Genomic DNA, 112,983 nt, shown 5'->3' with positions numbered 1-112,983 from the left:
CGTGCCCAATTCCTTCAGGCTACGTACATGGGTGCCGCCGCAGCCGTAGGCGGGCAGTGCACCGAAACCGATTTCCCGGGCGCCTTCGCGCAATGACGTCAGGCGTGGAAAGTCCTCGGCAATCCACTGTTCGATGCCGAGTTGAACGGTTTGGGTATCGATGTCCTGCGCGCTTTCCAGCGCCTTGAACTGCACCCGCCCTTCGCCCGGCCAGTGATGCGCCTTGATCGGCATCCAGCCCTTGGCCTGGACGAAGTGGCCGATCAGATGCCCGGCCGAATGCATGCGCGTATTGAACTGACGCCGCTCGCCGTCCACGCGAATCTGGGTCATGCCGGGTTTTACCGGCTGGTCGACGAAATGAATGATCCCTTCGGGATCCTGGATGACTCGCAGTACCTGGCTATCGCCTATCGAGCCTGTATCGAAGGGCTGTCCGCCACCCTGGGGATGGAACAGTGTGGCGCGAAGTACCACCGCAAATTCGTTCTCGTGGGGCGTGCAGTCCAGGACTTCCACATTGGCCTTGAGGTCATCACTATGGAAAAAGAGGCGAAGCGTCATATTCCATGCCCTTATTAAAGTTTCTATTTTTATTATATGAAGCGTGGAATTGCGTGATAATCCGTTCAAACATCAAAGGACTGTTGCGCTGTGAGCATAAATCTTCCACTGCCGCTGCTGGGTGAAATGGCGATTTTCGTCAAGGTTGTCGAGACCGGCAGCTTTTCCGAGGCGGCCCGCCAACTGGGTTCTTCACCTTCGGCGGTCAGCCGCAGCATTTCGCGTCTGGAGAAGGCGCTGGCCACGCGTCTGCTGCAACGAACCACGCGCAAATTGCGCTTGAGCGACGGTGGCGAAGAGGTGTTCAAGCGCTGCCAGGACATGGTCAGCGCGGCTAAATCGGTGATGGAAATCAGCGGGCAGTTCACCCATGAAGCCGAAGGCTTGGTGCGGGTCAGTGTGCCCAAGGCCGTGGGGCGATTCGTGATTCACCCGCACATGCCGGAATTTCTGCGGCGTTATCCCAAGGTCGATGTGGAGTTGTTGCTTGAGGATCGGCAAGTGGATCTGATCGACGATAACGTTGATCTCGCCATCCGTATTACCGACCGACCGCCCGCGGGTCTGGTGGGGCGGCAACTGCTGACCATCGACCATTTGCTCTGTGCTACGCCGCAATACCTGGCCGAGCACGGCACGCCGACCCATCCCCATGACTTGCTCAATCACAGTTGCATCTACTTGGGCGAAACCCCGAGCGATGCGCGCTGGAAATTCAAGAAAGGCACCAAAGCGGTGACGGTTGGCGTGCGTGGGCGGTATGCCGCCAATCATACGGGTGTGCGGTTGGGCGCTGTGTTGCAGCACATCGGCATTGGCAGCCTGCCGTATTTCACCGCGCGTTATGCGCTGGAGCAGGGGCTGATTGTGCAGGTGTTGCCGGACTGGACGTTTCTGGCTTCGTACCATGGTGGTGCGTGGTTGCTGCATTCGCCGACACGCTATCTGCCGCCGAAGTTGCGAGTGTTTATTGATTATCTGGTGGAGTGTCTGGAGAAGGAGCCGACGTTGAGCAAGCCGGGGAAGGCCGGCAGGGTGGCTGCGGAATATGAGTTGCCTGAGAGTGATGGGTTGCTTTGACTGGCCCCTTCGCGAGCAAGCCCGCTCCCACATTGGAACACGGTCAAATGTGGGAGCGGGCTTGCTCGCGAAGGCGTCCTCCCAGGCGCCACATTACCGGCCACAAAAAAGGCCCGCATGTTCAACCATGCGGGCCTTTTGCATTACTGATCGGAAATCAGTGCTTGCTGTCGTCGTTCGACATCGCCAGCAGCTGCTTTTCCTGATTCCAGTCAAACGGTTCGTCGTTCTGTTCAGCTTCGAAGCGACGTTCTTCCAGCGCCTGATACAGATCGATTTCATCATCGGGCATGTAATGCAGGCAGTCACCGGCGAAGTACCACAGCAGGTCGCGCGGGACCAGGTGGGCAATTTGCGGGTAGCGAGTGATTACCTGGCAGAGAATGTCCTGGCCCAGGTATTGGCTTTCGATCGGATCGACCGGCAGCAACGCACGCAATTCATCGAAGCGCTCCAGGAACAAGGCATGGCTTTCTTCGGGAACCTGTTCGGCCTCACCCACGGCGACCAGGATGCTGCGCAAGTGGTCAAGCAAGACGAGATGGTCGGCAACGACGTTGGACACGAGATAAGTCCTCAAGAGCAAAACGGGCGCGGGAGTATAAAGCCCCTGCGTCCGTTTTGCATGGGGGCACTGGATCAGCGGACCTTTCCGGGTGCCAGCGCCAGCTCCTCTTTGTCGAAATCATCGACGTCGATCACCTTGCGTCGTGCCGTTTCGGCGGCCCGCAGGGTCTGCGCTTCCGTTGCCTGCAATACACCCGCCTCCAGCGCGGCATCGATCACGTGTTCGCCGGCGGCCGGTTTGACCTGGCCACTTTTGAGCGCAATGTGCAGTTTTTTCTGCAGTGGCTGCGCAGCGTTCAACAGATTGCAGGCGTGTTGCAAGGCACCGACGGCATCCTCGGCTGATTGCGGACGGTAGCACCCGTCCAGCAACTCCTCGAGTGTCGGGTCGCCCTTGGCGCGACCAATCACTGCAGCCACTTCGGCGCCGAGTTTGTCCGACGGCCCTTTGTGTCGACGGCCGAACGGGAACACGATCACCCGCAACAGGCAGCCCACTACCTTGTTCGGGAAATTGCTCAGCAGTTCATCCAGTGCCCGTTCCGATTGGCCAAGGCTTTCCTCCATGGCCCAGGTGAACAGCGGCGCCATGTGTTCCGGTGAATCGAGATCGTGGTAACGCTTGAGAGCGGCAGAGGCGAGGTACAGGTTGCTGAGCACATCCCCGAGGCGTGCCGACAGGCGTTCGCGGCGTTTCAGTTCGCCGCCCAGCAGCATCATGCTCAGGTCCGCCAGCATGGCGAACGCCGCGGCCTGACGGTTGAGCGCGCGGAAATAGCCCTGGCTGAGCTTATTGCCCGGCGTGTGTTCGAAGTGCCCGAAACCGAGGTTCAGCACCAGCGTGCTGGCGGCGTTGCTCACGGCAAAACCAATGTGTTTGAGCAGCAGGCCATCGAACTCGGTGAGTGCCTGGTCCTTGTCTTCACGACCGGCGAGGGCCATTTCCTTGAGCACGAACGGATGGCAGCGAATGGCACCCTGGCCGAAGATCATCAGGTTGCGCGAAAGAATGTTCGCGCCTTCCACGGTGATGGAAATCGGCGCGCCATTCCAGCTGCGACCGAGGTAGTTGTTCGGCCCCATGATGATGGCTTTCCCGCCGTGAACGTCCATCGCGTGACTGATGCACTCGCGACCGCGTTCGGTAAGGTGATACTTGAGAATCGCCGAGAGCACCGACGGTTTCTCGCCCAGGTCCACCGCGTTGGCGGTCAGCATGCGCGCCGCATCCATCATCCAGGCGTTGCCGCCGATGCGCGCCATGGCTTCCTGAATCCCTTCGAACGCCGACAATGGAACGTTGAATTGCTCACGGACCTGAGCGTATTGCCCCGTCACCAGGCTGGTGAACTTGGCCGCGCCGGTGCCGACTGCCGGCAACGAGATCGATCGCCCGACCGACAGGCAATTCATCAGCATCATCCAGCCTTTGCCGAGCATTTCCTGGCCGCCGATGAGGAAATCGAGCGGCACGAACACGTCCTTGCCGGAGTTCGGGCCGTTCATGAACGCGGCCCCCAGCGGCAGGTGACGGCGGCCGATTTCAACACCCGCCGTGTCGGTCGGAATCAGCGCCAGGCTGATGCCCAGGTCTTCCTTGTCACCCAGCAAGTGGTCCGGGTCATAGGCCTTGAAGGCGAGGCCGAGCAGGGTCGCCACCGGGCCGAGGGTGATGTAGCGCTTTTCCCAGTTCAGGCGCAGGCCGAGGGTTTCCTTGCCTTCCCATTCACCTTTGCAGATCACCCCGGTGTCGGGCATTGCCCCGGCGTCGGAACCGGCCAGCGGGCCGGTCAACGCGAAGCAGGGAATGTCGTCACCACGGGCCAGCCGAGGCAGGTAATGATTGCGTTGTTCGTCGGTGCCGTAATGCAGCAGCAGTTCGGCCGGGCCGAGGGAGTTGGGGACCATCACGGTGGACGCAAGGTCGCCGCTGCGGGTCGCCAGTTTCATCGCGACTTGGGAGTGGGCGTAGGCGGAGAAGCCCTTGCCGCCAAATTCCTTGGGAATAATCAGCGCGAAGAAGCCGTTTTCCTTGATGTGCGCCCAGGCTTCGGCGGGCAGGTCCATGTCTTGGCCGATCTGCCAGTCGGTGACCATGGCGCAGAGTTCGTCGGTCGGGCCGTCAATGAACGCCTGTTCTTCTTCAGTCAGCTGGGCTTTTGGATAGGACAGCAATTTGTCCCAGTCTGGACGGCCGCTGAACAATTCGCCGTCCCACCACACGGTGCCGGCGTCGATGGCGTCGCGTTCGGTTTGCGACATCGGCGGCAGGGTTTTCTGGAACCAGCTGAACAGCGGCGCGCTGAAGAACTTGCGACGCAGGTCGGGCAGCAGCAATGGCGCCGCAACGGCTGCAATCAACACCCAGAACACCAGCAGCAGCCAACCCGGCGCGCGGCTGAAAGCCCCCATCGCGACGATGTAGACGGCAACAATGCACAGGGCGGGCAGGGGGGCGGTGCGACGATGGGCTAACCAGGCTATCCCGACAATCAGAACCAGTATCCACAACAGCAGCATATTTAATCCTCCGTGAACCAGGGTAAAACCAACCTTCAGAGCTTAGACGGCATCCGCCAAACAGGGTGGTCAGAGCGAGGTGATTGAAATCGTGGGAAACCTTGGACGAGATTTGTAGGCTCGGTTGGCAACACGCTTGGGAATTCGTTCGTTTCCTACGCGACAATGCGCCCAAGTTTGGCCGAAACGTCGTTATCTCTGTGCTGAACCTGTCGCTAGACTCGAGGCTTCCCCAGGAGATTGATCTCATGCACGAGTACTTGAGTCCCGGCCGCTTCATCGATAGTGACCACCCCTCGGTGGTGGAGTTCGCCGAAACACATCGCGGCAGCGGTCGTGATCCGCTCGAGCAGGCGATCAGACTTTATTACGCGGTGCGCGAGGCGGTGCGCTACAACCCCTACACGTTCAGCCGCGACCCGGAGACCTTGCGCGGCAGTTATGCGCTGGCCGCCGGGGAAAGCTATTGCGTGCCCAAAGCCACGTTGCTGGCCGGCGCCGCGCGACATTGCGCGATCCCGGCGCGCATCGGTCTTGCGGATGTGCGTAATCACCTATCGACCCCGCGCTTGCTTGAACTGCTGAAAAGCGATGTGTTCGCCATGCACGGCTACACCGAGCTGTATCTGAACGACCGCTGGGTCAAGGCCACGCCGGCGTTCAACCAGCAACTGTGTGAATTGTTCAATGTCGCGCCGCTGGAGTTCGACGGGATCAGCGACAGTGTCTTTCATCCGTTCAATCGCGATGGCGCACAGTTGATGGAGTATCTGGTCGATCACGGCCAGTTCACCGATGTGCCGGAAGCGTTCTTTTTCGAGCACCTGGAAAAGTGCTATCCGCACCTGTTCAGCGACACACTGCCGGTCCTGCTGGGAGATATGCAGAGCGATTTGAGTCGCGCCTGATCCGGCGTATGCTGCCTGCCCACTTGTCGAAAAAGAGGCGGTCATGCTGAAGATCTGGGGTCGTAAAAACTCGTCGAATGTCAGAAAGCCTTTGTGGGCCGCCGAAGAACTGGGGCTGGCCTACGAGGCCATCGATGCGGGCGGCGCCTTTGGTGTCGTCGATACTCCGCAGTACCGGGCGATGAACCCTAACGGCCGCGTGCCCGTCATCGAAGACGACGGTTTTGTGTTGTGGGAATCCAACGCTATCGTGCGTTACCTGTTGGCCAGTCACGCCAGCGGCACGGCGTGGTATCCGGCGAATCTGCAAGCTCGCGCCACGGCCGACAAATGGATGGACTGGGCCACTTCAAGCCTTGCCGGCCCGTTCCGCACCGTGTTCTGGGGGGTATTGCGCACGCCGGCCGACAAGCAGGACTGGCCAGCCATCCATGCCGCGATCAAGGAATGCGAGGACTTGCTGTCGATGGCCGATCAGGCACTGGCCGTCACGCCGTACTTGTCTGGCGATGAAATCGGCATGGGCGATATTCCGCTCGGCAGTGCTATTTATGCTTGGTTCGAAATGCCGATCGAGCGCCGGTCACTGCCACATCTCGAGGCGTGGTACGCCCGGTTGAAACAGCGTCCGGCGTATCAAAAAGCCGTTATGACCGCGTTGACTTAATACTCACTATCGACACACTTGACTGTACTTGTGTGGCGGCGACAAGCACCATTGCGCTCACGTGCCGTGGTTGTTCCCGTCGCCGCCGGCCGTCTTTTATCCCTTTCTTCCTTCTTGGTGCGTAATCCGATATGAGTTCCGCTCTGTCCATCCGGCAGCTAACCAAAACCTACGGCAACGGTTTCCAGGCCCTGAGTGGTATCGATCTGGACGTTGCCGAAGGTGACTTCTTCGCCTTGCTCGGCCCTAACGGTGCCGGCAAATCCACGACCATCGGCATTCTCTCGACCCTGGTGAACAAGACCAGCGGAACGGTGAATATCTTCGGTCACGACCTGGACAAGAATCCTGCGCAGCTCAAGCGCTCCATCGGCGTGGTGCCCCAGGAATTCAACTTCAACCAGTTCGAAAAGACCTTCGATATCGTCGTGACCCAGGCCGGTTATTACGGCATCCCGCCGAAAGTTGCCAAGGAACGCGCCGAGCAATACCTGACCCAACTGGGGCTGTGGGACAAACGCGATGTGCCGTCGCGTTCACTGTCTGGTGGTATGAAGCGTCGATTGATGATCGCCCGTGCGCTGGTCCACGAACCACGCCTGCTGATCCTCGACGAACCGACGGCGGGCGTGGACATCGAACTGCGTCGCTCGATGTGGACCTTCCTCACCGAGCTGAACCAGAAAGGCATCACCATCATCCTCACCACGCATTACCTGGAGGAGGCTGAGCAGTTGTGCCGCAACATCGGCATCATCGACCACGGCACCATTGTCGAGAACACCAGCATGAAGCAGTTGCTCAGCCAGCTGCATGTGGAAACCTTCCTGCTCGATATTAAAAACACATTGACCAGCGCGCCGCAGTTGCTCGGCTACCCGACCCGTCTGCTCGATGGTCACACGCTGGAAGTCCAGGTCGACAAGGCCATGGGCATCACCGCGCTGTTTACTCAACTGGCGCAGCAAAACATTGAAGTGCTGAGCCTGCGTAACAAAACCAATCGCCTCGAGGAGTTGTTCGTGTCCCTGGTGGAGAAAAATCTGTCGAAGGTGGCGGTATGAGTTCCGAGTTGCAGCCCAACCTCGTTGCCCTCAATACCATCGTTTACCGTGAGGTCCGGCGTTTTACCCGGATCTGGCCGCAGACGCTGCTGCCGCCGGCCATCACCATGGTTTTGTACTTCGTGATCTTCGGCAATCTGATCGGCAAGCAGATTGGTGGCATGGGTGGCTTCACCTACATGGAGTACATCGTGCCGGGCCTGATCATGATGTCGGTGATCACCAACTCCTACGGCAACGTGGTGTCGAGTTTCTTCGGCAGCAAGTTCCAGCGCTCCATCGAGGAACTGATGGTGTCGCCGGTGTCTCCGCATACAATTCTGATCGGCTACACCCTGGGCGGCGTGCTGCGCGGGTTGATGGTCGGGATCATCGTGACGATCCTGTCGCTGTTCTTCACCGATTTGCAGGTGCATCACCTCGGCGTGACCATTCTGGTGGTGGTGCTGACGGCGACGATCTTCTCGCTGCTGGGCTTCATCAACGCCGTGTTTGCACGCAACTTCGATGACATCTCGATCATCCCGACCTTCGTGCTGACACCGCTGACTTACCTGGGCGGGGTGTTTTACTCGATCTCCCTGTTGCCTCCGTTCTGGCAGACCGTGTCCCTGGCGAACCCGGTGCTGCACATGGTCAATGCCTTCCGATACGGCATCCTTGGGGTTTCGGACATCAAGATCAGCATCGCGATCACCTTTATGCTGGTGGCGACGCTTGTGTTGTATGTCGGTTGTGCACGGTTGCTGGTCAGCGGGCGCGGGATGCGTACCTGATTCAACACCGCGTTGCCCCTTTCGCGAGCAGGCTCGCTCACACACTGGATCTATGTCTCGCTGAAGATCCCTGTGGGAGCGAGCCTGCTCGCGAAGGGGCCAACACAAACACCGCATAAAAAACGGCCTCCACACTGGAGGCCGTTTTGCATTCCTACATCCGGTTTTTCTTGCGCCGTTTCCACTGTCGCGCCACCCACCACCGCCAGTACGTCATGGTCAGGAAGTAGGCGAGAGCCCCCAACACCAGCCCCGTCACCACCGACCCCAGCAAAAACGGTTGCCATAACGTCGATAATTCGCCGCTGATCCATTCCCAGGACAATGCATCAGGCAATTGGCGGGCAGGCACATCCAACAGCCACGCCCCGGTCTGGTACGTGCAGAAAAACACCGCCGGCATGGTAATCGGATTGGTCAGCCAGACCAGGCTCACCGCTATCGGCATGTTGCCCCGCACCATGATCGCCAGCACCGCGGCCAGGAGCATCTGCAACGGGATCGGCAGAAACGCCGCGAACAGGCCGACCGCCATCGCCCGCGCCACGGAGTGGCGGTTGAGGTGCCAGAGGTTGGGGTCATGCAGCAGGGTGCCGAGAAAGCGTAAGGATTTGTGTTCCCTGATGCTGGTCGGGTCTGGCATGTAGCGTTTGAACAAGCGCCGGGGCATAAGGCTTCTCGGTCGGTTAAGGCGGCAAGTATGTCTGGATTCTACGAACCGCCCATTCAGACTTTGTGACAATTGATATCGGCGCCGGTGCGGTTGGCCGGCTATGCCTAGGTGGGGACTCTCAAGGATGAGTGTATGCGCACTGGGATGTTGGCGCTTGCGCTGGGTTTGCTGACCCTGCGTCTTTTGCCGGTTTTACCGCCGGTCTGGTTTTGGATGTTGCTGCCACTGCCGGCTTTGATGCTATTGCCGTTTCGGACATCTGCGTTGGCGTTTTTTCTGTTCGGCTTCAGTTGGGCGTGCGCGAATGCGCAGTGGGCGCTGGATGATCGGCTGTCGCAAAAACTCGACGGCGAAACCCGTTGGGTTGAAGGGCGGGTGACCGGGCTGCCGCAAAATGCCGACGGCGTGGTGCGATTCGAACTGACGGACAGTCAGTCAAGGCGAACGAAGTTGCCCAGGCGTTTGCGCCTGGCCTGGTATGGCGGGCCACCCGTCAGCAGCGGCGAACGCTGGCGACTGGCGGTCAAGTTGAAGCGTCCTGCCGGGCTGCTCAATCCGCATGCCTTCGATTACGACGCCTGGCTGCTGGCTCAACGCATCGGTGCGACCGGCACGGTCAAGGACGGCGAGCGACTCGCCGAAGCCCGATGGGCGTGGCGCGACGGCATTCGCCGGCGTTTACTCGCGGTCGATGCCCAAGGCCGAACCGCCGCATTGACCGCGCTGGTACTGGGCGATGGCGCCGGGTTGAGCCGTGAGGAATGGCAAGTGCTGCAAGACACCGGCACCGTGCATCTGCTGGTGATTTCCGGGCAGCACATCGGAATGCTGGCGGGGCTGGTCTACCTGCTGATTGCCGGGTTGGCGCGTTTTGGCCTGTGGCCAGGACGTTTGCCGTGGCTGCCATGGGCATGCGGACTGGCGTTCTCGGCGGCGCTGGCTTACGGGCTGCTGGCCGGCTTCGACGTTCCGGTGCAACGCGCCTGCGTGATGATCGGTCTGGTGCTGCTGTGGCGGCTACGTTTTCGTCACCTCGGCGCCTGGTGGCCGCTGTTGCTGGCGCTCAATGGCGTTTTGCTGCTGGATCCGTTGGCCAGTCTGCAACCGGGTTTCTGGTTGTCCTTCGCTGCCGTGGCGGTGTTGATCTTCACCTTTGGCGGGCGGCTGGGCCCCTGGCGGTGGTGGCAAACCTGGACCCGGGCTCAATGGTTGATCGCGATCGGCCTGTGCCCGTTGTTGCTGGTGCTCGGCTTGCCGATCAGCCTCAGCGGGCCGGTGGTCAACCTGCTGGCAGTGCCCTGGATCAGCCTGGTGGTGTTGCCGCCAGCCTTGCTCGGGACATTGTTGTTGCCCGTGCCTTATATCGGCGAAGGGCTGCTGTGGCTGGCGGGTGGTTTGATCGACGGGATGTTCAAGGCGCTGACAATGATGGCCGGGCAATTGCCCGCTTGGGTGCCGATGGCGGTTCCGTTGTGGAGTTGGGCGCTCGGTACGTTGGGCGCCGTCCTGCTGTTGTTGCCGCGAGGCGTGCCGTTACGCCCTTTGGGGTGGCCGTTGCTGTTGTTGCTGGTCTTTGCGCCTCGGCCCCTGTTGCCGGAAGGCATGGCCGATGTCTGGCAACTGGACGTCGGCCAAGGCTTGGCCATCCTGGTGCGGACCCGTCATCACACGCTGTTGTATGACGCCGGGCCGCGTTTCGGCGACATGGACATGGGGGCGCGGGTGGTGCTGCCGTCGTTGCGAAAACTCGGAGTGGAAGGGCTCGACCTGATGCTGATCAGTCACGCCGATGCCGATCACGCCGGCGGTGCGCGAGCCGTGAGCAATGGCCTGCCGGTCAAACAGATTCTCAGTGGCGATCCCGAGGGTTTACCTGCCGAACTGCAAGCCCAAGGCTGTGACAGCGGCCGGCAATGGAGCTGGGACGGTGTGAATTTCCAGTTGTGGCAATGGACGTCAGCCTATGACAGCAACCAGAAATCCTGCGTCCTGCAAATAGAAGCCAGCGGCGAGCGACTGTTGCTGACCGGTGATATCGACATCGCTGCCGAGCGGGCCTTGCTGGAGAGTCCACTGGCGGTGGCCACCGATTGGTTGCAATCACCGCATCACGGCAGCCGCAGTTCCTCGTCGATGGCCCTGTTGAGCGTATTGCAAGCCAAGGCCGTATTGATCTCCCGTGGCCAGGGCAATTCCTTTGGCCACCCGCACCCAACGGTCGTGGCGCGTTATCAAAAACGCCGCATGGCGATTTATGACAGCGCCGAGCACGGTGCCATTCATCTGCAACTCGGGCGTTTCCAGCCACCGTGGACGATGCGTCTGGACCGGCGTTTCTGGCGCGATCCACCGCCGGTCAATAAATAGCCGAGAGTTATTAAAGCCCGACCGGATGCGACATCACGGTCTTCGGTGCGCCGACCCCCTATGTTAGAGTGGCGCACTTTTTCGAGGGGACTGTCACTGTGTGGGAATTGGTCAAATCCGGCGGCTGGATGATGCTGCCGATCATTCTGAGTTCCATCGCGGCCATGGCCATCGTCGCCGAGCGTCTGTGGACCCTGCGTGCCAGCCGCGTGACGCCCGAGCACTTGCTCGGCCAGGTCTGGGTCTGGATCAAAGACAAACAGCTCAATAAAGAAAAACTCAAGGAACTGCGCGCCAACTCGCCGTTGGGTGAAATCCTGGCGGCGGGCCTGGCCAACTCCAAGCATGGTCGCGAGATCATGAAAGAGTGCATCGAAGAGGCCGCCGCCCGGGTCATCCATGAACTGGAGCGTTACATCAACGCCCTGGGCACCATCGCCGCCATGGCCCCGCTGCTCGGCTTGCTGGGGACGGTGCTGGGCATGATCGATATCTTCAGTTCGTTCATGGGCACGGGCATGACCACCAACGCCGCAGTGCTGGCCGGCGGTATCTCCAAAGCGTTGATCACCACGGCCTCGGGCCTGATCGTCGGCATCCCCTCGGTCTTCTTCCACCGGTTCCTGCAACGGCGCATCGATGAGCTGGTGGTGGGGATGGAGCAGGAAGCCATCAAGCTGGTTGAAGTGGTGCAGGGCGACCGTGACGTGGACTTGTCCGAGGGCAAAAAAGCGTGAAATTCCGCCGCAAGCAACGGGAGAACGTGGACATCAATCTCGTGTCGCTGATCGACGTGGTGTTTGTCCTGCTGCTGTTTTTCGTTGTGACCACCACCTTTACCCGAGAAACCCAGTTGCGCGTCGAACTGCCGGAAGCGGTCAGCGGCGCGTCGGCTGACGATCAACCAGCCAAGCAAGTGGACATTACTATCAACGCTGAAGGCGTGTTCTCGGTGAACAATCGAGTCCTGCCCAAGAGCGACCTGGCGACCGTGATGGACGCGCTGCAAAAAGAGTCCAACGGCGACACCAACCTGCCGCTGTCCATCAGCGCTGACGGCAAGACTCAACATCAGTCTGTCATTACCGCCATGGACGCCGCCGGCAAGCTCGGTTTCAGCCATTTGCGCATGACCACTGTCGAGGCGGCGCCCGCGCATTGATGGCCATGTCTGATCGCTTGCTCGCCGCGTGGTACGAAGGTCATCCGGCCCTGAAGCTGTTGCAGCCACTGGAGTGGCTGTATCGGCGGGTGGTCATGAACAAGCGCAAGCGATTCCTGGCAGGTGAGGGCGAGATCTATCAACCGCCCGTGCCGCTGATCGTGGTCGGCAATATCACCGTCGGCGGCACGGGCAAGACGCCGCTGATCCTGTGGATGATCGAGCATTGCCAGCGCAGCGGGTTGCGGGTCGGTGTGGTCAGTCGTGGTTACGGTGCCAAGCCGCCGCAGCTGCCGTGGCGGGTCGAAGCCGACCAAAGTGCCGAGGTGGCGGGCGATGAACCGTTGTTGATCGTCCAGCGTACCGGCGTGCCGTTGATGATCGACCCGGACCGCAGCAGCGCAGTAAAAGCGTTGCTGGCGAGCGAGCCGCTGGACCTGATCCTGTCCGATGACGGCATGCAGCATTACCGCCTGGCCCGCGACCTCGAACTGGTACTGATCGACGCCGTCAGAGGCCTGGGCAACCAGCGTTGCCTGCCGGCCGGACCGTTGCGCGAGCCAGTCGAACGCCTGCAAAGCGTCGACGCGGTGCTCTACAACGGCGCCGCAGAGGACCGCGACGGCGGGTTTGCCTTCCAGCTGCAACCGACCGCCCTGATCAATTTGCTCAGCGGTGAACGACGTCCACTCGACCACTTCCCCGCAGGCCAGGCGGTGCATGCCGTAGCCGGAATCGGCAATCCGCAGCGTTTCTTCACCACCCTCGAAACGCTACACTGCAAACCTGTCCCGCACGCGTTTGCCGACCATGCCGAATACAGCGTGCAGGCCTTGAATTTCACACCGTCATTGCCGTTGGTCATGACTGAAAAGGACGCGGTGAAGTGCCGTGCCTTCGCCGCCGCCGATTGGTGGTACCTGGCGGTCGATGCTGTGCCATCGCCGGCCTTCGTGGCCTGGTTCGATACACAGCTGATGCGCCTGTTGCCGGCTCGTCTTTTGCCTTAACTCCGTTTTTATCCAGGGAATGCTCATGGACACCAAATTGCTCGACATCCTCGCTTGCCCGGTCTGCAAAGGCCCACTCAAGCTCAGCGCCGACAAGACCGAGCTGATCAGCAAGGGCGCTGGCCTCGCGTACCCGATCCGCGATGGCATTCCGGTGATGCTCGAAACCGAAGCCCGCACCCTGACCACCGACGAGCGTCTGGATAAATGACCACAGCCTTTACCGTTGTCATTCCATCGCGTTATGCCTCGACCCGCTTGCCGGGCAAACCGCTGCTGCTGATCGCCGGCAAGCCGATGATCCAGCACGTCTGGGAACAGGCGAGCAAAAGCAGCGCCCAGCGCGTGGTGGTTGCCACTGACGATGCGCGTATTGTCGAGGCGTGCAATGCCTTCGGCGCTGAAGTGGTGCTGACCCGCGAAGACCACAATTCCGGCACCGACCGTCTGGCCGAAGTCGCCGCGAAGCTGGGCCTGGCGCCCGACGCCATCGTGGTCAACGTCCAGGGTGACGAGCCGCTGATCCCGCCGAGCGTGATCGATCAGGTCGCGGCTAACCTGGCGGCCCACACCGAAGCGCGCATGGCCACCTTGGCCGAGCCGATCGAAGACGTGGAAACCCTGTTCAATCCCAACGTGGTCAAGGTCGTCAGCGACCTTGATGGTCTGGCGCTGACCTTCAGTCGTTCGACCTTGCCGTGGGCCCGTGATGCCTTCGCCAAAAGCCGCGAGCAATTGCCGGAAGGCGTGCCGTATCGCCGTCACATCGGCATTTATGCCTACCGCGCCGGTTTCCTGCATGACTTCGTCAGTTGGGGCCCGTGCTGGCTGGAAAACACCGAATCCCTGGAACAGCTGCGTGCCCTGTGGCACGGCGTGCGGATTCACGTCGCCGACGCGTTGATCGCACCGCCGACCGGGGTCGACACCGTTGAAGATCTTGAGCGCGTTCGTCGCCTGCTGGAGGCCTGATGCGCGTTTTGTTCGTGTGCCTGGGCAACATCTGCCGTTCTCCAACGGCCGAAGGCGTGCTGCGGCACAAACTGCGCGAAGCGGGGCTGGCCGATCAGATTGAAGTCGCCTCCGCCGGCACCGGTGACTGGCATGTCGGCAAGGCTCCGGATAAACGTAGCCAGGCCGCGGCCAAACTGCGCGGCTACGATTTGTCCGCCCAGCGTGCCCAGCAAGTCAGCCGCGCCGATTTCGCCACCTACGACCTGATCCTGGCGATGGACAACAGCAACCTGCGCCACCTCAAGGCCCTGCAACCGGCCAAGGGTAAAGCCGAGCTGGACTTGTTCCTGCGTCGCTTTCAGTCGGAACTCGATGAAGTCCCGGACCCGTACTACGACGGCGACCAGGGCTTCGAACAGGTGCTGGACCTGATCGAGCGCGCCAGTGACTTGCTGGTGATCGAATTGAAGGGACGGCTATGAGTTTGCAGGTTCAATCACAGGTTTCGCTCAAGCCGTTCAACAGCTTTGGTGTCGACGTTCAGGCTCGCCTGTTCGCCGAGGCGCATAGCGATGCCGACGTGCGAGAGGCCCTGGCCTACGCCGCAGAGCATGACGTGCCGTTGTTGGTGATTGGCGGCGGCAGCAATCTGCTGCTGACCGCCGATATCCAGTCGCTGGTGCTGCGCATGGCTACGCGCGGGATTCGCATCCTCAGCGATGACGGCCGCAACGTCGTGATCGAAGCCGAGGCCGGCGAGCCGTGGCATCCGTTCGTGCAACACACCCTGGCGCAGGGTTTGTCGGGCCTGGAAAACCTCAGCCTGATCCCCGGCACCGTCGGTGCGGCGCCGATGCAGAACATCGGTGCGTACGGGGTCGAGATCAAGGACGTGTTCGCCGGCCTGACCGCGCTGGATCGCCAGACCGGCGAGCTGCGGGATTTCACCTTGGCTGAGTGCAACTTTGCTTACCGCGACAGCCTGTTCAAGCAGGAACCGGGACGCTGGTTGATCCTGCGCGTTCGTTTCACCCTCGACCGTGCCGCGCACTTGCATCTGGAATATGGCCCGGTGCGTCAGCGCCTGACCGAGCAAGGCATCGAGCAGCCGACGGCGACGGATGTCAGCCAGGCGATTTGCAGCATACGCAATGAAAAGCTCCCGGACCCGGCGGTGCTGGGCAATGCCGGCAGCTTCTTCAAAAACCCGCTGGTGCCGGCGGCGCTGGTCGCCCGGCTCAAGGGTGAATACCCGGATCTGGTGGCGTATGCGCAACCCGACGGGCAAATGAAACTGGCCGCGGGCTGGTTGATCGAGCGGGCAGGGTGGAAAGGTTTCCGCGACGCGGATGCCGGCGTGCATAAGTTACAGGCGTTGGTGCTGGTCAATTACGGCGGTGCCACGGGGCTGCAACTGCTTAACCTGGCGCAGCGAATCCAGAAAGACATTTCAGAACGATTCCATGTCGATCTGGAAATGGAGCCTAACCAGTATTGAAGCTAAGCTTTCAGGACTGATCTCAAAGCCCTGCACACTTCCACTGTGCAGGGCTTTTTTGTTAATGCTGGGTTAACTTAGCCACCTAACGATGCAAGCATTTGCTCCATCAAAGGCCCGGTGCAGACATTCCCGTCGCATAAGAGAGCCTCATTAGCCTGAGTCGATCTGCGTATCACGAACCAAGATCCCACGGCAGATTGCTCGACCCCATAACCCAAGATCTATGCGGGCGTGCCCATGATTACCCTGAAACTCAACGGTCAAGACCATCCACTCGACGTCACCGAAGACATGCCGCTGCTCTGGGCTATCCGCGACGTCGCCGGTTACAACGGCACCAAATTCGGCTGCGGCATGGGTCTGTGCGGCGCGTGCACGATTCACATTGACGGATCACCGGCGCGCAGTTGCATTACGCCGATTGGCTCGGTGGTCGGGCAGAACGTCACCACCATCGACAATCTGCACGCCGATCCGGTTGGGCAAGTGGTCCAGCAAGCCTGGCTCGACACCGCCGTGGCCCAGTGCGGTTTTTGCCAGGGCGGGCAGATCATGTCGGCGACGGCGCTGCTCAAGACCAACCCCAATCCTACGGACGCGCAGATCGAAGAGGCGATGGTCGGCAACATCTGCCGCTGCGGGACTTACAACCGCATCAAGACGGCCATCCGTCAGGCTTCCACTCACTTGAAGGAGGCCAAGGCATGAGCCAGTTACCGAATGATTTTGCCCTGAGCAACCTCAGTAACTTGAGCCGCCGCGGTTTCCTCAAAGGGGTCGGTGCGACCAGTGCCTTGGTGCTGGCGGCCAGTTGGGGCTGGCAGGACGTTTTCGCTGAAGAGGCCTCGAAGAAGTTCGGCGCCGACGGCATGCCCCACGGCGCGATCGATGATCCCAAGGTCTACGTCAGCATCGCCGCCGATGGCACGGTGACCGTGGTCTGCAACCGTTCGGAAATGGGCCAGGGCGTACGCACCAGCCTGACGATGGTGGTGGCCGATGAACTGGACGCCGACTGGGCGATGGTGAAGGTGCAGCAGGCGCCGGGCGACGAAGTGCGTTTCGGCAACCAGGACACCGACGGTTCGCGCAGCATGCGTCACTGGTACGAGCCGATGCGCCGTTGCGGTGCCGCCGCGCGCACCATGCTGGAACAGGCCGCTGCCGAGCAGTGGAAAGTGCCGGTCGCCGAGTGCCATGCGCAATTGCACAAAGTCATCCACAAACCGTCCGGTCGTGAATTGGGCTATGGCGCATTGGCCGTGGCAGCCAGTGCGCTGGCGGTGCCTGCGCGTGACAGCGTACGGCTTAAGGATCCGTCGGAGTTTCGCTACATCGGCAAGGAAGGCACCAAGGCCATCGACGGTGCCGACATCGTCAACGGCCGCGCCATTTACGGCGCCGACGTGCATTTCGACGGCATGCTCTACGCCACCATTGCGCGTCCGGCGGTGTACGGCGGCAAGGTCAAGTCCGTCGACTCCAGCGCTGCGCTGAAAGTCCCCGGCGTAATCAAGGTCGTGCAAATCGAAGGCAGCCCGCTGCCGTCCGAATTTCAACCATTGGGCGGTGTGGCCGTGGTGGCCAGCAACACCTGGGCCGCGATCAAGGGCCGCGAGGCGCTGAAGATCGAATGGGATGACGGCCCGAACGCCAGTTATGACTCGATTGCCTATCGCAAGGAGCTGGAAGCGGCGTCCCTCAAGCCCGGCAAAGTGGTGCGCAATACCGGCAGCATCGACGAAGCGATGAAGAACGCCGACAGCACCCTCGAAGCGTCCTACTACTTGCCGCACCTGGCGCAGGCACCGATGGAGCCGATGGTCGCCATTGCCCGTTTCAAGGACGGCGTCTGCGAAGCCTGGGGGCCGAGTCAGGCGCCGCAGGTCACCCGCACCCGGATCGGCGAGCGCCTCGGCGTTCCGTTCGATAACGTCACGTTTAACGTCACCTTGCTCGGTGGCGGTTTTGGTCGCAAATCCAAGCCTGACTTCATCATCGAAGCGGCAATCCTCGCCAAAGAGTTCCCCGGCAAGGCCGTGCGGGTGCAATGGACTCGCGAAGACGACATCCACTGTTCCTATTTCCACACCGTGTCGGCCGAGTACCTCAAGGCCAGCCTGAACAAGGATGGCCTGCCCTCCGGCTGGCTGCACCGCACCGTAGCCCCGAGCATCACCGCGCTGTTTGCACCGGGCATGAACCACGAGGCGGCGTTTGAGTTGGGCATGGGGTTCACCAACATGGCCTACGCGATTCCCAACGTGCGCCTGGAAAACCCGGAGGCGACGGTGCATACCCGCGTCGGCTGGTATCGCTCGGTGTCGAACATCCCGCACGGTTTTGCGATTCAGAGCTTCGTCGATGAACTGGCGCACAAGGCCGGTCAGGATCCGCTCAAGTACCAGATCAAGTTGCTTGGCCCGGACCGTCAGATCGATCCGCGCACGTTGAGTGAAGAGTGGAACTACGGCGAATCCCCCGAGCGCTATCCGATCGATACCGGCCGCCTGCGCACGGTACTGGAAACCGCTGCCAAAGCCGCGGGTTGGGGGCGTGAACTGCCCAAGGGCCGAGGCCTGGGGCTGGCGGTGCATTACAGCTTCGTCACCTATGTGGCGGCGGTAATCGAGGTCGAAGTCAAAGACGACGGCACGTTGATCGTGCACAAGGCTGACATCGCCGTGGATTGCGGGCCGCAGATCAACCCCGAGCGCATCCGCTCGCAGTTCGAGGGCGCCTGCGTCATGGGGTTGGGCAATGCGGTGCTGGGGGAAATCAGCTTCAAGGACGGCAAGGTCCAGCAGGACAACTTCCACATGTACGAAGTGGCGCGCATGTCACTGGCGCCCAAGGAAGTCGCGGTGCATCTGGTCACCCCGCCAGGCGTTGTGCCCTTGGGTGGTGTCGGTGAACCGGGCGTGCCACCGATTGCCCCGGCGCTGTGCAACGCGATCTTCGCCGCCACCGGCAAACGCATCCGCAACCTGCCGGTTCGCTTTCAGCTGCAAGGTTGGCAGAAGGCGCAAGCCTGATGGACAGCGTCGATCTGAACGTCCTGCGCAGCGTGCTCGAATGGCGCCGCGCCGGTCAGCGGGTGGTGCTGTACAGCGTGGTCCAGACCTGGGGCACCGCGCCCCGGGCACCTGGCGCCATGCTGGCCTTGCGTGAAGATGGCGTGGTGATCGGTTCGGTGTCGGGCGGTTGTGTCGAGGATGACCTGATTGCCCGGCTGCACGACGGGCGTATCCCGCCCGACGGTCCGCCGGTGCAGTTGATCACCTACGGCGTCACTCGCGAGGAGGCCGCGCGGTTCGGTTTGCCGTGCGGCGGCACGTTGCGCCTGACCGAGGAGCGCGTCGGCGATCCGCATTGGGTGGCCCAATTGCTGGCGCGCTGTGAGGCCCATGAAATCGTCGCTCGTTCGCTGGATATTGCGACCGGTGAAGTGGTCGTGCAGTCAGCGAGCAAATCCGATGTGCTGAGTTTTGACGGCACCACGCTGCGCGCCATTTATGGTCCGCGTTGGCGCCTGTTGCTGATCGGCGCGGGGCAATTGTCCCGTTACGTCGCCGAGATGGCGCGGTTGCTGGATTTCGAAGTGCTGATCTGCGATCCACGCACCGAGTTTGTGTACGGCTGGGAAGAGCAGCACGGTCGTTTTGTCTCGGGCATGCCGGATGAAGCGGTGCTGAACATTCAGACTGACGAACGCACGGCCATCGTCGCCCTGACTCATGATCCTCGCCTGGATGACATGGCGCTGCTGACGGCGCTGGACTCCAGAGCCTTTTATGTCGGCGCGCTGGGGTCTCGGGTCAACAGCCTGAAGCGCCGGGAAAACCTCGCCGAACTGGGCTTGTCGCCAGGCGCTATCGAGCGTCTGCATGGCCCGGTGGGGTTGCACATTGGCAGCCACAGTCCGGCGGAAATCGCCTTGTCACTGATGGCCGAAATTGTGGCGATCAAGAACGGTGTCGAACTGAAACAAAAGAAGCCGTTGCAGGAGGCTATATGAATGAATCCATCGGCGTCATCGTGCTGGCGGCCGGGCAGGGCAGTCGTTTTCGTCAGGTGGCGGGGGCAGATAAAGACAAGTTGTTGGCCGATTGCACGGGGCGCGACGGTGCGGTTCGTTCGGTGATCGAGCAGGTGTTGATGAGCTTGCCGGTTTCGTTGATTAAACGCGTGCTGGTGACGACAGAGGACCGTCCGCAGGTGATTCGCATGGCTCAAGCGTATGGCTGCGAGATTGTGTTGATCGACTCGACGGGCATGGGCGACAGCATTGCGGCGGGTGTGGCGGCGTGTCCGCAGTGCAGTGGCTGGTTGATAGTGTTGGGGGATATGCCGTTCATCCTGCCTTCGACGGTTGAGAGCGTGCTGGCGGGTGTGGCTGATGATGCGATCAGCGTGCCGGTGCTGGGGGGGGAGTTTGGGCATCCAGTGGGGTTCGGCCGCAGTTTTGGACCGGGGTTGATGGGGTTGTCGGGTGATCGAGGGGCCAAGCCGCTGTTTGCGCAGGGCAGGGTGGTTGAAGTGGCAGTGGATGATCCCGGAGTGCTGTGGGACGTCGATGTGCCAGATAAGTTGATATTCAAGCAGGCGTGACATAGATCCAATGTGGGAGCGGGGTTGCTCGCGAATGCGGTGGATCAGCCAACAAAAATGTTGAATGAGAGACCGCATTCGCGAGCAAGCCCGCTCCCACAGGGGATTTGCGGTGATGTCTGGAGGCATTAAAAAGCCCCGCCTGGGTTACCAGGCGGGGCTTTTTATGGCCTAGGAGTTAGACGAGAGGTTTAGGCTCGTGCTCTTTTTCCTGGGCTTGTTCGTGTTGCTCTACGGCTTCCTGAACGGAGCGCGGTGCTTCTTCGATGACGGATTCGGCAACAGGTGCCGCTTCGATCACTTCAGCAACAACCGGAGCCGGTTCGGCAGCGACAGGCGCTTCAACCGGTGCAGCAGCGGCAGCCAGTTCGGCTTCCTTCTGCAGACGCTCTTCTTCACGCTTGCGACGACGCACTTCACGTGGGTCGTTCGGCGCACGGCCGCTTGGCGTCAGGGCGCTGACCGGGGCCGCTTCAACGGCTGGTTCAGCCACTTCGGCAACAACCGGAGCCGGTGCCTCAACGACTGGAGCAGGTTCGGCAGCCACAACCACTGGCTCGGAAACCATCGCTTCAGACACTTCAGCTTCGGCCACTGGTGCAGGTGCTGGTGCTTCAACAGCAACCGGCTCGGCAACCCAGTTGAACGCGGTTTGTTCTTCACGAACTTCACGGACAGCTTCGGTCACGGTTTCGGTGACGGTTTCGGCAGCAGGCTCGGCAGCAACCACTGGCTCGGCGACGACAGTCGCTTCAACCACAGATTGGGCTTCTTCACGAACAAACGCTTCGCGAACCGGCGCCACTTCGATTTCCGGAGCGGCAGTCGCTTCGACCGGAGTCGTAGCTTCAACCACTGGCGCTTCAACCGGAGCGGTTTCCTGAACAGACGCCGTGGCGCGTTCAGCTTGCTCGTGAGCTTGTGCTTCAGCCGGTGCACTGATCACGGTGCTGGCAACGGCTGCGGTAACAGCCAGGCCTGCGGCCAGATCAGAAGTGCTTGGTGCTTCGTTGCTTTCGCCAGCTTCGTTACCTTCGGATTCTTCCGAACCTTCGATCACGTTGCCGTTGGCATCGCGTTGACGCTCGCGACGGTTGCTGCGACGACGCTGGCCACGGGAGCGGCGGCGTGGACGATCGCCTTCGGCGCCTTCCTGACCGTCTTCCGGCAGTTGCTCTTCGTTGGAGGTCAGCTCTTCTTCAGCAACGGCGGCAGCCGCTTGTTCAGCACGTGGCTGACGTTCTTCACGCGGAGGGCGTGGAGCGCGTTCTTCACGTGGCTGGCGAGCCGGACGTTCTTCAGCGGTTGCAGTAGCAGTCGCAGTCGCGGCAGCAGCGGCTGGAGCGGCATCCAGAGGCTCGCGCAGTTCACGAACCGGACGCTCTTCACGATCGCCGCGTGGCTTGCGGTCTTCGCGTGGAGCGCGCGGTGCACGTTCTTCACGAGGTGCGCGAGGTGCGCGCTCTTCACGTGGAGCACGTTCTTCGCGGGCTACGGCTGGGGTTTCTTCGCGGGCTTCGCGTGGTTCACGGGGAGCACGCTCTTCACGCGGTGCACGTTCCTCACGAGGCTTGCGTTCTTCATCGCGGCGACCATTACGGTTGCGGCTCTGCTGACGACCGTTGCGACGCTCTTCGTTACGCGGCGGACGCTCGGTGGTCGCTGGTTTTTCAACCACAACCGGAGCAGCAGGCTCTTCCTTGGTCGCGAACAGGCTGACCAGCGACTTCACCAGGCCTTTGAACAGGCTTGGCTCTGGCGCGGCAACCGGTGCGGCCACTGGCGCGGCAGCGACGACTTCGGTCGGAACCGGAGCGTTGGCGCGGGCCGGAGCGGTCTTCACCGCGGCTTCCTGGCGAACCAGGGTGCGGGTCGCAGCGGCTGGCTGGACTTCTTCGACTTCGGCAGCGGCAGCAGCGATTTCGTAGCTGGACTGGCCGACTGCGGCTTCCGGGCTGTCATCGCGCAGACGCTGAACTTCGAAGTGCGGCGTTTCGAGGTGATCGTTCGGCAGAATGACGATGCGGGCACGGGTGCGCAGTTCGATCTTGGTGATCGAGTTGCGTTTTTCGTTGAGCAGGAACGCAGCCACCGGGATTGGCACTTGGGCGCGAACTTCGGCGGTGCGGTCTTTCAGGGCTTCTTCTTCGATCAGGCGCAGGATCGCCAGCGACAGCGATTCAACATCACGAATGATGCCGGTGCCGTTGCAACGCGGGCAAACGATGCCGCTGCTTTCGCCCAGCGATGGACGCAGGCGCTGACGGGACATTTCCAGCAGGCCGAAGCGCGAGATGCGACCGACTTGCACGCGAGCGCGGTCGGCTTCCAGGCATTCGCGGACTTTCTCTTCCACGGCGCGCTGGTTCTTGGCAGGGGTCATGTCGATGAAGTCGATGACGATCAGGCCGCCGATGTCGCGCAAGCGCAACTGACGGGCGATTTCTTCGGCGGCTTCAAGGTTGGTCTGCAGGGCGGTTTCTTCGATGTCGCTGCCTTTGGTGGCGCGCGCCGAGTTGATGTCGATGGACACCAGGGCTTCGGTCGGATCGATAACGATGGAGCCGCCGGAAGGCAGTTCAACGACGCGCTGGAAAGCGGTCTCGATCTGGCTTTCGATCTGGAAACGGTTGAACAGCGGAACGCTGTCTTCGTACAGCTTGATCTTGCTGGCGTACTGCGGCATCACCTGGCGGATGAAGGTCAGGGCTTCGTCCTGGGCTTCAACGCTGTCGATCAGCACTTCGCCGATGTCCTGGCGCAGGTAATCGCGGATGGCGCGGATGATCACGTTGCTTTCCTGGTAGATCAGGAATGGCGCGGAACGATCCAGCGAAGCTTCTTTGATGGCGGTCCAGAGTTGCAGCAGGTAATCGAGGTCCCACTGCATTTCTTCGCTGCTGCGGCCAAGGCCCGCAGTGCGCACGATCAGGCCCATGTCGGCCGGGGCAACCAGACCGTTCAGGGCTTCACGCAGTTCGTTGCGCTCTTCACCTTCGATGCGACGGGAGATACCGCCGGCACGCGGGTTGTTCGGCATCAGAACGAGGTAACGACCGGCCAGGCTGATGAAGGTGGTCAGGGCGGCGCCCTTGTTGCCACGTTCTTCTTTTTCGACCTGAACGATGACTTCCTGGCCTTCGCTCAGGACGTCCTTGATGTTGACGCGGCCTTCGGGGGCTTTCTTGAAGTATTCGCGGGAGATTTCTTTGAGGGGCAGGAAGCCGTGGCGCTCGGAGCCGAAATCGACAAAGGCAGCCTCAAGGCTTGGTTCGATGCGAGTAATCCGGCCTTTATAGATGTTGGCCTTCTTCTGCTCGCGTGCACCGGATTCGATGTCCAGGTCGTAGAGACGTTGGCCATCTACCAGTGCAACACGCAACTCTTCGGGTTGAGTTGCGTTAATCAGCATTCTTTTCATGTAGTACCGTCGGTTTCCGGGCTGCCGGAAACGGCGTTCGGCACACACGACTTCTCACGGTCGGTGTCAGGTGCGTCAGGAGTAGTTGGCTACTCCAGTGTCTAGCGAACCCCGACCAATTGGGCCGGTGTCGCGACGTACGCGTCCTGCTTGCTGTGGCTACTTAAGCACTCAGTCAGGAGGAGGAATCAACCAGCGGCTGTGGACGAGATGAAGCGTCTTGATAAAGCCTATTGCTACACAGTCCAGCGGTTGTGCATCTCCACCCTACACGTATCCCTGATAATTCGGGTGCTGCCGCGCGCAGAATCCGCAGCGGGTTGGCATTTACCGTGAGCTCCGAAGGGGGAGGTCACGCATCATGGCTAATTTAGGCGTTGTTTCCGAAGCGTTCGCTCAGGGTCGTTCGTGGCTGACTGCACTTTGTGAACTGGCCGTGAATATTTGCTCGCAAGGCGAGTTAAAACTCTGCTTTGCGGCATGATTCAGGCCTCATGTCACCTGCGCTCGTTACAGCTGCAAACTCCACCGTTACGTAGCGAAAGCCCCGTAGGACGGCCTCGCGTCCTGGTGAATTGCGTTGGTCAGGGCCGGTTTTTGACCGTTGGTCCGCTGTCCAGGCCGCTTTTGGCGGCGTTCGCGACTATAGCAGCAATGATTAAGTGCTTCAATTCCATAAAAAATTGTTATCATCCGCGCCATGACGACGACTACCCCTCCGACCCCAGCCGTACAACTGCTGGAGGTCTCGCCGGAATATGCCGGCCAACGTATTGATAACTTCCTTCTCGCTCGGCTCAAAGGCGTGCCCAAGACCTTGATTTACCGCATTTTGCGCAAAGGCGAAGTGCGGGTGAACAAAGGTCGGATCAAGCCCGAATACAAGCTGCAGGCGGGCGATATCGTGCGCGTGCCGCCGGTTCGCGTGCCTGAGCGCGATGAGCCGGTGCCGCTGGCCCAGGGCTTGCTGCAACGCCTCGAAGCCTCGATTGTCTTCGAAGACAAAGCGCTGATCGTGATCAACAAGCCTTGCGGTATCGCTGTCCATGGCGGCAGCGGTCTGACTTACGGAGTGATCGAAGCCTTTCGTCAGTTGCGTCCCGATTGCAAGGAGCTCGAGCTGGTTCACCGTCTCGACCGTGATACCTCCGGCCTGCTGATGATCGCCAAGAAGCGCAGCATGTTGCGTCACTTGCACACGGCGTTGCGCGGCGATGGCGTCGACAAGCGCTACATGGCGCTGGTCCGCGGTAACTGGGCGGCCTCGATCAAGCAGGTTCGTGCGTCGCTGGGCAAGAGCAATCTGCGTTCCGGCGAGCGTATGGTCGAAGTCGACGAGGAGGAGGGCAAGGAGTCGGTGACCGTGTTCAAGGTCCTGCGCCGTTTTGGCGACTTCGCCACCCTGATCGAAGCCAAACCGATCACTGGCCGGACCCACCAGATCCGCGTTCATACCCTGCACGCCGGGCATTGCATCGCCGGCGATACCAAGTATGGCGACGAAGGTTTCAGCAAGGAAATCCGCGATCTGGGCGGCAAGCGTCTGTTCCTGCATGCCTACATGCTGACCGTGCCGCTGCCGGATGGTAGCGAGCTGAAATTGCAGGCGCCTGTGGACGAAATGTGGTCCAAGACCGTGGAGCGACTGAGTGCGCCAATCTGATTACAAGCTGCTGATTTTCGATTGGGATGGCACGTTGGCCGACTCCATTGGTCGGATTGTGGAGGCGATGCATGTCGCCTCCGAGCGTTCCGGATTTCAGTTGCGCGATGATTTTGCCGTCAAGGGCATCATCGGCCTGGGTTTGCCTGAGGCGATTCGCACCTTGTATCCCGAGATTGGCGATACCGAGCTTGTAGCGTTCCGTCAGCACTATGCCGATCACTACATTGCCGCCGAGGCTGTGCCTTCGCCGTTGTTCGAAGGTGTTGTCGAGTCGATGGAGGCGTTTCGTGCCGAGGGTTATCATCTGGCTGTGGCGACCGGTAAGGCCCGTCGCGGACTGGATCGGGTGCTGAAGTCGCACGGTTGGGAAGATTATTTCGATATCACCCGCGCCGCCGACGAAACCGCCAGCAAGCCGCATCCGCTGATGCTTGAGCAGATCCTCGCGCATTGCGAGGTCCGGCCCGAGCAGGCGCTGATGGTCGGCGATTCGTCCTTCGACTTGCAGATGGCGCGCAACGCCGGCATGGATTCGGTGGCGGTCAGCTACGGCGCGCAATCGATCGAGGCGTTGAAGTTGTTCGAGCCGGCACTGGCCATTGATCGTTTTTCAGAATTGCATGCCTGGCTGAATCAGCGGGCTTAACAGGTTTTTGCTGGGGTAGATGTCATGACCGACGAATGTAAAGCGCCCGACAAGCCGAGCGCGCAGAGCGGTGACGAGAAAAGCTGGAAGCTGCTGGAAAAGACCCTGCTGGCCGGCGTGCAGGAACAGCGCCGCTCCCGTCGCTGGGGGATTTTCTTCAAGCTGCTGACGTTCGTGTACCTGTTTGTGGCGCTGATCCTGTTCACGCCGCTGATGGACATGGAAAAGAGTGCGACCCGCAGCTCCCACTACACCGCATTGATCGACGTGGTTGGCATGATCGCCGACAAGGAATCGGCCAGCGCCGACAACATCGTCGGCAGCCTGCGCGCGGCCTTCGAGGACGATAAGGTCAAAGGCATCATCCTGCGCATCAACAGCCCGGGCGGCAGTCCGGTGCAGTCGGGTTATGTATATGACGAAATCGTCCGCCTGCGTGCCCTGCATCCGCAGATCAAGGTGTACGCGGTGATCTCGGACCTGGGCGCTTCCGGCGCTTACTACATCGCTAGTGCGGCGGACCAGATCTACGCCGACAAGGCGAGTCTGGTGGGCTCTATTGGTGTGACGGCGGCCGGCTACGGCTTTGTCGGCACCATGGAGAAACTGGGTGTGGAGCGTCGGACGTATACGTCGGGTGAGCACAAGTCATTCCTCGATCCGTTCCAGCCGCAGAAGCCAGAGGAAACTCAGTTCTGGCAGGGTGTGCTGGATACCACGCACCAACAGTTCATCAACAGCGTGAAGAAGGGTCGTGGTGATCGCCTCAAGGACAAAGAGCATCCGGAGCTGTTCTCCGGGTTGGTCTGGAACGGAGAGCAGGCGTTGCCGCTCGGTCTGATTGATGGCTTGGGCAATGCTAGTTCGGTGGCTCGTGACGTGATTGGCGAGAAAGAACTGGTGGACTTCACTGTTCAGGAATCGCCGTTCGATCGCTTCTCGAAAAAGCTCGGTGCCAGCGTTGCTGAGCAATTGGCGATGTGGATGGGCTTTCACGGTCCGTCGATGCGTTGATTCTGTGGCGATAGGCCTTTGTGGTTAATGCCTATCAGTTAAGCCATCTTGTTTGACCTTTGGTCGCCAGAAACCAAAATCCGATACCTGCATGGGTACCGGATTTTTTATGCATCTCACTCGGGCATGGGAACTGACCCGCAACTTTGCTTTTGTACCAAACTCAATCGAAGGACTGGATTGAAAATAAAAATGCCAGTCAGCTTAACTGACCGGCATTACGCCAAGCGCTCGCTTGTTGTTAATTGTCTAACCCTGAAACAATCGTAAGCATATCTCTAGGCTCGACAGGATCCAATTACCAATATCGGAAGTCCGACGTTTCCAAACAATAGTTGCTAATCGCGCCCTAAAGGTGATAGAGGCTTAGCAATTTCAATCAAAAGTATATTTTCCCTCTGTCATGAATATCGGCTCCCTCCAGTTAGGCCCCCTGCTAATCCCGGTTCCATCCATTTTTACAAATCCAGCGTCCCGCATTTTCCAAACAAGATGCAATAATCCCATGTTGTCTCCCACATGCGCCCAGCTAGCCCGATTATAAAGCCCGTCAAGCCGAGGAAGATCGATACCTAGTTCATTTTTGGTAAGAAATAGAATTACCTCTTCAGGTTTCTCGTTGAGCACGATGGTTGTTATGATGCTCATTGCTTTGCCCCTCCCAGTTGCTTGTATTCTCTCTCTGTCTGCTTGTTATCTGCTTCTATAGCTTCAGGCGTGTAGAGCAACTCAAACTCACCCTTTAGTTTGTAGTCTTCTAGCGTCGCGGCGTGAGTATTATTCCAAATGACACCGCCATCATCCGGCTTTACACCATCCGCCACACCTAATGCTCTGAAGCGTTCAAGCTCTCTGAGTTCATGAGTATAGAAACGTTTGTCGGTAGCCGTGATTACTAATTTACCTTGGAGAATCTTTTTCAGTCGATCAACCATGATGGTATTGGCATCTAAAGGACTGAAACGTCCAATATGCAATTTCACTCGTTTAATACCCGCTTTCGTCACAGTAGCCTTGGTCCAATCCAGATCCAGGATCGAGCCTCCAGCTTTGGCAGGATTGAAAAATCGACCACTGTACTTTCCTCTCGTGGTTGCCCCTTCATAAGGGCTATTGAAAACAACGTAAATCGGCGCCAGGCCGCTGCTGATCGGAAAGCAGTAAATACAATCCCTGAAGTCCGGTAACTCGAGCGCAGGCAATGTTTCGGGCTGCACGAGTAGTGGCAATAGTTCAACGCCACTGTAATGCGGTAACTCCACGGGTCTGGCAGGTGAAGTTGTCGAACTGATATCCCAGTGGATAATGGGAAAACTGAGGGTAATAGGTGGTGTGTCGGCGGAGGTGAAACTGTAGCTGTTAGTCTTCTGGTCGAACTCCAGCGCCCGAACTGGCACCGCTGATGAAATGCTCCCTCCCGTCGGTGTTGCAACGAGGGTGTATTGGCCAGGGTCACCATAAATCCGGTAGGGAATATCGATGGCTCCTTCGGTAGCGGCGATTTCATTCAGGTTAGACGGTGCATCTGGCAAGACCGTACTGCCGGATAGTTTGAGAGCCGTTTGAGGATAACGCTCGCCGTTACCCAGAGTGGGTGAATAGAGCAAAGCACCGATCCCAATCGCTGTCGCTGGACTGAGAAGTACCCCTCTCAGACCTGTCAACAACAATGTGCTTTTACGGATCGCTGCCTCGAAGGTCCAGCCGTCCGCGTTTTGGAGGGTAGCGGCACCCGCCACAGTGACCACCTGCGCGGATTGACTAAGGGTTAAATTGAAGTTGTAGGTAGTTTCACCTCTAGCTAAGGCAGAATGGATTGCAGCATCTATAGCAGGAGATGCGTCGTCTAAGAAGGAAACAGCCTCGACAAGTATTCGTTTAATGTAGGCGGCTGTCAGAGATCTCAGGAAGCTTTCATAAAGGCCTAGGCGTTCTGCGTCGTGTTCTGCAGCGTCCACATAAGCTGCGAATAGCTCGGCACTTTCCATGCTGTCGAGTGACAATGCATCTGTGCCAAAAAATGCATCCGCTTCATACCAGCACCTATTCAGCCTAATTCGTTGCAGGAGCTCGACAATAATAATTTTCTTTTTTAAGGCCCCCTCCAGCTTGTTGAATGAGTGGGCGTCAGTGGCTGAGCTTATACGCCCCTCTATTTCATTTCGAACGCCCGCCGTACCATTCGGAAAAACACTTCCTATCTGATCTTGCGCCGAATGCGCAATAGCTACTAACTTTGAATATGCGTCGGGCTCAATATCGATAGTTTCAATACGGTGAGCCACTGTAACCGTCGGAAGCGCTCCATCCCATTTTAGAGCACTGTCAAAATTTGACAGAAATCCCGGATATTCCGTGGGTGGGTGGGTGGGTGGGTTGGGCAGGGCGTTCGACGATGTCAAAGGCGGAGGAGAGGCGATAGAATTTTGCATGCAGCATCCCTTGCAATAATTTGAATTCCATTTGAAGAGCGCCTAAGTTATGCCGCAATCACGACACTCTATCAACAGTAAAATGTTTACTGCATATAACGTGTTTAAAGATTGGGAAGATTCAATATAAACTACGATCAATAGTAATATTTCTTACATCAAAAAATCCGATTTCAGGCAGAAACATCTGGTGCGTTTTTTAGAGATTGATGATCTGTTACCCGGATTTGAATCATGCTGATGATGGGTTGGATTATTTGCAAGATCGCTGCCAATGGCTCCGACCGTCTTGAAGGCGACACCGGCGCTGGAAGCATTCGCTTCCCCGCTCTGCCCCGCAAAAGGGATCGAACTGATGTTCATGGCGCGCTTTAAAGTTTGAAATGTCAGATTAAAACTCAGCTGATAGGACTATCGCCCTATCAGTTCATCGTTGCTATTGAAATTGCTTAACGGATCGGCATTGAGTCGTTGCGGCCGGTTTTTTATGATCAGGGAATTTGCACACCTTCGGCCAGCAGCATGTCGATCAGGCGAATCAGCGGCAGGCCGATCAGGCTGGTGGCGTCAGGGCCTTCGGTGCTTTGAAACAGGCTCACCCCCAAACCTTCGGCCTTGAAGCTGCCAGCGCAGTCGTAGGGCTGTTCGGCGCGCAGGTAGCGTTCGATGCGTGCCTGATCCAGTGGGCGCATGTGGACGGTGAACGGCACGCAATCGACCTGGCATTCACCGGTCTGGCTGTTGAGCAGGGCCAGGCCGGTGAGGAAGGTCACGCTGGCACCGCTCGCGGCCAGCAGTTGCTCGCGAGCGTTTTCGAAGGTGTGGGGTTTGCCAATAATGCGCTCGCCGAGTACCGCGACCTGATCGGAGCCGATGATCAGATGAGCGGTATGGCTGCCCGCCAGTGCCTGGGCTTTTTCTTTGGCGAGGCGTTTGACCAGTTCGATGGCGGGCTCGCCCGGTCGATGGCTTTCGTCGATATCCGGCGAGCTGCAGGTGAACGGCAGCTGCAAGCGGGCCAGCAATTCCCGGCGATACACCGAGCTTGAAGCGAGTAATAAAGGCAGCATGCGCAACTCCAAAAGTCAGGCGCGAATTCTAGCGGAGGCTTGCAAGTGACGGACAGGGCTGAATTTCCTTTGACATGGCTGGGTGCATCCCTATAATGCTGCGCCTATGTTGAATGACCCGATTCCACCTCACGTTGACCCGCGCAAATTGGCTGACCGTGGCACCACCCTTCAAGGTGAACTGCTGCTGGCCGATTTGGAGAGACTCTGCGACCCGCTTTCCGACACTGTCGGTACGGTGCAGGCTAAATTCGTTTTTGAACGAGATGAACGTAAATCTGTGGTCATCCACAGCTTTATCGACACCGAAGTCAAAATGGTTTGCCAGCGTTGTCTTGAGCTGGTCACCCTGCCGATCCATAGCGAATGCAGTTATGCTGTGGTGAAGGAGGGTGCGAATACCCAGTCGTTGCCGAAAGGTTATGACGTGCTGGAACTGGGCGAAGATCCTTTGGATCTGCAGTCACTGATCGAGGAGGAGCTTCTGCTCGCCTTGCCCATTGTGCCTGCTCATCATCCGGAAGAATGCCAGCAGCCGGCGGGTCTCGATGAGCCCGAACCGAGCGAGGACGAGGTAACGCGGTCCAACCCGTTCAGTGTATTGGCGCAGTTAAAGCGTGACCCAAACGTTTAGGAGTTAATCAATTATGGCTGTTCAGCAGAACAAAAAATCCCGCTCCGCCCGTGACATGCGTCGTTCGCACGATGCTCTCGAGGCTAGCACCCTGTCTGTAGAAAAAACCACCGGTGAAGTTCACCTGCGTCACCACGTATCGCCAGAAGGCGTATACCGTGGCCGTAAAGTGATCGACAAGGGCGCTGACGAGTAATCACTTGTCCGCTCAAGTCATCGCGATTGACGCAATGGGCGGGGACTTCGGTCCCCGCAGCATTGTTCAGGCCAGCCTCGCTTGCCTGTCTGCTACACCCTCGCTGCACCTGACCCTCGTCGGTCAACCCTCCCTACTTGAAGAATTGCTCTCTGGCCAATCGGCTGTGGATCGCTCGCGCCTGTCGATCGTGCCGGCGTCCGAAGTCATCACCATGGACGAAAAGCCTGCGCAGGCCCTGCGTGGCAAGCCCGACTCGTCGATGCGTGTGGCGCTGGAGTTGCTGCGTGATGGCAAGGTCCAGGCCTGTGTCAGTGCCGGCAATACCGGTGCGCTGATGGCGTTGTCGCGGTTTGTGCTCAAGACCTTGCCGGGCATTGATCGTCCGGCGATGGTGGCGGCGATTCCGACGCAGGAGGGTTACTGCCAACTGCTCGATCTGGGGGCCAACGTCGATTGCAGTGCCGAGCACTTGTTGCAGTTCGCAGTCATGGGTTCGGTGGCCGCGGAGACGCTTGGTATTGTTCGCCCGCGTGTCGCACTGCTGAACATCGGCACTGAAGACATCAAGGGTAATCAGCAGGTCAAGCTGGCCGCCACTTTGTTGCAGGCCGCCCGGGGCATCAATTACATCGGTTTTGTCGAAGGAGACGGTTTGTACCGTGGCGAGGCGGATGTGGTGGTGTGTGACGGCTTTGTCGGCAATATCCTGCTCAAGTCGAGCGAAGGCCTGGCGACCATGATTGCCGGGCGCATCGAAGCCTTGTTCAGGAAAAACCTTGCCTCGAAAATGGTTGGCGCACTGGCGCTGCCGTTGATGAAACGTCTGCAAGCCGACCTCGCGCCTGCGCGGCACAACGGTGCTAGCTTCCTTGGTTTGCAGGGGATTGTGGTGAAGAGCCATGGATCGGCGGGTGTGCAGGGCTTTCAGAGCGCCATTTCCCGTGCGCTGATCGAGATTCAGGAAAACCTGCCGGAACGGATACACGGTCGTCTGGAGGATTTGTTGCTTTAGGCGTTTTCGTCGGACAATGCTTAAATGTGACCGCTCAGTTTAATTGGCCATCCAACTGTCAGTTTCTTGCGTCCCCCAAGCGGGACGTCATTTCTCCGACGACAAGATCATTAGGGGCTCGTTACATGTCTGCTTCCCTCGCATTCGTCTTTCCAGGACAGGGTTCGCAGTCCCTCGGCATGCTGGCCGAGTTGGGCGCGCAACATCCGGTTGTCCTCGAAACATTCAAAGAAGCTTCCGATGCCCTGGGTTACGACCTGTGGGCACTGACCCAGCAAGGGCCGGAAGAACAACTCAATCAAACCGATAAAACCCAGCCGGCCATTCTGACCGCCTCGATCGCCTTGTGGCGTCTGTGGCTGGCCGAAGGTGGCGCGCGTCCGGCTTATGTTGCCGGTCACAGCCTGGGCGAATACAGCGCCCTGGTCGCTGCGGGCAGTCTGAGCCTGGGTGACGCCGTGAAGCTGGTTGAGCGTCGCGGTCAGTTGATGCAAGAAGCCGTTCCGGCCGGGCAGGGCGGCATGGCCGCGATCCTCGGTCTGGACGACGCTGATGTGCTGGCAGCCTGTGCCGAAGCGGCGCAAGGCGAAGTGGTCAGTGCGGTGAACTTCAACTCCCCGGGCCAAGTGGTCATCGCCGGTGCCAAGGCGGCGGTCGAACGCGCCATCGAAGGCTGCAAGGCGCGTGGTGCCAAGCGCGCCATGCCATTGCCGGTCAGCGTGCCGTCGCACTGTGAACTGATGCGCCCGGCGGCCGAGCGTTTCGCCGAGTCCATCGCTGCCATCGACTGGCAGTCGCCGCAGATCCCTGTGGTACAGAACGTCAGCGCCAATGTGCCGGTCGATCTGGAAACCCTCAAGCGTGATCTGCTTGAACAACTCTACAAGCCCGTGCGCTGGGTTGAATCGGTCCAGGCATTGGCTGCCAAGGGCGCGACCCAATTGGTCGAATGCGGTCCTGGCAAAGTGCTGGCCGGTCTGAACAAGCGTTGCGCCGAAGGCGTGTCGACATCCAACCTCAATACCCCAGACGCTTTCGCTGCCGCTCGCGCAGCGCTGGCCTGAATCAGGAGAAACTTGCATGAGCCTGCAAGGTAAAGTTGCACTGGTCACCGGCGCGAGCCGTGGCATCGGCCAGGCCATCGCCCTGGAACTGGGTCGTCAGGGCGCCATCGTGATTGGTACCGCGACCTCCGCTTCCGGTGCCGAGCGCATCGCCGCGACCCTGAAAGAAAACGGTATCCAAGGCACGGGTCTTGAGCTCAACGTCACCAGCGACGAATCCGTTGCTGCGGTACTGGCGAGCATCACTGCACAATTCGGTGCGCCGGCGATCCTGGTCAACAATGCCGGTATCACCCGCGATAACCTGATGATGCGCATGAAAGACGACGAGTGGCATGACGTTGTCGATACCAACCTGAACAGTCTGTTCCGCCTCTCCAAGGGCGTTTTGCGCGGTATGACCAAAGCCCGTTGGGGACGAATTATCAGTATTGGCTCGGTTGTGGGTGCCATGGGCAACGCAGGCCAAGTAAACTACGCAGCCGCCAAGGCCGGTCTGGAAGGTTTCAGCCGTGCACTGGCGCGTGAAGTCGGTTCGCGTTCGATTACGGTAAACTCGGTGGCCCCTGGGTTCATCGATACTGATATGACTCGCGAATTGCCCGAGGCACAGCGTGAAGCCTTGCAGACGCAGATTCCGCTGGGCCGTCTGGGACAAGCACAAGAGATCGCGTCTGTGGTCGCTTTTCTTGCGTCGGACGGTGCGGCTTACGTTACTGGGGCTACAATCCCGGTGAACGGCGGGATGTACATGAGTTAAATGTGACGGATCGCTTCAAAAAAATGTCATACGAGCTGTCTAAAATCCGTTATAAAGCTGCAATCTATTTATAGGCAGAGGGCTGTCGGGTTTGAGGAGTGAAGCTTTCAGTTGAAAAGCTGAAAAGTCTTTCTATACACTTACCCACTGGCCAGCTGCCTGAATTTGTCCATTAGGAGTGAAAACAAGGTATGAGCACCATCGAAGAGCGCGTCAAGAAAATCGTTGCTGAGCAACTGGGCGTTAAAGAAGAAGAAGTGGTCAACACTGCTTCCTTCGTTGAAGACCTGGGTGCCGACTCCCTTGACACCGTTGAGCTGGTGATGGCTCTGGAAGAGGAATTCGAGACCGAAATCCCTGACGAAGAAGCTGAGAAGATCACTACTGTACAAGCCGCAATCGATTACGTTACTAACCACCAGGCTTAATAGCTTGTAATCGTTGCTTGCTGTCATGGAAAAACCGCACTGCCATCACGGCGTGCGGTTTTTTCTTTAGGCCTGATGCAAAGTCGTCATTTGAAAAAAGGAGAGTGCTGTGTCGCGTAGACGCGTCGTAGTCACCGGTATGGGTATGTTGTCGCCACTGGGCACGGATGTGCCGAGCAGTTGGCAGGGCATTCTGGCTGGCCGCAGTGGCATTGGTCTGATCGAACACACCGACCTTTCTGCCTATTCCACCCGTTTTGGCGGCTCGGTAAAGGGCTTCAATGTCGAGGAATACCTGTCGGTCAAGGAAGCGCGCAAGCTCGACCTGTTTATTCAATACGGTCTGGCCGCAGGTTTTCAGGCGGTGCGTAACTCGGGGCTGGAAGTCACTGACGCCAACCGTGAACGCATCGGCGTGGCCATGGGCTCGGGTATTGGCGGTCTGACCAATATCGAAGAAACCAGCCGCACCCTGCATGATTCCGGCCCACGGCGGATCTCTCCGTTTTTCGTGCCAGGCTCGATCATCAATATGATTTCCGGTTTCCTGTCCATCCACCTGGGTGCACAGGGACCTAACTACGCCATCGCCACCGCGTGTACCACCGGTACGCACTGCATCGGCATGGCAGCCCGCAACATCATGTACGACGAAGCCGACGTGATGATTGCCGGTGGCGCCGAAATGGCTGCGTGCGGTCTGGGCATGGGCGGCTTCGGTGCTTCCCGCGCACTGTCGACCCGCAACGATGAGCCGACCCGTGCGAGCCGTCCGTGGGACAAGGGCCGTGATGGCTTCGTCTTGTCCGACGGTGCCGGTGCTCTGGTTCTCGAAGAACTGGAACACGCCAAGGCGCGCGGCGCGACCATCTATGCCGAGCTGATCGGCTTCGGCACCAGTGGCGACGCTTACCACATGACCTCGCCACCGGCAGACGGTGCGGGTGCTGCACGTTGCATCACCAACGCCCTGCGCGATGCCAAGGTCAACGTTGATCAGGTTCAATACATCAACGCCCACGGCACCTCGACGTCGGCCGGCGACCTTGCCGAAGCCTGCGCGATCAAGTCGGTGTTCGGCGATCACGCCTACAAGCTGGCGGTCAGTTCGACCAAGTCCATGACCGGTCACCTGTTGGGTGCGGCGGGCGCTGTCGAAGCGATCTTCAGCGTGCTGGCAATCAACAGCCAGGTCGCGCCGCCGACCATCAACCTCGATGAGCCGGACGAAGGTTGCGACCTCGACTTCGTGCCGCACACGGCGCGCAACATGGACATCGATGTGGTGCTGTCTAACTCCTTCGGGTTTGGCGGGACCAACGGCTCGCTGGTGTTCCGCCGGTTCGCTGACTGATGGACAGCTGGGTCGACGGTCAGCCGGCTGACGCTCTGTCGCTGAAGGATCGCGGCCTGGCTTACGGTGATGGTCTGTTCGAGACCATTGCCGTGCGTGGCGGACAGCCGCTGTTGCTTGAGCGGCATCTGTCGCGGCTGGCACAAGGCTGTTCGCGCCTGTCGATCACTGCGGATCAGGGACTGGTTCGCGACGAATTGCTGGCCTATGCCGCAGCACTCGGTGAGGGCGTGCTCAAGCTCATCCTCACGCGAGGTGACAGTCTGCGCGGTTATGCCGCCGATCCTTCGGCGCAAGCCCGACGCATTCTGCAAGGCAATCCGCCCGCGGCTTATCCAGCTGCGCACGCCGAGCAGGGCGTTCGTTTGTTCCCCTGTACCACACGACTTTCAAAACAACCCTTGCTTGCCGGGCTCAAACACCTGAACCGTCTTGAGCAAGTGATTGCCCGCTCCGAATGGCAAGATACCGAACATGCCGAAGGCTTGATGTTGGATCAGGCCGGTCGCGTGATCGAAGGTGTGTTCAGTAATCTGTTCCTGGTGCGCGATGGTGTGCTGATCACCGCCGATTTGAAACGCTGCGGCGTGGCCGGTGTGATGCGTGCCGAGTTATTGTTTCAAGCTGAGTCATCGGGGATCCCCACGCAAGTGAGCGACATCACGCTCGAACAGCTGCAATGGGCCGATGAAGTCTTTGTCTGCAACAGCGTGTATGGCGTTTGGCCGGTGCGCGCCTATGCTGCGCTGAGCTGGCCGGTTGGGCCGCTCACCCGTAAACTCCAAACCATTGCCCGCGCGCTACTGGATGCTTGATACGTGAGACGTAAATTCTTGCTGCTGCTGGAAACCGGATTGGTACTGGCGGGGCTGTGTCTGGGCGCTTCTGCCTGGAAAATCCATTCGGCGCTGGAACAACCGCTGAACATCACCCAGGAAGAACTGCTGGACGTGCCCAAAGGCACGACACCCACCCGCACCTTCTATCGACTGGAAGCCGATGGCGTCATCAAGGACGCGTTCTGGCTGCGCGTTTACTGGCGCTTCAATCTGCCCAGGCAACCGTTGCACAGTGGTGAATACCGCATGCTTCCGGGCATGACGGTTGAAGGGCTGATCGATCTATGGAAGCGCGGCGAAATGGTGCAGTACAGCGTGACGCTGGTCGAAGGCTGGAATTTCCGTCAGGTCCGCGCCGCCCTGGCCAAAGATGAAAAGCTCGAGCAGACAATTGCAGGTTTGAGCGATAGCCAGGTCATGGAGAAACTCGGTCATCGCGGGATTTTCCCGGAAGGTCGTTTCTTCCCCGACACCTATCGCTTCGTGCGTGGCATGAGCGACGTCGATCTGCTGAAAAAAGCCTATGATCGCCTCGACGAAGTCCTCGCCAAAGAGTGGGATCAACGTTCTGCTGATGCGCCGTACACCGAACCCTATCAGGCGCTGATCATGGCCTCGCTGGTGGAAAAGGAAACCGGCGTGCCGCAAGAGCGCGGGCAGATTGCCGGGGTCTTTGTTCGACGCATGGCGATCGGCATGTTGCTGCAGACTGACCCGACGGTGATCTACGGCCTGGGTGATCGCTACAGCGGCAAACTGACCCGCGCCCACCTCAAGGAAGCGACCCCGTACAACACCTATATGATCTCGGGGCTGCCACCGACGCCGATTGCCATGGTCGGCCGCGAAGCCATCCATGCCGCCTTGAACCCGGTGGCCGGCAACAGCCTGTACTTCGTTGCGCGTGGCGACGGCAGCCATGTGTTCTCCGATGATCTGGATGCCCATAACAATGCAGTGCGCGAGTACCAGCTCAAGCGTCGCGCCGATTATCGTTCCAGCCCGGCGCCGATCCCTGGGCCAGAGGCGGTGAATGGCGAAGCACCGGAGGCCGAGGCGCCGATTCCGGCGGCTTCGCCTGATCCTGATCCCGAGGCCTTGCCTTCCGTGGCGCCGCAAGAACCGACGCCTGAACCTGCACCTCCACCGGCATCCGAGCCCGCACCGGAAGCTGTCGCTCCGCAAAGCCCGCAATAATTTCTGATAAGGACTGCCCGTGACTGGCTTGTTTATTACCCTGGAAGGCCCGGAAGGCGCCGGCAAAAGCACCAATCGCGAATACTTGGCCGAGCGCCTGCGCGCAGCCGGTATCGAAGTGCTGCTGACCCGCGAACCGGGTGGTACGCCGTTGGCCGAGCGGATTCGCGAAGTGCTGCTGGCCCCGGTTGATGAAGTCATGAACCCCGACACGGAACTGCTGCTGGTGTTTGCCGCGCGCGCCCAGCATCTGGCCGAAGTGATTCGCCCGGCGCTGGCCCGTGGTGCGGTGGTGTTATGTGATCGCTTCACGGATTCCACATACGCCTATCAGGGCGGCGGTCGCGGTTTGTCGCTGGAGCGCATCGCGACGCTCGAAACCTTCGTCCAGGGCGATCTGCGCCCGGACCTGACGCTGATCTTCGACCTGCCGGTGGAAGTGGGCCTGGCCCGCGCCAGTGCTCGCGGTCGCCTGGACCGTTTCGAACTCGAAGGCCGAACCTTTTTTGATGCCGTGCGCAGTGCGTTCCTCAAGCGCGCTGAGGCGGATCCGGCGCGCTATGTGCTGGTCGATGCCGCCCAGCCGCTGGTGCAGGTTCAGCAAGCGCTGGACGCCTTGTTGCCGCGTCTGCTGGAGTTGACCCGTGGCTGAAGCCTATCCGTGGCAGGACAGCCTCTGGCAACAGTTGGCCGGTCGTAAGCAACACGCTCACGCCTATCTGCTGCATGGCCCGGCCGGGATCGGCAAGCGCGCGCTGGCGGAACGCTTGATGGCCAGCCTGCTGTGTCAGCGTCCCACCGCGCAGGACGCGTGCGGTGAATGCAAATCCTGCCTGCTGCTGAAGGCTGGCAGCCATCCCGACAATTACATCCTCGAGCCGGAAGAAGCCGACAAGGCGATCAAGGTCGATCAGGTCCGCGATCTGGTCAGCTTCGTGGTGCAGACCTCGCAGATGGGCGGGCGCAAAGTGGTGTTGATCGAGCCGGTCGAGTCGATGAACGTCAACGCCGCCAACGCCTTGCTCAAAAGCCTCGAAGAGCCGTCGGGCGATACCGTTCTGCTGTTGGTCAGTCACCAGACCAGTCGCCTGTTGCCAACCATCAAGAGCCGCTGCGTGCAGCAGGCCTGCCCACTGCCGAGCGAAGCGATGAGCCTCGCGTGGCTGGCGAAGGCCTTGCCGGACAGTTCGGAAGAGGAGCGCGTCGAATTGCTGACGCTGGCCGCCGGTTCTCCGCTGGGCGCGGTCAAGTTGCAGGCCCAGGGTGTGCGCGAACAGCGCGCGCTGGTGGTGGAGGGCGTGAAGAAGTTGCTCAAGCAACAGCAATCGCCGACGCAATTGGCCGAAGAATGGAAAACCATTCCGCAGTTGTTGCTGTTCGACTGGTTTTGCGACTGGTCGAGCCTGATCCTGCGCTATCAGTTGACCCAGGATGAAAACGGTCTGGGATTGACGGACATGCGTAAGGTGATTCAGTACCTGGCGCAGAAAGCCGCTCAGGATAAAGTCCTGACTATCCAGGACTGGATCCTCGCCCAGCGTCAGAAGGTGATGAGCAAAGCCAACCTCAATCCGGCGCTGTTGCTGGAAGCGCTATTGGTGCAATGGGCCTCGTTGCCTACCCAGAAGTGATCGTCTGCGCCTAGACTCTGTGCATCAGCAGTGGAGGTCCGCATGAATGAACTCGTCAACCCGGGGCCGCGTAACGGCATTTTGTCCCTGACCATCAAGGACAAATCCGTGTTGTACGCGGCCTACATGCCCTTCATCAGAAACGGCGGCCTGTTTATCCCGACCAACAAAAGCTACAAGTTGGGCGATGAAGTCTTCATGTTGCTGAACCTGATGGACGATGCCGAAAAGATTCCGGTCGCGGGCAAAGTCACTTGGGTCACCCCCAAAGGCGCTCAGGGCAACCGCGCCGCCGGCGTTGGCGTGCAGTTCAACGACGGCGACAACACGGCGCGCAGTCGAATCGAAAACCACCTGGCCGGAGCCCTCAAGTCCGACCGTCCCACTCATACGATGTAAGTTGCAGCCCTTTTATGCTCGTAGATTCCCATTGTCACCTTGATCGTCTCGACCTCGCCGCCCACGACGGCTCCCTGGATGCTGCACTCGATGCGGCCCGTCAGCGCGGGGTAGGGCACTTTCTGTGCATCGGCGTCAGTGTCGATAACGCCGCCGACGTCAAAGCCCTGGCCGAACGTTATGACGACGTCGACTGTTCGGTCGGCGTGCATCCGCTGGACGTGCAGCCGGGTGCTGCGCCCGCATTGGACTGGTTGTTGCGTGAACTCAATCACCCGCGCGTCGTCGCGATTGGTGAAACCGGTCTGGATTATCACTACGAGCCGGAAGCGGCCGAGTTGCAGCAGGAGTCGTTTCGCCTGCACCTGCAAGCGGCCCAGCAGACCGGCAAGCCAGTGATCATCCACACCCGCGGCGCCCGTGCCGATACTTTAAGCTTGCTGCGTGAGGCGGCACTGCCACAGGCGGGCGTGCTGCATTGCTTCACCGAAGACTGGGACATGGCCAAGGCCGCGCTGGACATGGGCTATTACATTTCCTTGTCCGGTATTGTCACTTTCCGCAATGCCGACGCGTTGCGCGATGTGGCCAGCAAGGTACCTGCCGACCGCTTGCTGGTGGAAACCGACTCGCCGTACCTCGCGCCGATCCCGTATCGCGGCAAGCCGAACCTGCCGCAGTACGTCAGGGAAGTCGCGGAGTTTCTGGCCATGTTGCGAGGTGAGCCTTACGAGCGATTTGCCGAGCAGACCACCGAGAACTTCAAGCGGCTGTTCCCTTTGGCGCATGTGAAACCGGTTTAGGACTCAATGCCGCCATCGCGGGCCGGCTCGCTACGCAGGGTCAAATCGCAGGCAAAAAAAACCCGGGTTCTGGGGGGTGAATCCGGGTTAAGACCATTAGGAGTAAAACAATGGTACGCGGTCCGTTGGTACCAATATCGGCGCAACACTTGGGGGAGATGTCTCGCCGACAGTTCAAGTATTGATCACTATTGCGCCTAGTCCAGTTTACGGGCCCCGGTTTTTAAACAATTTTGGAATACGCCCGCTTCGGAAGAGTTCTCATCAATGAGCGAGCCTGCGGGAAATCATCAAGAAACACAGATATGGTCGGATGATCCGTGCATTTTTGCGTAAGTTAGGCATAATACGCGGCTTCGAATTTTGACCCCCAACAGACCTTTTCTTATGCATAAAGAACCTCGTAAGGTCCGTGAGTTTCGTCGCCGCGAGCAAGAAATTCTCGATACCGCGCTCAAGCTGTTCCTCGACCAAGGTGAAGACAGTGTCACCGTCGAGATGATTGCTGATGCCGTCGGTATCGGCAAAGGCACGATCTACAAGCACTTCAAATCCAAGGCGGAGATCTATCTGCGCCTGATGCTCGATTACGAGCGTGATTTGAACGAGCTGTTGCATTCGGCCGATGTCGACAAGGACAAGGAAGCGCTGTCCCGGGCCTACTTCGAATTCCGCATGCGCGATCCGCAACGTTATCGGTTGTTCGACCGCCTGGAAGAAAAAGTGGTCAAGGGCAATCAAGTGCCGGAGATGGTCGAGGAGCTGCACAAGATTCGCGCTTCTAACTTCGAACGCCTGACCCTGCTGATCAAGGGCCGGATCAGCGAAGGCAAACTCGAAGACGTGCCGCCGTACTTCCATTACTGCGCATCCTGGGCGCTGGTGCATGGCGCTGTCGCGCTGTATCACTCGCCGTTCTGGAGCAATGTGCTGGAAGATCAGGAAGGCTTCTTCCAGTTCCTGATGGACATCGGTGTGCGCATGGGCAACAAGCGCAAGCGCGATACCGACACTCCGAGCAGCTGAACCATTCAGCTGCCTGATTGCGCCATGATTTCGCTATATGGCGCAGTACCGCAGGAATATACTCAGGCTTGGGACTTGCCAAAACTTGAATTCTGAGTCAAGTTTTGCGCGTTCCACTTGTCCATCGCCGGAGTGATCCATGATCGTTGACCGTCAAGGCAGGCGTTTTCGCAATTTGCGGATCAGTCTGACCTCAGCCTGCAATTACGCGTGTACCTACTGCGTGCCCAACGGCAAGCGGCTGGTGGCTGCGCAGGATGAATTGTCGGCCGAGGCCATGGCGCGCGGCGTGGCGTATTTGATCGAAGCGGCCGGCATCGAGCGGTTGCGCATCACTGGCGGCGAGCCGCTGGTCAGCCCCAAACTCGAAGCCTTCATGACCGCCGTCGGCCAGATGGGCCTGGAAGACATCAGCCTGACCACCAATGGTCAGCTGCTGGCGAAAAAGCTGCCGTTGCTGGTGGACGCCGGCATCCGTCGTATCAACGTTTCCCTCGACACCCTGGACGCCAGCGCCTTTCGCAGCATTGCGCGCGGCGGCGATCTGGCGACCGTGCTCGACGGCATGGACCAGGCCAGCGCGGCAGGCATGAAGATCAAGGTCAACATGGTCCCGCTGCGCGGACAGAACCTTGATCAGGTGATGCCGCTGCTCGATTACTGCCTGGAGCGCGGCTATGAGTTGCGCTTCATCGAGCTGATGCGCATGGGCCACCTGGCCACCGACTCCAATGCGTTCCTGCAACAGTTCGTCAGCCTCCAGCAGTTGCTGAGCCTGATTGGCGAGCGTTATGAGTATCTGCAGGCCGATGCGCCGGTCGATGCCACTGCGGTGCGTTATGCGATTCCGGGACAGGGGCACTTTGGTGTGATCGCCAATGAAAGTGTTCCGTTCTGCCGTACCTGCTCGCGCTTGCGTCTGTCGTCCACGGGCTGGCTGCACGGCTGCTTGTCGTCGAGCAATCGCCATTATGTCGGCGACCTGCTCGACAAGCCTCGCCATCAAGCGCTGCCCGCGTTGCAGCGGCTGCTGGTGAAGGCTTTGGGTGACAAGCAGGAAGTGGCGTTCTCCGGCGGTGCGACGATCATGAAGATCATCGGCGGCTGACATTCTCTGTGGCGAGGGAGCTTGCTCCCGCTGGGGCGCGAAGCGGCCCCTGAACTAACAAAGACACTGCATTCCTCAGCATTTACGGCTGCTGCGCAACCGAGCGGGAGCAAGCTCCCTCGCCACAAATGTGCGTTATCAAACCGGAGATTTCTTAAGTCTCAAGGACTGGCGCGGAAGCTGCATCCCATGGCCATTCGCCGGTTTTCCGTCACCGGCCTCTGGAGGGTAGGATGCGTAGCCTGGTTTTGCTGCTGGCCGTTTTGGCGCTTGGTGGCTGCATGAATGTCAGCGACATGGCTGAAGGGACTCGCTACCACATGAGCGACGCGGGGCTGCTGGATCACAGCGACAGCCGTCGAGTGAATAACCTGCGGATTCAGCCGGATTCGTTCATCTACATTGCCCAAGGTGCCTTTTCGCCACCGGGCAATCCTTACCCGCGTCCAAACGTGGTGGCCGAAGAAGCTTTTAACGGCTTTATCGAATACTTCCCGATGGTCCGCCGCGCCCGCGCACCCGAAGGCCTCGACCAGGCCATGGCTGAAGCCCGTGCCGCCGGTGCTCATTACCTGCTTTACACGCGGTTCGCCAAGGCTGACGACCGCATCGGCAACTCCGATGAGTGGCTCGATCAGGAGTACGTGGACCGCCTCGGCATCGACAGCGGCGTGATTCAAATCATGTTGATCGAGACCAGCACCCAGTATTTGATTGATACTGCACGCATCAAGAGTCGTGGCGGTTTACTGACGTTCCATGACACCTCGCCAGGAGACCTGATCGGCCCACCCCTGCAGCAATACGCGCGCAGCCTGATCGGGATCAGTGACCAGTAATTTTAAGGAGAACGCCATGAGTGGCCCGCAAAAAGCCAACGACTTGTTGGGGCAAATCCCCAAGACCAAAGGCTTGCCGCCGGTTCACCTGTGGAACCCCGATTTCTGTGGCGACATCGACATGCGCATCGCCCGCGACGGCACCTGGTATTACCTGGGCACGCCGATCGGGCGCAAGCCGATGGTCAAACTGTTTTCGACCATCATTCGCCGCGATGGCGATGATTACTTCCTGATCACACCGGTCGAGAAGGTCGGGATCAAGGTCGACGATGCGCCGTTCGTGGCGATTGCCGTCGATGTGGAAGGCGAGGGTGAGGCGCAGCTCCTGCGGTTCACCACCAACGTGGATGAAACGGCCGAGGCAGGCACGGAACACCCGATTCGTGTGGTCATCGATCCAGTCACTCAAGAGCCTGCGCCCTATGTGCATGTGCGGACCAATCTCGAAGCCCTGATCCACCGCAATGTGTTCTACCAGTTGGTGGAACTGGCCGTGACCCGTGAAATCGACGGGCAACGCTGGCTTGGCGTGTGGAGTGGCGGCGAGTTCTTCCCCATCGGTCTAGAGCCTTAATACATCCCCCTGTGGACTTTCGAGAATCCAATTGACACCCAATCGTATGATGATTAGCGTATCGCTCCATCGCGCGCGGTTTTGAGGTTTCCATGTCCAGCAGTTTTCATGCCTCAACGGTCGATTGGCTGGGTTGCTGGATAGCCGCTGGCGAGGTCAAGCCCGGTGAAACCCTCAAGGTCGAAGCCGACCTCGGTGAGCAGCTCGGTGTCAGCCGCACCGTCATCCGTGAAGCCATCAAGACCCTGGTCGCCAAAGGCATGCTCGAAGTCGGGCCGAAAGTCGGCACACGAGTATTGCCGGTGCGCCGCTGGAACCTCTTCGATCCGCAAGTCGTCGGTTGGCTGTCACGCAGCGGTTTGCCGGAAAACTTCGTCGACGATTTGCTCGACCTGCGCCGCACCATCGAGCCGATGGCTGTGCGCTGGGCCTGTGAACGGGCGACGGTCGAGCAAGTGCAGGCCATCCTCCTGGCCTACAACGCGCTGGAGCGGGCGGTGGACAGTGGCGCCGATTACAACCGCGCCGACCGGGTGTTCCACGAGTGCATCCTCGCCGCCAGCCACAATCAATTCATCGAACAAATGGTCCCGGCGCTCGGCGCGCTGCTGGCGGTGTCGTTCGAAGTGTCCGCCGCCGACCCCGACGAACTGCGGCGTACGCTGCCCATCCACAAAGACATGGCCGACGCCATCGCCGCCCGCGATGCCGCGCGCGGGGTGTGGGCGTGCATGACCCTGATCGATAACGCAGACTTGGCGATCAAACGCTTCTACCCCCAAGTCATGGCCGATAAAAAAACCGGCTAACTACAAAGAATCCCCTGTGGGAGCAGGCTCGCTCCCACATTAAAAACAAGAACAAGGCAGGAGGTTTCATGACGTTGAATGCGCTGACCCAGCACCGGGCGCGGCTTGGTGAAGGCCCGTTCTGGGATGCCCCGACACAGGCGCTGTACTGGGTCGACATCGCCGGCAAACAAGCCCTCCGGCTGATCGGCGCCAACGTCCAGATCTGGGAAATGCCGGAGCACGTCTCCGCGTTCATCCCCTGCGAAAGCGGTGATGCGCTGGTCGCGCTGAGCAGCGGTGTCTATCGTCTGGATCTCGACTCCCCAGGACTTGAGCCACGCCTGACCTTGCTCTGCATGGCCGACCCGCAACCCGGCAACCGCCCCAACGAAGCTCGCTGCGATGCGCAGGGTCGGCTCTGGCTCGGCACCATGCAGAACAACATCGGCGAAAACGGCGAAGACTTGCCGGTTACCCGTCGCTCCGGCGGATTGTTTCGCATCGACCGCGATGCGCGGGTCACGCCGCTGCTTCGCGGACTGGGAATTCCCAACACGCTGCTGTGGAGCGAAGACGCCACCACGCTGTTTTTCGCCGACAGCCTCGACGCCACGCTGTACCGATACTTCATCCACGCCGACGGCAATCTGGACACCGCTTACGTCTGGTTCGGCCCCGACAAGCGTGGGGTCCCCGACGGCTCGGCCATGGACGCCGAAGGTTACATCTGGAACGCCCGCTGGGATGGCGGTTGCCTGATAAGACTGACCCCGGACGGTCACGTCGATCGAATCATCGAACTGCCCGTCAGCCGTCCCACCAGCTGCGTATTCGGCGGCGAAGACCTGAAAACCCTGTACATCACCAGCGCAGCGAGCCCCCTCGACCATCCGCTGGATGGCGCAGTGTTGTCGCTTCGAGTGGATGTGGCCGGAAAACCGTGTACGCGTTTCGCTGGGTGAATCCCAAAATATGGGATGTAAAATTATATATTGAGATTATTTGCCGGGCAGGTTTATAGTCGGCCATCAGTTACACGCACTCACACTTAAAAAAACAAAACAGGTGAAGTGATGCAGCGATTTTCCAGACAGTCTTTTGACCGGACATCGACAGATGCCCGGTTTTTGTCGTGCCCGCAAAAGGAGTCTTGATTCATGGCTGAACCTCTTTCTTTGCCAGCGGTGCCGGAACCGCCCAAAGGCGAGCGCCTGAGAAACAAGGTGGTGTTGCTGACCGGCGCTGCCCAAGGCATCGGCGAGGCCATCGTCGCGACGTTCGCGTCCCAGCAGGCCAAGCTGATCATCAGCGATATCCAGGCGGAAAAAGTCGAGAAAGTCGCAGCGCATTGGCGTGAACAAGGTGCGGACGTGGTAGCGATCAAGGCCGACGTCTCGCACCAGCAAGACCTGCACGCCATGGCCAGACTGGCGATCGACCTGCACGGCCGCATCGACGTCCTGGTCAACTGCGCCGGGGTCAACGTGTTCCGCGATCCACTGGAAATGAGCGAAGAGGATTGGCGTCGCTGTTTCGCCATCGACCTCGACGGCGCCTGGTATGGCTGCAAGGCTGTGCTGCCGCAAATGATCGAGCAGGGCATCGGCAGCATCATCAACATTGCGTCGACCCATTCCAGCCACATCATCCCGGGCTGTTTCCCGTACCCGGTGGCCAAGCACGGTTTGCTCGGCCTGACCCGTGCACTCGGCATCGAATACGCGGCCAAAGGCGTTCGCGTCAACGCCATCGCACCGGGTTACATCGAAACCCAATTGAACGTGGATTACTGGAACGGGTTTGCCGACCCGCATGCCGAGCGTCAGCGCGCCCTGGAGTTGCATCCGCCGCGTCGCATCGGTCAACCGATGGAAGTGGCCATGACCGCCGTGTTCCTGGCCAGCGACGAAGCGCCGTTCATCAATGCCTCGTGCATCACCATCGATGGTGGGCGCTCGGTGATGTACCACGACTGAATAAAACCACTTTCAGGCGCGGAACTCCGTCCGAAAGCCAATCATCATACGATATGACTATTAGCTCCAACGTTTCACCGGCTTTCAAATAACGCTCAAAAAAAATAACAAGGAGTCAGCTTATGAATCGTCGTCGCGGGATCCGTTCCCTGTGCTGTGCCGCCTTGGCGGTCACCGCGGTTAGCCTGAGCAGTACGCTGCTGGCAGCCGAGGAAGTGAAAATCGGTTTTCTGGTCAAGCAAGCGGAGGAGCCCTGGTTCCAGACCGAGTGGGCCTTCGCTGAAAAGGCCGGTAAAGACAAAGGCTTCACCGTTATCAAGATTGCCGTGCCGGACGGCGAGAAAACCCTGTCTGCCATCGACAGTCTTGCGGCCAACGGCGCCAAGGGTTTTGTGATCTGCCCGCCAGACGTCGGCCTCGGTCCGGCCATCGTGGCCAAGGCCAAAGCCAACGGTTTGAAAGTGATGGCAGTCGATGATCGTTTTGTCGATGCCAACGGCAAGTTCATGGAAGACGTGCCTTACCTCGGCATGGCCGCCTTTGAAGTCGGCCAGAAACAGGGCGCGGCGATGGCCACCGAAGCGAAGAAACGCGGCTGGGACTGGAAAGACACCTACGCGGTGATCAACACGTTCAACGAACTCGACACCGGCAAGAAGCGCACCGACGGCTCGGTCAAGGCGCTGGAAGACGCCGGTTTCCCGAAAGACCACATTCTCTTCACCGCGCAGAAAACCCTCGACGTCCCGGGCAGCATGGACGCCACCAACTCTGCGTTGGTGAAACTGCCGAGTGGCGCGAAAAACCTGATCATCGGCGGTATGAACGACAACACGGTGCTGGGCGGCGTGCGCGCTACCGAAACCGCCGGTTTTGCAGCGGCCAACGTCATCGGCATCGGCATTAACGGTACGGACGCTATCGGCGAACTGAAAAAGCCCAATAGCGGCTTCTTTGGCTCGATGCTGCCAAGCCCGCACATCGAAGGCTACAACACCGCCAGCATGATGTTTGACTGGGTCACCACCGGCAAAGAACCGCCGAAATTCACTGCCATGGACGACGTGACGCTGATCACGCGCGAGAACTTCAAGCAGGAACTGGAAAAGATCGGCCTCTGGAACTGAGGCGCGGTTGATTTCAACGGCGGCCTTGGCGACGGGGCTGCCTGATCTGTGAAGAGGTGGTTTATGCACGCGCAAGTACAGACACATGAGCACAGCGTCGGCGGCAGCCTGCGCTTCAACGGGATCGGCAAGACCTTTCCCGGCGTGAAGGCGCTGGACGGCATCAGCTTCGTCGCGCACCCGGGACAGGTTCACGCCTTGATGGGCGAGAACGGCGCCGGCAAATCGACCCTGCTGAAAATCCTCGGCGGCGCCTACACGCCGAGCAGCGGTGACCTGCAGATCGGCGAGCAGACGATGGCGTTCAAATCCACCGCCGACAGCATCGCCAGCGGCGTCGCGGTGATCCATCAAGAACTGCACCTGGTGCCGGAAATGACCGTGGCGGAGAACCTGTTTCTAGGGCACTTGCCGGCCAGTTTCGGCCTGATCAATCGTGGCGCCTTGCGCCAACAGGCGTTGGCTTGCCTCAAAGGCCTGGCCGATGAAATCGACCCGCAAGAGAAAGTCGGGCGCCTGTCTCTCGGGCAGCGGCAACTGGTGGAAATCGCCAAGGCGTTGTCCCGAGGCGCCCATGTGATTGCGTTCGACGAACCGACCAGCAGCCTGTCCGCGCGCGAGATCGACCGCTTGATGGCGATCATCGGACGCCTGCGCGACGAAGGCAAAGTGGTGCTCTACGTCTCCCATCGCATGGAAGAAGTGTTCCGCATCTGCAACGCGGTGACGGTGTTCAAGGACGGCCGCTACGTGCGCACCTTCGAGGACATGAGCGAACTGACTCACGACCAATTGGTGACGTGCATGGTCGGTCGCGACATTCAGGACATCTACGACTACCGCGCTCGGCAACGTGGTGCGGTGGCGCTCAAGGTCGATGGCCTGCTCGGCCCTGGCTTGCGTGAGCCAGTGAGTTTCGAGGCGCACAAAGGCGAGATTCTTGGATTGTTCGGGCTGGTCGGCGCCGGGCGCACCGAGCTGTTCCGCCTGCTCAGCGGCTTGGAGCGCAATACCGCCGGACGCCTGGAATTGCGCGGCCATGAACTGAAGTTGCGCTCACCTCGCGACGCGATTGCGGCCGGGATTCTGCTGTGTCCCGAGGACCGCAAGAAGGAGGGCATCATCCCGCTCGCCAGCGTCGCCGAGAACATCAATATCAGCGCACGCGGCGCACATTCCACTTTCGGCTGCCTGTTGCGTGGCCTGTGGGAAAAGGGCAATGCCGACAAACATATCAAGGCGCTGAAGGTGAAGACGCCCAGCGCCGAACAGAAAATCATGTACCTGTCCGGCGGCAATCAGCAGAAGGCCATTCTCGGTCGCTGGCTGTCGATGCCGATGAAAGTCCTGCTGCTCGACGAGCCAACGCGCGGCATCGATATCGGCGCCAAAGCCGAGATTTACCAGATCATCCATAACCTGGCCGAAAGCGGCATCGCGGTGATCGTAGTGTCCAGCGACCTGATGGAAGTGATGGGTATTTCCGACCGCATTCTGGTGCTCTGCGAAGGCGCGATGCGCGGCGAGTTGTCTCGCGCCGAGGCCAATGAATCCAACCTGCTGCAACTGGCTTTGCCGCGCCAACGCGCTGACGGCGTGGCGAACTGAGAGGTGACTATGATGACAACCCAAAACAACGCGCTGCCTACCGAGCGCAAACCCCTGGACCTGCGGCGCTTTCTCGATGACTGGGTGATGCTGTTGGCAGCCGTCGGGATCTTCGTGCTCTGCACCTTGCTGATCGACAACTTCCTCTCGCCACTGAACATGCGTGGCCTGGGCCTGGCAATTTCCACCACCGGCATCGCCGCGTGCACCATGTTGTATTGCCTGGCGTCCGGGCATTTCGATTTGTCCGTGGGCTCGGTGATTGCCTGCGCCGGCGTGGTCGCGGCGGTGGTGATGCGCGACACCGACAGCGTCTTTCTCGGGGTGGCGGCAGCGCTGTTCATGGGCCTGATTGTCGGGCTGATCAACGGGATCGTGATTGCCAAGCTGCGGGTCAACGCGTTGATCACCACGCTGGCGACCATGCAGATCGTTCGCGGTCTGGCGTACATCTTTGCCAACGGCAAAGCGGTCGGCGTCTCGCAAGAGCAGTTCTTCGTCTTCGGTAACGGCCAGTTGTTTGGCGTGCCGGTGCCGATCCTGATCACCATCGTCTGCTTCCTGTTTTTCGGCTGGCTGCTGAACTACACGACCTACGGGCGCAACACCATGGCCATCGGTGGCAACCAGGAAGCGGCGTTGCTGGCCGGGGTGAATGTCGACCGGACCAAGATCCTCATCTTCGCCGTGCATGGCGTGATCGGCGCACTGGCCGGCGTGATCCTGGCGTCGCGCATGACTTCCGGGCAGCCGATGATTGGCCAGGGTTTCGAGCTGACGGTGATCTCGGCCTGCGTACTGGGCGGGGTGTCGTTGAGCGGCGGGATCGGCATGATCCGGCATGTAATTGCCGGGGTGTTGATTCTGGCGATTATTGAAAATGCGATGAACCTGAAGAACATCGACACGTTCTACCAGTATGTGATTCGTGGTTCGATCTTGCTGCTGGCTGTCGTCATCGACCGCTTGAAGCAGCGCTAACCCCCGCTTTTGTGGCGAGGGAGCTTGCTCCCGCTGGGCTGCGTAACGGCCCCGAAATCTCTACTTTGATCGAGGATTTTGCGAGTGCTGCGCACTCGAGCGGGAGCAAGCTCCCTCGCCACAGTTGTACATCCTTCCGTCACTTACCCTAAATATCCCTTGCCCGCATCGACCCGTTTCGGTTATCACTTTGTACATGATTAGACAGGTACGATTTGACAAGAAACAACGGGTGGTCGACGAACTCATCCGGCGCATTGAAAGCGGCCTCATGGAGGACGGCTTTCTGCTGCCGGGCGAGCATCAGTTGGCTCAAGAATTCAAAGTCAGCCGAGGAACGCTGCGTGAAGCACTGGCCGAGTTGAAACGGCGCAACTACATCGCGACGCAAAGCGGTGTCGGTTCCATCGTCACCTTCGACGGCGTGGTGCTCGATCAGCGCAGCGGTTGGGCCCAGGCGCTGGCCGACAGCGGAGCGCTGGTCAATACCGAAGTGCTGCGGCTGGAAGCGGTGACGCGTGCGGACCTGATGCCGCGTTTCGGCACCGACCAATTCATCACCCTCGACCGGCGTCGCCGCTCCAACGACGGCACGCTGGTCTCCCTCGAACGCTCATTGATGCCCGCGACCGGTGGCCTGGAAAGCCTGCCGCGCGTTGGTCTGATCGACAATTCCCTGACCATCACCCTGGCCGCTTACGGCTACATCGGCGAACGCGGCGATCAATGGATCGGTGCCGAACCCCTGAATGCCGAAGACGCCGAATTGTTGGGCCGTCCTGTGGGCACCGTATTCCTCAAGGCCCTGCGGACCACCTACGACCGGCAAAACCGCTTCATGGAGCAAGTCGAAAGCTTGCTCGACCCCGTACATTTTCGCCTGCACCTGCAATTTGGAACCCCGAAATGACCGCGCTCAATCGTGCCCTGGGCGCGTTCTACGGACTGGCCCTGGGCGATGCGCTGGGCATGCCGACCCAATCCCTGAGCCGTGCCGAGATCAAGGCGCGCTTCGGCGAAATCAACGATCTGGAAGACGCCGGCCCCGATCAACCGATCGCCGCCAACATGCCCAAGGGCTCGATCACCGACGACACCGAACAGGCGATTCTGGTCGGGCAGTTGCTGATCGAAGGCGAAGGCTGGATCGATCCGTCGGTACTGGCGCAACGGTTGATCGAATGGGAAGCCGAGATGCAGGCCAAGGGCTCGCAGGACTTGCTCGGGCCTTCGACCAAACGGGCGATCGAGATGATCCTCGCCGGGCATTCGCCGGAAGAGGCGGGGCGTTACGGCACCACCAATGGCGCGGCAATGCGCATTACGCCGGTGGGCATTGCAGCCGATGTCGCCAATCCTGAGCGGTTCATCAAAGCGGTGGTGCAAGCCTGTCAGGTCACCCACAACACCACGCTGGGCATCTCCAGCGCGGCGGCGGTGGCGGCGGTGGTTTCCGCCGGGATCAATGGCATGGATTTGGGCGAGGCGCTGAACCTCGGCCAGCACATCGCGCAGCAAGCCGAAGGACATGGTCACTGGATGGCGGGCGGGCGGATTGCCTCGCGCATCAGCTGGGCGCGCAGCATCAGTGTCGACAGCGACAAGGCGCTGCTGGCGGATCTGATGTACGACGTGATCGGCACCTCGGTGGCCTCGCAGGAATCGGTGGTGGTCTCGTTTGCCCTGGCGCAGCAAGTGGCCATCGGCGAAATGAGTGCCTTCGAAGCGGTGTGCATGGCTGCGGGATTGGGCGGTGACACCGATACGATTGCGGCGATTCTCGGCGCGATGCTGGGGGCCTGCCTGGGCCTTGAGAGTTGGCCGGTGGCGATGATCGACAAGGTCAAGGCGGTTAATGGCCTGGAGCTGGAGCCGTTGGTGCAAGGGCTGTTGGCTTTGCGTTGACTGGGGTGACGCCTTCGCGAGCAGGCTCGCTCCCACAGGTTTCGCGTCCGGCATAAATCCCGTGTGGGAGCGAGCCTGCTCGCGAAGGCCGCACCGCTTATTCAAGTTATTCACCCGCAACGGATTGCACGAAAACGGCCAGGACAGCCGGGATCTAGTCTCGACTTCCGCAATTGCCCACAACCACAAAAATGGCAACAGGAGTATTTTCATGAGTTCGTCAACCGCCGGGCAAAGTGCCGGGCAACTGGAAACACGCGGCATCGAACCGGTGCCGGAAGCGGAGTGCAACGGGCATCCGCTGCAACTGTTCTGGGTATGGTTCGCCGCCAACATTTCCATCCTCGGCCTGCCGCTGGGCGCCACGCTGGTGGCGTTTCGTGGCCTGGCGATCTGGCAGGCAATCATCGTTGCGATCCTCGGTGCCGCCGGTTCCTTCGCGGTGGTCGGGATCATCTCCATCGCCGGTCGTCGTGGCCGTGCGCCGAGCCTGACGCTGTCGCGCGCGATCTTCGGTGTACGCGGCAACATCGGCCCGACCTTGGTGTCGCTGATGTCGCGCCTAGGCTGGGAAACCGTCAACACCACCACCGCCGCGTTCGTGTTGTTGTCGCTATGCTCGATCCTGTTCGGATCGCCCGTAGAAGCCAAAAGCGCGCCGGTCCTGACGTTGCTGTTTATCGCGATTTTCGTGTTGCTGACGTTGTCGGTGTCCGGCCTCGGTCACGCCACGCTGCTGGTGATTCAGAAGTGGGCGACCTATGTGTTCGGCGCGCTGAACATTGTGGTCGGCGGTTTCCTCTGCGCCACCATCGACTGGAGCGCCGTGTTCAACGCCACGCCTGCACCGTTGAGCGCAATGATCATCGGCGTTGGCACCATGGCCGCCGGCACCGGAATCGGTTGGGCCAACGCCGGTGCGGACATGTCGCGTTATCAGCATCGCAGCGTCAAAGCCGTGCGCCTCGTGGCGTCGGCAGCGTTCGGCGCGGGGATTCCACTGGTGTTGCTGATCACCCTCGGCGGCTTGCTGTCGGTGGGTAATAACGACCTGGCTTCCGCCACCGATCCGATCATCGCGATCCGCGACATGCTGCCGACCTGGATGGCCGTGCCGTACCTGATCACCGCGTTCGGCGGCTTGCTGCTGTCGAATAACCTGTCGGTGTATTCGGCCGGCCTGACCACGTTGACCCTCGGTTTGAAGGTGAAGCGCGTGTACGCGGTGGTGGTGGACATCGTCGCGATCTTCGCCGGTTCGATCTATTTCATGCTGATCGCCGACAGCTTCTACGGCCCGTTCATTACCTTCATTTCCTTGCTGGCGGTGCCGATTACCGCGTGGGTCGGGATCTTTGTCGTCGACCTGATTCACCGTCATTACTACAGCCCCAAAGACTTGCTGGACGTCAGCCCGAGCAGCGCTTACTGGTACAGCGGCGGTATCGAATGGCGCGCCTTCGGTGCGTGGGCGGTGGCGATCGTACTGGGTTTCAGTTTCACCACCATCGGCACCACCGAACAGACGGTGTGGTTCCGTGGCTTCCTCTCCGACTCGTGGCTGGGCCACAACGGCCTGGGCTGGATCGTCACGTTCCTGGTGGCAGGGGGGATTTATTGTGTACTCGGTGGCGCCAAGGATCGCCGCGCCGCCATGACCGAGAATGCTCATGCCTAATTTGCTGCACACCGGCCAGGTCATCATCGACCTGGTCATGGCCGTGGATAAATTGCCGCAAACCGGCGGCGACGTGCTGGCGAAGTCCGCCAGTTTCGAAGCCGGCGGTGGCTTTAATGTGATGGCCGCGGCCCAACGTAATGGTTTGCCCGTGGTCTATCTCGGACGCCATGGCACCGGGCGTTTCGGCGATCTGGCGCGGGAGGCGATGCGGGCGGAAGGCATCCGGATCGGCATCGCCCATCCCGCAGAACGGGACACAGGTTTGTGCGTGGCGGTAACGGATGCTTCGGCCGAACGCAGTTTCATTTCCTACATCGGTGCCGAGGGTGAAGTGACCGCCGAGGACCTGGCCAGCGTGCCGGCCGAGGCGGGCGACTATGTCTACGTCAGTGGCTACAGCCTGCTGCAGGTCGGCAAGGCGCAAGCTCTGTTGGATTGGGTTCTGGAACTGCCGAAAGGCATCAACGTGGTGTTCGATCCGGGACCGCTGGTGGATTCGCCAGATGAGCCCTTGATACAAGCCTTGCTGGCGCGCATCGATATCTGGACCAGCAACAGTGTCGAGGTGCTGCGATTTACCGGTGCATCGGACATTGCCGAGGCGCTGGATCGCTTGGTTGATCACTTGCCCGCCGAAGTGTTGATGGTGGTGCGCGATGGCCCGCAAGGGTGCTGGATCAGCCAGCGTGGCGAGCGCCAGCACGTGCCCGGTTTCAAGGTGGCGGCGGTGGACAGCAACGGCGCGGGTGATGCGCATGCCGGGGTGTTTGTGGCTGGGCTGGCGCATGGGTTGTCGGCGATTGAGGCGGCACGGCGGGCGAATGCAGCGGCAGCGTTGGCCGTCACTCGTTGGGGGCCGGCGACTTCACCGGGGAGTGCTGAGGTGGATGCGTTGATCCGTGAGATTGATGGCGTCTGAACGATAGCCTTCGCGAGCAGGCTCGCTCCCACATTGGATCTGTGTACGACGTAAATCCCTGTGGAAACGAGCCTGCTCGCGAAGGGGCCAGTCAATTCAGCAACAATCCTGACCGTTGCTCAGCTATCCAGCCTGCGCGCCGCCTCGACACCCGCCGCACTCAGTTTGATCGGCAGGTTCAACGAGTGCTCACCCGCCTCGTTGCACGTCACATGGCCGTGTTGAATCAGCCCGCGGTCCTGCAGGGCGGCGAGGGCGCTGGCCACGACTTTCTCCCCGCGATAATTGTCCAGGACCTCCTTGCCCAAGCCACTTGGGTGGGCGTGCAACAGGCGGGTCAGGACTTCTTTTTCCAGGTTGTTATCGTCGTTCATGTTTACCTCTTGATGGGTGTGGAGAGGTTGCTCGCGTCGGCGAGCTATTGATTGGCACCGCCCTCGGAACCCGAGCCACCGGTGGTGGTTTTCGAGCCGATGCCGCTGCCGGCGTTATCGGGTGTGCGGGTGTCCGGCTGGTTCAGTCCGCCTTGACGACCAGCGTCGTTACCCTGAGTCCGTGGGTCAGTGCCCGTGGAGGGCGGCAGGCTGTTATCGATGCCGGAGCCGTCGGTGTTCATGCCGGGTGCGCTCTGGATGGCGGGCGCTTTCGGGCCCTCGACCGGGTTGGTCGGGCCGGTTCCTTCAGCGAGTGTCGCGGCGAATGCGGCAGAGGACAGCAGCGTGGTGAGGGCGAGGGCGGTCAACCTGGACATGAACATGGCATCGTCTCCGTTTAATAGAGTCCTTACCTGATGTTGGTCCGCCCGCGATTTGCATTGGTGCCTGATGAGCGACGAACGGTCTAGGCCTGCTGCACGGCTTTAGCCGGCGCAACACGCCGCCAGATCAACCGGCCCACGGTGATCAGCCAGTTCAGGACAGCCACGGCCAACACGGTCAGCAGCAGCGCCGGCATTCCGTGTTCAACGATGATTTTCCCCGCCAGCAAGGGGAAACCAAACACGCCGATGAAGTAGGCGAGGCTGAACAACAGCAAGGCTTGCGAGGTGGTGCCGTGCGGCGCTTCGTTGGCCGCCAGGCCATTGATCACTGAATAGGTCAGCCCGTATCCGACGCCGAGCATCACGGCCGCCAGTACATAGCTGAACCCGCTGTCGACCACGAAACCAAACAGCACAATCGAGCCCATCATCAGGCCCGACAACAGGCAGGAGGCGCGGAACGGATCGCGCTTGACCACGATGCCGGCAATCAGCATACGGCTGCTGATCGCCGCGCCCATGAAGCCGAAAAAGAACAGCGAGTAGTCCAGCGAACGGGATGCGGCGTAACTGGTCTGGAAGCTCGACAGACCGCCGAATACACACCCGCCGAGACCGACCATGAGGATCGGGAACACGGCGCGGGACGACAGCACTTGAGCCGTTGCGCGCCAGGAAATCCGCGCGACCGAGGTGGCGGGCGCGGGCGTTTTCTTGAGCTGTGCATCCAGTCGCCAGAACAGTAAAACGCCGATCAGGCCGGCCAGCGCGGCTAGGTAAAACGCCGCGGTCACCGGATAACCAAGGGCACTGGCGGCACGGCCCAGCAAGGGGCCGCTGCCGATCCCGGTCATCATGCTGCCCGACAGCAACGCAAAGTATTTGGCACGTTGGGCCGGCGTCACCAGGCTGGCCACGATGATCGGCCCGAGGGTGTAGAACACGCCCCAACCCAGTCCCAGCAACAGTCCGAAAAACAGCAGCAAATTGCCGAAGCCCGGGGTCAGGGCGAAGCCAAGGCTGGCCGCCACCAGCAAGACACCGAACAAGGCAATCGAACGCGCAGCACCGAGCAAGTCGGACAAATGCCCGGAGACGATCACTGCGGCGAAGGTGCTGAGCATCGCGGCCGAAATCACACTGCCGGCATCGTGTTCATTGCCGCCGCGTGAGCCGATCAGCAACGACAATAAAAAGGTCGCGCCATAGGACAGCGACAGCAAATAGCTGGCGAGGCAAAACAGGCCGAACAACCGGCTGGAGACTGGAGGTGTTGCGCTGGACATGACGCGGTTCCTTGACCCGATAGACGTGAGCGTTATCTATCTATCACGGAGGGCGCCGATGTTAGGTCTGTGGTTACCGATTTCAGGGTTAGCGCTGGCCGGAGTATCACCTTCAGCAGACGCCGATCTCTTCCTTGAACTGCTCCATGAAACCCTTCAGGCGCTCATGCCTGATCTGCGCTAGACCTCGACCGGTTGGGGTCTGGAAACCGTCCGCGAGGTGCAGCAGCTTGGTCTGGAAGTGATCGAGGCAAAAGCGTTTGTCGTCGTAGTCGCGGTGCTGCGCCTCTGGGTCCAGCGGGTCGTACAACGCGCTGCCCATGCGCCCGGCAACGTAGAACGTGCGCGCGACACCGAGCAGGCCGAGGGAATCGAGACGGTCGGCGTCCTGCAAGATTTTCGCTTCGAGCGATGCAGCGGGAATGTTGGCGGAGAAGCTGTGAGCTTCAATGGCGTGGACCACTGCGCTGATGTTGGCGCCCGACCAATTCAGGTCGGCCAACACGGCGGACGCCTTCTCGGCAGCCAGTCGTGATGCCTGCGAACGCAGCGGCGAGTTCTTCTCCACCGACACGCAATCATGCAACAGCACCGCCGCGAGCAACACCTCAAGATCGCCGCCTTCCTGCGCGTGAATCGTGCGCGCGTTGTGCCAGACCCGCTGCAAGTGCGACAGGTCATGGGCACCGTCTTCTGAGGGTTCCAGCGCGTGGGGCAGCAAGTCAGCGGCGAGGGTTTGCAGAGGCGCGAATGCATCAATTGTCATGACAGTCCTTTGAAGTGAACACGTTTTTTTTGTGGCGAGGGAGCTTGCTCCCACTGGGTTGCGAAGCAGCCCCAACCCGAACGCAAAGTTATTTCAGTTAAATCCGGGTTGCCAGTTTTACGCCTGCTGCGCAGTCGAGCGGGAGCAAGCTCCCTCGCCACAGCGTTTTCTTATGTGACGGACGCAGCGTGGCAACTTAGTATGGCGTTTTCAACCTTTGACGAAGGCACGTCCCCATGACGATCGAGATCCGCCCGGCGACCCCCAGCGATGCACCGCAAATCCTCGGGTTCATCACTGAACTGGCCGACTACGAACGTGCCCGCCACGAAGTCATCGCCAGCGTCGCCGACATCGAGCGCAGCCTGTTCAGCGAAGGCGCCACCGCCCACGGCCTGATCTGCCTGCGCAACGGCCTGCCGATCGGCTTCGCCGTATTCTTCTTCAGCTATTCCACGTGGCTTGGCAGCAATTGCCTGTACCTCGAAGACCTCTACATCACCCCCGAACAACGCGGCGGCGGCGCGGGTAAAACCTTGCTGCGCCACCTGGCGAAAATCGCCTGCGCCAACGATTGCGGACGGTTTGAGTGGAGCGTGCTGGACTGGAACAAACCGGCGATCGAGTTTTATAAATCGCTGGGTGCGCAGCCGCAGGAAGAGTGGGTGCGGTATCGGATGGATGGGAAGGTGTTGCGCGAGTTTGCCGAGGGCCATTGATCGTCAGCCTTGTCGGTTAAAAGGTCGCAGCCATGAGCTGCGATTTTTTTGCATTCATCCCAATATGTGGGAGTGATATTTATATATTGAGATTGTCCCGCTTCCGGGTTTATAGTCCTGCTCACTCACTGCCAATAAACAAAACAGGTGAAGCGATGCTGGCGCAATTGATCGCGCTCGATTGGGGGACAACCTCATTACGTGCTTACAAACTCGCCGCGGGTGGCCAGGTACTCGAACAGCGTTCGCTGTCGTCGGGGATCATGCAGCTGCCGCGGACGCCGCGACTCATTAACGGTCAGGAATGCGCCGACGGTTTTGAACTGGCCTTTGATGAGGCGTGCGGTGACTGGCTCGACGCGCAGCCGGATTTGCCGGTGATTGCCTGCGGTATGGTCGGCAGCGCTCAGGGTTGGCGTGAAGCGGCTTACCGCGATACACCGGCGAACGTCGCCACTCTCGGAACGTCCCTACAAACAGTACGCAGCCTTCGCGGTGTCGATGTGCACATCGTGCCGGGTGTGATTCAGCGTTCGCGTTTGCCGAACGTCATGCGTGGCGAAGAAACCCAGGTGCTGGGCGTTCTGCAAAATCTTCAGGGCGAGGCGGGCATCGATCTGTTGATCGGCCTGCCGGGCAGTCATTCGAAATGGGTGGAAGTGGCCGACGGCTGCATCGTGCATTTCGATACCTTTATGACCGGCGAAATCTTCGCCGTGCTCAGCGAACACAGCATTCTGGGGCGCACCCAGCAGCAAGGCGCGTCCTTCGATGGCCAGGCTTTTGATCGTGGGGTGCAAGTGGCGTTGTCGGCGGACGGCGAGATCGGCCCGCTGTCGACGGTGTTCAGTGCCCGCAGCCTCGGGCTGACCGGCGAACTGAGCGCCACGGCCCAGACGGATTATTTGTCGGGCTTGTTGATCGGTCATGAGCTGGCGGCGCTGGCGACGGCCCAGCGGCGTCGGCGCAACAGCGTGCACCTGCCTTCGATCATCCTCATCGGTAATGCCCAACTCTGTGCCCGTTACAGCCGGGCCCTCGACGCCTGCGGATTTGCCCGGGTGACGCTGGCCGAACAAGCCACCGAACGCGGGTTGTGGCAGTTGGCGCTCGCCGCCGGACTGATCACTTCCAACCCATCCCGTTAAACCTGACTGGAGGTCTGACATGCTCAAACACGCCTTGGCGCAAAACGGCCTGATCGCGATCCTGCGTGGCCTGCGCCCGGAAGAAGCGGCGGCCATCGGCGAAGTCCTGTACGCCGCCGGATTTCGCGTCATCGAAGTGCCGCTCAACTCCCCTGAACCGTACGAAAGCATCCGCATCCTGCGCAGCACCTTGCCCGCCGATTGCCTGATCGGTGCCGGCACGGTGCTGACGCCGGAGCAGGTCGAGCAGGTGAAAGCCGCTGGCGGCCAAGTGATCGTCATGCCGCACAGCGATCCGAAAGTGCTGCGGGCAGCGAAAGCGGCGGGGTTGTTCCTGTCGCCGGGTGTGGCGACACCGACCGAAGCATTCGCCGCGCTGGCCGAAGGCGCCGACGTGCTGAAGATGTTCCCCGCCGAGCAGATGGGCCCTGCGGTCGTCAAAGCCTGGCTTGCGGTGTTGCCGGCCGGGACCATTCTGGCGCCGGTCGGCGGGATCACGCCGGACAACATGCAGGTGTTTATCGACGCGGGCGTCAAAGGTTTCGGTCTCGGTTCCGGCTTGTTCAAACCGGGAATGACCCCAGAGGACGTGGCCGTCAATGCCAAGGCCTACGTGGCTGCCTGGAAAGCCCTTCGCTAAGACTTTTTGGCGCTGTGAGCGCTGCCTCTAATAAGAGAGAAGAAAATGAAAATCACCAAACTGACCACCTTCATCGTTCCGCCACGCTGGTGCTTCCTCAAAGTCGAAACCGATGAGGGCGTGACGGGTTGGGGCGAGCCTGTGGTTGAAGGTCGCGCCCACACCGTGGCGGCTGCCGTTGAAGAATTGTCCGACTACCTGATCGGCAAGGACCCACGCAACATCGAAGACATCTGGACCGTGCTCTATCGCGGCGGCTTCTATCGGGGTGGCGCGATCCACATGAGCGCGCTGGCCGGTATCGATCAGGCGTTGTGGGACATCAAGGGCAAGGCTCTGGGCGTGTCGGTCAGCGATCTGCTCGGTGGCCAGGTGCGCGACAAGATTCGAGTGTATTCGTGGATCGGCGGCGACCGCCCGGCAGACACCGCGCGTGCGGCGAAAGAAGCGGTCTCCCGTGGTTTCACTGCGGTGAAAATGAACGGCACCGAAGAACTGCAATTCCTCGATTCCTTCGAGAAAGTCGACCTGGCCCTGGCCAACGTCGCCGCCGTGCGTGACGCGGTCGGGCCGAACGTCGGCATCGGCGTCGACTTCCATGGCCGGGTGCACAAGCCGATGGCCAAGGTGCTGATGAAGGAACTTGATCCGTACAAACTGATGTTCATCGAAGAGCCGGTGCTCAGCGAAAACTACGAGGCGCTGAAGGAATTGGCGCCGCTGACCAGCACCCCGATTGCCCTCGGTGAGCGGCTGTTCTCGCGCTGGGATTTCAAGCGTGTACTGAGCGAGGGTTACGTCGACATCATTCAGCCGGATGCGTCCCACGCCGGCGGCATCACCGAAACCCGCAAGATCGCCAACATGGCCGAAGCCTACGACGTGGCGCTGGCGCTGCATTGCCCGTTGGGACCGATTGCGCTGGCGGCGTGCCTGCAACTGGACGCGGTTTGCTACAACGCGTTCATCCAGGAACAGAGCCTGGGCATCCACTACAACGAGAGCAATGACCTGCTCGATTACGTGAAAGATCCGCGGGTGTTCGATTACGACAAAGGCTTCGTGAAGATCCCGAATGGCCCGGGGTTGGGCATCGAGATCAACGAGGAATACGTGATCGAACGCGCAGCGGTCGGCCACCGCTGGCGCAACCCGATCTGGCGCCATGCCGATGGCAGTTTTGCTGAGTGGTAAGAGCTATCCGACTCAACAACACATAACCCCTGTGGGAGCGAGCCTGCTCGCGAAGACGGCGGCACATCCAACCTTGATGTGACTGCCAGAACGCTTTCGCGAGCAGGCTCGCTCCCACAGTTTGATCTCCATGGTTAGCGAGATCTGCGTTTCACATTGACCTCAATAAACATAAGAAGAGGCACTCCTCATGCAACCGCAAACCCTCACCGGGCAAGCGTCGTTGGTGACGCCCAGTCGCAAGCGATTTTTCATCATGGTCCTGCTGTTCATCACCGTGGTGATCAACTACCTCGACCGCAGCAACCTCTCCATCGCCGCCCCGGCGCTGACCAGCGAACTGGGTATCGACCCGATCCATGTCGGGCTGATCTTCTCGGCGTTCGGCTGGACTTACGCCGCCATGCAGATTCCCGGCGGCTGGCTGGTGGACCGTGTGCCGCCGCGCATCCTTTACAGCGTCGCCTTGCTGCTGTGGTCGATCGCCACCGTGATGCTCGGTTTCGCCGGCAGCTTCATCGCACTGTTCGTCTTGCGCATGGCGGTCGGTGCCTTGGAAGCCCCGGCGTACCCGATCAACAGCCGCGTGGTCACCACCTGGTTTCCCGAGCGCGAACGCGCCACGGCCATCGGCTTCTACACCTCCGGGCAGTTTGTCGGCCTGGCCTTCCTGACGCCGGTTCTGGCCTGGCTCCAGCACGAGTTCGGCTGGCACATGGTGTTCGTCAGCACCGGTGCGGTGGGCATTCTGTGGGCGGTGATCTGGTACGCGGTGTACCGCGAACCCCGGGATTTCAAAGGCGCCAACGACGCTGAAATCGACCTGATCCGCGAGGGCGGCGGGTTGGTGGATATCCAGGCCGAACAAGCCAAAGTCAAAGCGAAATTCAGCTGGACCGACCTCGGCATCGTTCTGACCAAACGCAAGTTGTGGGGCATCTACCTCGGCCAGTTCTGCCTTAATTCGACGTTATGGTTTTTCCTGACGTGGTTCCCGACCTATCTGGTGAAATATCGCGGCATGGACTTCATCAAGTCTGGCCTGCTGGCGTCGCTGCCGTTTCTCGCCGCCTTCGTCGGCGTGTTGTGTTCGGGCTTCTTCTCCGACTTCCTGATCCGTCGCGGCTACACGGTGGGTTTCGCCCGCAAGCTGCCGATCATTGGCGGCCTGCTGATTTCCACCTCGATCATCGGCGCCAACTTCGTCGAGTCGACGCCGCTGGTGATTGCGTTCCTGGCACTGGCGTTCTTCGGCAACGGGTTGGCGTCGATCACCTGGTCGCTGGTTTCAACCTTGGCACCGGCGCGTTTACTGGGACTGACCGGCGGGGTGTTCAACTTCATCGGCAACCTGTCGGCGATTACCACGCCGATCGTCATCGGTTTCCTGGCGACCGGGGATTCGTTTGCCCCGGCGATTACCTACATCTCGGTTCTGGCATTGATCGGCGCACTTTCCTACATCTTGCTGGTGGGCAAAGTCGAGCGTATCAAGTTGTAGTGGCAGGCATCGGGCGACCATAATGCCGCCCGTTCACTCGCTCAACGGTAAAGGCTGGATATGCAGGAAGACGCCCCAAAAATCGCCAAGGACGCCGCCCCGACCGGCACCCAGACCCTGCTTCGTGGTCTGGGTGTGGTGCAGGCCGTGGCCAGCGGCGCCCGCGACCTCAAGGAAATCGCCCGGCTGATCGGCACGACGCGCAGCACCACCCATCGTCTGGCCAGTTGCCTGGTGGACGAGCGTTACCTGCGTGTGGTGCCGCAAGTCGGTTATCTGTTGGGGCCGAAGCTGATTGAACTGGGTTTCCAGGCGCGCGAAGAATTGCCGCTGGTGACCCTGGCCGGGCCGTATCTGGATGAGTTGTCGGCGTTGACCGGCGACACCATTCACCTGGCGATTCGTGAAGGCGACGAGGTGCTGTACCTGCACAAGAATCCGGGGCGCAATGGCCCGGAAATGCGTTCGCGAGTCGGCCATCGCATGCCGTTGGCCCGCACCGGGATCGGCAAGGCCTTGATGCTCGATGACTCGCAGGAAGAGTGGCAGCGGCTGTACGAAGTCAGCTTGCCGGCGGGTGGGAAGAATCTGTTTTGGCCGCAGCACCCGGAGCAATCCTGGGAGCAGTTTCAGCAGCGCATGGTCGAGTATGTCGCAGGCGGCTACGCCTTCGATCTGGAAGACAACGAACCGTCGATCCGTTGTGTGGCGGCGCCGATCCGTGATGCCAGCAAGCGCATCGTCGCCGGCATCAGCATCGCCAGCACCGTGCCTTACATGCCGCTGGAAAAAATGGCCGAGCTGATTCCCCTGATCAAAGGGGTCACAACCCGGCTCTCGGCAGAACTCGGCGCGAAGGTTTAGACCTTCAGCGTCGCCATGTCGATCACGAAGCGATACTTCACGTCACCGGCGATCATGCGGGCGTAAGCCTCGTTGATCTGGCGGATGTCGAGCATTTCGATGTCGCAGGTGATGTTGTGCTCGGCGCAGAAATCCAGCACTTCCTGGGTTTCGGCAATCCCGCCGATCAACGAGCCAGCCAGTACACGACGGCCCAACACCAGTTTGGCAGCGTGGACCGGTGGATCGATCGGTTCGATCAAGCCCACCAGAATATGTACGCCGTCGAAACGCAGGGTGTCGAGGTACGGATTGAGGTCGTGCTGCACCGGAATGGTGTCGAGCAGGAAGTCGAAGTAGCCGGCAGCGGCTTTCATCTGGTCGGCATCGGTGGACACTATTACGTGGTCCGCACCTTGGCGACGACCTTCTTCGGCCTTGCTCGCCGAGCGGGTGAACAGCGTGACTTCTGCGCCCATCGCCTTGGCGAACTTGATGCCCATGTGGCCGAGACCGCCCATGCCGAGGATCCCGACCTTGTCACCGGCCTTGACCCCGTAATGCTTGAGCGGCGAGTAGGTGGTGATGCCGGCACAGAGGATCGGTGCGGCGCTGGCCAGCGCGAGTTTTTCCGGGATGCGTACGACAAAGTGCTCGCTGACCACGATGCTGTCGGAGTACCCGCCCATGGTGTTGCTGCCATCGACCCGGTCCGGCGTGGCGTAGGTCATGGTCGGACCTTCGAGGCAATATTGCTCGAGGTTGGACTGGCAGGCTTCGCAGCTCCGGCAAGAATCGACCATGCAACCGACGCCGACCAGATCGCCGATTTTATGCTGGGTGACGTTCGCGCCGATGGCGGTGACTTTCCCTACGATCTCGTGGCCGGGCATCAGCGGGTACACGGCAATACCCCATTCGTTGCGGGCCTGGTGGATGTCGGAGTGGCAGACGCCGCAGTAGAGAATTTCGATCGCCACGTCGTCGGCCCGAGGGCTGCGGCGTTCGAATTTTACGGGGGCGAGGGGAGTGGTGGCCGACTGGGCGGCGTATCCGATGGCGGTGTACATGAGGAACCTCGCAAAAGCAGTGACAGGTGAGGCGGTGCATTCTGGGCGCCGCACCTTGCACCGGCCATGGCGATTCCTCCGGGTGTCATGCCTATTCCTCCGGCATCCACGGGCGATTGATCAAATGTGCGATCAGACCTGCGAAGATGCTTTCATCCCTTTTTCCGCGACATTTTTGTGAAGAGCGCCCATGTTGTTGACCCGTCATCTCGATGCCAATGCCACGCTGGTTTCGCTGATTCAGCCGCTGACCACACGCGACGGCTTCGCGCCCACCGCGTTGCCGGGTGTGCAGGTATTGCGTGCCAGTTGTGATGTGGCGCGTGGGCCGCAGATCTATGAGCCGAGCCTGGTCATCATCGTCCAGGGCAGTAAATTGGCGTACCTGGGGCCGCGTACGCTGGAGTACGGCGCCGGTCATTATCTGATTCAGGCGCTGCCGGTGCCGTTCGAGTGCGAGACCTTTGCCGCGCCGGAGGGGCCGATGCTGGGGATTTCCATCGCGATCGACCGCACGTTGCTCGGCGAATTGGTGTTGGCCATGGGGCTGGTGGCGGGGCGCAATATTGCGGCGCAGACGCTGGAGTCGATGACTTCGACGGTGCTCGACGACGCGATGCGCGGGTGTGTGGAACGGTTGCTGCGCTGCCTGCACGATCCGCTGGAATGCCAGGTGATGGGCCAGGCGCGATTGCGTGAGTTGTTGTTCGTCGCGTTGCGCGGGCCACAAGCCGATGTGTTGCGTGCACTGGTGGAGCAGCAGGGGCAATTCGCCCGGGTCGCGGCCTCGCTCAGTCATCTGCATGCGCATTACACCGAGCCGCTGAATGTCGAGACGCTGGCCAGTTGCGCAAACATGAGTGCGTCGACGTTTCATGAGCATTTCAAGCGCAGCACGTTGTTGTCACCGGTGCAGTATCTGAAGCGCTTGCGTTTGCTCAAGGCGCAGCAGTTGTTGCTTTCCGAGGGCCTGGGCGTAGCGCAGGTGGCGCATCGGGTGGGGTATCAGAGCACGTCGCAGTTCAGTCGGGAGTACAAGCGCTACTTTGAGCGTAATCCCGGGGATGAACGCGCAGCCTGATCCACCGCAAATCCCTGTAGGTGCATGATCTTGAATCGCGGGCAACAAAAAGGCCCCCATTTCGGGAGCCTTGATGTTCAGGCGTTCGACTTACATGTTCGGGTAAGTCGGGCCGCCAGCACCTTCCGGGGTGACCCAGGTGATGTTCTGTGCAGGGTCCTTGATGTCGCAGGTCTTGCAGTGAACACAGTTCTGGGCGTTGATCTGGAAGCGCTTCTCGCCGTCTTCCTTGGTGATCACTTCGTACACGCCGGCCGGGCAGTAGCGCTGCGCGGGTTCATCGTACAGCGGCAGGTTTTTGCTGATCGGGATGCTCGGGTCGGTCAGCTTCAAGTGGCAAGGCTGTTCTTCTTCGTGGTTGGTACCGGAGATGAACACCGAGCTGAGTTTGTCGAAGCTGATCTTGCCGTCCGGTTTCGGGTAGTCGATCTTCTTGCAGTCAGCCGCTAGCTTCAGGCAAGCGTAATCCGGCTTGGTGTCGTGCAAGGTGAACGGCAGTTTGCCGCCGAAGATGTTCTGGTCGAGCCAGTTGAAACCACCGCCGACGATGGCGCCGAACTTGTGGATCGCCGGGCCGAAGTTGCGGCTGGCGAACAGTTCGTCGTAGAGCCAGCTCTTCTTGAACGCGTCGACGTAGGTGGTCAGCTCTTCGGTGCCGTCTTTCTCGGCGAACAGCGCCTCGGCCACGGATTCAGCGGCGAGCATGCCGGACTTCATGGCGGTGTGGCTGCCTTTGATCTTGGCGAAGTTCAGGGTGCCGAGGTCGCAACCGATCAGCGCGCCACCCTTGAAGACCATTTTCGGCAACGAGTTCAGGCCACCTTTGCAGATGGCACGTGCGCCGTAGCTGACGCGCTTGCCGCCTTCCAGGTACTGCTTGAGCACCGGGTGGTGCTTGAGGCGCTGGAACTCGTCGAACGGCGACAGGTAGGTGTTGCTGTAGGACAGATCGACGATCAGGCCGACGACCACCTGGTTGTTTTCCAGGTGATAGAGGAACGAGCCACCGGTGTTCTCGGTGCCCATGATGTCCAGCGGCCAGCCGGCGGTGTGAACCACCAGGCCTGGCTGGTGTTTGGCCGGGTCGATGTCCCAGATTTCTTTCAGGCCGATGCCGTAATGCTGGGCGTCGGCTTCGCTGTCGAGGTTGAAGCGCTTGATCAGTTGCTTGCCGATGTGGCCACGGCAGCCTTCGGCGAACAGCGTGTATTTGCCACGCAGTTCCATGCCCGGGGTGTACAGGCCTTCTTTCGGATGGCCTTCGCGGTCAACGCCCAAGTCACCGGTGATGATCCCGCGAACCACGCCGCTCTCGTCGATCAGCGCTTCCTGGGCGGCGAAGCCCGGGTAGATTTCTACGCCCAGGTTCTCGGCCTGCTGGGCCAGCCAGCGGCACAGGTTGCCCAGCGAGATGATGTAGTTGCCTTCGTTGTGCATGGTCTTGGGCACAAAGAGGTCAGGAATCTTTTGCGCGCTTTCAGCGTTCTTGAGAACGAAGATGTCATCGCGGGTGACCGGCGTGTTCAGCGGGGCGCCGAGTTCTTTCCAGTCCGGGAACAGTTCGTTCAGGGCGCGTGGTTCGAACACGGCACCGGACAGGATGTGAGCACCGACTTCGGAGCCTTTTTCGACCACGCAGACGCTGATTTCCTTACCGGCTTCAGCAGCCTTCTGCTTCAAGCGGCAGGCAGCGGAAAGACCAGCGGGGCCGGCACCGACGATGACGACGTCGAATTCCATGTATTCGCGTTCCACAGGTTATCTCCTACTCAAGGCTCAACAGTTTTTTTTCTAATTGGAGGTTTGGTGTCGCATCCATGAATCCCTGCACTAATGCCGGGAGGGGACAATCGATTAGTCACCTTTCTCTCTGGGTGGCGCATTATATCTACACCACTCCTAGCGTCCAATACAAACGTTTGTTTGAATTGGCTCAAAGCCAGAGAAATCAAAGTCACGCGGCTTACGAACGGCCATTTTGCCGTATTGACCGGAATAGGCGTTCCGGTCAAGATACGGTCGGTTTTGCGCTCGCCGTAGGCTGACTGTTGGTTTCAAGAGCACCTCTAAAGACAGGGCGATGGCAGTGGAAAGTGATGCGCAGCGCAGGTTTGGCTCGCAGTTTACACGCCGCGATATTGAATGACTCGTTGGTCACCACTGACGAACGGTCATGCACTTCATGAGCGATGGTCACTTGACACGTTTGCCGGCGTTTTTAGAGGTGCCCTTGCGCCCGATGAGCATCAACCGCCAGGTTCGCCTAGGCGACTTTCTTTTCACCGGAGAGTAACGAGGAATCCATGAAGGTTCTTGTAGCTGTCAAACGCGTTGTGGATTACAACGTCAAGGTCCGCGTCAAGGCGGACAATTCCGGCGTCGATCTTGCCAACGTCAAGATGTCGATGAACCCGTTCTGCGAAATCGCAGTGGAAGAAGCCGTACGCCTGAAAGAGAAAGGCGTTGCGACTGAAATCGTCGTCGTCTCCGTCGGCCCGTCCACCGCTCAAGAGCAACTGCGCACCGCGCTGGCTCTGGGTGCCGACCGCGCCATCCTCGTCGAATCCGCCGAAGACCTGACTTCGCTGGCCGTTGCCAAACTGTTGAAGGCTGTTGTCGACAAGGAACAGCCTCAGCTGGTGATCCTTGGCAAACAAGCCATCGACAGCGACAACAACCAGACTGGCCAGATGCTCGCTGCACTGAGCGGCTACGGTCAGGGCACGTTCGCTTCGAAAGTCGAAATCAGCGGCGACAGCGTTGCCGTGACTCGCGAAGTCGACGGCGGCGCTCAGACAGTTTCCCTGAAACTGCCGGCCATCGTCACCACCGACCTGCGTTTGAACGAGCCGCGCTACGCGTCCCTGCCAAACATCATGAAAGCCAAGAAGAAGCCTCTCGAAGTGCTGACTCCGGACGCTTTGGGCGTTTCCACCGCCTCCACCAACAAGACCGTGAAAGTCGAAGCGCCTGCTGCACGCAGCGCGGGTATCAAGGTCAAGTCGGTGGCTGAACTGGTCGAGAAACTGAAAAACGAAGCGAAGGTAATCTAATCATGACTATCTTGGTAATCGCTGAGCACGACAACAAGGTTGTGGCTCCTGCCACCCTGAACACCGTGGCTGCTGCCGCCAAAATCGGTGGTGACATCCACGTTCTGGTTGCCGGCCAAGGCGTTGGCGCTGTGGCTGAAGCCGCTGCGAAAATCGCTGGCGTGAGCAAAGTATTGGTAGCTGACAACGCTGCCTACGCTCACCAACTTCCGGAAAACGTAGCGCCTCTGGTTGCAGAGTTGGGCAAGGGCTACAGCCACATCCTGGCTGCCGCGACTTCCAACGGCAAAAACATCCTGCCGCGCGTTGCCGCTCAGCTGGACGTTGACCAGATCTCCGAGATCATCTCGGTCGAAAGCGCTGACACCTTCAAGCGTCCGATCTACGCCGGTAACGCCATCGCTACCGTTCAGTCCAACGCTTCGGTGAAAGTCATCACCGTGCGTGCCACCGGTTTCGACCCGGTTGCTGCTGAAGGTGGTTCGGCTGCTGTTGAATCCGTTGCTGCTGCTCACGATGCTGCGATCTCCAGCTTCGTTGGCGAAGAACTGGCCAAGTCCGATCGTCCGGAACTGACCGCTGCCAAAATCGTCGTTTCCGGCGGTCGTGGCATGCAGAACGGCGACAACTTCAAACACCTGTACGCCCTGGCTGACAAGCTGGGCGCTGCTGTCGGTGCTTCCCGCGCCGCGGTCGACGCAGGTTTTGTACCCAACGACATGCAGGTCGGTCAGACCGGCAAGATCGTTGCTCCACAGCTGTACATCGCGGTCGGTATTTCCGGCGCGATCCAGCATCTGGCCGGCATGAAAGACTCCAAGGTGATCGTTGCGATCAACAAGGACGAAGAAGCGCCGATCTTCCAGGTGGCCGATTACGGCCTGGTGGCAGACCTGTTCGAAGCAATCCCCGAGTTCGAGAAGCTGGTCTAATCCAGCGGCCTGACTTATAAAGAGCCCGACCTTTTGGTCGGGCTTTTTTTTGTTCCGGATTTGAGTGGGAGAGTGTTGCCATGGATCTGCGCCGTGTGTGTGGCTGGTCGTTATTGCTGGGCCTGACGATGTTGCCGACCTTGTCCAATGCAGCGGGCAAATGCGATCGGCTGATCGTGACCGGCAGCCCGGACGCACCACCGTACTTGTGGCAAGACCCGCAAAATCCTAAAAAGCTGATCGGTGCCAGTGCTGACCTGTTGCAGCAAGTGGCGGGGGAGTTGGGCATCAAGGTTGAGTTGCTGTATGCCGGCAAACGCGCCCAGGCGCTGGACGAAGTACGCAGCGGGCGCATGGACATGTTGGCCGATGCAACGTTGACCGTCAGCGAACTGGAAACCCTGGATTACATTCATCCGCCGTTGCTGGAAAACGACTATCTGGTCTGGACCCGCAAAGACTCGGCATTGGTCTACAACCAGGCCCAGGACCTCCACGGCCACCCCGGCGCATTGTCGGAAAAGTCTCGAATGACCCCGGCATTCGGCACTTTTGCCGATCAGCAATTGACCCTCACCCGTACGCCCAACCTGACCCAGGCCTTTCAGAAATTGCTCTTGGGCGAGGTGGAGTTTGTACTCGCCGGACGCTACTCCGGCACGGCGGCCGCGCAGGCGCTGAGCATGGCCAATGACCTGATCCCCCGTGCCGTTCCGATCGACAAACCCGGTCTGTACCTCGCGGTTTCCCATAACTCCGCCTGCAACGATCCGTGGTTGCGCGGACAGCTGGCCAAAAAGATGACAGAATTGCCCGCCTCAGGACTGACGGACGCCGCGTTGCAACGCAATATCGAGCGTTGGAAAACGCAGCAACAGCAGCAGCAACAACCTGTCAGTGCCCCAAAACAGTAGGGATTCTTAGTGAGTATTCGACCTCTTTTCGCTGCCCTGGCCGTTCTGGCTCTGGCGGGTTGTGCAGCCGATCCGGCGCCGAATGAACAGATTCGCCTGACCGAACAGGCACTCGTCCAGGCCAAAGCCGTGGGCGCCACCGCCGACGACATGCCGGAAATGAAACTGGCCGAAGAAAAATTCGCCCGTGCCCAAAGCAACATGACCGAGCAGTCCTACAAACATGCGCGCATGCGTGCCGAGCAGGCCGAACTGGACGCGCGTCTGGCCGAAGCCAAGGTGCTGACCCTCAAGAGCGAGGAGCAATTGAACGTGCTCAATACCCGCATCACTCGTCTGCGCAAGCAAGTGGGGGATGCCCAATGAGCCTCAAGTCGAAAGCGCTCGGCAGCTTGATCCTCGCCGGCTGCGCAAGCTTGTATGGCTGTGCCGGCCAGCACAGTGAAGCCGCTTTGCAAGAAGCAGGCGCCGACTTCCAGAAGGTCAAGGAAGACTCCAACGTGCTGCGTATCGCGCCCAAGGACGTGATACGCGCCGGTGAGTCCCTGGCTCGCGCCGATCGTTTGTCCAGCTATTGGGGCAGCGGTTCGGACGTGGTGCATTACGCCTACCTGAGCCAGCGCTACAGCGAAATTGCCCGGGAGCACACCAATCTGGTGCTCAACGAAGAGCGCGCGGCGAAACTCGAACTGGAGCGTCAGCGTCTGCAACTGGCACTGCGCGAATCCAAATTGCTCAGCGTTCAGCAGCAGGGCAAGTGGCTCGAAGAGCAGATTGTCGCGCTGGCGACCACCCAGACAGATCGTGGTCTGGTGATGACCTTGGGCGATGTGCTGTTCGATACCGGCGAAGCCGAGCTGAAAAATTCGGCGAACCGTGTGGTGCTGAAGATCGTTCAGTTCCTGCAGCTCAACCCGAAACGCGTGGTGCGGATCGAAGGCTACACCGACAGCACCGGCGGCAAGCAGGACAACCTCAAGCTGTCCCGTGACCGTGCGCAATCGGTGGCTGACGTCCTGATGGACCTGGGCATCGACGACAAACGCATCCAGGTCGAAGGCTACGGCGATGAATACCCGGTGGACGTGAACGCTTCCGAGCGTGGCCGTGCGCAGAACCGTCGGGTGGAAATTGTGTTCTCCGACGAAAAAGGCCAGCTCGGCGCCGCCCGCTAAGGGTTGCGTCACTGGAAAACCCGGCCTGCCAGACAGCGCCGGGTTTTTTTGCGCCTGTTATTTGCCTGGCTGATGACAAAAAGCAGTACAGATTTTGCTGACACTGCACTGTATGGTCGACTATTGTGGCAACTGTCCCAGTACACTTCTAAACTGTTCCGGTATTGTTTCACACAAGAATAAAATGCCCGTGAAATCGAGTGCTGCGTCATGACCAATCTCTTGCTCTACCAACGTATTGCTCAACAACTGGCCGAAGACATCCGCCGTGGTGTCTATCAACCGGGGGAGCGCGTGCCTTCGGTGCGCAAGATGAGCTCGCAGCTCAATGTCAGCCATGCGACGGTGTTGCAGGCATATGCCAATCTTGAAGATCAGGGGCTGATCCGCGCCCGCCCGCAGTCGGGCTACTACGTTCACCAGACGCCGGCCCTGACCGCGCCGACGCCAGACATCGCCCGGGTCGAGCGTCCTGGCCTGGTCACGCGCAGCAGTATCATTCAACAAGTGTTGGTCGAATCCCGCCGCGAAGGTGTTTTCCCGTTGGGCGCTGCGGTGCCCAGTGTCGATTACCTGCCGGTGCGGGCGCTGCATCAGCAATTGGCCAAAGTCACCCGTTTCCATAGCCCGCGTGCCTTCAGCTACATGTTCAGCCCCGGGTTTGAACCGTTGCGCCGGCAAGTGGCGATCCGCATGCGCGATGCCGGTGTGGTGGTCGATCCCTCCGAAGTGGTCATTACCCACGGCTGCGTCGACGCGTTGCAGATGTCACTGCGCGTATTGACCCGACCGGGCGACCTGATCGCCGCCGAATCGCCGACGTATTACGGTCTGCTGCAACTGGCTGACTTGCTCGGCCTAAAAGTCATTGAAATCCCCAGTGATCCCGCCACCGGCATGAGCCTTGAAGCGCTGCAACTGGCGGCCAACCAGTGGTCGATCAAGGCGTTGGTGCTGACCACGCGGCTGAGCAATCCCTTGGGTGGGACCATGCCCGAGGAGCGGCAGAAACAATTGCTGCGCCTGGCATCGGACTTCGACATCCAGATTGTCGAAGACGACATCTACGGCGAACTGATGTTCGAGCAGGGGCGTACCAAATCGCTCAAGGCCTATGACCGGCTGGATCGGGTTATTTATTGTTCAAGCTTCTCCAAAACCCTGTCGCCGGGCGTGCGGATTGGCTGGATGATTGCCGGCAAATACCAGCAGGAAATCCAGCGCTTGCAGACGTTCAGTACCCATTCGGCCTGCAGCGTCACGCAAATGGGCATTGCGGCGTATCTGGAAAACGGTGGCTACGATCGACATTTGCGCTACATCCGCCAGGAATACCGCAAGAACCTCAGCGCCTTCCAACTGGCCGTTCAGCAATATTTCCCCGAAGGCACGCAGATGACCCGGCCGACCGGCGGCTTCATTTTGTGGGTCAGTTTGCCGGGGCGGGTCAACACCCAGGAATTGCACGTACGGGCGTTGCAGCAGGGCATCAGTATTGCGCCGGGGCTGATCTTCAGTAACACCGAGCAGTTCAATCACTGCATTCGGCTGAACTGCGGCACCCCCTGGAACCGTGAAGCCGAACGGGCCTTGATGACGCTGGGGATGCTGGCGACGCAACTTTGCCAGGAGACGGCCGGCGGCTTCTGAGCAGTCCGGCGGGAGGTTCTCGGCGGAGCTTGTCATGTGGCGCGCAACAGGCGAGCATATGGCCCTCTGCCGTTATTGCTGTTGGGTTCATGAAGCCGATTTTTCCTGCCGTCTGCCTGTTTCTTTGCCTGTTGATGACCGTTCACGCTGAAGGCGTCATGGCAGCGGCTGCCCAGGAAAAACCCGCCGCCAGCGCAACCGGGACCAAACCGGTGCCTGTCAAAAAAGCCGCTGTCGTAAAAAAGCCAACGGCGGCGGTGAAAAAGCGGCCACCTATTGCCTCCAAGTCGAAAGCGTCCAGCGAAGTGGTGAAAACCCAACTGCCTCCGGTCAAACTCGACTTGAGACTGCCGCCGCAAATGGCCCAGGAATTGAAACCGATCGGCACCGTGCCGCTGCCCAGTCACGATGCGCTTCTGCCACAAATGTTTGGCGAAAAGTCCGGCAGCAGCCCGTTTCAGCTCAACGGTCGGCTGCTCAGTAACGAAATGCAGTTGCAGCTGCGCAATGAAGAGCGCCGGGAAGTCGAAGGCGCGGCATTGGATTTCGAGTTCAAGCAGTAAATCGTTCCCATCCGTGAGCCGCCGGCCAGACGCTTTGTCGGAGACTGGTCAGTCACGCTGGTTTGAACGAAAAAACCCCGGTCCGGGTAATTTAAAACAACTGTTTTAGCGGTTACTCTGTGTCCCGTCCTTTTACACATCACACCTCGTGAGGAGCTCGTCGTCATGAAATGCCGTGAAGGCTGTGGCGCCTGTTGCATTGCCCCTTCCATCAGTTCACCGATTCCCGGTATGCCCAATGGCAAAGCCGCTGGCGAACGTTGCGTGCAACTGTCGGTCGATAACCTGTGCAACATCTTCGGCAAACCCGAACGCCCCGCCGTCTGTTCGGCATTTGAAGCCGATATCGAAGTGTGCGGCAGCAGCAGTGACGAGGCGATCAAACTGCTGGGATGGTGGGAGCAGATGACGGCGGCGTGATGTTTACAACCAACGGAACTTCAACAATAAGGAATAAAACCATGGGTTCGCTGCATCGTATCGCTGTGTTGTGTGGATTGACCGCCGTGTTGGCCACTACGGCCGCCCAGGCTGAAGACTGGAAAGTCGCCAAGAACGAAGACGGCATCAAGATCTCTCTGGCTGAAGTGCCGGGTTCGGACTACAAGTCCTATCAGGGCGTTACCTTGATGAAGACCACCGTCGCCAAACTGCGTGCATTGCAGGAAGACGTGGCCGGCGCCTGTGCCTGGATTCACGAGTGCAAGATGCAGAAGCTGCTCAAGCACGAAGGCGACCAGAGCTGGACCTACACTCAATTCAATACCCCGTGGCCCGTCACTGCGCGTGATTCGGTGCTGCACATCACCACCGTTGAAGGCGCCGATGGCAGTCTGACCCGCAAACTCGAAGGCGTGCCGAAGTACATTCCAGAAGAAAAAGGGTTTGTACGTGTCACCAAGGTCGACGGGTTCTGGAAGTTCGTCCCGAAGGGTGACCAGGTCGAAGTAACCTATCAGGTACACACCGAGCCAGGCGGCAGCGTGCCATCGATGATCGCCAACAAGTTCGTGGTCGATGCACCGTTCAATACCCTGAAAACCCTGAAAGAACGCGCCGAGAAGTAATCGCTGCGTTGTTCTGCAAACGCCCCGACTGGTTCGGGGCGTTTGCGTTTTTAGCCGTGCACGGCTTTATTGTGTTTCCGGATATGCGTTGCACAAAATTTTCACAAAGCCTCCAAGACAATCCGCCCGCATCCGTCAGCCAAACAGTAATCAATGGCAATGAGGCGGGTGATCGTGCAACATTTGCGCACCGCGCAAGCCCCGGGGCCAAGTAATGGCCAATAGAGGGCAGGGCGCCGCTGTATTTTTGAAACTTCAACTTCCAATGGGTCCTAAAACGACATGGCAAACCCGGACGCCCTGAATCAGCAGCGAGCTTCTAGTCGCCTGCTGCAACCGACCGTCAAATCGCATCTGGCCTACACGTTGTTGTGCGCCTTGATCATGATGGTCATGTTCAGCCTGCTGCGTGTTGCGCTGCTGGTCTACAACCGCTCGATGATCCTCGACACCCCGGCTTCGACGTTCCTTGAAGCGTTCGCCAACGGCCTGCGTTTCGACCTGCGCCTGGTGGTCTACCTCTGCGTTCCGCTGTTGCTGGCACTGTTCAGCGCGCGGGCCATGGCTGCTCGCGGGTTCTTCCGCTTCTGGCTGACCATCGCGTCGAGCATCGCGCTGTTCCTCGGCCTGATGGAGATGGACTTCTACCGCGAGTTCCACCAGCGCCTCAACGGCCTGGTCTTCCAGTATGTGAAGGAAGACCCGAAAACCGTGATGAGCATGCTCTGGTACGGTTTCCCGGTGGTTCGTTATCTGCTGGCATGGGCCGTTGGCACGTTGATCCTGACCCTGGCATTCAAGGGCGCGGATCGTGCGACCCGGCCTCGTGGCCCGTTCAGCGGCGGCAGCATCGGCACGCGCCAGATCGCCCCGTGGTATGCGCGCATCGGCGTGTTCGTCGTCTGCCTGCTGATCTGCGTGGTCGCCGCTCGCGGCACCCTGCGTCAGGGCCCGCCGCTGCGTTGGGGTGACGTCTACACCACCGATTCGAACTTCGCCAACCAGTTGGGCCTCAACGGTACGCTGTCGCTGATCGCGGCGGCCAAGAGCCGGATGTCCGAAGATCGCGACAACATCTGGAAAGCCACACTGCCGCAGCCTCTGGCCCAGCAGACCGTGCGTGACATGCTGGTGATGAAAGACGAAAAACTGGTGGATGCTGAAACTGCCGCCGTGCGTCGCGACTACACGCCACCGGCCGACAAGACCCTGCCGATCAAGAACGTGGTCGTGATCCTGATGGAAAGCATGGCCGGTCACTCGGTCGGCGCGCTGGGCGGCCCGGGCAACATCACGCCGTACCTCGACAAATTGTCGAAGGAAGGCCTGCTGTTCGACCGCTTCTTCTCCAACGGCACTCATACCCACCAGGGCATGTTCGCCACCATGGCGTGCTTCCCGAACCTGCCGGGTTTCGAATACCTGATGCAGACCCCGGAAGGCAGCCACAAACTGTCCGGCCTGCCACAGTTGCTCAGCGCCCGTGACTACGACGACGTGTACGTCTACAACGGCGATTTCGCCTGGGATAACCAGTCGGGCTTCTTCAGCAACCAGGGCATGACCAACTTCATCGGTCGTAACGACTTCGTCAACCCGGTGTTTTCTGATCCGACCTGGGGCGTGTCCGACCAGGACATGTTCGACCGTGGCCTGGTAGAGCTCAAGGCCCGGGAAAACGGCAAGCCGTTCTATGCCTTGCTGCAGACGCTGTCCAACCACACGCCGTATGCCTTGCCGACGCCATTGCCGGTCGAGCGCGTGACTGATCGCGGCAGCCTCAACGAACACCTGACCGCCATGCGTTACTCCGACTGGGCATTGGGTCAGTTCTTCGAGAAGGCGCGTAAAGAGCCGTACTTCAAGGAAACCCTGTTTGTGATCGTGGGTGACCACGGTTTCGGTAACGAGCAGCAAATCACCGAAATGGACCTGGGTCGTTTCAACGTGCCGATGCTGATGATCGCACCGGGTATTCAGGAAAAGTTCGGCCAGCGTGACCACACCGTGGGCACTCAGATCGACATCGTGCCGACCATCATGGGTCGTATCGGTGGCGAAGTGCGTCATCAGTGCTGGGGGCGCGACCTGCTCAACCTGCCGGAAGGCGACAGCGGTTTTGGTGTGATCAAGCCGTCGGGCAGCGAACAGACCACGGCCATTCTCACCGCTGACCAGATTCTGGTGCTGCCGAAAGAGAAGGAAATGGAGCCGAAGATGTACCGCTATGAACTGGGCGCCAAGCCGCATGCCGAGATCGTGCCTAACGATCCACGCACCGCCGAGTTGAAGCTCAAGCTTGAGTCGTTCCTGCAAACGGCGACCAAGAGCCTGCTCGACAACACCGCCGGTGTTATCGACGGCAAACCGGACTAAGTTTTCAGCGCAATAAAAAGAGGCCCTTCTTGAAGGGCCTCTTTTTTTGTCCGTTAATTCGTTATATCCGTTAAATCCTGCCAAGCAAGAGCAGAATCAACAGCACTACCAGCACGACGCCGATGATACCCGACGGGCCATAACCCCAACTTCTGGAGTGTGGGAAAACCGGCAGACCACCGATCAGCAAGAGGATCAGAATAACGATCAGAATTGTGCCCATGTCTATTTCCTTGTTGGAAGTGTTCTGGATTGACCTGTCTTTTAACTGTCAGCTGGAAGGTTATTAATTCAAGCTGCTTACAAAGTCCGACTGGTGCACGAGTCGGAAAATTCCATGTTTTTTTAATGTTTTTTGATGACCTGTTTATTTCGTTTTTTGCAGGATTAGTTGAACCACACGCGCCCACGGTTTGTTCGGGCCATTCAGCAATCTGATGGAGCGTGGGTCGGGCAAGGACCTTCGCTACACTCAGAGCATCTTTCCCGGAACCACAAGGCTGTTTGCTATGCAAAATCGCATGATGATCACTGGCGCGGGCTCGGGCCTGGGTCGCGAAATCGCGCTGCGCTGGGCGCGTGAAGGCTGGCAACTGGCCTTGTCGGATGTCAGCGAGCCCGGTCTGCAAGAAACCTTGAAGCTGGTTCGCGACGCCGGTGGCGATGGTTTTATCCAGCGTTGCGATGTGCGCGACTACAGCCAGCTGACCGCGTTCGCCCAGGCCTGCGAAGAAAAGCTCGGCGGCATCGATGTCATCGTCAACAACGCCGGTGTTGCCTCGGGCGGCTTCTTCAGTGAACTGTCGCTGGAAGACTGGGACTGGCAGATTGCGATCAACCTGATGGGCGTGGTCAAGGGCTGCAAGGCGTTCCTGCCGCTGCTGGAGAAAAGCAAAGGCAAGATCATCAACATCGCGTCGATGGCCGCCCTGATGCAAGGCCCGGCCATGAGTAACTACAACGTGGCCAAGGCCGGCGTGGTGGCGCTGTCCGAAAGCCTGTTGATCGAACTGGCGCAACAGGAAGTGGGCGTGCATGTGGTTTGCCCGTCGTTCTTCCAGACCAACCTGCTCGACTCTTTCCGTGGCCCCACGCCTGCGATGAAAGCCCAGGTCGGTAAACTGCTGGAAAGTTCGCCGATCACCGCCACCGACATTGCCGAGTACATCTACAACCAGGTGGCTGCCGGCGAGTTCATGATCCTGCCTCACGAACAGGGCCGCATGGCCTGGGCGATCAAGCAGAAAAACCCGCAACTGCTCTACAACGAAATGACCCTCATGGCCGACAAAATGCGCGCCAAGGCCAAACAAAGCGCGGGCTGAACTTGCCCGTAGGCAACCGCGTCGTTAGGGTGGCCGGCATCGGTCACTCTAACGAGACACCTGCATGCTCAATTACCTGTGGTTTTTCCTCGCGGCGCTGTTCGAAATAGCCGGCTGCTTCGCGTTCTGGATGTGGCTGCGCCAAGGCAAAAGCGTTTTGTGGGTGCTGCCGGCACTGCTCAGCCTGACTGTGTTCGCGCTCCTGCTCACCCGAGTCGAAGCCACCTACGCCGGGCGGGCCTACGCCGCCTATGGTGGGATCTACATCATCGCCTCGATTGGTTGGCTGGCTGTGGTCGAGCGGATTCGTCCGCTGGGCTCGGACTGGATCGGCGTGGCGCTGTGTGTGATCGGCGCGAGCGTCATTCTGTTTGGCCCGCGCTTTTCCGCATCCTGAAGGATTGGTCCTGCATTCAATCGATTTGTCGGACGCTTCCGTCAGGAGGGTTCTTCCAGTGTTGTAGGGCTGGACTGATTTGCCGTCTTCGCATTGAAGACCCGCTAAACGCCGGGCATCTTCAAGGGCCGGTAACCCTCAAGGACCAATACCATGCTTGTACTCAGTCGCGTTGTGGGCGAGATGATTTCCATCGGTGACGACATTTCAGTGCGCATCCTCAACGTCAGCGGCAACAGCGTGCGCTTTGGCGTCGAAGCGCCGAAGAACGTCAATGTGCATCGCGCCGAGGTCTATGAACGCATCCAGGTCAAACTGGCCAAGACCAAAGGTCGCTGAGCCGCTCAGTCGAAGAGGTGCTTGGGCACATCGTGCTTGAGCATCAACTGGCACTGTTCGCTTTCCGGATCGAACACGATCAGTGCCTGACCTTTGGTCAAGGCCTGGCGAACCCGCAATACGCGGGTTTCCAGCGGTGTGTCATCGCCGTTGTCCGTACCGTCACGGGTCACGAAATCTTCGATCAGGCGGGTCAGGGTGTCGACTTCAAGTTGGTCGTAGGGAATCAGCATAGGCACCTCGGCTAAAACAATGTCGGGATGCTACGGCGAATGATCGGTCGCGGCTAGCCTCGGGCTCGCCGCCTTCGCGAGCAGGCTCGCTCCCGCAGGGGAATGCGGTCAACTGTGGGAGCGAGCCTGCTCGCGAAAGCGGAAGATCAAACAATGAAGATGTCAGCTATCGTTGCGCTGCCCGACAAGGCTATCCACCGAAGGCACTCGCGTATCACTTTCCATCTGCGTCTCATGTTCAAGCTGATGACTGAATCGGTCCAGTGACCCCTTCGCCGGTTGCGCATCACTGGCAAACACTGGCGGACTCAGGATGTAGGCACCGAGCAATCGACTCAGCGCCGCCAGGCTGTCGATGTGCGTACGCTCATAACCGTGCGTGGCGTCGCAACCGAAGGCGAGCAGGGCGGTGCGAATGTCATGTCCGGCCGTCACCGCCGAGTGCGCATCGCTGAAGTAATAACGGAACAGGTCGCGGCGCACGGGCAACTCGTTGTCACTGGCCAGGCGCAGCAGATGTCGCGACAAGTGATAGTCATAAGGCCCGCCGGAATCCTGCATCGCCACGCTCACCGCGTGTTCGCTGGAGTGTTGGCCGGGCGCAACGGGCGCAATGTCGATACCGACGAATTCGCTGACATCCCACGGTAGCGCGGCCGCTGCACCACTGCCGGTTTCCTCGGTGATGGTGAATAGCGGATGGCAGTCGATCATCAATTCTTCACCACTGTCGACGATGGCTTTCAGCGCCGCGAGCAACGCCGCAACGCCAGCCTTGTCGTCCAGGTGACGGGCGCTGATGTGACCGCTTTCGGTGAACTCCGGCAAGGGGTCGAAGGCCACGAAGTCACCCACGCTGATCCCCAGCGAATCGCAGTCGGCGCGGGTGGCGCAATAGGCATCCAGGCGCAGCTCGACGTGGTCCCAGCTGATCGGCATTTCGTCCACGGCCGTGTTGAAGGCGTGCCCGGAAGCCATCAGCGGCAACACGCTGCCGCGAATCACGCCGTTGTCGGTAAACAGGCTGACCCGGCTGCCCTCGGCAAAACGACTGGACCAGCAACCGACCGGCGCCAGGGTCAGGCGTCCGTTGTCTTTCACGGCGCGAACCGCCGCACCGATGGTGTCCAGGTGCGCGGACACCGCGCGGTCGGGGCTGTTCTTCTTGCCTTTGAGCGTTGCGCGGATGGTGCCGCGACGGGTCATTTCGAAGGGGATGCCCAATTCTTCGAGGCGCTCGGCGACATAGCGCACGATGGTGTCGGTGAACCCGGTGGGGCTGGGAATGGCGAGCATTTCCAGCAGGACTTTTTGCAGGTAGTTGAGATCCGGTTCAGGGATTTTGCTGGTCATGGAAACTCCTGATGGGTACAGAACATCGATGGTTTCGATGAGGGGGATAAGTTAAATTTTTGGTGCCTGGCACGCCGCCTTCGCGAGCAAGCCCGCTCCCACATTTGACCGCGTATCCCTGTGGGAGCGGGCTTGCTCGCGAAGGGGCCAGTTCAAGCACTACAGATCTAAAGGGCCGCCGGCTGACTGTGCGGAAACAACAAATCCACAAACCGCTCAGCCGTCGGCTGCGGTTCATGGTTGGCCAGCCCGGCGCGCTCATTGGCTTCGATAAACACATACTCCGGCTGATCGGCCGCCGGCACCATCAAGTCGAGCCCGACCATCGGGATATCCAGTGCCCGCGCCGCCCGCACCGCTGCATCCACCAAGGTCGGATGCAGAATCGCAGTGACATCCTCCAGAATCCCGCCTGTATGAAGATTCGCCGTACGCCGTACGAACAAATGCTCACCCGCCGGCAGAATGCTGCTGTAGTCGTAACCCGCCGCATGCAACGTGCGTTGGGTCTCATGATCGAGCGGGATTTTGCTTTCGCCGCTGGTAGCCGCCTGCCGCCGTCGACTCTGGGCTTCGATCAGTGCGCCAATGGAATGCTGACCATCGCCAACCACCTCCGCCGGGCGCCGAATCGCCGCCGCCACCACCTCAAACCCGATCACCAGAATCCGCAGGTCCAGGCCTTGGTGAAAGCTTTCAAGTAGCACTCGACTGTCGAACGCGCGGGCGGCTTCGATGGCTTGCTGCACCTCTTCAATGGTCTGCAAATCCACGGCGACGCCCTGGCCTTGCTCGCCATCCAGCGGCTTGACCACCACCCGCTCGTGCTCATCGAGAAACGCCAGGTTGTCATCGGCGTTGCCGGCCAATTGTTGCGAAGGCAGGTTCAGCCCTGCGGCTTTGAGCGCCTTGTGGGTCAGGCTCTTGTCTTGGCACAGGCTCATGCTGATGGCGCTGGTCAGGTCGCTCAACGATTCGCGGCAGCGCACCCGGCGCCCGCCATGGCTGAGGGTGAACAGGCCGGCATCGGCGTCATCGACCTGCACATCAATGCCGCGTCGAAGGGCTTCCTCGACAATGATCCGCGCATACGGATTGAATTCCGCCTCCGGCCCCGGCCCGAGAAACAACGGCTGATTGATGCCGTTCTTGCGCTTGATCGCAAAGGTCGAGAGGTTGCGAAAACCGAGCTTGGCGTAAAGGCTTTTCGCTTGGCGGTTGTCGTGCAGAACCGACAAGTCCAGGTAACTCAGGCCACGGCTCATGAAGTGTTCGATCAAGTGCCGCACCAACACCTCACCGACGCCCGGCCGCGAACAATGCGGATCGACCGCCAGGCACCATAGGCTGCTGCCGTTCTCTGGGTCGTTGAATGCCTTGTGATGATTGAGGCCCATGACACTGCCGATGATCGCGCCGCTGTCTTCGTCCTCGGCCAGCCAATACACCGGGCCGCCCAGATGACGCGGGGTCAGCAGGTTTGCATCGATCGGCAACATGCCGCGCGCCTGATACAACTGATTGATCGCCTGCCAGTCCGCATCGCTTTGTGCCCGGCGAATACGGAAACCACGAAACACGCGAGTGGCCTGACGGTAATCACTGAACCACAAACGCAAAGTGTCGGACGGATCAAGAAACAGCTGCGCCGGTTCCAGGCCCAGAATCTGCTGGGGCGCGGCAACATACAACGCAATGTCGCGCTCGCCCGGCTGCTCATTGAGCAGCTCCTGGGCGAGGCTGGCCGGATCGGGGAAGGTGTGCCCGATCAGTAGCCGGCCCCAGCCGCAATGCACGGCAATCGGTGCGGCACTCAGTTCGCTGCCGTCTTCGGCGAGTCGCGCCTGCAAGCGTTCATAAGAAGGTGTCTGGCCGCGCAACAAGCGTTGGCTGTAAGCCGTGGCGTGGGGTTTCATCGATCAGATTCCTTGCTCGCTGAGCCACAGGTTCAGGGCCGCCAGTTGCCACAGCTTGGAGCCGCGCAGCGGAGTCAATTGACCCTGCGGGTCAGTCAGCAAACGGTCGAGCATCGCCGGGTTGAACAGACCGCGATCCTGACTCGGATCGAGCAGCAGTTCGCGCACCCAGTTCAGCGTATCGCCTTGCAGATGCTTGAGGCCGGGCACGGGGAAGTAACCCTTCTTGCGGTCGATGACCTCACTCGGAATCACCAGGCGCGCCGCTTCCTTGAGCACTTGTTTGCCGCCGTCGGGCAATTTGAATTTGCCCGGCACACGGGCCGACAATTCCACCAGTCGATAATCGAGAAACGGCGTTCGTGCTTCCAGGCCCCAGGCCATGGTCATGTTGTCGACGCGTTTGACCGGGTCGTCCACCAGCATCACCGTGCTGTCCAGACGCAGGGCTTTGTCCACCGCCGCATCGGCGCCGGGCTGTGCGAAATGTTCCTTTACGAAGTCACCGGCGGCGTCATTCGCTGTCAGCCATTTCGGCTGCACGGTGGCGGCGTAATCGTCATAACTGCGGTCGAAGAATGCTTCGCGGTAGGCGGTGTACGGATCAGCGGCGCCGTCGACTTGCGGATACCAGTGATAGCCGGCGAACAACTCGTCCGCGCCTTGGCCGCTCTGGACCACTTTGCAATGCTTGGCCACTTCGCGGGACAGCAGATAAAAGGCGATGCAGTCATGGCTGACCATCGGCTCGCTCATGGCGCGGAACGCAGCGGGCAGTTGCTCGATGATCTCTTTTTCGTCGATGCGCAACTGATGGTGCTGAGTGCCGTAGTGTTTGGCGATCAGGTCCGAATACTGAAATTCGTCGCCACGCTCGCCGCCGGCATCCTGAAAACCGATGGAGAAGGTCGACAGGTTTTCCACACCGACTTCACGCAACAGCCCGACCAGCAAACTCGAATCGACGCCACCCGACAGCAGCACGCCGACGTCTACCGCCGCCCGTTGACGAATGGCCACCGCATCGCGGGTGCTGTCGAGCACCCGGTCGCGCCAGTCTTCCAGGGTCAGGTTCGTTTCGTCGGCGCGAGGGCCGTAGGGCAGGGTCCACCAGGTTTTCTGCTCGGTGCGGCCATCGGCCTCGATGCGCATCCAGGTGGCAGGCGGCAGTTTTTCAATGCCGGCCAGCAGGGTACGCGGCGCGGGGACCACGGCGTGGAAGTTCAGGTAATGATTGAGCGCCACCGGGTCGAGTATCGGGTTGATGTCGCCACCCTTGAGCAACGCTGGCAGCGCCGAGGCAAAGCGCAGGCGCTGGCCGGTGCGCGACAGGTACAGCGGCTTCACACCGAGACGGTCGCGGGCGATGAACAGGCGCTGGGCGTCGCGCTCCCAAATGGCGAAGGCAAACATGCCGTTGAGCTTGGGCAGCAAGGCTTCGCCCCAGGCGTGATAGCCCTTGAGCAGCACCTCGGTGTCACCGCCGGAATAGAAGGCATAACCAAGATTTTCCAGCTCGGTGCGCAATTCCGGGAAGTTGTAGATCGCGCCATTGAAGGCCAGGGAAAGGCCCAGTTGGTTGTCGACCATCGGCTGCGCCGAGCCGTCCGACAGGTCCATGATTTTCAGCCGACGATGGCCAAGCGCAATCGGCCCTTGGGCATGGAAACCCCACGCATCAGGGCCGCGAGGGGCCAGGTGGTGGGTGATTCGTTCAACGGCCGCGAGGTCCGCAGGTTGATGATCAAAGCGTAACTCGCCAGCTAATCCGCACATAAAATCCTTACCGGTTTTTCCGTTGGGGAGGGTCAATCGATACCCGGCCAAAACGGCGGGTACTCAGAAACTGACCCGGTGAGATCGTGGGAGTTTTAGATCGATAAGTAATAAGCCCTCGCGTCGGGCAGGGCGGCTTTACCTGAAAAACGCTTAAGGCGTGCGGTACATATTGCTGCGAAGCATTGAAAATACTGCTGCATAAGCCACTGAATACGCTAGTTTTCCGAGTTATTCATTGCCGCTTGGAGGGGCTACTTTATGGCCTCTCCTGCATGCAATAAGGAACATTGCAAATGTCAGACAAGGACCCCGTCACCCCGGCTGCCAAGCCATTCACGGAATCAGACCGACTATCGGCTTTGATCGACATGACTGGCGATCTGGACAGTGCCGAAACGCTTCAAAAGACTTTGCCCACCTGGCTGACCGCCGCCACACCTGAACAGATTGCTGCGCTTGCCAGTGCCATGCGTGAACTGCAGGTTTGTCAGGCCAAGGTTCAACCGACGCTTGATGCGCTCAAGCCGCTGTACGAGTTCTGCCGCTCTGAATTGACGGAAGCGCTGACGAAGCAATTCGCTGTTGCATTCGACGTTGAAAATGACGGCGTCGAGTTACCGGGATTCGACTGCGGTTGCCCCGGTTCCACTGCGACCGATGATCTAGCCAAACGGAAAGTGATCGCCAAACGCAGCCTGTTACAGGCCGCGATGCATAACTTCACCGAGGACGAAACGGCTGAGGATGGCTTCCCTCCTGGCGGGATCGTGCGTCTGGTTTCAACGCCGGAGGGTTTACCCCGGCTGACGCCCATGGCGTTTGCCAAAGTGTGTCGCGATCTGGATTTGGGGACGCGCTACCAAACTCATTTCGAGGCCACCTTCAAACCTGCCGCGGTGGGCCTGGACATCCGTCGACTCAAAATGAACGCCCTTAAGGTTGATGCTCATACCGCGCTATTGAAGGGCGACATTGGCAATTCGGCGTTTCAGATGCTGCAAAGCCTGGAGTTGAACAGCGGCGCGGTCAGCGCTGCGGGTGTGAAGTCCATTCTCTACGAGAATCTGCCGGTTCATACACAAGGGCTGGAGTTGTTCGGAACCTGTGTCTGGGGAGTGATCATCTTCTCAAAACGCTCGCTAAAGGATCATCCGGTCGACGGGTGTGTCGTGTACATGCCGAACGAGCCGAGCCGGCCGTTGTACGAATACAGCACCTTCGCGCTGTTCGAGCATTATTTGACCCGACAGCTGAAGGATCGCCCCTACGCGGATTTTTTCGCCAGCTACATCGATGAAAGCAACAAAGCCGACTTCTACACCTCTGTTACACAAAAGAAGGATATGAACCTGCAGGCGCCTCCCATTCTGGCGACGCTGTTCAATTTCCTTTACCAGAGCCATGTCACGAAGCTGCAGAGTGATGCATTGCTCCTGGCGGTGCCGACGGCAGATGTTGACGCCGATGCGCGGCACAAGCGTCTGGAAGGATACGAAGAGGCAGGTCTGCTGATCGCCAACATCGCCGGTTTTTTTGTTCCCGTGCTGGGGCAATTGATGATGGGCGTAGCGGTTGGGCAACTGTTGGGCGAGGTCTACGACGGTATTGAAGACTGGCGCCATGATGACAAGGCCGGGGCAATGGCCCACCTGCTCAACGTTGCAGAAAACATTGCCATGATGGCGGCATTTGCGGCCGGCACCAAAGCCATCGGTTCACTGGTCAGGAGGACTGTCGAGCAACATCCGGATTTTTTCAGTCGGTTCACCGCCATCAGCAATGCGGCGGATAAGCCCAGGCTCTGGTTGTCGGACGGGGCGCCGTATCAGCGAGCGCCGCTGATGAGTGTGATCGCCGACGCCGAGGGCATCTATCACGTCAATGCCCGGCGTTTCATCAAGATCGACGACGCAACCTATGAGATTACCTTCGATCAAGCGCAGGCCGCATGGCGAGTCAGGCATCCCGCCCGCAGCGACGCTTTTTCACCGTTTGTCGAGCAAAACGGTGAGGGTGGCTGGCGCTTCGCTCATGAGCAACCGGAAGCGTGGAGCAGCGGTCTCTATGCTTTGAAACGCATTGATCCCCAGCTGGCCGAACTCGATGAAAGCCGGTTGGAACCCATACGAAAAATCACCGACACCCCTGTCGCTCGGTTGCATCATCTGGCCGAAGAAAACAGGGGATTACCTGCACGATTCAAGGATAGCGTCGCGCGTTTTCGCATTGAGCAGCGGCTGACCGGTTTCATTGCGGACATGGAGAAAGGCGATACCCGGCGTGCCGAGTATGCCCAGGAACAGCTGCATACCTTGCCGTCCCTGCCGGGCTGGCCCGCAGACCGCTACATCGAAGTACTCGACGACGAGCACAAGATCACCGCGATGTACCCGCCAACGACGTTGGTCCCGGACGAAGAGTTGAGTGTCGAGGTGACCGAGGCGCAGCTGGCCAAAGGTGAGCTGCTGGATACGGTGGTGGCTGGGCTGTATCAGAGTGAGCTCGAAGCATTGCTGGGCAAAAACATCGCCAAAGGTACAGAGAGCGGATTGCTTGCAAAGAAAATCGGAGCGGTGGTGAAGGCTGACCGCAGATCCGTCTTCAAGCACCTGTATCAACGGTATGACCAGAGCATCGTCAGCGATGTGCAAAAAGTACGCAGCGTCTTTTCCGAGCTCCCCGCCGGTCTGGCGCAGGAGTTGATCGCAGCCTCAACCAGTACCGAACGCCTTCGCCTGCGAGCAACAGGACGGATTCCCATGGGGCTGGCGCAAAACGTGCGGCGAGTGTTGGCCGATATTCGTCTGGACCGGGCGTTGACCGGGTTTTCGTTACCCGACATTGCCGAAACCGACACGCGGAAGCTGGCCATACCGTTGCTTTCCCGTCTGCGTGGCTGGAGCAACGAGGTGCGGATTGAGCTCCGTGAAGGTTCTCCCGCCGGGCCATTGACGGCCAGCGTAGGTAACGAAAATGCTGCACTCAAACGAGTCATCATTAGCACTGCCAGCGGACACGAAGCGTTCGGCAGCGACGGGAAGTCGCTTGGCACCGCTTCGGGGGCCAACAGCCTCTACAGCGCGATCTTGCGCGCGCTTCCCCTGGAGAAACGCACTGCCCTGGGCATCACCGGTATCGAGGACATTGATGCGTGGCGCTTGCGTGACAACCTGCTGGGTAAGGGCGTTGAGGATAGAGCCATCGCCGAGCGACTGTTTTCAGGCGCGGCTATCGAAGAGGCGGCTCCGGCCGGGGACTGCCTGCAAGCCGATGAACCGGTGGCCGGCTCGATTCATCCTCGAACACTGGTTCGCAAAGTCAGAAAACTCTACCCGCTGTTTACCGAAACGCAGGCCCGGACGTTTCTTGACGGGTTGGGCAGTGACCACCTGGATCGAGCGAGGCAGATCAAAAATCGACAGCAGGCACTGAAAAAGCTGCGAAGTACACTCCGTGCCTGGCGATCGGATGAGACCGGTTCAATGTCGCCGACCGAAAGCGTGAGTGAGCGGCGCCAGAGTCGTTCGCAAGTGTCCGACATCATGGAAAACAGCTGGCGCCATCTGTCTTATATACGCAACGAGAAGGGGATTTCGGTACCGGGTTTGAGTCTGGACCAGATGCGAGTCGGCAAGCTCCCGATATTGCCACCCGAGGTCACCTTTGATCACGTGCAATACCTGTCGCTCAAGGACATGGAACTGGATAACGATGTGGCGTACTTCCTCAAGGCGTTCAAAAATCTTGAATCCCTGGAGCTGGATACCAACAAACTGACATTGCTGCCGGAAATTCTTTCGCAAATGCCTGGGCTCAAACACCTCAGCCTGGCGAACAATGATCTGCAATTGACCGAGCAGACCTTGAAGAAGTTGAACGGCCTGCGAACCCTTGAAACCCTCAACCTGAACGCCAATCGCCGGCTCAGTGCAACGCTGGATGTCGGCCGGTTGTTTGATTTGCGTTACCTGTCATTGCGCGACACTCGCGCGACTGAAATGCCGAGAAATCTGGCACGCCTGCCCAATCTGGACCGGGTTGATCTGCGCGACAATGAGATCAAGGAGCTACCGGAGTGGTTGTTCGGCAGCACCCGGCGGTTCAGCGAAACGCTCAACTTGCGGCATAACCCTCTTTCTGAAAACAGTCAGACCCTGCTCGAGCAATTTCGCGAACGGGTGGGTGTCGGCATGGGCTACCTGGAAGACGACATTGCCCGCTTGAACGAGCAACAGGCAAGGGAACTCTGGTTGCCGGATGAGTGGGCCTCGACTGCGCGGACCGCGACATGGACGGCATTCAAGGATGATCCGGCATCGGATGGTCTGTTTCGACTACTGGCCGAGTTGGGCGACACCGCTGATGCCGAATATGTGCGCGAGGACATGACCCGACGAGTCTGGAGTGTACTGGACGCCGCCCAGACCAATACCTCGCTGCGCGAGCAAGTGTTCGAACTGGCGGCCAACCCGATCAATTGCACAGATTCGGCGGCATTGAACTTCAGTCATCTGGAAGTGGCGACGGAAGTGGAGAAGGTGATCAATCCCATCGGTAGTGTGCGTTCTACGGCGGCAGATTTGTTGACGCTGGGCCGCGGTCTGTTTCGGCTTGAGGAGCTGGAAAAGATCGCTCAAAGTCACATCAAGCAGGACCCCAAGGCTGATCCGCTGGAAGTCAGCCTCGCCTATCGAACCGGGCTGGCCAACACACTGAACTTGCCGGGACAGCCCACACACATGCGCTATGCCTCTTTGAGTGGTGTGAAGCAGGCGGATCTCGACATTGCGGAGGGCAAGATAAAAAGCGCGGAGCTGTCATCGCAATTGAAGAGGTTTCTGATACGCCAACCGTTTTGGACGGATTACCTGAGTCGCCATTACCCTCGGCGATTCGCCTCGGTCAGTGCGACGTATCCACCCAAGTTACAAGCGGTATTTGATAAGGCCGAGAGCCTGACGACGGCCGATTATCTCAGTCAGGTCTCGGGGATCAAGACCGAAAAAGAAACGGCGGAGAATGCCGTTTTCGAGCGCTTGACCGAGGACGTCATAAAAATGGTGGAGCTGGGCACTTGCTCTCTGGCAGACGGTTGAGCGGTTTTACTTGCCCCGGATCAAACGCCGCAAGGCAAAGCGGTTTGGATGACAGGCTTCGGCGATGGCTCTGGGCAATGGCAGCGGTTCGTTGTCCAGCCACGCTGCCAGCAACTCGCCCGACAACGGTGCGGTAATCAGCCCCCGTGAACCGTGGCCGCTGTTGACGTACAAGCCATCCAGCCATGGGCAAGGGATGTCCGGAGTTTGTCGGGCATCCTTGCTCAGGGCGATGTAGGCGTCGGTAAATGCCTGGCTGTCGGCCAGGGGGCCGACAATCGGCAAGTAATCCGGGCTGGTGCAGCGAAACGCTGCGCGCCCTTCAAGTGCTTCAGGTTGCAAGGTGTCTGCACCGAGTCGCGCGACCAGGTCCATCGAGATTTCTTCGAGCATGTGCAGATTGCCGACATGCTCGGCAGCGGTCGGTGTCAGGTCATCGTTGTTGAAGTCGAAGCTCGCGCCAAGGGTGTGTTCACCCAAACGTGCCGGTGCGACATAACCTTCGGCACACACGACGGTGCTCAGGCTTTGGCTTTCTGGTGTCTGGTGCAGGCGGGTGATCTGACCGCGAATTCGTTTGAGCGGCAGTTCGCTGCTGTAGGGGAAACGCTTGATTTCTGCGGCGCCGGCAAGCACCACCACGGGAGCGTCGGCCAGCAATGATTGGCCATCCCACGCTTGCCATCGCCCATCGACGCGGCGTAGTTCCAGCACATCACGATGGGTAAGAATCCGGATGTGCGGATGCGCTGCTTGCCAGTGGCACAGGGCGGGTGGATGCACCCAGCCGCCTTCGGGGTAAAACAGGCCACCCGATTGCAGCGCGATACCGGCGCGATGCTCGGCTTTTTCGCGATCAAGCAGGTGCAGCAGGTCGTCGGGAAACGCCGCCGCCAACTGTGCCTGACGTTCCGCTTCCTTGGTATTGAAGGCCAGTTGCAGTACGCCGCAATCGTCCCAGTCGACACCGCGTTGCAACTGCTCGAGCAACCGACGGGTGTGGCCAAAACCACTGACAATCAACTGTGACAAAGCCGTGCCATGGGCCGACAACTTTAGGTACAAAACGCCTTGTGGATTGCCCGAGGCTTCTTGCGCGAGCGCGTCGTGACGCTCCAGCAAGCTGACCTGCCAACCCCGCGCAGCGAGACTGGCAGCCGTGGCGCAGCCAGCCAGCCCGGCACCGATCACCAGTGCGTGACGTTCGCCGTCCAGCGGCGTCGGGCGAGCAAACCAGGGCTTTGCGCTGACGGCTGCGGCGCTGTCTTCGGGCCAACCGAGGAACACGCCCCGCAGGATTTCCCATTTGTGACCAATGCCAGGCGTGCGCTTCATTTTGAAGCCCGCCGCGTTCAGCAGGCGACGCACCCAACCGGTGCTGGTGAACGTGCTGATGGTCGAGCCGGGCGCTGCCAGCCGTGCCAGTTCGGCAAACAGTTCGGCGGTCCACATGTCGGGATTTTTCGCCGGGGCGAAACCGTCGAGAAACCAGGCGTCAATCTGCGCGTCCAGTTGCGGCAACTGCTCCAGTGCGTCGCCGATCAGCAGCGTCAGGGTGACGCGGCCGTTGTCGAGGATCAGTCGCTGGAAGCCTTGATGGATCGCCACGTATTGCGCGAGCAATTGATCGGCGAACGGTTTGAGTTCCGGCCACAGCGCCAGGGCCCGTTGCAAGTCGGGTGCGTTCAACGGGTATTTTTCAACGCTGACAAAGTGCAGCCGCGCACCCGCCACAGCGTGTTGCTCAAACAACTGCCAGGCACACAAAAAATTCAACCCGGTGCCGAAGCCAGTTTCGCCAATGACCAATCGGCCACCGTCTGCCAACGCCGCAAAACGCTCACGCAAATTGTTTTGTTCGAGAAACACGTAACGGGTTTCTTCAAGACCGGACTTGTCCGAAAAATACACGTCGTCGAACACTCGCGAATACGGGCGACCCTGGTCGTCCCAGTCGAGTTGGGCGTGAGGCAATACAGGTTTCATGGCAGGCTCGGCAACGACAAGGCCGCCATTCTAGCCCCCTCGCCACAAAAGCCCACATGGCAGGGAATTTTCTCTGCGGGTGATCGGCCCAATCCGCTAGTCTTGCTCAATCTGGGAAGGGAGCCGTCCATGTTTGAATCCGCCGAAATCGGTCACGCCATCGACAAAGAAACCTATGACGCCGAGGTGCCGGCGCTGCGCGAAGCCTTGCTGGAAGCGCAATTCGATCTTCAGCAGCAGCAACGTTTTCCGGTGATCATCCTGATCAATGGCATCGAAGGCGCCGGCAAGGGCGAGACGGTCAAGCTGCTCAACGAATGGATGGATCCGCGCCTGATCGAAGTCCGCACCTTCGACCAGCAGACCGACGAAGAGCTGGCGCGGCCACCGGCCTGGCGTTACTGGCGGATGTTGCCGGCCAAGGGCCGCATGGGGATTTTCTTCGGCAACTGGTACAGCCAGATGCTGCAGGGCCGGGTCCATGGCCTGTTCAAGGATGCCGTGCTCGATCAGTCGATCAACCAGTCCGAGCGTTTTGAAAAAATGCTCTGCGACGAAGGCGCGCTGATCTTCAAGTTCTGGTTCCACCTCTCCAAAAAACAAATGAAGGCACGCCTCAAGGCCCTGGCCGACGATCCGCTGCACAGCTGGCGCATCAGTCCGCTGGACTGGCAACAATCCCGGACCTACGACAAATTCGTGAAGTACGGCGAGCGCGTATTGCGCCGCACCAGTCGTGACTACGCGCCGTGGCATGTGATCGAAGGGGTGGATCCGCACTATCGCAGCCTGGCAGTGGGCAAGATCCTGCTCGAAGGCCTGCAAAATGCGCTCAAGCGTTCCAAGGTCCATCCCGACAAGGTCAACGCCGCGCCGCTGCCGATCCATATCGATCAGATCAACCTGCTCGACAGCCTCGACTTGACCCTGAGCCTGGACAAGGACGATTACGAAGAGCAATTGATTACCGAGCAGGCGCGGTTCTCCGGCCTGATGCGCGATAAACGCATGCGCCGGCACGCGTTGGTGGCGTTGTTCGAAGGCAATGATGCGGCGGGCAAGGGCGGGGCGATCCGGCGGCTCGCGGCGGCGCTCGATCCGCGCCAGTACAGCATCGTGCCGATTGCCGCACCCACCGAAGAGGAGCGGGCGCAGCCGTATCTGTGGCGGTTCTGGCGCCACCTGCCGGCCAAGGGCAAGTTCACCGTATTTGACCGCTCCTGGTACGGGCGGGTGCTGGTGGAACGTATCGAAGAGTTCTGTCCGCCGGCGGACTGGCTGCGGGCGTACAGCGAGATCAATGACTTCGAAGAGCAGATTTCCGATTCGGGCATCATTGTTGTCAAGTTCTGGCTGGCCATCGACAAGCAGACCCAACTGGAGCGCTTCCAGGCCCGGGAAGAAATCCCTTTCAAGCGTTTCAAGATCACCGAAGACGATTGGCGCAATCGCGACAAATGGGACGCTTACCGTGCCGCCGTCGGCGACATGGTCGATCGCACCAGCACCGAAATCTCCCCCTGGACGCTGGTGGAAGCCAATGACAAGCGCTGGGCGCGGGTCAAAGTCCTGCGCACGATTAATCGGGCATTGGAAGACGCGTTCGAAAAGTCCGATAAGAAGGCCAGGAAGCACAAGAACTGAGGCGATGGTTACGCATACGCGGGGTGAATGATTGTCGCGGTCGGTTATGAGGTGGACTTATGCTCGGTCCACTCTCAACCGACAACAACAATGAGGTATGCCATGCGTGAAGTGGTGATCGTCGACAGCGTGCGGACCGGCCTGGCCAAATCCTTTCGCGGCAAGTTCAACCAGACCCGTCCGGACGACATGGCGGCGCATTGTGTCGACGCCTTGTTGGCACGTAGCGGCATCGACCCGGCCAGCGTCGAGGATTGCATTGTCGGTGCGGGCTCGAACGAGGGCGCGCAGGGCTACAACATCGGGCGCAACGTGGCTGTGTTGTCGCGTCTGGGCATCGGCACCGCCGGCATGACCCTCAACCGTTTTTGCTCCTCGGGCTTGCAGGCGATCGCCATCGCTGCCAACCAGATTGCTTCGGGTTGCAGCGACATCATTGTGGCCGGTGGCGTCGAGTCCATTAGCCTGACCATGAAAAGCGTCAACACTGACAACCTGATCAACCCGCTGCTGAAAGAGCAGGTGCCGGGTATCTACTTCCCGATGGGCCAGACCGCCGAAATCGTCGCGCGTCGCTACGACGTCAGCCGTGAAGCGCAGGATCTGTATGCCCTGCAAAGCCAGCAGCGCACGGCACAGGCTCAGGCCGCCGGTCTGTTCGATGATGAAATCGTGCCGATGGCGGTGAAGTATCGGGTTGAAGACAAGGCCACCGGGCAGATTCAAATCCTCGATGGCATCGTCGATCGCGACGACTGCAACCGCCCGGACACCACGCTGGAGAGCCTGGCGGGATTGAAGCCGGTGTTTGCCGAGGACGGTTCGGTCACGGCGGGCAACTCGTCGCAACTGTCCGACGGCGCGTCGATGACGCTGGTGATGAGCCTGGAAAAAGCCCTGGAACTGGGGCTGAAGCCGAAGGCGTTCTTCCGTGGTTTCACGGTTGCCGGGTGCGAGCCGGATGAAATGGGCATTGGCCCGGTGTTCTCGGTGCCGAAGTTGCTCAAGGCCAAGGGCTTGCAGATTGCTGACATTGACCTGTGGGAACTCAACGAAGCGTTTGCTTCGCAGTGCCTGTACAGCCGTAATCGGCTGGAGATCGATAACGAGAAATACAACGTCAATGGCGGCTCGATTTCCATCGGGCATCCGTTCGGCATGACCGGTTCACGGCAGGTCGGGCATCTTGTGCGGGAATTGCAGCGGCGCAATTTACGTTATGGCGTCGTCACCATGTGCGTGGGTGGCGGGATGGGCGCGACGGGGTTGTTTGAAGCGGTGCGTTAATCCGCAGAACTGTGTCGCCTGATCAACCGCTTTCGCGAGCAGGCTCGCTCCCACATCGTAATGCGATCGAATGTGGGAGCGAGCCTGCTCGCGAATGCAGCGCCTCGGTCTAACGGCGGGCACTCAAAACCAGCATCCGCTCGATATACGCCTGAATCTCCCGCGCCGCCGCCTCGGCATTATCAAACGGTCCTTCAAGCGTATTTTCCCGAGTACTGAAATACAGTTCCCCATTCACACGACACAACCGGTCACTGCGAAAGTGCGTCGCGGGGGCGTTGTCCTGGGCGCGCATGCCGTACATGGCGATCTCCTGAGGGTGAATCCCCTGAGCTTATGCACGAACCCCGGACTGTGCCCGGCCAACTGATCGACGGCCGCTGCGACCTGCACAGTTTCATTCGCGTCCACTCGCCAACTGTCCCTGTGTGCCAGACGCCGCTGCGCCTAGAATGGTGTTTCTCGCCATCTGGCTGTTGGGGTTCGCATGCACATTTCATCCGGTCGCTGGGTTTACGGTCTGTTTCTGGCCCTGTTGACTGCGTTGTTGTGGGGAATCCTGCCGATCAAGCTCAAGCAAGTGCTGCTGGTGATGGACCCGGTGACCGTCACCTGGTTTCGCCTGATCGTGTCCGGCGGTTGCCTGTTTGTGTACCTGGCCGCGACCAGGCGTTTGCCGACGCGCAAAGTCCTCGGCCCGCGAGGTGGCTGGCTGGTCTTGATGGCGGTGCTCGGTCTGGTCGGCAACTACGTGTTGTACCTGATGGGCCTGACCCTGCTCAGCCCCGGCACCGCGCAACTGGTGGTGCAGATGGGCCCGATCATGTTGCTGATCGCCAGTCTGTTTGTGTTCAAGGAGCGTTTCAGCGTGGGGCAGGGGATTGGCCTGTTGGTGCTGCTGATTGGTTTCGCCCTGTTCTTCAATCAACGCCTGGCCGAGTTGCTCACCTCGTTGACCGAATACACTACCGGCGTGCTGTTGGTGTTGTTGGCGTCCACGGTCTGGACCTTCTACGCCCTGGGGCAGAAGCAATTGCTGACGGTGTGGAATTCGTTGCAGGTGATGATGGTGATTTACCTGTTCTGCGCGTTGCTGCTAACGCCGTGGGTGCACCCGCTTGAAGCGTTGCAATTGAGCCCGCTGCAGGGCTGGCTGTTGCTGGCGTGCTGCATGAATACCCTGATCGCCTATGGCGCATTTGCCGAAGCGCTGGCCCATTGGGAAGCGTCGCGGGTGAGTGCGACGCTGGCGATTACGCCGTTGGTAACGTTTGTCGCGGTGGCCATCGCCGCGTGGTTATGGCCCGATTATGTGCATGCCGAGACGATCAACGGTCTGGGGTATGGCGGGGCGGTCCTGGTGGTGTTGGGGTCGGCGTTGGTGGCGTTGGGGCCTTCGTTGATTGCGGGGCTCAAGGCGCGAAAGGCCAAAATGGCGCTCGGCTGAACACCTTTAACGCGGCCATTCGCGAGCAGGCTCGCTCCTACAGGGAAATGCGATCCCCCTGTGGGAGCGAGCCTGCTCGCGAAGACTGACTAATCGACGCAGCTGATTTCAGCCCTTGGCCCCGGCCTCCAGCATATTCTCCGGCCTTACCCACGCATCAAACTGCTCATCCGTCAGATACCCCAACTGCAACGCCGCCTCGCGCAACGTCAGCCCTTCGGCATACGCCTTCTTGGCAATCTCCGCCGATTTGTCATAGCCGATGTGCGGATTAAGTGCCGTCACCAGCATCAAGCCACGCTCCAGGTGTTCAGCCATTTTCTCTGCGTCCGGCTCAAGCCCGGCGATGCAGTGCTGCTGGAAGTTGCTGCAGCCATCCCCCAGCAGGCGGATCGATTGCAGCAGGTTGTGGATGATCACCGGCTTGAACACGTTCAATTGCAGATGGCCCTGACTCGCCGCGAAGCCGATGGCGACGTCATTGCCCAACACCTGACAGGCCAGCATCGACAGCGCTTCGCACTGCGTCGGGTTGACCTTGCCCGGCATGATCGAACTGCCCGGTTCGTTGGCCGGCAATTTAACCTCGGCGAAACCGGCGCGGGGGCCAGAGCCCAGCAGACGCAAGTCGTTGGCGATTTTCATCAGAGTCACCGCCAGGGTCTTCAGCGCCCCGGAAAGTGTCGTCAGTGGTTCGTGACCCGCCAGCGCCGCGAATTTGTTTGGCGCGGTGATGAACGGCAGACCAGAAAGGGCCGCCAGTTCGGAAGCAATCGCTTCGCCAAAACCGTGGGGCGAATTCAGCCCCGTGCCTACGGCGGTGCCGCCCTGGGCCAGTTCACAGACGGCTGGTAGCGCGCTGCGGATCGCCCGTTCGGCGTAATCCAGTTGCGCGATAAACGCCGAGACTTCCTGGCCGAAGGTGATCGGCGTGGCGTCCATCATGTGCGTTCGGCCGGTCTTGACCAGTTTCATGTGGCGCGCCGCCAGCTCGGCCAACCCGCCCGACAGCTCGCCGATGGCCGGCAGCAAGTGCTGTTGCACCGCTTGGGCCGCCGCGATGTGCATGGCGGTGGGGAAGCAGTCGTTGGAGCTTTGCGAGCGGTTGACGTGATCGTTGGGGTGCACCGGCGACTTGCCGCCGCGAGGGTTGCCGGCCAGTTCGTTGGCGCGGCCGGCGATCACTTCGTTGACGTTCATGTTGCTTTGGGTGCCGCTGCCGGTCTGCCAGACCACCAGCGGGAACTGGTCGTCGTGGCTGCCATCGAGCACTTCGTCGGCAGCCTGTTCGATCAGCCGGGCGATGTCGGCGGGCACGTCGCCGTTACGGTCATTGACCCGCGCCGCGGCTTTCTTGATCAGTGCCAGGGCGTGCAGCACCGCCAGCGGCATCTTTTCGTTGCCGATGGCGAAGTTAATCAGCGAGCGTTGCGTTTGAGCGCCCCAGTAAGCTTCATCCGGGACTTCCACCTGGCCAAGGCTGTCGGTTTCGATACGGCTCATCATGCACACTCCTGTAGGTCTGATAGCGCAGTTTAGGCCGTGATCGTCGGCCGTGGTTCCATCTGAAGGTTTTTTGCCTCTTCAACCCCTCTAATTCAGGCCTGACAAGGCTTGGGGTTGAGTGACACACTTTTTTAGGCGCAGAATGGACGCCCTTGGGGTTTTACCTCGCCTGCTAGAAAAGGAAACTCGATGACTCGTCTTCGTGCCATCTGTACCGCGGTTGCACTGGTTTGCGCCAGCGGCCCAGTTTTTGCCGATACCGCCAGCCACAACGCCAGTGCCGAAGCTTTCCTGACCCTGGCGCACGCTGACAAATTGGGCACTCCGGTGTACATGCAAGTACAGCAAATGTTCGCTCAGCGCTTTGAACAGACCAAAGCCCCTGAATCGAAAAAAGCCTTGCTGGAAACGTACCAAGCCAAAGCCAACGCCGCGCTGGACCAGGCCATTGGCTGGAACAAGCTGAAGCCGGACATGGTCAAGCTCTACACCACCAACTTCACCGAGTCCGAGCTCAAAGACCTGGTAGCGTTCTACCAGTCGCCGCTGGGCAAGAAAGTCCTGGAAAAAATGCCGCAGCTGACTCAGCAATCGGCCCAGATGACTCAAGCCAAACTGGAAAGCGCAGTGCCTGTGGTCAACAAACTGTTGGCTGACATGACTGCCGAGCTGGACCCGAAAGGCGCCGCCGCTCCAGCAGCCAAGAAAAAGCCTTAAGCGGAGTTCGGTATGACCATGCAACAACGCATCGAATCAACGCTGGGCCTGTTACAGCCGCAGCATCTGCAAGTGCTGGATGAAAGCCACATGCACAGCCGTGGGTTGCAGACCCACTTCAAGGCCGTGGTGGTCAGCCAGCAGTTCGAAGGGCTGAACCGGGTCAAGCGGCATCAAAAAGTCTACGGCACGCTCGGCGAGCTGATGGGCGAGTTTCATGCGTTGGCGCTGCATACCTACACGCCTGAGGAATGGGCACAGATCGACGCGGCTCCGGCCTCGCCGACCTGTGCTGGCGGCAGCAAGCATTAAACCCGCGTTTTTTGCTAGAATCCGCAACGCGCCGCTCACCCGGCGCGTTTTTTTTTGAATCCGGTTCACCCTTTGCGAGGGTAGCCACCTGGAGAAACACCCATGACACAACAGATTGTCGTGGCGGCACTGTATAAGTTCGTCACCCTGGAAGATTACGTCGCCCTGCGCGAGCCCCTGCTGCAAGCGATGGTCGACAACGGCATCAAAGGCACGCTGCTGATCGCCGAAGAAGGCATCAACGGCACCGTGTCCGGCAGCCGCGAAGGCATTGACGGGCTGATGGCCTGGCTCAAGAACGACCCACGCATGGACGACATCGATCACAAAGAGTCGTACTGCGACGACCAGCCGTTCTACCGCACCAAGGTCAAGCTCAAGAAAGAAATCGTTACCCTCGGCGTTGAAGGCGTGGACCCGAACAAAAAGGTCGGCACCTACGTGGATCCACAGGACTGGAATGCGCTGATCAGCGATCCGGAAGTGTTGTTGATCGACACCCGTAACGATTACGAAGTCTCGATCGGCACTTTCGAAGGCGCCATCGACCCGAAAACCACCAGTTTTCGCGAATTTCCTGACTACATCAAAGCCAACTTCGACCCTGCCGTACACAAGAAGGTCGCGATGTTCTGCACTGGCGGCATCCGCTGCGAGAAGGCGTCGAGCTTCATGCTTAGCGAAGGCTATGGAGAGGTCTATCACCTCAAGGGCGGCATCCTGAAGTACCTCGAAGAGGTGCCGCAGGAAGAAACCAAATGGCAGGGCGACTGCTTCGTGTTCGACAACCGCGTGACCGTGCGTCATGACCTCAGCGAAGGCGACTACGATCAATGTCATGCCTGCCGTACGCCGATCAGCGTCGAAGATCGCGCTTCCGAACATTACGTGGCCGGCATCAGCTGCCCGCATTGCTGGGATACGCTGAGCGAGAAGACCCGGCGCAGTGCCATTGATCGGCAGAAGCAGATCGAACTGGCCAAGGCGCGCAACTTGCCGCACCCGATCGGCTACAACTACAAGCAAACCCCTTCCGAGGCTTGAACCATGTCTGCGCGCCGCCTGCTCTATGTGATGGATCCGATGTGTTCCTGGTGCTGGGGGTTTGCGCCAGTGGCCAAAGCCTTGGTCGAACAGGCGCACGCGGCGGGCGTAGAGGTGCATCTGATCGTCGGTGGTTTGCGCACCGGCAGCGGTGCGGCGCTGGAGCCAACCACCCGACGTTACATTCTTGAACATTGGCAGGCGGTCACTGATGCCACCGGCCAACCATTCAAGACAGAAGGCGCGTTGCCGGAAGGCTTTGTGTATGACACCGAGCCTGCCTGTCGAGCGTTGGTGACCGCGCGTGCCCTGGCGCCGGATTGTGCATGGAAACTGCTGGGCCTGATCCAGCACGCGTTCTATGCCGAAGGCCGCGATGTCACCCACGCCAGCGTGCTGGTGGAATTGGCCGAACAGGCCGGTCTGCCGCGCATCGAATTCGCTGCCGCGTTTGACCGAGCCGATATGCACGCCGCCACAGCGGCCGATTTCACCTGGGTCCAGGACCTGGGCATCGCCGGTTTCCCGACCTTGCTGGCTGAGCGCAATGGTCAATTGGCGTTGCTGACCAATGGCTATCAGCCCCTGAGTGAATTGTCCCCGTTGCTCGGCCGCTGGCTGGAGCACTCTGTCTGTGCATGATGGTCCTGATGACGCCCCGGCTCCCACGCGTGTCGATCGGCTGAGCTGGGCCGAAATCCGCCGACTGGCCCTGCACCATAAAAAATCCCTATGGATCGCCAATGGCGTCGCCGTGCTGGCGACCTTGTGCAGTGTGCCGATTCCGTTGCTGCTGCCGTTGCTGGTGGACGAAGTGTTGCTGGGCCACGGTGACGCCGCGCTGAAGGTGATGAACCACGCCCTGCCCGAAGGCTGGCAGAAAGCGGCCGGCTACATCGGCCTGATGTTGTTCGTGACATTGTTGCTACGTTGCGGCGCCTTGTTGTTCAACGTGATACAGGCAAAATTATTTGCGGCGCTGGCCAAGGACATCGTCTATCGCATTCGTACCCGACTGATCGAGCGGCTCAAGCGCATTTCCCTCGGTGAATACGAAAGCCTGGGCAGCGGCACGGTGACCACGCACCTGGTCACGGACCTGGACACGCTGGACAAATTCGTCGGCGAAACCCTCAGCCGTTTCCTCGTGGCGATGCTGACGCTGGTCGGCACCGCGAGCATTCTGATCTGGATGCACTGGAAGCTGGCGCTGCTGATCATGCTGTTCAATCCGTTGGTGATTTACGCCACGGTGCAACTGGGCAAGCGGGTCAAACACCTGAAGAAACTCGAGAACGACAGCACCTCGCGCTTCACCCAGGCACTGACCGAAACCCTCGATTCGATCCAGGAAGTGCGTGCTGGCAACCGCCAGGGATTCTTCCTTGGGCGCCTTGGCCTGCGGGCCCGGGAAGTGCGTGATTACGCAGTCAACTCGCAATGGAAAACCGATGCCTCGAACCGGGCGAGCGGCCTGCTGTTCCAGTTCGGCATCGATATTTTTCGCGCGGCGGCGATGCTCACTGTGTTGTTCTCCGACCTGTCCATTGGCCAGATGCTGGCGGTGTTCAGCTACCTGTGGTTCATGATCGGCCCGGTGGAGCAACTGCTGAATCTGCAGTACGCCTACTACGCGGCCGGCGGTGCGCTATCGCGGATCAACGAGCTGTTGGCTCGGGCCGATGAGCCGCAATACCCCGGTGGTGTCGACCCGTTCCAGGGCCGCGACACGGTGGGCATTGAAGTCCAGGGCCTGAGTTTCGGTTACGGCGACGAGTTGGTGTTGAACAAGATGGACCTGTCCATCGCCCCCGGTGAAAAAGTCGCGATTGTCGGCGCCAGTGGCGGTGGCAAGAGCACCTTGGTGCAACTGTTGCTGGGCTTGTACACGCCACTGGCCGGGACCATCCGCTTCGGTGGCTCGACCCAACAGGAGATCGGTCTGGAAACCGTGCGCGAAAACGTCGCCGTGGTCCTGCAACATCCGGCCCTGTTCAATGACACCATCCGCGCCAACCTGACGATGGGCCGTGTACGCGGCGACGATGCTTGCTGGCAAGCACTGGAAATTGCCCAGTTGCACCACACGGTTCGAGAGCTGCCCAATGGCCTGGACAGCATCGTCGGGCGCTCCGGCGTGCGTTTGTCCGGTGGCCAGCGCCAACGCCTGGCGATTGCGCGGATGGTCCTGGCCGAACCCAAAGTGGTGATTCTCGATGAGGCGACCTCGGCGCTGGACGCCGCCACCGAATACAACCTGCATCAGGCACTGGCGAAGTTTCTCAGCCACCGCACCACGCTGATCATTGCGCATCGGTTGTCGGCGGTGAAACAGGCTGATCGGGTGCTGGTGTTCGATGGTGGACAGATTGCCGAGGATGGCGACCATCAACAACTGATTGCCGGAGGTGGTTTGTACGCAAAACTCTATGGGCATTTGCAGCAACTTTAGCGTCGACGTGCAGTCCCTTTTCTATTCCGCTTCATCCGTTGCAGGGAACATCCTGGTGAATAATCAAGGACTTGCCCGTCCTGGCAGGCTTCTCGCTTGCCGGGATCGAGATCGCACCCTAGTCTAGCTATAGCGATCACATCGGGATGATGATCTGGCAGTGCTAAAACAAGGGACCTCATGAATCAAACCCGGACTCTCGGAACGCCGCGGCTATTGGGCATTGTCTGGCCATTTATTGCCGTCGTGCTGTTTCAGGCCCTGTTGGGTGGTGTAAGCCTGTACGTTTTGTCGGCAGTTCGCGGCTACGTTGCCGGTGAAAGCCTTTGGTCAAAGGGCCAAAAGGACGCCATCTATTACCTCAACCTCTACGCGGACAATCGCGACGAGGCGATTTTCCTCAAATACCAGAACGCCATAGCCGTCCCTCAAGGTGGTCACGAGTTGCGTGTGGCACTGGATCTCCAGCCGCCGGACATCGAAGCCGCACGAGTGGCGATTCTCAAAGGGGGCAATCACCCCGACGACGTTTCCAGCCTGATCTGGCTCTACCTCAATTTCCGCCATTTCACCTACCTTGAAAAAGCCATTGATCGCTGGACGGTGGGCGACGCCTACCTGCTGCAACTCAATGAGGTTGCGCAAGAGATGCACCGGCGCATTACCGAAGGTCAGGCCACCACCGCCGATATCTGGCGCTGGAAGGATCGAATTTTCGCCATCAACGATGCAGTGACGCCCGCGGCCAAAGCGTTCAGCGACGCATTGGGCGAGGGCTCGCGCTTGATTCTCCGGTTGCTGCTGGTGACCAACCTCGCCACGGCGCTGGGCTTGATCGCGCTGGCGTTGCTGCGTACCCACAAGTTGCTCAAGCAGCGCCATGAGTTCGCCGAGGCGCTGCAACTGGAGAAAGACCGGGCGCAGATCACCCTGCAATCCATTGGCGACGGGGTCATCACCACAGATGTCGAGGGCGCTATCGCCTACATGAATCCCGCTGCGGAAGCGCTGACCCACTGGAAAGCCGATCAGGCGACGGGTTTGCCGTTGGCGGCACTGTTCAATTTGCTGGATGAAAACGCTCAGGCTGATGGTTTCACGTTGATCGAACATATTCTGAGCGGTCAGCTCAGCGGTGGCAGCGAACATTCCAAGCTGATCCAGCGACTGGATGGCAGCACGGTGTCGGTGACGCTGGTTGGCTCGCCGATTCGCAATGCAGGCAAGGTCAGTGGCACCGTGCTGGTGTTGCATGACATGACCCAAGAGCGCCAGTACATTGCCAATCTGTCCTGGCAGGCGACTCATGACGCGTTGACCGGGCTCGCCAACCGCCGCGAATTCGAATTTCGCCTGGAACAGGCTCTGCACAACCTGACGCGACATTCCGGGCGTCATGCCCTGATGTTTCTCGATCTGGATCAATTCAAACTGGTCAACGACACTTGCGGCCATGCGGCGGGCGACGAGTTGCTGCGGCATATCTGCGCGCTGTTGCAATCGGGCTTGCGCGAAGGCGACACCCTGGCCCGTCTCGGTGGTGACGAGTTCGGCATCTTGCTGGAAAACTGCGCACCCGAAGCGGCGGACAAGATTGCCGAGAACCTGCGCCAGACCGTTCAGAACCTGCACTTTGTCTGGAAAGGCCGGCCCTTCGTGACGACGGTGAGTATCGGGCTGGTTCACCTCGCGCAAACACCAACCTCCCTTGAAGCCTCGTTGCGTGCCGCTGATATGGCCTGTTACATGGCCAAGGAAAAAGGGCGCAACCGGGTTCAGGTCTATCACGCCGATGACTCCGAGCTGTCGCTGCGCTTTGGCGAGATGGCCTGGGTCCAGCGTCTGCACATGGCGCTGGAAGAGGATCGCTTTTGCCTGTACTCCCAGGAAATCGCACCGCTGGGTCATACCGAGCGTGGGGGAGGGCATATCGAAATCCTGTTGCGCCTGCATGACGAAGCCGGCCGCATGATCTTGCCGGACAGTTTCATTCCGGCGGCGGAGCGTTACGGATTGATGACTGCACTCGATCGTTGGGTGGTGGAGAACGTCTTCAAGATCATTGCCCAATGCATGGCCGAACAGCGCAAAGGGCCGCTGGCCATGTGTGCGATTAATCTGTCAGGTACTACTATCGGAGATGAGGCGTTTCTGGACTTCCTGCGTGAACAGTTTGTTAACTATTCAATTCCGCCTGAAATGATTTGTTTTGAAATCACTGAAACCAGTGCAATTTCAAATTTGGGCAGTGCAATCAGATTTATCAATGAGCTCAAAGGTTTAGGTTGTCACTTTTCGTTAGATGACTTTTGTGCCGGAATGTCCTCGTTCGCTTACTTGAAACATTTGCCTGTAGACTTCTTGAAGATCGACGGGAGTTTCGTAAAGGATATGCTGGACGACCCGATTAACCGCGCCATGGTCGAAGTGATCAACCACATCGGCCATGTCATGGGTAAGCGCACGATTGCCGAGTTTGTAGAGTCACCCCAGATCGAGCAGGCATTGCTGGAAATCGGGGTCGATTTCGCTCAAGGGTATGTGATTGAACGCCCGCATCTGTTTACCTGCGATAGTTTGCAAAGTCGTCCTGCCCGGCCTCAGCCTTTGTTGTTCAAGGCCCCTGGCACGTTCCGTTGAAATCTCTTGCTGATCCGAACAATCACAATCAAAAGGAGCCCGACAGTGATCGACACATTCAACCGAACCGGACCACTCATGGAAGCTGCAAGTTATCCCGCCTGGGCTCAACAGCTCATCAAGGATTGCAGCGAGAGTAAGCGCCGGGTTGTCGAACACGAACTGTATCAGCGCATGCGAGATAACAAACTCAGCGCAAAAACCATGCGTCAGTACCTCATCGGTGGCTGGCCGGTCGTTGAACAGTTCGCGTTATATATGGCACAAAACCTGACCAAGACCCGCTTTGCCCGCCATCCTGGTGAAGACATGGCGCGTCGCTGGCTGATGCGCAATATTCGCGTGGAATTGAACCATGCCGATTATTGGGTGCACTGGAGTCGGGCGCACGGCGTCAGCCTTGAAGACCTCCAGGCGCAGCAGGTGGCCCCTGAACTTCACGCCCTGAGCCATTGGTGCTGGCACACCAGTTCGGCGGATTCGCTGATCGTCGCCATCGCCGCGACCAACTACGCCATCGAAGGCGCGACCGGCGAGTGGTCGGCGCTGGTGTGCTCCAGCGGCGTCTACGCTGCGGCGTTCCCGGAAGAAGATCGCAAACGTGCGATGAAGTGGCTGAAGATGCATGCCCAGTACGACGATGCCCATCCGTGGGAGGCGCTGGAAATCATCTGCACCCTGGCGGGCATGAACCCGAGCAAGGCGTTGCAAGTGGAACTGCGTCAGGCCGTCTGCAAGAGCTACGACTACATGCACCTGTTTCTGGAGCGCTGCATGCAGCTTGAGCATTCGGAAAAAGTGCCGGTAGCGCGCGAGCGCATGGCGCTGGCGGAAAGCTGATCCATAGGCAACACAAAGCAAAAAATGTGGGAGCGAGCCTGTCTCGCGAATGCGGATTATCAGTCAACATTATCGTTGAAAGATAAATCGCATTCGCGAGCAGGCTCGCTCCCACATTGGTTTTTCGGTGTTGAGAAAGCTCAACCAGCCATCGTCAATCGGTTACGCCCCTCACGCTTGGCGACGTACAGCGCGCTGTCGGCTCGTCGCAACAAACTCTCGGCAGACTCACCCGGCAGCAGGGTCGAACATCCGAGGCTGACCGTCAGCTCGACTGCATTGCCATCTGCCTGATAGTCCTGGGCCTGAGCCGCCGCCCGCAGACGTTCGCCGACCATTGCGGCTGCTTCTCGAGTAGTGTTGGACAGCAGGATCAGAAACTCTTCGCCGCCAAACCGGAACACCATATCGACATTGCGCAGCTGGTTCTTGATCGCTGTGGCGACCGCCTTGAGCACGTCATCGCCGGCATTGTGGCCATAACTGTCGTTGACGTTCTTAAAGTGGTCGATGTCCAGCATCAGCAGAGATAGCGGCATCAGGTGACGTCGCGACATCTCGATTTCGCGTTCCAGGGTCTGATCCATGGCGATACGGTTGCCGGTATCGGTCAATGGGTCGCGCAATGCGCTTTGCGTTGCCGCTCGGTAAAGCAGGGCATTGCGCATTGGGAACAGCAGTGCAGACAGCAAAGACTCCAGATTGCCTTGATCAAGCTCGCTGAACCGCTGATTGCGGCGAAAGACCAGCTCACCCAGCTGCTCGCCTTCGTGGCTGAGGCTGTAACTGACCGAGTGATGGCCGCGCTGACCGAACTCCAGGCGCAAGTCGCTGGCCTGATGCCGATAGTTCAAGGCATCCAGTGGCACCAAGCGCTGAACTTCGCGGAAGAAAAGACCGAGAATGCGTTGTGGCTCAAGGCTGGTTTGCAACTGCTGACCCAGTTGCTGACGCAATTGCGCAAGGCTGACGGGGCGTTCCAGAAGAGGAGGTTGCTGACCAAATCCCAGGCGTTGCAATTTGGCGCTATCGAAGTCAATTGCGTTGGTCTGGGAAGGTGATTTCATATGGCGTGAGCCCCTAAGCGGTAAAGCTGTCTTACAGGCTGGGTGAGAGCGGCTTTGGGCTGCGCGTCATACTGGTCCATCAGTCCCGTGGGACAGTTGGCGCAAGTTTAGTCCGCTTTGCCGAAGATTAGTAACCTATGGGCTCCGGCGTCCGCCCGACTGCTTTCACTTTGCATGTCTGAAGAAATTTAGAGCGAAAGTCGTGCCATTCGGTTCATTTGAATAAAAAACCATAAAAATCATAAAGTTGAGTTTTATTTTGAGTTTTTTTAACGAAAGGGGGCGGCGGTTGTTTGACTGGGAGGGGGGTAGTTACGACTCACTTTGAGTGCCGCGCCGGAAAATCGGCACGGCACAAAAGCGACGCACGGTGTTACTGGGCGTTGAACGCCTGGCCATTGATGCCAGTGCTGTCCGGACCCATCAGGTAGAGGTAGACCGGCATGATCTCCTCCGGGGTCGGGTTGGTGAGCGGGTTTTCCCCTGGGTAAGCCTGGGCGCGCATGCTGGTGCGCGTGGCGCCCGGGTTGATGCTGTTGGAGCGGACCGGAGCCACGGTGTCCACTTCGTCGGCCAGGGTTTGCATCAGGCCTTCGGTGGCAAACTTCGACACGCCATAAGCGCCCCAGTACGCGCGGCCCTTGCGGCCGACGCTGCTGGAGGTAAACACCACCGAAGCGTCCTGCGACAACTTGAGCAATGGCAGCAGTGTGCTGGTGAGCATAAACATGGCGTTGACGTTGACTTGCATGACACGCATGAAGTTTTCGCCGGACAGCTGTTCGATCGGCGTGCGCGGTCCAATGATCGATGCGTTGTGCAGCAAACCGTCGAGGTGGCCGAACTCGGTTTCGATCATTGCCGCCAGTTCGTCGTACTGGTGGGGCAGGGCGGTCTCCAGGTTGAACGGGATCACCGCCGGCTGAGGATGCCCGGCCGCTTCGATTTCGTCATACACCTGAGTCAGGTTGGCTTCGGTCTTGCCCAGCAGCAACACAGTGGCGCCATGGGCTGCGTAGGTTTTCGCAGCCGCCGCGCCGATGCCGCGACCAGCACCGGTGACCAGAATGACGCGATCCTTGAGCAACTCGGGGCGAGCGGAATAATCAAACATAAGAAAACCTCAACACAATTCAACAATAAGGCGAACACCGAACCTGTGGCGAGGGAGCTTGCTCCCGCTCGGCTGCGCAGCAGTCGCGAAACCTGCAGATGCGGTGGGCCTGACAGAGTGCGGTGATAGCTAGAGGGGTCGCTTTGCGCCCCAGCGGGAGCAAGCTCCCTCGCCACAAAAAGCCGCTCTACTTAGCAACTGCATAAAGCGCTATCGAGCACCTTGCGCAACTCCAGCGGATGATCAACCACCACATCCGCACCCCAGTGACGCGGGTTGTCGTCGGGATGAATGTAGCCGTAGGTCACTGCGGCGGTCTTGGTGCCGGCATCGCGCCCCGACTCGATATCGCGCAGGTCATCGCCGACAAACAACACGCTGGCCGGGTCCAGGTCGAGCATCTTGCACGCCAGAATCAGCGGCTCCGGGTCTGGCTTGCTGTTCTTCACGTGGTCCGGGCAGATCAGCAGCGCGGAACGCTCGGCCAGCCCCAGTTGCTGCATGATCGGCTCGGCGAAACGCAGCGGCTTGTTGGTCACCACGCCCCAGATCAGGTTGGACTTCTCGATGTCGGCCAGCAATTCGCCCATGCCGTCAAAGAGCTTGCTGTGAACCGCGCAACCGGCCAGATAACGCTCGAGGAACTCGAGTCGCAGCGCTTCAAAGCCTGGCGATTCCGGGTCCATCGAGAAGGTCACGGCGACCATCGCCTTGGCGCCGCCGGAAATCTCGTCACGGATGTGCTTGTCATTCATTGGCGGCAAGCCGCGATCGGCGCGCATTGCCTGGCAGATGGCAATAAAGTCCGGCGCGGTGTCGAGCAGCGTGCCGTCCATGTCAAAAAGGACTGCTCTGATACGCATCGGCTTACTCCTCGCGCAGGGTCTGGATCATGTAGTTGACGTCCACGTCGGCCGCCAGTTTGTAGTGCTTGGTCAGCGGGTTGTACGTCAGGCCGATGATGTCCTTGACGGTCAGACCGGCCATGCGGCTCCAGGCACCGAGCTCGGACGGGCGGATGAACTTCTTGAAATCGTGCGTGCCGCGCGGCAGCAGCTTCATGATGTATTCCGCGCCGACGATGGCGAACAGGTACGCCTTCGGGTTGCGGTTGATGGTGGAGAAAAACACCTGGCCGCCGGGCTTGACCATGCGGAAGCAGGCGCGGATGACCGACGACGGATCCGGCACGTGCTCGAGCATTTCCAGACAGGTGACGACGTCGAACTGCTCGGGCATTTCTTCGGCGAGGCCTTCGGCGGTGATCTGCCGGTACTCGACGTTCACGCCCGACTCCAGCTGATGCAGCTGCGCGACCGCGAGCGGTGCTTCACCCATGTCGATGCCCATGACGGTGGCGCCGCGCTGGGCCATGGCCTCGCTCAGGATCCCGCCGCCGCAGCCGACGTCCAGCACCTTCTTGCCGGCCAGATTGACGCGTTCGTCAATCCAGTTGACGCGCAGCGGGTTGATGTCGTGAAGCGGCTTGAACTCGCTTTCACGGTCCCACCAGCGATGGGCCAGGGCTTCGAATTTGGCGATTTCGGCGTAGTCGACGTTGCTCATGGTTCAGTCCTCTAAAACTTGAAAAATCCTGTTGCCCCGGTTTTATGGTCCGGGGATCTTACGATTCTGTACGGCCGCTGATGCGCAGGCCCCAGGCCTTGGCGGTGGCGCATAACTGTTCTTCATCCAGGCGGGTCAGACGTCGGTCATCCAGCAGTTGCTTGCCGGCGACCCACAAATGTTTCACGCAGTCCCGGCCGGTGGCGTAGATCAATTGCGAAACCGGGTCGTAGACCGGTTGCTGCGCCAGGCCGGAGAGGTCAAACGCGACGATGTCTGCCGCTTTGCCGATTTCCAGCGAGCCGGTTTCAGCTTCGATACCCAGCGCGCGGGCGCCATTGAGCGTGGCCATGCGCAAGGCGCGATGCGCATCCAGTGCGGTGGCCGAGCCGGCGACGGCCTTGGCCAGCAACGCAGCAGTGCGGGTTTCGCCCAACAGGTCCAGGTCGTTGTTGCTGGCGGCGCCGTCAGTGCCGACTGCCACATTGACCCTGGCCTGCCACAAGCGCTCGACCGGGCAAAATCCGCTGGCCAGCTTCAGGTTGGATTCCGGGCAATGAATCACGTTGGTGTTGCTTTCTACCAGCATCGCCAGGTCTTCATCGCTGATCTGGGTCATGTGAACGGCCTGGAAGCGCGGCCCGAGCAAGCCCAGGCGGCCAAGGCGAGCCAGCGGGCGTTCACCGCGCTGTTCGACCGATTGCTGCACTTCGAAGGCGGTTTCATGCACGTGCATGTGGATCGAGGCGTCCAGTTCTTCGGCGATCACCCGGATTTTCTCCAGGTTTTCATCGCCCACGGTGTAAGGCGCGTGGGGGCCGAAGGTGATTTTGATGCGTTCGTGGTGCTTGAGATCGCCAAACAATTCCACGCCCTGACGAATGGCTTCGTCCGCCGTGCTGGCGCCCGGGATAGGGAAATCGAGGATCGGAATGGCGATTTGCGCGCGTATGCCGCTGTTGTGCACGCGCTCGCTGGCAACCTTCGGGAAGAAATACATGTCAGAGAAGCAGGTGATGCCACCTTTGATCTGCTCGGCGATGGCCAGGTCCGTGCCATCCCGTACGAAGGCTTCATCGACCCACTTGGCTTCGGCCGGCCAGATGTGGTTTTCCAGCCAGGTCATCAGCGGCAGGTCATCGGCCAGGCCACGAAACAGCGTCATGGCGGCGTGGCCGTGGGCATTGATCAGGCCGGGGCTGAGCAGCATGTCCGGCAACTCGCGCACTTCAGTTGCGTTAAGCTTCAACGCAGCCGAGCGTGGGCCGATAAAGACGATGCGTCCGTCACGGATGCCCAGGCCATGCTCTTTGAGGACAACACCAGCGGGTTCGACGGGTACCAGCCAGGTCGGCAGCAATAACAGGTCGAGCGCAGCGGCAGTGTTCGGCATCGAGGGTCGGTTCCAGTGCTTTTGTAAAGGATGGCGAAGTATACCCGAGCGTCTTCGCGGGGGGATCGCTATAATCGGCGGCTTTTGTGCTTGAGTGCGGGGTGTGGGATGCGCGATCGACTGTTGGCTGCGGAGAAAGTGAAGGCCATCGATTGGCGTGATGGCGCCCTGTACCTGCTGGATCAGCGTGTTTTGCCCTTCGAAGAAACCTGGATTGCCTACACCAGCGCAGCCGGTGTGGCCGAGGCCATTCGTTCGATGGTGGTACGCGGTGCGCCAGCGATTGGCATCAGTGCGGCTTATGCCATGGTGCTGTCGGCCCGCGCCCGGATTGCCGAAGGCGGTGACTGGCAGGCCTCGTGGGAAGAGGATTACGCGGTATTGGCCGATTCCCGTCCAACCGCGGTGAATCTGTTCTGGGCCCTGAGTCGCATGCGTGACCGCCTGGATCGTCTCAAGGAAGATGCAGACCCGCTGGCGGCGCTGGAAGCGGAAGCCATCGCCATTCATGAAAGTGATCGCGAAGCCAACCTGACCATGGCTCAACTGGGTGTGGACTTGATCCGCAAGCACCAGGGTAATGCTCAGGCAATTCTGACCCACTGCAATACTGGCGCACTGGCCACCGGCGGCTTCGGCACGGCGTTGGGTGTAATTCGCGGGGCCTTTATCGAAGGCATGGTCGAGCGCGTTTACGCCGATGAAACCCGGCCGTGGTTGCAAGGTTCGCGTCTGACCGCGTGGGAACTGGCCAATGAAGGCATTCCCGTGACCCTGAATGCCGACTCCGCCGCTGCGCACATCATGAAGACCAAAGGCGTGACGTGGGTGATCGTCGGCGCCGACCGGATCACCGCCAATGGTGATGTGGCGAACAAGATCGGCACCTATCAGCTGGCGGTCAACGCCATGCACCATGGCGTGCGCTTCATGGTGGTGGCGCCGAGCTCGACCATCGACATGAACCTGGCCAGTGGTGATGAAATTCCTATCGAAGAGCGCGATGGTCGTGAATTGCTGGAGGTCGGTGGCAAGCGGATCGGGGCGGATGTCGACGCGTTCAACCCGGTGTTCGATGTGACCCCGGCAGACTTGATCGACGTGATCGTTACCGAAAAGGGGATTGTCGAGCGGCCGGATACGGCGAAGATGGCGCAGTTGATGTGCCGCAAGCGTCTGCACTGATAATTTCTGGCGCCTGAGAGATTGCCATCGCGAGCAGGCTCACTCCTACAAGGGATTTGTGGTCAGCGCAGATCCA

The 112,983-nt window shown here is 59.7% G+C and carries 107 protein-coding genes and 1 pseudogene (1 of these 108 cut by a window edge); 80 read left to right on the top strand and 28 right to left on the bottom strand.

Features of this window, described 5'->3' with window-relative positions; genetic code table 11:
• On the bottom strand, positions 1 to 564 hold the 5' portion of the coding sequence (locus AC07N8_RS18465; RefSeq protein WP_493145282.1) for an alanyl-tRNA editing protein. 63 nt of this gene lie to the left of the window's left edge; the window shows 564 of its 627 coding nt (coding positions 1-564); it begins with the start codon at positions 562 to 564; the stop codon falls past the left edge of the window.
• 90 nt (positions 565 to 654) lie between these two features.
• Here AC07N8_RS18465 and AC07N8_RS18460 point away from each other — a divergent pair, with 90 nt between their 5' ends.
• Positions 655 to 1,644, top strand: a complete 990-nt coding sequence (locus AC07N8_RS18460; protein ID WP_483841380.1) for a LysR family transcriptional regulator — start codon at positions 655 to 657, stop codon at positions 1,642 to 1,644.
• Positions 1,645 to 1,801: 157 nt separating this feature from the next.
• On the opposite strand, the gene AC07N8_RS18455 is transcribed toward AC07N8_RS18460, so the two are convergent.
• Both AC07N8_RS18455 and AC07N8_RS18450 read right to left on the bottom strand, forming a co-directional pair.
• Positions 1,802 to 2,209 (bottom strand): PA2817 family protein, encoded by a 408-nt coding sequence (locus AC07N8_RS18455; RefSeq protein WP_027924016.1) that lies wholly within the window; start codon positions 2,207 to 2,209, stop codon positions 1,802 to 1,804.
• 74 nt (positions 2,210 to 2,283) lie between these two features.
• Positions 2,284 to 4,731, bottom strand: coding sequence for an acyl-CoA dehydrogenase (locus AC07N8_RS18450; RefSeq protein WP_493145277.1), 2,448 nt, complete (start codon positions 4,729 to 4,731; stop codon positions 2,284 to 2,286).
• 248 nt (positions 4,732 to 4,979) lie between these two features.
• Between AC07N8_RS18450 and AC07N8_RS18445 the strand changes: the two genes are divergently transcribed.
• The 4 genes from AC07N8_RS18445 (at position 4,980) to AC07N8_RS18430 (ending at position 8,146) form a co-directional block, all read left to right on the top strand.
• On the top strand, positions 4,980 to 5,639 hold the full coding sequence (locus AC07N8_RS18445) for a transglutaminase-like domain-containing protein (protein ID WP_483841378.1): 660 nt from the start codon (positions 4,980 to 4,982) through the stop codon (positions 5,637 to 5,639).
• 43 nt (positions 5,640 to 5,682) lie between these two features.
• Positions 5,683 to 6,306: a glutathione S-transferase family protein gene (locus tag AC07N8_RS18440; RefSeq protein ID WP_483841377.1), complete on the top strand. Its 624-nt coding sequence runs from the start codon at positions 5,683 to 5,685 to the stop codon at positions 6,304 to 6,306.
• Positions 6,307 to 6,437: 131 nt separating this feature from the next.
• A complete protein-coding gene (locus AC07N8_RS18435; RefSeq protein ID WP_483841376.1) occupies positions 6,438 to 7,370 on the top strand; it encodes an ABC transporter ATP-binding protein in 933 nt (310 codons plus the stop codon).
• Positions 7,367 to 8,146, top strand: coding sequence for an ABC transporter permease (locus AC07N8_RS18430; RefSeq protein ID WP_483841375.1), 780 nt, complete (start codon positions 7,367 to 7,369; stop codon positions 8,144 to 8,146). The genes AC07N8_RS18435 and AC07N8_RS18430 overlap by 4 nt, the downstream gene beginning before the upstream one ends.
• A gap of 154 nt (positions 8,147 to 8,300) precedes the next feature.
• On the opposite strand, the gene AC07N8_RS18425 is transcribed toward AC07N8_RS18430, so the two are convergent.
• Positions 8,301 to 8,816 carry a DUF2062 domain-containing protein gene (locus AC07N8_RS18425; RefSeq protein WP_483841374.1) on the bottom strand — a complete coding sequence of 172 codons (516 nt, stop codon included), beginning with the start codon at positions 8,814 to 8,816 and terminating at the stop codon, positions 8,301 to 8,303.
• A gap of 135 nt (positions 8,817 to 8,951) precedes the next feature.
• Here AC07N8_RS18425 and AC07N8_RS18420 point away from each other — a divergent pair, with 135 nt between their 5' ends.
• The 12 genes from AC07N8_RS18420 (at position 8,952) to AC07N8_RS18365 (ending at position 20,424) form a co-directional block, all read left to right on the top strand.
• Entirely contained in the window at positions 8,952 to 11,186 is a 2,235-nt protein-coding gene (locus AC07N8_RS18420) for a DNA internalization-related competence protein ComEC/Rec2 (protein WP_493145274.1), read from the top strand.
• Between the two features lie 98 nt (positions 11,187 to 11,284).
• Positions 11,285 to 11,923, top strand: coding sequence for a MotA/TolQ/ExbB proton channel family protein (locus tag AC07N8_RS18415; RefSeq protein ID WP_185058243.1), 639 nt, complete (start codon positions 11,285 to 11,287; stop codon positions 11,921 to 11,923).
• Entirely contained in the window at positions 11,920 to 12,348 is a 429-nt protein-coding gene (locus AC07N8_RS18410; RefSeq protein WP_483841372.1) for an ExbD/TolR family protein, read from the top strand. The genes AC07N8_RS18415 and AC07N8_RS18410 overlap by 4 nt, the downstream gene beginning before the upstream one ends.
• A complete protein-coding gene (gene lpxK / locus AC07N8_RS18405; protein ID WP_483841371.1) occupies positions 12,348 to 13,358 on the top strand; it encodes a tetraacyldisaccharide 4'-kinase in 1,011 nt (336 codons plus the stop codon). The genes AC07N8_RS18410 and lpxK overlap by 1 nt, the downstream gene beginning before the upstream one ends.
• A gap of 25 nt (positions 13,359 to 13,383) precedes the next feature.
• Positions 13,384 to 13,569 (top strand): Trm112 family protein, encoded by a 186-nt coding sequence (locus AC07N8_RS18400; RefSeq protein ID WP_007945752.1) that lies wholly within the window; start codon positions 13,384 to 13,386, stop codon positions 13,567 to 13,569.
• Complete coding sequence (gene kdsB / locus AC07N8_RS18395) at positions 13,566 to 14,330, top strand: 3-deoxy-manno-octulosonate cytidylyltransferase (RefSeq protein ID WP_483841370.1); 765 nt, start codon at positions 13,566 to 13,568, stop codon at positions 14,328 to 14,330. The genes AC07N8_RS18400 and kdsB overlap by 4 nt, the downstream gene beginning before the upstream one ends.
• Positions 14,330 to 14,794 carry a low molecular weight protein-tyrosine-phosphatase gene (locus tag AC07N8_RS18390; protein WP_483841369.1) on the top strand — a complete coding sequence of 155 codons (465 nt, stop codon included), beginning with the start codon at positions 14,330 to 14,332 and terminating at the stop codon, positions 14,792 to 14,794. Before kdsB ends, AC07N8_RS18390 begins: the two co-directional genes overlap by 1 nt.
• Positions 14,791 to 15,810, top strand: a complete 1,020-nt coding sequence (gene murB / locus AC07N8_RS18385) for a UDP-N-acetylmuramate dehydrogenase (protein ID WP_483841368.1) — start codon at positions 14,791 to 14,793, stop codon at positions 15,808 to 15,810. The genes AC07N8_RS18390 and murB overlap by 4 nt, the downstream gene beginning before the upstream one ends.
• Positions 15,811 to 16,050: 240 nt before the next feature.
• A complete protein-coding gene (locus tag AC07N8_RS18380) occupies positions 16,051 to 16,521 on the top strand; it encodes a (2Fe-2S)-binding protein (protein ID WP_027924030.1) in 471 nt (156 codons plus the stop codon).
• Positions 16,518 to 18,848, top strand: a complete 2,331-nt coding sequence (locus tag AC07N8_RS18375; RefSeq protein ID WP_493145269.1) for a xanthine dehydrogenase family protein molybdopterin-binding subunit — start codon at positions 16,518 to 16,520, stop codon at positions 18,846 to 18,848. Before AC07N8_RS18380 ends, AC07N8_RS18375 begins: the two co-directional genes overlap by 4 nt.
• Entirely contained in the window at positions 18,848 to 19,831 is a 984-nt protein-coding gene (locus AC07N8_RS18370; protein WP_493145267.1) for an XdhC family protein, read from the top strand. The genes AC07N8_RS18375 and AC07N8_RS18370 overlap by 1 nt, the downstream gene beginning before the upstream one ends.
• Positions 19,828 to 20,424: a nucleotidyltransferase family protein gene (locus AC07N8_RS18365; protein WP_493145265.1), complete on the top strand. Its 597-nt coding sequence runs from the start codon at positions 19,828 to 19,830 to the stop codon at positions 20,422 to 20,424. The genes AC07N8_RS18370 and AC07N8_RS18365 overlap by 4 nt, the downstream gene beginning before the upstream one ends.
• A gap of 178 nt (positions 20,425 to 20,602) precedes the next feature.
• Here the strand turns inward: AC07N8_RS18365 and rne are convergent, their stop codons facing one another.
• Positions 20,603 to 23,845 (bottom strand): ribonuclease E, encoded by a 3,243-nt coding sequence (gene rne, locus AC07N8_RS18360; protein WP_493145263.1) that lies wholly within the window; start codon positions 23,843 to 23,845, stop codon positions 20,603 to 20,605.
• 700 nt (positions 23,846 to 24,545) lie between these two features.
• On the opposite strand from rne, the gene rluC reads away from it, so the two are divergent.
• The 3 genes from rluC to AC07N8_RS18345 are packed head-to-tail and all read left to right on the top strand — an operon-like array spanning position 24,546 to position 27,171.
• Positions 24,546 to 25,508, top strand: coding sequence for a 23S rRNA pseudouridine(955/2504/2580) synthase RluC (rluC, locus tag AC07N8_RS18355; protein ID WP_483841363.1), 963 nt, complete (start codon positions 24,546 to 24,548; stop codon positions 25,506 to 25,508).
• Complete coding sequence (locus AC07N8_RS18350) at positions 25,495 to 26,157, top strand: HAD-IA family hydrolase (protein WP_493145261.1); 663 nt, start codon at positions 25,495 to 25,497, stop codon at positions 26,155 to 26,157. Before rluC ends, AC07N8_RS18350 begins: the two co-directional genes overlap by 14 nt.
• A 24-nt stretch (positions 26,158 to 26,181) precedes the next feature.
• Positions 26,182 to 27,171: a S49 family peptidase gene (locus AC07N8_RS18345; RefSeq protein WP_493145259.1), complete on the top strand. Its 990-nt coding sequence runs from the start codon at positions 26,182 to 26,184 to the stop codon at positions 27,169 to 27,171.
• 375 nt (positions 27,172 to 27,546) lie between these two features.
• Here the strand turns inward: AC07N8_RS18345 and AC07N8_RS18340 are convergent, their stop codons facing one another.
• The 4 genes from AC07N8_RS18340 to AC07N8_RS18325 all read right to left on the bottom strand — a co-directional run bounded on the left by AC07N8_RS18340 (position 27,547) and on the right by AC07N8_RS18325 (position 30,673).
• Positions 27,547 to 27,819, bottom strand: coding sequence for a hypothetical protein (locus AC07N8_RS18340; protein WP_493145257.1), 273 nt, complete (start codon positions 27,817 to 27,819; stop codon positions 27,547 to 27,549).
• The gene (locus AC07N8_RS18335; RefSeq protein ID WP_493145255.1) at positions 27,816 to 29,603 is read right to left on the bottom strand and encodes an S-type pyocin domain-containing protein; all 1,788 of its coding nucleotides are present in this window, start codon (positions 29,601 to 29,603) and stop codon (positions 27,816 to 27,818) included. Before AC07N8_RS18335 ends, AC07N8_RS18340 begins: the two co-directional genes overlap by 4 nt.
• Before the next feature lie 153 nt (positions 29,604 to 29,756).
• A complete protein-coding gene (locus AC07N8_RS18330) occupies positions 29,757 to 29,966 on the bottom strand; it encodes a hypothetical protein (RefSeq protein ID WP_493145253.1) in 210 nt (69 codons plus the stop codon).
• 128 nt (positions 29,967 to 30,094) lie between these two features.
• Positions 30,095 to 30,673 (bottom strand): Maf family protein, encoded by a 579-nt coding sequence (locus AC07N8_RS18325; protein WP_493145251.1) that lies wholly within the window; start codon positions 30,671 to 30,673, stop codon positions 30,095 to 30,097.
• A 106-nt stretch (positions 30,674 to 30,779) separates the two neighbouring features.
• On the opposite strand from AC07N8_RS18325, the gene AC07N8_RS18320 reads away from it, so the two are divergent.
• The 27 genes from AC07N8_RS18320 to AC07N8_RS18190 all read left to right on the top strand — a co-directional run bounded on the left by AC07N8_RS18320 (position 30,780) and on the right by AC07N8_RS18190 (position 55,531).
• Positions 30,780 to 31,307 carry a YceD family protein gene (locus AC07N8_RS18320; protein WP_004371317.1) on the top strand — a complete coding sequence of 176 codons (528 nt, stop codon included), beginning with the start codon at positions 30,780 to 30,782 and terminating at the stop codon, positions 31,305 to 31,307.
• 13 nt (positions 31,308 to 31,320) lie between these two features.
• Positions 31,321 to 31,503 (top strand): 50S ribosomal protein L32, encoded by a 183-nt coding sequence (gene rpmF / locus AC07N8_RS18315; RefSeq protein ID WP_003179396.1) that lies wholly within the window; start codon positions 31,321 to 31,323, stop codon positions 31,501 to 31,503.
• Between the two features lie 4 nt (positions 31,504 to 31,507).
• On the top strand, positions 31,508 to 32,518 hold the full coding sequence (gene plsX / locus AC07N8_RS18310) for a phosphate acyltransferase PlsX (RefSeq protein WP_493145249.1): 1,011 nt from the start codon (positions 31,508 to 31,510) through the stop codon (positions 32,516 to 32,518).
• 125 nt (positions 32,519 to 32,643) lie between these two features.
• Entirely contained in the window at positions 32,644 to 33,582 is a 939-nt protein-coding gene (gene fabD / locus AC07N8_RS18305) for an ACP S-malonyltransferase (protein WP_493145247.1), read from the top strand.
• 16 nt (positions 33,583 to 33,598) lie between these two features.
• The gene (fabG, locus tag AC07N8_RS18300; protein ID WP_027924041.1) at positions 33,599 to 34,342 is read left to right on the top strand and encodes a 3-oxoacyl-ACP reductase FabG; all 744 of its coding nucleotides are present in this window, start codon (positions 33,599 to 33,601) and stop codon (positions 34,340 to 34,342) included.
• Positions 34,343 to 34,533: 191 nt separating this feature from the next.
• Entirely contained in the window at positions 34,534 to 34,770 is a 237-nt protein-coding gene (acpP, locus tag AC07N8_RS18295; RefSeq protein WP_003442511.1) for an acyl carrier protein, read from the top strand.
• Positions 34,771 to 34,879: 109 nt separating this feature from the next.
• Entirely contained in the window at positions 34,880 to 36,124 is a 1,245-nt protein-coding gene (fabF, locus tag AC07N8_RS18290) for a beta-ketoacyl-ACP synthase II (RefSeq protein ID WP_027924042.1), read from the top strand.
• Positions 36,124 to 36,939: an aminodeoxychorismate lyase gene (pabC, locus tag AC07N8_RS18285; protein WP_483841355.1), complete on the top strand. Its 816-nt coding sequence runs from the start codon at positions 36,124 to 36,126 to the stop codon at positions 36,937 to 36,939. The genes fabF and pabC overlap by 1 nt, the downstream gene beginning before the upstream one ends.
• A gap of 3 nt (positions 36,940 to 36,942) precedes the next feature.
• Positions 36,943 to 38,160: an endolytic transglycosylase MltG gene (gene mltG / locus AC07N8_RS18280; RefSeq protein ID WP_493145243.1), complete on the top strand. Its 1,218-nt coding sequence runs from the start codon at positions 36,943 to 36,945 to the stop codon at positions 38,158 to 38,160.
• A gap of 19 nt (positions 38,161 to 38,179) precedes the next feature.
• Positions 38,180 to 38,812 (top strand): dTMP kinase, encoded by a 633-nt coding sequence (gene tmk, locus AC07N8_RS18275; protein ID WP_483841353.1) that lies wholly within the window; start codon positions 38,180 to 38,182, stop codon positions 38,810 to 38,812.
• The gene (locus tag AC07N8_RS18270) at positions 38,805 to 39,791 is read left to right on the top strand and encodes a DNA polymerase III subunit delta' (protein WP_483841352.1); all 987 of its coding nucleotides are present in this window, start codon (positions 38,805 to 38,807) and stop codon (positions 39,789 to 39,791) included. The genes tmk and AC07N8_RS18270 overlap by 8 nt, the downstream gene beginning before the upstream one ends.
• A 42-nt stretch (positions 39,792 to 39,833) precedes the next feature.
• Entirely contained in the window at positions 39,834 to 40,190 is a 357-nt protein-coding gene (locus tag AC07N8_RS18265) for a PilZ domain-containing protein (RefSeq protein WP_483841351.1), read from the top strand.
• Between the two features lie 14 nt (positions 40,191 to 40,204).
• A complete protein-coding gene (locus tag AC07N8_RS18260; protein WP_059182344.1) occupies positions 40,205 to 40,993 on the top strand; it encodes a TatD family hydrolase in 789 nt (262 codons plus the stop codon).
• Between the two features lie 387 nt (positions 40,994 to 41,380).
• Entirely contained in the window at positions 41,381 to 42,019 is a 639-nt protein-coding gene (locus tag AC07N8_RS18255; RefSeq protein ID WP_008152317.1) for a TetR/AcrR family transcriptional regulator, read from the top strand.
• A 139-nt stretch (positions 42,020 to 42,158) separates the two neighbouring features.
• On the top strand, positions 42,159 to 43,127 hold the full coding sequence (locus AC07N8_RS18250; RefSeq protein WP_483841350.1) for a GTP 3',8-cyclase MoaA: 969 nt from the start codon (positions 42,159 to 42,161) through the stop codon (positions 43,125 to 43,127).
• Positions 43,128 to 43,360: 233 nt separating this feature from the next.
• Complete coding sequence (locus AC07N8_RS18245; protein ID WP_483841349.1) at positions 43,361 to 43,966, top strand: DUF4823 domain-containing protein; 606 nt, start codon at positions 43,361 to 43,363, stop codon at positions 43,964 to 43,966.
• 16 nt (positions 43,967 to 43,982) lie between these two features.
• Positions 43,983 to 44,543, top strand: coding sequence for a DUF1285 domain-containing protein (locus tag AC07N8_RS18240; protein ID WP_483841348.1), 561 nt, complete (start codon positions 43,983 to 43,985; stop codon positions 44,541 to 44,543).
• A 92-nt stretch (positions 44,544 to 44,635) separates the two neighbouring features.
• Positions 44,636 to 45,352: a FadR/GntR family transcriptional regulator gene (locus tag AC07N8_RS18235; RefSeq protein WP_483841347.1), complete on the top strand. Its 717-nt coding sequence runs from the start codon at positions 44,636 to 44,638 to the stop codon at positions 45,350 to 45,352.
• 68 nt (positions 45,353 to 45,420) lie between these two features.
• Positions 45,421 to 46,296: an SMP-30/gluconolactonase/LRE family protein gene (locus tag AC07N8_RS18230; RefSeq protein WP_493145238.1), complete on the top strand. Its 876-nt coding sequence runs from the start codon at positions 45,421 to 45,423 to the stop codon at positions 46,294 to 46,296.
• A gap of 195 nt (positions 46,297 to 46,491) precedes the next feature.
• The gene (locus AC07N8_RS18225) at positions 46,492 to 47,310 is read left to right on the top strand and encodes an SDR family oxidoreductase (RefSeq protein WP_493145236.1); all 819 of its coding nucleotides are present in this window, start codon (positions 46,492 to 46,494) and stop codon (positions 47,308 to 47,310) included.
• Positions 47,311 to 47,432: 122 nt separating this feature from the next.
• Positions 47,433 to 48,437 carry a substrate-binding domain-containing protein gene (locus tag AC07N8_RS18220; protein WP_140667323.1) on the top strand — a complete coding sequence of 335 codons (1,005 nt, stop codon included), beginning with the start codon at positions 47,433 to 47,435 and terminating at the stop codon, positions 48,435 to 48,437.
• 63 nt (positions 48,438 to 48,500) lie between these two features.
• A complete protein-coding gene (araG, locus tag AC07N8_RS18215) occupies positions 48,501 to 50,045 on the top strand; it encodes an L-arabinose ABC transporter ATP-binding protein AraG (RefSeq protein ID WP_483841344.1) in 1,545 nt (514 codons plus the stop codon).
• Between the two features lie 12 nt (positions 50,046 to 50,057).
• Positions 50,058 to 51,026 (top strand): L-arabinose ABC transporter permease AraH, encoded by a 969-nt coding sequence (araH, locus tag AC07N8_RS18210; protein ID WP_483841459.1) that lies wholly within the window; start codon positions 50,058 to 50,060, stop codon positions 51,024 to 51,026.
• A 196-nt stretch (positions 51,027 to 51,222) separates the two neighbouring features.
• Complete coding sequence (locus AC07N8_RS18205; protein WP_493145233.1) at positions 51,223 to 51,936, top strand: GntR family transcriptional regulator; 714 nt, start codon at positions 51,223 to 51,225, stop codon at positions 51,934 to 51,936.
• On the top strand, positions 51,933 to 52,931 hold the full coding sequence (locus tag AC07N8_RS18200; protein WP_493145231.1) for an ADP-ribosylglycohydrolase family protein: 999 nt from the start codon (positions 51,933 to 51,935) through the stop codon (positions 52,929 to 52,931). The genes AC07N8_RS18205 and AC07N8_RS18200 overlap by 4 nt, the downstream gene beginning before the upstream one ends.
• A gap of 211 nt (positions 52,932 to 53,142) precedes the next feature.
• Positions 53,143 to 54,609 (top strand): purine-cytosine permease family protein, encoded by a 1,467-nt coding sequence (locus tag AC07N8_RS18195; RefSeq protein WP_493145229.1) that lies wholly within the window; start codon positions 53,143 to 53,145, stop codon positions 54,607 to 54,609.
• Entirely contained in the window at positions 54,602 to 55,531 is a 930-nt protein-coding gene (locus tag AC07N8_RS18190; protein WP_493145227.1) for a PfkB family carbohydrate kinase, read from the top strand. Before AC07N8_RS18195 ends, AC07N8_RS18190 begins: the two co-directional genes overlap by 8 nt.
• 119 nt (positions 55,532 to 55,650) lie before the next feature.
• Here AC07N8_RS18190 and AC07N8_RS18185 read toward each other — a convergent pair whose 3' ends face one another.
• From AC07N8_RS18185 to AC07N8_RS18170, 4 genes are all read right to left on the bottom strand, one after another.
• Positions 55,651 to 55,905, bottom strand: a complete 255-nt coding sequence (locus AC07N8_RS18185) for a hypothetical protein (RefSeq protein WP_483841339.1) — start codon at positions 55,903 to 55,905, stop codon at positions 55,651 to 55,653.
• Positions 55,906 to 55,949: 44 nt separating this feature from the next.
• A complete protein-coding gene (locus tag AC07N8_RS18180; protein ID WP_483841338.1) occupies positions 55,950 to 56,288 on the bottom strand; it encodes a hypothetical protein in 339 nt (112 codons plus the stop codon).
• 83 nt (positions 56,289 to 56,371) lie between these two features.
• A complete protein-coding gene (locus tag AC07N8_RS18175; protein ID WP_493145225.1) occupies positions 56,372 to 57,577 on the bottom strand; it encodes an MFS transporter in 1,206 nt (401 codons plus the stop codon).
• Between the two features lie 112 nt (positions 57,578 to 57,689).
• Complete coding sequence (locus tag AC07N8_RS18170) at positions 57,690 to 58,343, bottom strand: HD domain-containing protein (protein ID WP_493145224.1); 654 nt, start codon at positions 58,341 to 58,343, stop codon at positions 57,690 to 57,692.
• A gap of 236 nt (positions 58,344 to 58,579) precedes the next feature.
• Here AC07N8_RS18170 and AC07N8_RS18165 point away from each other — a divergent pair, with 236 nt between their 5' ends.
• The 6 genes from AC07N8_RS18165 (at position 58,580) to AC07N8_RS18140 (ending at position 64,409) form a co-directional block, all read left to right on the top strand.
• Positions 58,580 to 59,062, top strand: a complete 483-nt coding sequence (locus AC07N8_RS18165; protein WP_493145222.1) for a GNAT family N-acetyltransferase — start codon at positions 58,580 to 58,582, stop codon at positions 59,060 to 59,062.
• 155 nt (positions 59,063 to 59,217) lie between these two features.
• Positions 59,218 to 60,210 (top strand): 2-dehydro-3-deoxygalactonokinase, encoded by a 993-nt coding sequence (locus AC07N8_RS18160; RefSeq protein WP_493145221.1) that lies wholly within the window; start codon positions 59,218 to 59,220, stop codon positions 60,208 to 60,210.
• A gap of 19 nt (positions 60,211 to 60,229) precedes the next feature.
• Entirely contained in the window at positions 60,230 to 60,850 is a 621-nt protein-coding gene (locus AC07N8_RS18155; protein WP_027924069.1) for a 2-dehydro-3-deoxy-6-phosphogalactonate aldolase, read from the top strand.
• A gap of 45 nt (positions 60,851 to 60,895) precedes the next feature.
• Positions 60,896 to 62,044, top strand: a complete 1,149-nt coding sequence (gene dgoD, locus AC07N8_RS18150) for a galactonate dehydratase (protein WP_007903915.1) — start codon at positions 60,896 to 60,898, stop codon at positions 62,042 to 62,044.
• A 190-nt stretch (positions 62,045 to 62,234) separates the two neighbouring features.
• Positions 62,235 to 63,545, top strand: coding sequence for an MFS transporter (locus tag AC07N8_RS18145; protein ID WP_483841334.1), 1,311 nt, complete (start codon positions 62,235 to 62,237; stop codon positions 63,543 to 63,545).
• Positions 63,546 to 63,605: 60 nt separating this feature from the next.
• Positions 63,606 to 64,409 carry an IclR family transcriptional regulator gene (locus AC07N8_RS18140; RefSeq protein WP_493145217.1) on the top strand — a complete coding sequence of 268 codons (804 nt, stop codon included), beginning with the start codon at positions 63,606 to 63,608 and terminating at the stop codon, positions 64,407 to 64,409.
• Here AC07N8_RS18140 and AC07N8_RS18135 read toward each other — a convergent pair.
• Positions 64,406 to 65,458, bottom strand: coding sequence for an NAD(P)-dependent alcohol dehydrogenase (locus tag AC07N8_RS18135; RefSeq protein ID WP_460152100.1), 1,053 nt, complete (start codon positions 65,456 to 65,458; stop codon positions 64,406 to 64,408). The two genes, AC07N8_RS18140 and AC07N8_RS18135, sit on opposite strands and share 4 nt — an antisense overlap.
• 190 nt (positions 65,459 to 65,648) lie before the next feature.
• On the opposite strand from AC07N8_RS18135, the gene AC07N8_RS18130 reads away from it, so the two are divergent.
• Positions 65,649 to 66,539 (top strand): AraC family transcriptional regulator, encoded by an 891-nt coding sequence (locus AC07N8_RS18130; protein WP_493145215.1) that lies wholly within the window; start codon positions 65,649 to 65,651, stop codon positions 66,537 to 66,539.
• A gap of 90 nt (positions 66,540 to 66,629) precedes the next feature.
• Here the strand turns inward: AC07N8_RS18130 and AC07N8_RS18125 are convergent, their stop codons facing one another.
• Positions 66,630 to 68,294 carry an electron transfer flavoprotein-ubiquinone oxidoreductase gene (locus AC07N8_RS18125; RefSeq protein ID WP_483841332.1) on the bottom strand — a complete coding sequence of 555 codons (1,665 nt, stop codon included), beginning with the start codon at positions 68,292 to 68,294 and terminating at the stop codon, positions 66,630 to 66,632.
• A gap of 548 nt (positions 68,295 to 68,842) precedes the next feature.
• Here AC07N8_RS18125 and AC07N8_RS18120 point away from each other — a divergent pair.
• The 10 genes from AC07N8_RS18120 (at position 68,843) to AC07N8_RS18075 (ending at position 78,269) form a co-directional block, all read left to right on the top strand.
• Entirely contained in the window at positions 68,843 to 69,592 is a 750-nt protein-coding gene (locus AC07N8_RS18120; RefSeq protein WP_007945693.1) for an electron transfer flavoprotein subunit beta/FixA family protein, read from the top strand.
• Between the two features lie 2 nt (positions 69,593 to 69,594).
• A complete protein-coding gene (locus AC07N8_RS18115; protein ID WP_140667304.1) occupies positions 69,595 to 70,524 on the top strand; it encodes an electron transfer flavoprotein subunit alpha/FixB family protein in 930 nt (309 codons plus the stop codon).
• An 80-nt stretch (positions 70,525 to 70,604) separates the two neighbouring features.
• Positions 70,605 to 71,438 (top strand): substrate-binding periplasmic protein, encoded by an 834-nt coding sequence (locus AC07N8_RS18110; RefSeq protein WP_493145212.1) that lies wholly within the window; start codon positions 70,605 to 70,607, stop codon positions 71,436 to 71,438.
• Between the two features lie 9 nt (positions 71,439 to 71,447).
• On the top strand, positions 71,448 to 71,804 hold the full coding sequence (locus tag AC07N8_RS18105) for a DUF4398 domain-containing protein (RefSeq protein ID WP_483841330.1): 357 nt from the start codon (positions 71,448 to 71,450) through the stop codon (positions 71,802 to 71,804).
• Positions 71,801 to 72,613 carry an OmpA family protein gene (locus tag AC07N8_RS18100; protein WP_123432725.1) on the top strand — a complete coding sequence of 271 codons (813 nt, stop codon included), beginning with the start codon at positions 71,801 to 71,803 and terminating at the stop codon, positions 72,611 to 72,613. The genes AC07N8_RS18105 and AC07N8_RS18100 overlap by 4 nt, the downstream gene beginning before the upstream one ends.
• 210 nt (positions 72,614 to 72,823) lie before the next feature.
• A complete protein-coding gene (locus AC07N8_RS18095; protein WP_123432724.1) occupies positions 72,824 to 74,263 on the top strand; it encodes an aminotransferase-like domain-containing protein in 1,440 nt (479 codons plus the stop codon).
• 89 nt (positions 74,264 to 74,352) lie between these two features.
• Positions 74,353 to 74,826: a translation initiation factor 2 gene (locus AC07N8_RS18090; protein WP_493145211.1), complete on the top strand. Its 474-nt coding sequence runs from the start codon at positions 74,353 to 74,355 to the stop codon at positions 74,824 to 74,826.
• A gap of 165 nt (positions 74,827 to 74,991) precedes the next feature.
• Positions 74,992 to 75,246, top strand: a complete 255-nt coding sequence (locus tag AC07N8_RS18085; RefSeq protein WP_123432722.1) for a YkgJ family cysteine cluster protein — start codon at positions 74,992 to 74,994, stop codon at positions 75,244 to 75,246.
• Between the two features lie 41 nt (positions 75,247 to 75,287).
• On the top strand, positions 75,288 to 75,893 hold the full coding sequence (locus AC07N8_RS18080; RefSeq protein ID WP_483841327.1) for an START domain-containing protein: 606 nt from the start codon (positions 75,288 to 75,290) through the stop codon (positions 75,891 to 75,893).
• A 282-nt stretch (positions 75,894 to 76,175) separates the two neighbouring features.
• Entirely contained in the window at positions 76,176 to 78,269 is a 2,094-nt protein-coding gene (locus AC07N8_RS18075; protein ID WP_493145207.1) for an LTA synthase family protein, read from the top strand.
• A 70-nt stretch (positions 78,270 to 78,339) separates the two neighbouring features.
• On the opposite strand, the gene AC07N8_RS18070 is transcribed toward AC07N8_RS18075, so the two are convergent.
• Positions 78,340 to 78,498 carry a DUF3309 family protein gene (locus AC07N8_RS18070; RefSeq protein ID WP_172825980.1) on the bottom strand — a complete coding sequence of 53 codons (159 nt, stop codon included), beginning with the start codon at positions 78,496 to 78,498 and terminating at the stop codon, positions 78,340 to 78,342.
• Between the two features lie 280 nt (positions 78,499 to 78,778).
• Between AC07N8_RS18070 and AC07N8_RS18065 the strand changes: the two genes are divergently transcribed.
• The 3 genes from AC07N8_RS18065 (at position 78,779) to csrA (ending at position 80,330) form a co-directional block, all read left to right on the top strand.
• A complete protein-coding gene (locus AC07N8_RS18065; protein WP_493145204.1) occupies positions 78,779 to 79,594 on the top strand; it encodes an SDR family oxidoreductase in 816 nt (271 codons plus the stop codon).
• 64 nt (positions 79,595 to 79,658) lie between these two features.
• Complete coding sequence (locus tag AC07N8_RS18060) at positions 79,659 to 79,991, top strand: YnfA family protein (RefSeq protein WP_483841325.1); 333 nt, start codon at positions 79,659 to 79,661, stop codon at positions 79,989 to 79,991.
• A gap of 153 nt (positions 79,992 to 80,144) precedes the next feature.
• Entirely contained in the window at positions 80,145 to 80,330 is a 186-nt protein-coding gene (gene csrA, locus AC07N8_RS18055) for a carbon storage regulator CsrA (RefSeq protein ID WP_483841324.1), read from the top strand.
• Positions 80,331 to 80,335: 5 nt separating this feature from the next.
• Here csrA and AC07N8_RS18050 read toward each other — a convergent pair whose 3' ends face one another.
• The 4 genes from AC07N8_RS18050 to AC07N8_RS18035 all read right to left on the bottom strand — a co-directional run bounded on the left by AC07N8_RS18050 (position 80,336) and on the right by AC07N8_RS18035 (position 85,608).
• Positions 80,336 to 80,563: a YheU family protein gene (locus AC07N8_RS18050; protein ID WP_007945785.1), complete on the bottom strand. Its 228-nt coding sequence runs from the start codon at positions 80,561 to 80,563 to the stop codon at positions 80,336 to 80,338.
• A gap of 162 nt (positions 80,564 to 80,725) precedes the next feature.
• Positions 80,726 to 81,916 carry an osmoprotectant NAGGN system M42 family peptidase gene (locus AC07N8_RS18045; RefSeq protein ID WP_483841323.1) on the bottom strand — a complete coding sequence of 397 codons (1,191 nt, stop codon included), beginning with the start codon at positions 81,914 to 81,916 and terminating at the stop codon, positions 80,726 to 80,728.
• Between the two features lie 167 nt (positions 81,917 to 82,083).
• Positions 82,084 to 83,832, bottom strand: coding sequence for an N-acetylglutaminylglutamine synthetase (gene ngg / locus AC07N8_RS18040; RefSeq protein ID WP_493145201.1), 1,749 nt, complete (start codon positions 83,830 to 83,832; stop codon positions 82,084 to 82,086).
• A 3-nt stretch (positions 83,833 to 83,835) separates the two neighbouring features.
• A complete protein-coding gene (locus tag AC07N8_RS18035) occupies positions 83,836 to 85,608 on the bottom strand; it encodes an N-acetylglutaminylglutamine amidotransferase (RefSeq protein ID WP_493145199.1) in 1,773 nt (590 codons plus the stop codon).
• A 296-nt stretch (positions 85,609 to 85,904) separates the two neighbouring features.
• On the opposite strand from AC07N8_RS18035, the pseudogene AC07N8_RS18030 reads away from it, so the two are divergent.
• Positions 85,905 to 86,897: pseudogene (locus tag AC07N8_RS18030) on the top strand (dermonecrotic toxin domain-containing protein); the annotation flags it as partial.
• A gap of 2,712 nt (positions 86,898 to 89,609) precedes the next feature.
• Positions 89,610 to 90,707 (top strand): NEL-type E3 ubiquitin ligase domain-containing protein, encoded by a 1,098-nt coding sequence (locus AC07N8_RS18025; RefSeq protein WP_493145294.1) that lies wholly within the window; start codon positions 89,610 to 89,612, stop codon positions 90,705 to 90,707.
• A gap of 6 nt (positions 90,708 to 90,713) precedes the next feature.
• Here AC07N8_RS18025 and mnmC read toward each other — a convergent pair whose 3' ends face one another.
• Positions 90,714 to 92,693, bottom strand: coding sequence for a bifunctional tRNA (5-methylaminomethyl-2-thiouridine)(34)-methyltransferase MnmC2/FAD-dependent 5-carboxymethylaminomethyl-2-thiouridine(34) oxidoreductase MnmC1 (gene mnmC / locus AC07N8_RS18020; RefSeq protein ID WP_483841320.1), 1,980 nt, complete (start codon positions 92,691 to 92,693; stop codon positions 90,714 to 90,716).
• A gap of 129 nt (positions 92,694 to 92,822) precedes the next feature.
• Between mnmC and pap the strand changes: the two genes are divergently transcribed.
• Entirely contained in the window at positions 92,823 to 94,337 is a 1,515-nt protein-coding gene (pap, locus tag AC07N8_RS18015) for a polyphosphate:AMP phosphotransferase (protein ID WP_493145195.1), read from the top strand.
• Positions 94,338 to 94,439: 102 nt separating this feature from the next.
• Positions 94,440 to 95,624 carry a thiolase family protein gene (locus AC07N8_RS18010; RefSeq protein WP_493145193.1) on the top strand — a complete coding sequence of 395 codons (1,185 nt, stop codon included), beginning with the start codon at positions 94,440 to 94,442 and terminating at the stop codon, positions 95,622 to 95,624.
• Between the two features lie 109 nt (positions 95,625 to 95,733).
• Here AC07N8_RS18010 and AC07N8_RS18005 read toward each other — a convergent pair whose 3' ends face one another.
• Positions 95,734 to 95,928, bottom strand: coding sequence for a DUF6316 family protein (locus AC07N8_RS18005; RefSeq protein WP_483841317.1), 195 nt, complete (start codon positions 95,926 to 95,928; stop codon positions 95,734 to 95,736).
• Positions 95,929 to 96,111: 183 nt separating this feature from the next.
• Here AC07N8_RS18005 and AC07N8_RS18000 point away from each other — a divergent pair, with 183 nt between their 5' ends.
• Positions 96,112 to 97,071: a DMT family transporter gene (locus tag AC07N8_RS18000; protein WP_493145190.1), complete on the top strand. Its 960-nt coding sequence runs from the start codon at positions 96,112 to 96,114 to the stop codon at positions 97,069 to 97,071.
• A gap of 108 nt (positions 97,072 to 97,179) precedes the next feature.
• Here the strand turns inward: AC07N8_RS18000 and AC07N8_RS17995 are convergent, their stop codons facing one another.
• Positions 97,180 to 98,574, bottom strand: coding sequence for a class II fumarate hydratase (locus AC07N8_RS17995; protein ID WP_483841315.1), 1,395 nt, complete (start codon positions 98,572 to 98,574; stop codon positions 97,180 to 97,182).
• Between the two features lie 192 nt (positions 98,575 to 98,766).
• Here AC07N8_RS17995 and AC07N8_RS17990 point away from each other — a divergent pair, with 192 nt between their 5' ends.
• From AC07N8_RS17990 to AC07N8_RS17960, 7 genes are all read left to right on the top strand, one after another.
• Entirely contained in the window at positions 98,767 to 99,294 is a 528-nt protein-coding gene (locus AC07N8_RS17990) for a DUF2059 domain-containing protein (RefSeq protein ID WP_027924097.1), read from the top strand.
• 12 nt (positions 99,295 to 99,306) lie between these two features.
• Positions 99,307 to 99,606 carry a BolA family protein gene (locus tag AC07N8_RS17985; protein ID WP_008151216.1) on the top strand — a complete coding sequence of 100 codons (300 nt, stop codon included), beginning with the start codon at positions 99,307 to 99,309 and terminating at the stop codon, positions 99,604 to 99,606.
• Between the two features lie 102 nt (positions 99,607 to 99,708).
• Positions 99,709 to 100,650: an oxygen-dependent tRNA uridine(34) hydroxylase TrhO gene (gene trhO / locus AC07N8_RS17980; protein WP_483841314.1), complete on the top strand. Its 942-nt coding sequence runs from the start codon at positions 99,709 to 99,711 to the stop codon at positions 100,648 to 100,650.
• A gap of 3 nt (positions 100,651 to 100,653) precedes the next feature.
• Entirely contained in the window at positions 100,654 to 101,292 is a 639-nt protein-coding gene (locus tag AC07N8_RS17975) for a DsbA family protein (RefSeq protein WP_483841313.1), read from the top strand.
• On the top strand, positions 101,285 to 103,102 hold the full coding sequence (locus AC07N8_RS17970) for an ABC transporter ATP-binding protein (protein ID WP_483841312.1): 1,818 nt from the start codon (positions 101,285 to 101,287) through the stop codon (positions 103,100 to 103,102). The genes AC07N8_RS17975 and AC07N8_RS17970 overlap by 8 nt, the downstream gene beginning before the upstream one ends.
• A gap of 180 nt (positions 103,103 to 103,282) precedes the next feature.
• Entirely contained in the window at positions 103,283 to 105,742 is a 2,460-nt protein-coding gene (locus tag AC07N8_RS17965; protein WP_493145185.1) for an EAL domain-containing protein, read from the top strand.
• A 78-nt stretch (positions 105,743 to 105,820) separates the two neighbouring features.
• Positions 105,821 to 106,582: an iron-containing redox enzyme family protein gene (locus AC07N8_RS17960; RefSeq protein ID WP_493145184.1), complete on the top strand. Its 762-nt coding sequence runs from the start codon at positions 105,821 to 105,823 to the stop codon at positions 106,580 to 106,582.
• Positions 106,583 to 106,722: 140 nt separating this feature from the next.
• On the opposite strand, the gene AC07N8_RS17955 is transcribed toward AC07N8_RS17960, so the two are convergent.
• The 5 genes from AC07N8_RS17955 to AC07N8_RS17935 all read right to left on the bottom strand — a co-directional run bounded on the left by AC07N8_RS17955 (position 106,723) and on the right by AC07N8_RS17935 (position 111,722).
• Positions 106,723 to 107,649, bottom strand: a complete 927-nt coding sequence (locus AC07N8_RS17955; RefSeq protein ID WP_483841309.1) for a GGDEF domain-containing protein — start codon at positions 107,647 to 107,649, stop codon at positions 106,723 to 106,725.
• A gap of 373 nt (positions 107,650 to 108,022) precedes the next feature.
• A complete protein-coding gene (locus tag AC07N8_RS17950; protein WP_483841308.1) occupies positions 108,023 to 108,763 on the bottom strand; it encodes a YciK family oxidoreductase in 741 nt (246 codons plus the stop codon).
• A 191-nt stretch (positions 108,764 to 108,954) separates the two neighbouring features.
• Positions 108,955 to 109,626, bottom strand: a complete 672-nt coding sequence (mupP, locus tag AC07N8_RS17945) for an N-acetylmuramic acid 6-phosphate phosphatase MupP (RefSeq protein WP_483841307.1) — start codon at positions 109,624 to 109,626, stop codon at positions 108,955 to 108,957.
• 4 nt (positions 109,627 to 109,630) lie between these two features.
• Positions 109,631 to 110,329 (bottom strand): bifunctional 2-polyprenyl-6-hydroxyphenol methylase/3-demethylubiquinol 3-O-methyltransferase UbiG, encoded by a 699-nt coding sequence (ubiG, locus tag AC07N8_RS17940; RefSeq protein WP_007945809.1) that lies wholly within the window; start codon positions 110,327 to 110,329, stop codon positions 109,631 to 109,633.
• Between the two features lie 58 nt (positions 110,330 to 110,387).
• Complete coding sequence (locus AC07N8_RS17935) at positions 110,388 to 111,722, bottom strand: TRZ/ATZ family hydrolase (RefSeq protein WP_493145181.1); 1,335 nt, start codon at positions 111,720 to 111,722, stop codon at positions 110,388 to 110,390.
• A 108-nt stretch (positions 111,723 to 111,830) separates the two neighbouring features.
• Here AC07N8_RS17935 and mtnA point away from each other — a divergent pair, with 108 nt between their 5' ends.
• Positions 111,831 to 112,907 carry an S-methyl-5-thioribose-1-phosphate isomerase gene (gene mtnA / locus AC07N8_RS17930; protein ID WP_483841305.1) on the top strand — a complete coding sequence of 359 codons (1,077 nt, stop codon included), beginning with the start codon at positions 111,831 to 111,833 and terminating at the stop codon, positions 112,905 to 112,907.
• Positions 112,908 to 112,983 lie beyond the last annotated feature (76 nt).

The sequence above is a fragment of the Pseudomonas sp. GW821-FHT10C09 genome (genome assembly GCF_059415465.1).
The sequence above is the reverse complement of the archived record's forward strand: the minus strand, read 5'-3'. Positions and strand labels throughout refer to the sequence as shown.

What these genes read in the sequence shown, in the direction of transcription:
- AC07N8_RS18450 (WP_493145277.1), bottom strand. Translation starts at nt 4,731, where the DNA reads ATGCTGCTGTTGTGGATACTGGTTCTGATTGTCGGGATAGCCTGGTTA.
- AC07N8_RS18445 (WP_483841378.1), top strand. Translation starts at nt 4,980, where the DNA reads ATGCACGAGTACTTGAGTCCCGGCCGCTTCATCGATAGTGACCACCCC.
- AC07N8_RS18440 (WP_483841377.1), top strand. Translation starts at nt 5,683, where the DNA reads ATGCTGAAGATCTGGGGTCGTAAAAACTCGTCGAATGTCAGAAAGCCT.
- AC07N8_RS18435 (WP_483841376.1), top strand. Translation starts at nt 6,438, where the DNA reads ATGAGTTCCGCTCTGTCCATCCGGCAGCTAACCAAAACCTACGGCAAC.
- AC07N8_RS18430 (WP_483841375.1), top strand. Translation starts at nt 7,367, where the DNA reads ATGAGTTCCGAGTTGCAGCCCAACCTCGTTGCCCTCAATACCATCGTT.
- AC07N8_RS18425 (WP_483841374.1), bottom strand. Translation starts at nt 8,816, where the DNA reads ATGCCCCGGCGCTTGTTCAAACGCTACATGCCAGACCCGACCAGCATC.
- AC07N8_RS18420 (WP_493145274.1), top strand. Translation starts at nt 8,952, where the DNA reads ATGCGCACTGGGATGTTGGCGCTTGCGCTGGGTTTGCTGACCCTGCGT.
- lpxK (WP_483841371.1), top strand. Translation starts at nt 12,348, where the DNA reads ATGGCCATGTCTGATCGCTTGCTCGCCGCGTGGTACGAAGGTCATCCG.
- AC07N8_RS18400 (WP_007945752.1), top strand. Translation starts at nt 13,384, where the DNA reads ATGGACACCAAATTGCTCGACATCCTCGCTTGCCCGGTCTGCAAAGGC.
- kdsB (WP_483841370.1), top strand. Translation starts at nt 13,566, where the DNA reads ATGACCACAGCCTTTACCGTTGTCATTCCATCGCGTTATGCCTCGACC.
- AC07N8_RS18390 (WP_483841369.1), top strand. Translation starts at nt 14,330, where the DNA reads ATGCGCGTTTTGTTCGTGTGCCTGGGCAACATCTGCCGTTCTCCAACG.
- murB (WP_483841368.1), top strand. Translation starts at nt 14,791, where the DNA reads ATGAGTTTGCAGGTTCAATCACAGGTTTCGCTCAAGCCGTTCAACAGC.
- AC07N8_RS18380 (WP_027924030.1), top strand. Translation starts at nt 16,051, where the DNA reads ATGATTACCCTGAAACTCAACGGTCAAGACCATCCACTCGACGTCACC.
- AC07N8_RS18375 (WP_493145269.1), top strand. Translation starts at nt 16,518, where the DNA reads ATGAGCCAGTTACCGAATGATTTTGCCCTGAGCAACCTCAGTAACTTG.
- AC07N8_RS18370 (WP_493145267.1), top strand. Translation starts at nt 18,848, where the DNA reads ATGGACAGCGTCGATCTGAACGTCCTGCGCAGCGTGCTCGAATGGCGC.
- AC07N8_RS18365 (WP_493145265.1), top strand. Translation starts at nt 19,828, where the DNA reads ATGAATGAATCCATCGGCGTCATCGTGCTGGCGGCCGGGCAGGGCAGT.
- rne (WP_493145263.1), bottom strand. Translation starts at nt 23,845, where the DNA reads ATGAAAAGAATGCTGATTAACGCAACTCAACCCGAAGAGTTGCGTGTT.
- rluC (WP_483841363.1), top strand. Translation starts at nt 24,546, where the DNA reads ATGACGACGACTACCCCTCCGACCCCAGCCGTACAACTGCTGGAGGTC.
- AC07N8_RS18345 (WP_493145259.1), top strand. Translation starts at nt 26,182, where the DNA reads ATGACCGACGAATGTAAAGCGCCCGACAAGCCGAGCGCGCAGAGCGGT.
- AC07N8_RS18340 (WP_493145257.1), bottom strand. Translation starts at nt 27,819, where the DNA reads ATGAGCATCATAACAACCATCGTGCTCAACGAGAAACCTGAAGAGGTA.
- AC07N8_RS18335 (WP_493145255.1), bottom strand. Translation starts at nt 29,603, where the DNA reads ATGCAAAATTCTATCGCCTCTCCTCCGCCTTTGACATCGTCGAACGCC.
- AC07N8_RS18330 (WP_493145253.1), bottom strand. Translation starts at nt 29,966, where the DNA reads ATGAACATCAGTTCGATCCCTTTTGCGGGGCAGAGCGGGGAAGCGAAT.
- AC07N8_RS18325 (WP_493145251.1), bottom strand. Translation starts at nt 30,673, where the DNA reads ATGCTGCCTTTATTACTCGCTTCAAGCTCGGTGTATCGCCGGGAATTG.
- AC07N8_RS18320 (WP_004371317.1), top strand. Translation starts at nt 30,780, where the DNA reads ATGTTGAATGACCCGATTCCACCTCACGTTGACCCGCGCAAATTGGCT.
- rpmF (WP_003179396.1), top strand. Translation starts at nt 31,321, where the DNA reads ATGGCTGTTCAGCAGAACAAAAAATCCCGCTCCGCCCGTGACATGCGT.
- fabD (WP_493145247.1), top strand. Translation starts at nt 32,644, where the DNA reads ATGTCTGCTTCCCTCGCATTCGTCTTTCCAGGACAGGGTTCGCAGTCC.
- fabG (WP_027924041.1), top strand. Translation starts at nt 33,599, where the DNA reads ATGAGCCTGCAAGGTAAAGTTGCACTGGTCACCGGCGCGAGCCGTGGC.
- acpP (WP_003442511.1), top strand. Translation starts at nt 34,534, where the DNA reads ATGAGCACCATCGAAGAGCGCGTCAAGAAAATCGTTGCTGAGCAACTG.
- pabC (WP_483841355.1), top strand. Translation starts at nt 36,124, where the DNA reads ATGGACAGCTGGGTCGACGGTCAGCCGGCTGACGCTCTGTCGCTGAAG.
- AC07N8_RS18265 (WP_483841351.1), top strand. Translation starts at nt 39,834, where the DNA reads ATGAATGAACTCGTCAACCCGGGGCCGCGTAACGGCATTTTGTCCCTG.
- AC07N8_RS18260 (WP_059182344.1), top strand. Translation starts at nt 40,205, where the DNA reads ATGCTCGTAGATTCCCATTGTCACCTTGATCGTCTCGACCTCGCCGCC.
- AC07N8_RS18255 (WP_008152317.1), top strand. Translation starts at nt 41,381, where the DNA reads ATGCATAAAGAACCTCGTAAGGTCCGTGAGTTTCGTCGCCGCGAGCAA.
- AC07N8_RS18250 (WP_483841350.1), top strand. Translation starts at nt 42,159, where the DNA reads ATGATCGTTGACCGTCAAGGCAGGCGTTTTCGCAATTTGCGGATCAGT.
- AC07N8_RS18245 (WP_483841349.1), top strand. Translation starts at nt 43,361, where the DNA reads ATGCGTAGCCTGGTTTTGCTGCTGGCCGTTTTGGCGCTTGGTGGCTGC.
- AC07N8_RS18240 (WP_483841348.1), top strand. Translation starts at nt 43,983, where the DNA reads ATGAGTGGCCCGCAAAAAGCCAACGACTTGTTGGGGCAAATCCCCAAG.
- AC07N8_RS18235 (WP_483841347.1), top strand. Translation starts at nt 44,636, where the DNA reads ATGTCCAGCAGTTTTCATGCCTCAACGGTCGATTGGCTGGGTTGCTGG.
- AC07N8_RS18230 (WP_493145238.1), top strand. Translation starts at nt 45,421, where the DNA reads ATGACGTTGAATGCGCTGACCCAGCACCGGGCGCGGCTTGGTGAAGGC.
- AC07N8_RS18225 (WP_493145236.1), top strand. Translation starts at nt 46,492, where the DNA reads ATGGCTGAACCTCTTTCTTTGCCAGCGGTGCCGGAACCGCCCAAAGGC.
- AC07N8_RS18220 (WP_140667323.1), top strand. Translation starts at nt 47,433, where the DNA reads ATGAATCGTCGTCGCGGGATCCGTTCCCTGTGCTGTGCCGCCTTGGCG.
- araG (WP_483841344.1), top strand. Translation starts at nt 48,501, where the DNA reads ATGCACGCGCAAGTACAGACACATGAGCACAGCGTCGGCGGCAGCCTG.
- araH (WP_483841459.1), top strand. Translation starts at nt 50,058, where the DNA reads ATGACAACCCAAAACAACGCGCTGCCTACCGAGCGCAAACCCCTGGAC.
- AC07N8_RS18205 (WP_493145233.1), top strand. Translation starts at nt 51,223, where the DNA reads ATGATTAGACAGGTACGATTTGACAAGAAACAACGGGTGGTCGACGAA.
- AC07N8_RS18200 (WP_493145231.1), top strand. Translation starts at nt 51,933, where the DNA reads ATGACCGCGCTCAATCGTGCCCTGGGCGCGTTCTACGGACTGGCCCTG.
- AC07N8_RS18195 (WP_493145229.1), top strand. Translation starts at nt 53,143, where the DNA reads ATGAGTTCGTCAACCGCCGGGCAAAGTGCCGGGCAACTGGAAACACGC.
- AC07N8_RS18190 (WP_493145227.1), top strand. Translation starts at nt 54,602, where the DNA reads ATGCCTAATTTGCTGCACACCGGCCAGGTCATCATCGACCTGGTCATG.
- AC07N8_RS18185 (WP_483841339.1), bottom strand. Translation starts at nt 55,905, where the DNA reads ATGAACGACGATAACAACCTGGAAAAAGAAGTCCTGACCCGCCTGTTG.
- AC07N8_RS18180 (WP_483841338.1), bottom strand. Translation starts at nt 56,288, where the DNA reads ATGTTCATGTCCAGGTTGACCGCCCTCGCCCTCACCACGCTGCTGTCC.
- AC07N8_RS18175 (WP_493145225.1), bottom strand. Translation starts at nt 57,577, where the DNA reads ATGTCCAGCGCAACACCTCCAGTCTCCAGCCGGTTGTTCGGCCTGTTT.
- AC07N8_RS18170 (WP_493145224.1), bottom strand. Translation starts at nt 58,343, where the DNA reads ATGACAATTGATGCATTCGCGCCTCTGCAAACCCTCGCCGCTGACTTG.
- AC07N8_RS18165 (WP_493145222.1), top strand. Translation starts at nt 58,580, where the DNA reads ATGACGATCGAGATCCGCCCGGCGACCCCCAGCGATGCACCGCAAATC.
- AC07N8_RS18160 (WP_493145221.1), top strand. Translation starts at nt 59,218, where the DNA reads ATGCTGGCGCAATTGATCGCGCTCGATTGGGGGACAACCTCATTACGT.
- AC07N8_RS18155 (WP_027924069.1), top strand. Translation starts at nt 60,230, where the DNA reads ATGCTCAAACACGCCTTGGCGCAAAACGGCCTGATCGCGATCCTGCGT.
- dgoD (WP_007903915.1), top strand. Translation starts at nt 60,896, where the DNA reads ATGAAAATCACCAAACTGACCACCTTCATCGTTCCGCCACGCTGGTGC.
- AC07N8_RS18145 (WP_483841334.1), top strand. Translation starts at nt 62,235, where the DNA reads ATGCAACCGCAAACCCTCACCGGGCAAGCGTCGTTGGTGACGCCCAGT.
- AC07N8_RS18140 (WP_493145217.1), top strand. Translation starts at nt 63,606, where the DNA reads ATGCAGGAAGACGCCCCAAAAATCGCCAAGGACGCCGCCCCGACCGGC.
- AC07N8_RS18135 (WP_460152100.1), bottom strand. Translation starts at nt 65,458, where the DNA reads ATGTACACCGCCATCGGATACGCCGCCCAGTCGGCCACCACTCCCCTC.
- AC07N8_RS18130 (WP_493145215.1), top strand. Translation starts at nt 65,649, where the DNA reads ATGTTGTTGACCCGTCATCTCGATGCCAATGCCACGCTGGTTTCGCTG.
- AC07N8_RS18120 (WP_007945693.1), top strand. Translation starts at nt 68,843, where the DNA reads ATGAAGGTTCTTGTAGCTGTCAAACGCGTTGTGGATTACAACGTCAAG.
- AC07N8_RS18115 (WP_140667304.1), top strand. Translation starts at nt 69,595, where the DNA reads ATGACTATCTTGGTAATCGCTGAGCACGACAACAAGGTTGTGGCTCCT.
- AC07N8_RS18110 (WP_493145212.1), top strand. Translation starts at nt 70,605, where the DNA reads ATGGATCTGCGCCGTGTGTGTGGCTGGTCGTTATTGCTGGGCCTGACG.
- AC07N8_RS18100 (WP_123432725.1), top strand. Translation starts at nt 71,801, where the DNA reads ATGAGCCTCAAGTCGAAAGCGCTCGGCAGCTTGATCCTCGCCGGCTGC.
- AC07N8_RS18095 (WP_123432724.1), top strand. Translation starts at nt 72,824, where the DNA reads ATGACCAATCTCTTGCTCTACCAACGTATTGCTCAACAACTGGCCGAA.
- AC07N8_RS18090 (WP_493145211.1), top strand. Translation starts at nt 74,353, where the DNA reads ATGAAGCCGATTTTTCCTGCCGTCTGCCTGTTTCTTTGCCTGTTGATG.
- AC07N8_RS18085 (WP_123432722.1), top strand. Translation starts at nt 74,992, where the DNA reads ATGAAATGCCGTGAAGGCTGTGGCGCCTGTTGCATTGCCCCTTCCATC.
- AC07N8_RS18080 (WP_483841327.1), top strand. Translation starts at nt 75,288, where the DNA reads ATGGGTTCGCTGCATCGTATCGCTGTGTTGTGTGGATTGACCGCCGTG.
- AC07N8_RS18075 (WP_493145207.1), top strand. Translation starts at nt 76,176, where the DNA reads ATGGCAAACCCGGACGCCCTGAATCAGCAGCGAGCTTCTAGTCGCCTG.
- AC07N8_RS18065 (WP_493145204.1), top strand. Translation starts at nt 78,779, where the DNA reads ATGCAAAATCGCATGATGATCACTGGCGCGGGCTCGGGCCTGGGTCGC.
- AC07N8_RS18060 (WP_483841325.1), top strand. Translation starts at nt 79,659, where the DNA reads ATGCTCAATTACCTGTGGTTTTTCCTCGCGGCGCTGTTCGAAATAGCC.
- csrA (WP_483841324.1), top strand. Translation starts at nt 80,145, where the DNA reads ATGCTTGTACTCAGTCGCGTTGTGGGCGAGATGATTTCCATCGGTGAC.
- AC07N8_RS18050 (WP_007945785.1), bottom strand. Translation starts at nt 80,563, where the DNA reads ATGCTGATTCCCTACGACCAACTTGAAGTCGACACCCTGACCCGCCTG.
- AC07N8_RS18045 (WP_483841323.1), bottom strand. Translation starts at nt 81,916, where the DNA reads ATGACCAGCAAAATCCCTGAACCGGATCTCAACTACCTGCAAAAAGTC.
- ngg (WP_493145201.1), bottom strand. Translation starts at nt 83,832, where the DNA reads ATGAAACCCCACGCCACGGCTTACAGCCAACGCTTGTTGCGCGGCCAG.
- AC07N8_RS18035 (WP_493145199.1), bottom strand. Translation starts at nt 85,608, where the DNA reads ATGTGCGGATTAGCTGGCGAGTTACGCTTTGATCATCAACCTGCGGAC.
- AC07N8_RS18025 (WP_493145294.1), top strand. Translation starts at nt 89,610, where the DNA reads ATGCCGAGAAATCTGGCACGCCTGCCCAATCTGGACCGGGTTGATCTG.
- mnmC (WP_483841320.1), bottom strand. Translation starts at nt 92,693, where the DNA reads ATGAAACCTGTATTGCCTCACGCCCAACTCGACTGGGACGACCAGGGT.
- pap (WP_493145195.1), top strand. Translation starts at nt 92,823, where the DNA reads ATGTTTGAATCCGCCGAAATCGGTCACGCCATCGACAAAGAAACCTAT.
- AC07N8_RS18010 (WP_493145193.1), top strand. Translation starts at nt 94,440, where the DNA reads ATGCGTGAAGTGGTGATCGTCGACAGCGTGCGGACCGGCCTGGCCAAA.
- AC07N8_RS18005 (WP_483841317.1), bottom strand. Translation starts at nt 95,928, where the DNA reads ATGTACGGCATGCGCGCCCAGGACAACGCCCCCGCGACGCACTTTCGC.
- AC07N8_RS18000 (WP_493145190.1), top strand. Translation starts at nt 96,112, where the DNA reads ATGCACATTTCATCCGGTCGCTGGGTTTACGGTCTGTTTCTGGCCCTG.
- AC07N8_RS17995 (WP_483841315.1), bottom strand. Translation starts at nt 98,574, where the DNA reads ATGAGCCGTATCGAAACCGACAGCCTTGGCCAGGTGGAAGTCCCGGAT.
- AC07N8_RS17990 (WP_027924097.1), top strand. Translation starts at nt 98,767, where the DNA reads ATGACTCGTCTTCGTGCCATCTGTACCGCGGTTGCACTGGTTTGCGCC.
- AC07N8_RS17985 (WP_008151216.1), top strand. Translation starts at nt 99,307, where the DNA reads ATGACCATGCAACAACGCATCGAATCAACGCTGGGCCTGTTACAGCCG.
- trhO (WP_483841314.1), top strand. Translation starts at nt 99,709, where the DNA reads ATGACACAACAGATTGTCGTGGCGGCACTGTATAAGTTCGTCACCCTG.
- AC07N8_RS17975 (WP_483841313.1), top strand. Translation starts at nt 100,654, where the DNA reads ATGTCTGCGCGCCGCCTGCTCTATGTGATGGATCCGATGTGTTCCTGG.
- AC07N8_RS17965 (WP_493145185.1), top strand. Translation starts at nt 103,283, where the DNA reads ATGAATCAAACCCGGACTCTCGGAACGCCGCGGCTATTGGGCATTGTC.
- AC07N8_RS17960 (WP_493145184.1), top strand. Translation starts at nt 105,821, where the DNA reads ATGGAAGCTGCAAGTTATCCCGCCTGGGCTCAACAGCTCATCAAGGAT.
- AC07N8_RS17955 (WP_483841309.1), bottom strand. Translation starts at nt 107,649, where the DNA reads ATGAAATCACCTTCCCAGACCAACGCAATTGACTTCGATAGCGCCAAA.
- AC07N8_RS17950 (WP_483841308.1), bottom strand. Translation starts at nt 108,763, where the DNA reads ATGTTTGATTATTCCGCTCGCCCCGAGTTGCTCAAGGATCGCGTCATT.
- mupP (WP_483841307.1), bottom strand. Translation starts at nt 109,626, where the DNA reads ATGCGTATCAGAGCAGTCCTTTTTGACATGGACGGCACGCTGCTCGAC.
- ubiG (WP_007945809.1), bottom strand. Translation starts at nt 110,329, where the DNA reads ATGAGCAACGTCGACTACGCCGAAATCGCCAAATTCGAAGCCCTGGCC.
- AC07N8_RS17935 (WP_493145181.1), bottom strand. Translation starts at nt 111,722, where the DNA reads ATGCCGAACACTGCCGCTGCGCTCGACCTGTTATTGCTGCCGACCTGG.
- mtnA (WP_483841305.1), top strand. Translation starts at nt 111,831, where the DNA reads ATGCGCGATCGACTGTTGGCTGCGGAGAAAGTGAAGGCCATCGATTGG.